Origin of the sequence: Tenacibaculum aiptasiae, from assembly GCF_965221665.1 — a bacterium.
In the GTDB taxonomy this organism is placed as follows: domain Bacteria; phylum Bacteroidota; class Bacteroidia; order Flavobacteriales; family Flavobacteriaceae; genus Polaribacter; species Polaribacter aiptasiae.
Window position 1 is genome coordinate 346,028 of the sequence record NZ_CBDCSN010000003.1, and the last position, 115,343, is coordinate 461,370.

Consider the following 115,343-nt stretch of genomic DNA (forward strand, 5'->3'; position numbering starts at 1 on the left):
TTTAGTAAGCGTTGTTGTTTAATGAGTAAACGTCCTTTTTCATTTAGTTTGTGCAATTTTAATGTTTTCATAGCTTTCAATTTCGTCCAATTAAGATAGTGAAAAATAACGAATTGTACAAGTTTTTTGTGCTTTTTTTTACTGTGTTCGTTTTTGTTTCTTTTCATAAAAAAAGGCGCCCTTTTCAAGGCGCCTTTTGTATATATACTATATTATTGATTTGTTGCTAACTCATCATTAAATATTGCTTTTTACAATAAACATCCTTACTCATTTTTATGTAACTGCCATCTCCTCCTTTAGATAGTCTTTCGATCATTGGGTTTAAATAAAATAGTTTCATAATTTTTAAATATTAATTTGTTAAATAATCACTCAAATACCTTTCAAATGATTACGATACAAATATACAAAATGTTTTGATATAAACAAGAAAAATCAATAGTTATTTTATTGATTTTCAATATGTTAGGTTGTTTTTAAGGTGTAGGGGGCCTGTCCAGATATTATCTAGATTTTAGCTTGTTAGCAACAGTTTGTAGTTCAGTTGTTTATGAGTCAAGGTTTACTTTTTATATGTTTAAATTAAAATGCCAATATTTTTAAAAAAATTATAAAAAAAAGCGTCCAATTTAAGTTGGACGCTTTATATAGTGTTATTTTTATGCTAAATCATATTCGAAAATTGTCAGAAATAAACATATTACGTCCGCTTTTGTAAAATTGCCCATCAACAACTTCACGAAAACTACAAGTTGGCTTCATTAGCCAAATAGCGATATGTAAATTTATTTTCATCATAAGCAGCAAATATACATTATTTTTTGAAATGTTAAGAAAATGCTAATTAACAAAGATAAATGTTTGTAAAACAAAGGTTTTGACAAGTGTAAATAAAAAGTAAGTGAAACACTTACTAAAAGTAAGTGAAACACTTACCAAGTTGTTGAAATCATAAAATATCTTTGTCTTGGTTAAAAATTAAGCTCTTAAGTGAGTTAGATATGAATGGGGGTTCGTATCGCGTCGTCAGGGAAAATTATATGAAAAAAGAAAACAAAATGAGTGTTTTACTCTAACCGAAGTAAAAAACTAAAAAATGCAATGTCACAAAAACGCCTAATTGGGCGTTTTTTGTTTTTTATATTCATAAACTTATGTAAGTTTACCTTCAATATACGACGTATGTTGCATCAACATAAACATTATTTAAAATGAAAAAACTAGTTTTATTAATAGCTATTGCTATTGTTTCTATAGGATGTAAGAATGAATCTAAAAAAGAAACTCAAAAAGAAGAAGCTACATCAACTGAAGTTAAAGAGAAAAAATTTCCTGAAGAATTAACAGAGGTTTTCAAAAAGCATGGAGGAATTGAGGAGTGGAATAAAATGAAAACGTTATCATATACTTTAAATAAGGAAGAACATACAATTGACTTACATTCAAGAAAAACAGTAATTAATTCACCTGAATACTCTTTAGGATATAATGGAAAAGATGTATGGGTATCTGATACTACTGCTTATAAAAAAGATCCAAAGTTTTACTATAACTTATATTTCTATTTTTATGCAATGCCTTTTGTATTAGCAGATGATGGAATAGTTTATTCTGAAACAAAACCAATAGAGTTTGAAGGAAAAAAATACCCAGGAGTTAAAATATCTTATAAAGGAGCTATAGGTTCTTCTCCAGATGATAACTATTTTATATATTACGATCCAACAACTAAAGAAATGACTTGGTTAGGGTATACAGTTACTTATTTTAGTAAGAAACCATCTGATAAGTTTAGTCTAATTAGATATAATGATTGGGAAAATGTTAACGGTTTCTTATTACCAAAATCAATAACTTGGTACCAGAAAAATGAAGAAGGGAATCCTACTGTTCCAAGAGGAGAACCAACTGAATTTAAATTACCATTATTAAGTCAAGCATCATTGGCTGATAGTTTTTTCGATAAACCAAACAAATAAATGAGTCAACAAAAATATACTTGGAAAAAAGAGTACACGCTAGTACTGTTTGCAAACCTGATTTATATATCAATATTTTACATTATTACAAATTTATATACTAGTTAATTATGCAAACAATTGATTGGATTGTACTCTCTTTAACATTATTGTTTATTGTATTTTATGGTGTTTGGAAAACACGAGGAAGCAAAAATGTAGAAGAGTATATTAAAGGTGGAAACGAAAGTAAATGGTGGACTATAGGTCTATCTGTAATGGCAACTCAAGCGAGTGCCATTACTTTTTTATCAACTCCTGGACAAGCATTCCATAGTGGAATGGGCTTTGTGCAATTCTATTTTGGACTGCCTATTGCTATGGTTATTATTTGCTTAGTTTTTATACCTATCTATCATAAATTAAAGGTTTATACGGCCTATGAGTATTTAGAAGGTCGTTTTGATAAAAAAACAAGAACGCTTACCGCAATTTTATTTTTAATTCAAAGAGGTTTAGCAGCAGGGATTACCATTTTTGCACCAGCCATTATTTTATCGGCTGTTTTAGGATGGGATTTGATAACGCTAAATATTATCATAGGATTTTTAGTAATTGTTTATACAGTTTCTGGAGGAACCAAAGCAGTAAGTGTTACACAGAAGCAACAAATGGCTGTAATTTTTGCAGGAATGTTTATTGCTTTTTACCTTATACTTCAATACTTACCTGATGGAATTACATTTACAAAAGCTTTAGAAATAGCAGGTGCTTCAGATAAAATGAAGGTGCTTGATTTTTCTTGGGATTTGAACAATCGTTATACAGTTTGGACAGGTATTTTAGGAGGTACTTTTTTAATGCTTTCTTATTTTGGTACTGATCAAAGTCAGGTACAACGATATTTATCAGGAAAGTCAGCTAGAGAAAGTCAATTAGGATTAATTTTTAACGGTTTGTTAAAAGTTCCAATGCAGTTTTTTATTCTGTTAGTAGGGGTAATGGTATTTGTTTTTTATCAGTTTAATGCTTCGCCTTTAAACTTTAATCCAAAAGCAAATGAAGTTGTTGAGAAATCTCAATACGCTAATGAATATAAAGAACTACAACTAAAGCATATTCAAATAGAGAATAGCAAAAGGACATTAATATTTGAAGGTTTAACAGAAGAGAACAAAAAACAACTTCAAGAGTTAAATGAACAAGATAAGAGTTTAAAAGCTGATGCAAAAGCTATAATTAAAAAGGCAAATACAGAGGTAGAAACAAATGATAAAGACTATGTTTTTATTCATTTTATATTGCATAATTTACCTAAAGGATTAATAGGTTTATTACTGGCTGTAATCTTATCGGCAGCTATGTCGTCTACAGCATCAGAATTAAATGCTTTAGCATCTACCACAGCAATCGATTTATACAAACGTAATGTAACTAAAGAATATAGTGAAGAGCATTATGTAAAAATGTCTAAATGGTTTACGTTAGGGTGGGGATTGTTAGCTATTCTAGTTGCTTGTGTCGCCAATTTATTTGATAATTTAATCCAGTTAGTAAATATTATTGGATCCATTTTTTATGGAAACGTATTAGGAATTTTCTTGTTAGCATTTTTCTTTAAAAAAGTAAAAGGAAATTCGGTATTTGGAGGTGCGTTGTTGACACAGATTATAATTTGCTTAATATATTACTTTGGTATTTATAAATTAGAGCAAGAAGGAGGACAGTCAATAATAAGTTATTTATGGTTAAACTTTATAGGTTGTATTTTAGTTCTATATTTCTCTCTAATATCTATTATAAAATCAATAGATAAGAAAAGTAAAATTATTTTATTATTGATTTCAATAGGTATTTTAAAGATTATTTACGATTTGTTTAATGATAGTCCATTAAGTGTATTGCATGTAGTTTATTTAATAATCTTATTTATTTACCTTGGATTTATTAATGTTGAAAAAGATAAAGAATGATTACAACAAGAAAAGCAAATTTAGAAGACTTACCTATTTTACTCGATTTTGAACAAGAGTTGATTAAGGCAGAGCGCCCTTTTGATGAAACCTTAAAAGAAGGAAAAATATCTTATTATGATATTAAAGCTATGATTTTATCTGATGAAGTTGAGGTAATGGTAGCAGTTGAAAACGATGAGATAATAGGCTCAGGTTATGCTAGAATTGTGATACCAAAATCGTACTTCAAATTTGATAAGTTTGCTTATTTAGGTTTTATGTATGTAAAAGCTACTCATAGAGGAAAAGGAGTGAACAAAAAAGTAGTTGAAGCTTTAAATACATGGATACTTTCGAAAAATGTTTCTGAAGTAAGACTTGATGTATATGCAGAAAATCATGGAGCAATTAGAGCTTACGAAAAAGTAAATTTCAAAAAGAACTTGATAAATATGAGAATGAGTTTATAAGAAGTGTTATTTCTTATAAACTCATTTTATATATAATTTTTAACAATCTGCTAAACCAACAGTAACTGCTAAACCTCCTTCTGAGGTTTCTTTATAGTTACGGTTCATATCTTTAGCAGTTTCCCACATGGTATCAATAACTTTGTCTAAAGGAACTAAAGATTCTTTTGGGTTGGTTTCTAAAGCCATTTCAGCAGCATTAATAGCTTTAATAGCTCCCATGGCATTACGTTCTATACAAGGTACTTGTACCAATCCTCCAATAGGATCGCAAGTAAGTCCTAAATGGTGTTCCATTGCTATTTCAGCAGCAACTAAACATTGTCCAGGAGTTCCTCCTAATAGTTCAGTAAGAGCAGCTGCAGCCATAGCAGAAGAGACTCCTATTTCGGCTTGACATCCACCCATAGCAGCAGAGATTGTTGCGTTTTTCTTAAAAATACTACCAATTTCTCCAGCAACTAGTAAGAACTTTTTAATATGTTCAAAATCTCCATCATGGTTTTCAATTACTAGGTAGTACATTAAAACAGCAGGAATTACTCCCGCACTTCCATTTGTAGGAGCGGTAACAACCCTACCTAGAGAAGCATTTACTTCATTTACCGATAAGGCTAAACAACTAACCCATTTAAGTATTTCTCTAAATTTTACCTCAGTACCTCTAATAGCTGTAAGCCATTCTCCTTTACTGTTGTAGGTAGCTCCTTTTATTAATTTTTGATGAGTTTCAAAGGCTCTTCTTTTTACGTTTAAACCTCCTGGTAAAACTCCTTCGGTATGGCATCCTATATACATGCATTCAAGCATTGTATCCCAAACGCGTTTTAATTCAGAATTAATATGATTCTCATCGTTTAGAATTAATTCATTTTGAAAAACAATATCAGAAATATTTTTTCCTTCATTTTCACAATACTCTTCTAGTTCTGTAGCTCTATTTATAGGAAAAGGAAAGTTCTTTTTGTTTATTTCTGTATCGGCAGATTCACTTAGATCTTCTTGAACAACAAAACCACCACCAATAGAGTAATACGTTTCTGTAGATATTTCTTTTCCTTTAGAAAAACCTCTAAAAGTTAGTCCATTAGAATGAAATGGCAAAAAGTCTTTATTAAAAACAACATTATCAGTTGAAAATACAATCGTTTTCTCTGCGTTAAAATCTAAACGAGTAGTAGTTTTTATTTTATTGATAATTGTGTCTATATCATCTACAGGAATGTACTCAGGATCGGTACCGCTTAACCCTAATAACACAGATAAATCGGTAGCGTGTCCTTTACCAGTTAAAGATAAAGAACCGTATAAATCAATTCTAATACCATCAATGTTATCAAAAAGATCATTGTCTTTTAGTTTTTTAATCCATTGTTGTGCGGCTCTCCATGGCCCTAAAGTATGTGAACTAGAAGGACCAACGCCAATTTTTAGCATATCGAAAACACTAATAAATTGCGACATAATATAGGTTGTTTGTTGACGGCTAAAATAGAAAAAGTCCTGTATTTATTGAATACAGGACTTTATTTTTTATATACATAAAGAGATTTTTACATTCCGTAAACAGATTCTTTATCAAATTTCTTAGTAAGCATGTAGTATACAACTGCACGATACTTATTTCTTTCAGATCTTCCAATTCTTTCCATAACGTCGTCAATAGCTTTGTCTAATTCAGGACTATCATCTAAACCTAATTTTTTCATTAAGAAGTTCTTCTTAACAGTTTCCAATTCTTTAGGGTCTGAACCTGAAACAGTTTCAGCATCTTTTTTATAGATAGATGGCCCTAATCCTTTTGTCACAGCCTTTAATAAATCAGTGTTAGAACGGATATCTCTATCGTCCATAAACTTTTTATACAGTTCTACTTTTTCGTCAAATTTACTCATGATTTTTTGTTTAAAATTAGATTTTAATTTTTTGTAGATTTCTTTAATCCTTTCAAATATAGAAAAATAATTTGTTCTTTCAAATACCTAAAATAGCTAGGGAATTCCTAGTTGAAATTGTTAATTAAATTGTTGAAAACAAAAAGAGATTTGAGTAAAAAGGCACTGTTCTTGTAGTAAATTTATATAAATTCAAATCTGTTGCCTATGTCATTATCAAAATTTGAATCAATGTTAAAAACCAATGATGTATATTTTTTTGATGCTGCTGAGTTTGAAACAATTATAGAGCATTACTTAAATATAGGTAAACATTCATTGGCAAAAAAAGCTGTACAGCTGGGGTTAGAACAGCATCCTACTTCAATTCAACTTAAACTCATGAAAGTTGAACTTTTAATATTCGAAGATGAATTAGAGGAAGCTGTAAAGATGTTAACAAACATTGAAGCAGTAGAACCTCATAACGATGAGGTGTACATTCAGAAAGCTGTTATTTTATCAAAAAAGAAAAAACATATAGAAGCTATTTCAATACTAAAAGAGTCTTTACAATACATTGAAGACCCTGTAGATATATGGTCTATGTTGGGAATGGAATATTTGTATTTAGACGATTTTGAAAATGCTCGTTTAAACTTTGCTAAATGTATTGATGTTGATTATGAAGATTATTCTTCACTGTATAATATTGTGTATTGTTTTGATATGCAAGGAAACCATGAAGATGCTATAAAATTCTTAAATTCTTATTTAGATAAAAATCCTTATTGTGAAGTCGCTTGGCATCAATTAGGAAGGCAATATTTTGAAATAGGAATGTTTAAAGAAGCTTTAACTTCATTTGATTATGCTGTACTTATAGATGATAGCTTCATTGGAGGGTATTTAGAGAAAGCTAAAACTTTAGAAAAACTAGATCGTTTTGAAGAGGCTATTGAAAATTATTTGATAACATTAGAATTAGATGATCCTACTGCTTATGCGTATGTAAGAATAGGGGAGTGTTATGAAAAGTTAAATAATATTCATACAGCAATTCATTTCTATAAAAAAGCAGTACATGAAGATCCTCTTTTAGATAGAGGGTGGATTCTGTTAACAAATGCTTGTTATAGCAATGAAAATTTTCAAAAAGCATTATACTATATTAATAAAGCAATACAAATAGATGAAAGTAATGCTCTATATTGGAGGAAGTATGGAGATATTAATTTAAAATTAAACTTTTATGAAGAAGCAGTAAAAGCTTTTTATAACTGTATTGAGTTAGGAGATAAAGAAATTGAAATCTATATAGCTTTAACAGATATCTTATTGTTCTTAGGAGAATTTAACCAAGCTTTAAAAGTTTTGATTAAAGCTAAAAAGATATATAAAGAATTTGCAGAGGTAGAATATCGCTTATGTGGATTATTTATGATTTTAGATAAAGAGGAATATAGTTTAACGCATTTGAAAAATGCCTTAGCTATAGATTATGAATATCATTCAATCATAAAAGAGTTGTATCCTTCAGTTTATGAAAAAGAAAGGGTACAGGAAATAATATCCAATCACAAAAAAGTAATAAAGTAAAAGAAAAGCTCCAAAATGTAAATCTTGGAGCTTTTTTATTGTTTGTTATATGCTAACTTAAGAAATATGTTTCCATATCTTACGTAAAACTATAATACAACCTAGTGTTAAAACAGAGAGTATAATAGCAATTAAAGTTTTTCCGTAAATCCAGTTTCCAGTTGCAAATAGAAAACTATACACTCCAATAGTACCAGTTATAAATCCAACAATTTTAGCACCAATATTTTTAAACTTATCTTCTCCTTCAAAAATTAATTGATTAAAATTATTTATTGTGTTTTGATCAGTTGGAGAAGTTAAAAAAGTAACTAAAACCCATCCAACAGTAGTAATTAAAACACCTATAATTAATTGCCAATAACCAGCTATTTCAATCATTGGAGTTTCCATTTTACCATTGATAAAAAAGAAAACAGCAATAAAGAAAGAGATAGCCATTGCAGCTATTTCACTATAAGGATTTATTCTACTCCAAAACCATCGTAAAATAAATAGTAAACCAGTTCCAGCACCTATTTGAAGTAATAAATCAAAAACATCTTTTGCCGATTGTAAATAAAAAGAAAAAAGAGCAGCAAATAACATTAATAAAACTGTTGATATTCTTCCGATGATTACTTTTTGTTTTTCTGAAGCATCTTTATTGATAAATCGGCTATAAAAATCATTTACTAAATAAGAACTACCCCAATTTAACTGTGTAGAAATTGTACTCATAAAAGCAGCGATTAATGATGTTAGTACAATACCTAATAAACCAGCAGGTAAATAAGTCATCATTGCAGCATATCCAACATCGTGACCTTGCATTTCTGTAGTTAGACTTGGAAAGGCTTGATTCATACTTTCTAAAGAAGGGAATATGATTAATGAAGCTAATCCAACTATAATCCATGGCCAAGGACGTAAAGCATAGTGCGCAAAGTTGAAAAATAAAGTAGCCCAAGTAGCATTCTTTTCATCTTTAGCAGCTAGCATTCGTTGAGCAATATAACCACCTCCACCAGGTTCAGCTCCAGGATACCAAGTACTCCACCATTGAACAGCAAAAGGAATGATAAATAATGTAATTAAAGCTTCTGTATTAGAAAAATCAGGTAGCATTGCTAATTTAGAACTAACATTTGGATGCGATAATAAGTTAGAAAGACCATTGATTTCTGGAAGGTTTACAATATAAATAGTAGCCCATATTGACCCTACCATAGCAATTAAAAATTGAACAAAATCGGTAAGTAAGACACCTTTTAAACCTCCTAATGAAGAATAAATCACTACAATTATAGAAGAATATAAAAGCATTTCTCCTTGAGAAATACCTAATAATATATTTGCAATTTTTGCTCCAGCTAAACAAACTCCAGCCATGGTTATAATATTGAAGATAACTCCTAAATATATAGCTCTAAAACCTCGTAAAAAACTAGCTGTTTTACCAGAGTATCGTAATTCATAAAATTCTAAATCGGTTGTAATACCCGATTTTCTCCAAAGCTTAGCATAAAAGAAAACAGTAAGCATACCAGTAAGTAACATGGCCCACCATACCCAGTTACCAGAAACACCATTTTTTCTAACAAGTTCAGTAACCAGTCCAGGAGTATCTGCGGCAAAGGTTGTTGCAACCATAGATACTCCTAATAACCACCAAGGCATATTTCTACCAGATAAAAAGAATTCGGAACTATTTTTCCCTGCAGATTTAGAAGCCCAAACTCCTATAAGTAAAGAGATTATAAAAAATCCTACAATGATTATATAATCAATAGTGGTTAAAGTCATAATTTTTTGGTTTATTGGCTAATGTAATTAAATATTTTCAAACGTTAAATTGCTATTAAAGTCGAAAACGATTTCGCAGTTTTTTGTTAGAGAAGCACTATATTTATTTAATTTTGAACCTGAGATTTATGAGAAAAATAAAAAAAATAGCAGTAATGACTTCTGGTGGAGACTCGCCAGGAATGAATGCAGCAATTAGATCAGTTGTTAGAGCTTGTGCTTATTATAGAACTGAATGTGTAGGAATATATAGAGGATATCAAGGAATGATTGAAGGAGATATGATTCCTTTAACAGCCAGAAGTGTAAATAATATAGTTCATAAAGGAGGTACTATATTAAAGTCTGCAAGGTCTAAAGAGTTTAGAACTGAAGAAGGACGTAAAAAAGCATACGAAAACCTACTAGAAAATAATGTTGATGCTCTTGTTGTAATTGGAGGAGATGGATCCTTTACAGGAGGGGTTGTGTTTAATAAAGAGTATAATTTCCCAATAATAGGAATCCCAGGAACAATTGATAACGACATTTTTGGAACTACTCACACTTTAGGGTATGATACGGCTTTGAATACAGCTGTAGACGCTATAGATAAAATTAGAGATACCGCATCTTCACATAATAGGTTGTTTTTTGTTGAGGTTATGGGACGTGATGCTGGTTTTATAGCGTTAAATGCAGGTGTTGGAGCAGGTGCTGAAGAGATTTTAATTCCAGAAGAAGATTTAGGATTGGATAGGTTATTAGAATCTTTAAAAAAGAGTAGAAGAGCAGGAAAGTCTTCAAGTATTGTAGTGGTTTCAGAAGGAGATAAAACAGGTAAAAATGTTTTTGAATTAGCTGACTATGTAGAAGAGAATTTAGAAGACTATGAAGTAAGAGTATCTGTTTTAGGGCATATGCAAAGAGGAGGAACACCATCTTGTTTTGATAGAGTTTTAGCAAGTAGGATGGGAGTGAAAGCTGTTGAGTTGTTAATCGATGGAAAAACAAATTTAATGGTTGGACTCAACAATAATGAGATAGAAACGATAGATTTAGAGAAAGCAATAAAAGGTCAAAATGAGATTAATAAGGAACTTTTAAGAGTTTCTGATATAATGACCACGTAAAATTTAGTAATTAAAATAGTAAGTATGATAAAAATAGGAATTAATGGATTCGGTAGGATAGGAAGAATCGCCTTTAGAGCAGCAATAAATAGAGCTAATGTAGAAGTAGTTGCAATAAACGATTTACTAGATGTAGATTATTTAGCATATTTATTAAAGTATGATTCTGTTCACGGGCGTTTTGATGGTGATGTTGAGGTACAAGACGGTCAATTAATTGTTAATGGAAAACAAATAAGAGTAACAGCAGAAAGAAACCCTGAAAATTTAAAATGGGATGAAGCTGGAGCTGATTACGTAATAGAATCTACAGGTTTCTTCTTAACAAAAGAAGCAGCAGGTTTACATTTAAAAGGAGGAGCAAAGAAAGTATTTATTTCAGCACCATCTAAAGATGCTAAGATGTATGTGATGGGAGTAAACCACACAGAAATGACTGCTGATGAAACTGTAATGTCTAATGCGTCTTGTACAACAAATTGTTTAGCACCATTATCTAAAGTGTTAGATGAAAACTTTGGAATTGTAGAAGGATTAATGACTACAGTACACGCTGCAACTTCTGGACAAGGAGTAGTAGATGGACCAAATAAAGATAGAAGAAGAGGAAGATCTGTTCTTAATAACTTAATTCCTGCTTCTACAGGAGCAGCAAAAGCAGTAACAAAAGTAATTCCTGCCTTAGAAGGTAAATTAACAGGTATGGCTGTAAGAGTTCCTGTAGCTGATGTTTCTTTAGTAGATTTAACTTTTAGAACAGAAAAAGCTACTTCTTTAGAAGAAATCAAAAAAGCTTTAAAAGAAGCTTCAGAAGGAGAGTTAAAAGGAATTTTAGGTTATACAGAGGATGAAGTTGTATCACAAGATTTTGTTTCTGATACAAGAACTTCAATAGTAGATGCAGATGCGAGTTTAGAGTTAAATAGTAACTTCTTTAAAGTAGTATCTTGGTATGACAATGAGTTTGGATATGCTACTAAAATTGTTGACTTATTAGAATATTCAGCATCTTTATAAAAATTTGTTAAATTCAAAACATTAACCTGATAGTTTTTAAAGCTATCAGGTTTTTTTATTCGGATAAGTTTTATATTTGTAGGTTCACTTTATTAAGCAAGTGGGGCGTATAAAATTAAAAAAACGACCCATAGAACACAAAAATAGAAACAAATGATTAAAATAGGGATTAACGGATTTGGAAGGATTGGTAGACTAGCTTTCCGTTCGGCAATTAATAGAGATAACATAGAGATAGTTGGGATTAATGATTTATTAGATGTCGATTATTTAGCTTATTTATTAAAGTATGATTCTGTTCACGGACGTTTTGATGGTGATGTTGAGGTAAAGGATGGGAATTTAGTGGTAAATGGTAAGGTTATTCGTGTTACAGCTGATAGAAATCCTGAAAACTTAAAGTGGAACGAAGTAGGAGCTGAGTATGTTATAGAATCTACAGGTTTTTTTACAGATAAAGAAAAAGCAGAGCTACATATAAAAGGAGGGGCTAAAAAAGTAATTATTTCGGCGCCATCAAAAGATGCAAAAATGTATGTGATGGGAGTAAATCATACTGAAATGACAGCTGAAGAAACTATCATTTCAAATGCTTCTTGTACTACAAATTGTTTAGCGCCATTAGTAAAAGTTATTAATGATGCTTATGGAATGACAGAAGGTTTAATGACTACTGTGCATGCAGCTACATCTACTCAGAATACTGTAGATGGACCTAATAAAAAATGGAGAAGAGGTCGTTCAGTTGTAAATAATATTATTCCAACTTCTACAGGTGCAGCAAAAGCAGTAACCAAGGTAATTCCGGAAATGTTAGGTAAGTTAACAGGTATGGCTGTAAGAGTTCCTGTAGCAGATGTATCTTTAGTAGATTTAACATTTAGAACTGAAAAATCGACTTCTTTACAAGATATCCTAGCAACATTAAAAGAAGCTTCAGAAGGAGAGTTAAAAGGAGTTTTAGGTTATACAGAAGATGAGGTTGTGTCTCAAGATTTTGTATCTGAAACAAGAACTTCAGTTATTGATGCTGATGCAAGTTTAGAGTTAAATGAGAACTTTTTTAAAGTTATATCTTGGTATGACAATGAGTTTGGATATGCAACTAAGATTGTTGACCTATTAGAATATTCTGCGTCGTTATAAAAGCATAAAATATTTTGTAAATTGTATTCCCGCATCAAATGCGGGAATTTTTTATTTAAAATAGATTATATGGAAATAGCAATAATAGCACACGATGGTAAGAAAGCCGAAATGGTTCAGTTTTTAAATGAGAATCAAGTAATTTTACATCAGAAGAATATTAAATTAATTTCAACAGGAACAACAGGGTCTAAAGTAGAAAAGGCTGGTTTTGAAGTGACAAAATACTTATCTGGTCCTTATGGAGGTGATGCACAAATAGCGAGTAGAGTTGCAGAAGGTAAATGTAATATGGTGCTGTTTTTTAGAGATCCACATGAAAAGCACCCTCACGAACCTGATATTTCAATGCTATTACGTTTGTGTGATGTTCATGATGTACCTTTAGCAACAAATCCAGCAACAGCAGAATTATTAATAAAAGCTGTTTAATTATATAAAAAAAACCGAAACAAATTGTTTCGGTTTTTTGTCGTTATTTTAAGGAATTAAGAGGTGTTGAAAATAACGACATCTTTAAAAATTATCAAAAATTAAAGAAAAAGTATTACTCAATAACTAAAGAAATAATTAAATCAAATTGATCTTTAATTATATTGTCACCTAAGTTTTTGAAAAAAGAACCTGAACCATATTTTATTCCAAAGTCGGTTCTGTTAATTTTTAAATGAGATTTTAGAGTTTGTTCAGAAATAGTAGCATCAAAAGAGATTTCTTTCGTAATTCCCTTGATAGTCATATCTCCTGTTATTTTATAAGAATTACCGTTTTTAGTAGCTTGTTTAATTGTAAAAATAGCTTCAGGGTATTTGTTAGTATCAAAAAAATCTTCATTTTTTAAGTGATTTGCTAAATCATCTCTATCATCATGCTCTTCTCCTTCATTATTTTCATCATCATCATCATCTCCATCTTTCATAAGTTCAACAGCTTTAATTGTGTTCATGTCTACTATAAAACTACCTTTAGTTAAAGTTCCATTGTCAAAAGTTAATCCAGCATTTTTTAATTTGATTTCACCAGTATGACTACCTAATATTTTATGGCCTTTCCAAATAATAGTACTTTTAGCAATATTAATTGATTTATTGCCAGAAAGGATAGTTTCTGTTGCTTGAGCAACTTCTTTTTTGGGTGCTTTGTTTTCGGCTTGATTTTCTTTGTTGTTTTTACATGATAACATTAAAAATGCAATCAAAAGAATTGAATAGAAATATTTCATTGTTTCTGTTTTAATAGATTACAAGTTTGCGTTATAAAAATCAAATCATCAAAATAAATCTATAAACAACAGAAGTAATATGATAAACAACAATAATAATAGTTGAGGTTTAAGCTATACTTTCAAGAAAAGACTAAAAAAAGCGTTAAGAATCATGTTCTTAACGCTTATTAATATTATAAAAAAGCCATACTTTTTATTTAATAGCAATCATACTGATTTCAACATTAACAAACTTAGGTAAGTTGGCTACTTCAACAGTTTCTCTAGCAGGAGCAGTAGTTTCATCGAAATATTTTGCGTATACAGCATTAATTTTAGAAAAGTTATGCATGTCTGAAATAAAAATAGAAGTTTTTACTACATTCTCAAAAGTCATTTCAGCAGCCGCTAAAACTTCTTTCATGTTTTCCATTACTTGTTTAGTTTCAGCTTCAATAGAGTCCTGAACTAATTCACCAGTTTCAGGGTTAATTGCAATTTGACCAGAGGTGTATAATGTATTACCACTTAATACCGCTTGATTATATGGACCTATTGGAGCAGGAGCTTTTGTTGTTGTAATTATTTTTTTCATTGTGTTTGATATTATAAATTAACTAAAATTAGAATAAAACTCTATCTGGTGGTCTATTTTTATCCCATTTTAAATCTCTCAATACAGACGATTTTACTCCAATAAAGAAGTTATAAGAGGTATTAGGACCTAAAGGAGTCCAGTTAAAGCTGAAACGCCAACTATCTAAGTCTCTATCAAATCCAAGCCTAGTATAGGTAAAGGCATTGTCTTTTATATCATAACCAGAAGAAAAAGTTATTTTCCATTTAGGAGATAAATTTAGATTACCACTAAACATCATTGTATGGCTACCAATACTACTTGTTAAACCATTGCTAGAGTAATTCATAACATAGGCTAAATTTAATGTCCAAGGAATTTTTAGTTTATATAATTCAGCTTCTTTGGTTCTACTTTTATTTTCTCCTTCATTGTTAGAATTACTTATAAAATCATTAGTAGGAACAATATTTTCTCCAAATAAATCAGGGGTGTCTTGGGCACCGTTACCATTTTTATTACCTTCTTTTTTACCTTCTTTCTCCTTTTTAAAATCGTCGCTAGATATCGTATAGTTTGCGGTAACTCCTAAATTAGTAAGTCTTAAAATTCCATCGTTAAATTGATTTATTCTTTGTCCTTTACTATTTACTTGATACGGATCAAATATTGCATTAGTGTTTAAAGCTAACTTATCTTTAAAAAGACGTGTACCAGCACTTACAGTAAGCGGACTCCATTTTAAACTATCTGCTGCAATATTATAACTAGTACTAAAATTTAAATTGTTAAGAATAGTTATTTTTTTATCTTCTTCATCACTATCGGGATCTTTGGGTGCTACTTTAGCTTCTAATACATTGTTAACGGAAATACCTATAGAGTTAGTAATTCCAGTTCCTGGAGGGCCGTAAATTCCGTCTTCAAAAGGAGAATATGTTAATAGATCAGTTGGATCAGTACTTTGTTGTACTTGAAGGTTGTGGTCTTGAGCAAAATCTGGTCTGTATCCATAAGATATAGAAGGTCTAATGGTATGTCTTATGGCTTTTAAACGACCTTTTTTGAAGTTAAATGTACCGTAAATATTTGTAGATAATGAAACTCCAAAGTTATATTCATTAAAGCGATTGAAACCACTTATAGTGTCATTGACTACTGCTCCTAGATTACCATCAGAATTTGTAACAGTTGGATCAAATCGTTTGTTTATTTTATCAAAATACCATACATCTTTATAGCTTACACTTGGAGATAATGTAAAATATTTAAAAGCTTTTATGTTAGTACTTGTTCTTACATTATGTTGAATTCCTTTTTTAGCCGTTCTGAACATTTTAGGAGTGAAGAATTCATCATCAGTTGTATTAATTCTATATTCACCTTGCATATTATAAGTCATCCCCATTTTTTGGATTGGGTTTCTTTTTACACCACCTTTACCTGCAAAAGGAAAAATACGATCCATATTTAACTGCAATGATGGAAGTGTCATTGTAATGGAATTTGTATTGGTGTTTTGAGAATGCGTAGCAGTAACATTCATATTAAATGGAGTTCCAACAAACTTTTTATAATATGAAATAGATGAATTTAACGTGTTAGTTAAAAATTGAGAACTATTAAATTCATTTAAAGATTGTCTATAATAGGTGCTACTACCTAAATTAACAGATGCTGAGAACTGTGAGTTAGGATTTGATTTAGCATCTTGTCTATGGCTCCAGCGAATATTGAAGTTAGTGGATTTACTAAAATCACTTAAGCCTCGAATTCCTTGTATAATATTTTCAAAGCGAACACTAAAACTACCACTAAACTTATAGCGTACATAATAATTAGAATCTGCTCTAAGTCCCCAACTACCATTGGTGTAAATATCACCAAGCAAGGTTAAATCAAAATAATCGTTAATAGCAAAATAATAACCTCCATTTTGCAAAAAGAAACCTTGACTATTACTATCTCCCCATGATGGAATTATAAAACCTGAAGTTCTTTTATCAGTTAAAGGGAAATAAGCAAAAGGTAAATAAACAGGAGTTGGTACATCAGCTAATACTAAATTACTACCACCTACAATTATTTTTTTTCCAGGAACAAGTTTAGCTTTGTTAGTTTGTATATAATAATCAGGATTTTTCTTTTTAGAAGTTGTAAAACGCAATCGACGCATATAAATGGTAGAGTCATTTACACGTTTGGTTTTTTGAGCATAAGTAATCAAACCTCCTTGATCAGTCTTAACACCATAAACTAAAGCTTTCTTAGTTTTAAAGTTAAATAGGATAGAATCTTGTTCAGACTCTTGGTTTCCTTGTTTAAATACAGGTCTTTGATGATAACCTAAACTATCTTTAATTCCTTTAGCATACACAATGTTGTTTTTATAATCTAAAATTATAATACCAGCTTGTAAATCTATGTCTGTATATGTAACTCTAGCTTTGTTAAATAAAGTTACAGTTTTATTTTTAGCATTTTGAATAGTATAGTCCTCAGCATCATGAGTTATAATACCATCAATAACTTCTTTTGGTTTAATAGAATCATTAGCAATTGTGTCTTTTTTTATTCCTAAAGCTTTTCTGTTTTTTAAATTAATCAAAGTGTCTTTTGAGGTATTTAAAACAGGCTTTTTTTTAGCTTTTTGATTTGGAATACCCTTATCTCCAAATTCTTGTGCATTACCTATTTGAAAACAAAAAAGATATAAAGCTAAAAGTATGTAAGTTAGATTTGCTCGCAATATTATAAATACTATTTTTGTGTTATATTTAAAACTTTGGCGTGTTATTTGAATGCCTATATTTTAGAAACCAAAAATAGTTAAATTTTATTGATGCAATTCTTAAAATTACCTAAATATAATCTTAGAAAAAAAACTTTTTTATTTTTAACCATATTCTTCATTTCGATAAGCTTTGATACAGAAGTTTATGCTCAAAAAAAATATACTGTTGTTTTAGACGCTGGTCATGGAGGAAAAGATTCTGGAAATATTGGAAATGGTTATAGAGAAAAAAAAATAGCATTAAGAGTAGCTTTAGATGTCGGAAAAGAACTGTTAATAGCAAAAGATGTTAACGTGGTTTATACAAGAAAAACAGATGTTTTTGTTGAGTTACACAACAGAGCAAAAATAGCAAATACCAAAAAAGCAGATTTATTTGTATCAATACATTGTGATGCTTTTACAAAAGAACATCCTCATGGTGCAAGTACTTTTGTTTTAGGTTTAAATGGTAATAAAGAAAATTTAGAGATTTCTAAAAGAGAGAATGCCGTAATTTTATTAGAGGATAATTATAAACAGAACTATGATTACGACCCTAATTCTCCTGAATCAGTAATAGGATTATCAGTACTTCAAGAAGGAAACTTGGATAATAGTTTAGATATAGCCGGAATGATTCAAGATAATTTTGTTTCTCTAAGAAGAAATAATAGAAAAGTTAAGCAAGCTAATTTTTTAGTTTTGAGAGAAACAGTAATGCCGAGTGTTTTAGTTGAATTAGGTTTTTTAACGAATAAAAAAGAAGGTAGGTTTTTAAATACAAGGTCAGGACAAATTAAAATGGCCAAAGCAATTGCTGAAGCTATTAAAAAATATATTAATGTATTAAAGTTGAATAGAGTTAGAGATAACTCAAGTATAGTAAATACTGTTGCTGAAACATCAAAAAAGAAAGAAACACCAAAAGTAACGCCTAAAAAAGTTGTTCAAAAACCAAAATCTGTTAAAAAAGATACTAAGGTTGTTACAAAAAAGGTAGTAACTAAAGCTCCTGAAAAGAAACCGGTAAAAAAGCCTTCAGCAAAAGTAGTGGCTAAAAAATCGAGTTCAAAGGTAGAATTTAGAGTTCAAATAGCGGCTTCAAGAAAGTTTATTTCTGAAAAGAATTTTAAAAATCTAAAAAATGTAAAGTATTTAATCATAGATGATTATTATAAATATTTTTATGGAAGTTCAGAAAGTTTGACAGGTATAAAGAAACATTTAGCAAAAGCAAGATCAGTCGGATATAAAGATGCTTGGATAGTTGCTTTTAAAAATGGAAAAAAGATATCTATCAAAGAGGCCTTGAAAAACCAGTAATTTAGAGGTAATCTATCTAATTACTCTCAAAATATTTAGTATTTTCGCTGGTATAATTTTACTATGTTTATGTCAAAGGAATTAAAAACAGGAATTGTAACGGTAATAATTATAGCTTTATTTATATGGGGATATAATTTTTTAAAGGGGCAAGATTTATTCAGTGCAAATAGTAGGCACTTTTTTGTAGAATATAAAAACATCAATGGACTTAATACTGCTAGTTTAGTAACTATTAATGGATTAAAAGTAGGAAAGGTTGATGATATTTCTTTTAATTCGAAGTCTGATAAAAGAGGAAGCTTAATAGTAAAAATATCATTAGAAAACGATTTTAAGTTTTCTAAAAATAGTGTGGCAAAAATTTACTCTGCTAGCTTAATGGGGGGGCAAAATTTAGCTATTGTACCAAAATATGATGGAGAAACAGCTGTCTCTGGAGATTATTTAAAAGGAGAAGTAGAGTCAGATATTTTTTCTTCTGTAGGAGAGAAATTAAATCCAATTCAAGCAAAGTTAGAAAACGTATTAGTAGGAGCAGATTCATTATTAATTGGTTTCAACCAAGTATTAAATCAAAAATCACGTAAAAGTTTAAACAGAAGTATACTTGGATTAGAAGGAACTATTTCTGATGTAAGAAAAACACTTTCTTCAGTAAATAGTTTATTAGCAGATAATAAGGTGAATTTGGATTCAACTATGATTAATGCTAAAAAAATTACAAAGAACTTTTCTAAAGTATCTGATGATTTAGCAAAAGCCGATTTTGGAGCAACTGTTAAAAAATTAGAAACAACATTAACTAACGTAAATGCATTGTTGGCTAATATGAAAGAAGGAAAAGGAACTCTAGGTAAATTGATGACAGATGATAAGATGTATACTAACCTAACAAATGCATCTAAGGAAATGGCGGAGTTATTAAGAGAAATGAAATTAAACCCAAAGCGATTTGTACACTTCTCATTGTTTGGAAAGAAACCTAAACCTTACAATGAAGAGAACAATAAAAACAACACAAGCAACAACTAAACAATAAACAACTATAATATTAATTCATAAAAATCCTATAAAGAAAGAAGACAACGATTAACAAAAATTAATAATTTATTTAAACACAATGGAGAAATACCTACCAAACATCATTTTTGCAATTATTCTAATTGCAGGTATAGGATATTTTGTAATGAATGTTAGAAAGCTTATCCGAAATATTAAGCTAGGAAAAGATATTGACAGAAACGATAGAAAACCAGAACGCTGGAAAAATATGGCTAAAATAGCCCTAGGTCAATACAAAATGGTTCGTCGTCCACTTTCAGGAATATTACATATAGTAGTATATGTAGGTTTTATTTTGATTAATATCGAAATGTTGGAAATCGTAATCGATGGATTGTTTGGAACACATCGAGTATTCCAACCAATACTAGGAAACGCTATTTATGGATTTTTAATAGGGAACTTTGAAGTGTTAGCTGCATTAGTATTTGTTGCAGTAGTTATTTTCTGGTTACGAAGAAATATTCAGCGTGTTAAGCGTTTCTGGAACAAAGAAATGACAGGATGGCCTAAGAATGATGGGAATATTATTTTATACTTTGAAATGGTATTAATGTCTTTATTCTTAATTATGAATGCTACTGATGTTCCTTTTCAAGAAGCAGGAGCAGGAAATGTTATTTCACAATTTATAGCTCCTTGGTTTGATGGAAATTCACCAGAAGCATTACATACAATTGAAAAGACAGCTTGGTGGTTGCATATTGTAGGAATTTTAATTTTCTTAAACTATTTATATTATTCTAAGCATTTACACATTTTATTAGCTTTCCCTAATACTTTTTATGCAAAGTTAGAGCCAAAAGGACAGCTAGATAATTTGGAAGCTGTTACTAATGAGGTAAAAATGATGATGGATCCGGATGCAGATCCATATGCAATGCCAGAAGAAGGAGCAGAAGATGAAGTGCCAGCAAAGTTTGGAGCATCTGATGTAACCGATTTAAACTGGGTGCAGCTTATGAATGCATATACTTGTACAGAATGTGGACGTTGTACATCTTCTTGTCCAGCAAATCTTACAGGAAAAGAATTATCGCCACGTGCTATTATGATGAAAACACGTGACCGTTTAGAAGAGGTAGGTAAAAATATTGATGCTAACGGTGGTGAGTTTAAAGACGATGGAAAACAATTATTAAACGATTATATATCACCAGAAGAATTATGGGCGTGTACTAGTTGTAACGCTTGTGTACAGGAATGTCCTATTGGTATAGACCCTTTATCTATTATTATGGAAATGCGTCGTTATTTGGTAATGGAAGAATCTGCAGCTCCACAAGAGTTGAATATGATGATGACCAATATTGAAAATAACGGAGCTCCATGGCAGTATAGTCAGATGGATAGATTAAATTGGAAAGACGAATAGAAAATAATTTTTAATTAAAAGTTTTTAATTAAGAGTTATTTAAAAAATCTAAACTCTAGAATAAAGACTTAAAACTCAAAACTTAGAGATATGAACGTACCAACAATGGCAGATATGATGGCTCAAGGAAAACAACCAGAAGTGTTGTTTTGGGTAGGAGCAGCAGGAAGTTATGACGATAGAGCAAAGAAAATAACAAAGGCGTTTGTTAAAATATTAAACATGGCAGGAGTTGATTTTGCTGTGTTAGGAACTGAAGAAAGTTCAACTGGAGATGCAGCAAAAAGAGCAGGAAATGAATTTTTATTTCAAATGCAGGCTGTAACTAATATAGAAGTGTTAAATGCTTATGAGGTAAAAACAATAGTTACTTGCGATCCTCACTCATTCAATACATTAAAAAATGAATACCCAGGATTGGGAGGTAAATATGAAGTTTACCACCATACACAATATATAAGTAAGTTAATTAAAGATGGACGCTTATCTATTGAAGGAGAAAATTTAAAAGGAAAACGATTAACATACCACGATCCTTGTTATTTAGGACGTGCAAACGATGTTTATGAAACTCCAAGAGATTTAATTCGTCGATTAGGAGTTAAAATGACTGAAATGAAGCGTCATAAATCTACAGCTTTATGTTGTGGAGCAGGAGGAGCACAAATGTTCAAGGAACCAGAAAAAGGTGATATGGATATCAATGTACTTCGAACTGAAGATGCTTTAGAAACAAATCCACAAATTATAGCAACAGGATGTCCTTATTGTAATACAATGATGACAGATGGTGTGAAATTCAAATTAAAAGAAGATCAGATTGTTGTTAAAGATATTGCAGAATTAATAGCTGAGGCTAATAATTTATAAAAAGCAAGATATAATATAATGTTTATTCCCGCGTAAGCGGGAATCTTATTTTTAAAGAATGATTAAAAACTATATAAAAGCAGCACGTTTAAGAACTTTACCCTTATCAGTATCAGGTATTATTGTAGGTAGTAAATTAGGATTTGATAATGTAATGTATAGCGATAGTACAATAAGTCTAATAGATACACCAATTTTTTGGTTAGCAATTCTAACAACCATAGGTTTTCAAGTACTATCAAATTTTGCTAATGATTATGGTGATGGAGTTAAAGGAACTGATGATAATAGAGAAGGAGAAGCACGTATGGTTTCTTCTGGGGCTATTACACCAAAGCAAATGAAAATAGCAATGATTATTACTGGAGCTATTACCTTAGTAATTGCTTTGCTGTTAATTTATGTAGCATTTGGAAAGGATAACTTTTTATATTCAGTAATTTTCTTCGGATTAGGTATTGCCTCAATTATAGCAGCGATTAAATATACCGTAGGAAAATCAGCTTATGGTTATAGTGGATTTGGTGATGTATTCGTGTTTGTGTTTTTTGGTTTATTAGCAGTGGCAGGAACCTACTTTTTATATACTAAAGAATTAAACTTTACAATCTTTTTACCAGCAATTACAATAGGATTATTAAGTACAGCAGTATTGAACTTAAATAATATGCGAGATAGAGTAAATGATGCTAAATCAGGAAAGAATACATTAGTGGTAAAAATGGGAGCTAAAGCTGCAAAAAACTATCACTATTTGTTAATAGGAGTATCATTTTTATGTGCATTATCATATGTGTTTCTTAAGTATGAATCACCATATCAATTCTTATTTATAATTGCTTACATACCCATTTTAAAGCACATAGTTTTTGTATCTAAAAATAAAGAGGAAGCATTACTTGATGGAGAATTAAAAAAAGTAGCATTAAGTACTTTTTTATTTTCAATACTTTTTGGACTAGGACAAGTTTTGTAACTTGCCTATAAACTAACTTCAGAATATTATTATGAACATTACATTTTACGGACATGCATGTTTTGGTATCGAAATAAACGGAACACATGTATTAGTAGACCCATTTATAACAGGAAACCCTTTAGCATCAGAAATTAAAGTAGAAGATATAAAAGCAGATTATATCTTGTTAACTCATGCACATCAAGATCATATATTAGATGTAGAACTAATTGCAGAGCGCACAGGAGCAACAATAGTTTCAAATTATGAAATTGTTATGCATTATGGAGCTAAAAATTTAAAAGGGCACCCAGTAAATCATGGAGGAACTTTTAAAACAGAAGTTTTTTCAGCAAAATATGTAAATGCTATACATACATCTTCATTTCCTGATGGAACTTATGGAGGACAACCAGGAGGTTTTGTAATTTCAGCAGGAGATAAATCATTATATATAGCAGGAGATACTGCAGTTACTATGGATATGAAGTTAATACCGATGACAACAAAGTTATCAGCCTCAATTTTACCAATAGGAGATAACTTTACTATGGGAGTAGATGATGCAATTATAGCTAGTGATTTTGTAGAATGTGATAAAGTTATAGGTTGTCATTTTAATACATTTCCACCAATAGAAATTAATGTAGATGAAGCAAAAGAAGCATTTGCAAAAGCAAATAAAGAGTTAACTATTATCGAAATAGGAAAAACAATAAGCATATAGTCCAATGAAAGGCGTAAAAATAGTTTTAGGAATAGTATCGGCATTAATAGTTATATTTTTCTTAACAGGGTTAGTCATTTCTGAAGTAAAATATACTACCGAAGTAGAAATAAGTAAACCAGTAAATGAAGTTTTTGCTGACTTTGAGAATGTTGAATTGATGAAACAATGGATGCCAGAAGTAAAGTCAATTCAAGTTTTAGAAGAAAAACCAGGAAAGGTTGGAAGTACTTATAAAATAGAAGTAGATAATCAAGGAAGGTTGATAACTATGACAGAAAAAGTACTAGCTTATGAGGTGAATAAACGAATTAGCTTTCATTTTGATGCTGAAAATATGTTAAAAACAGACGATTATGTATTCACATCAAATGGTAATACTACAAAAATAGTACAAGAGTCAATTTGTACCAGTGATTCCTACATAATGAGATGTTTATTCCCTTTTTTCAAAGGAGAATTAAAAAGGATAAATCAATCATATTTAGACGCATTTAAAAAAGCTTCTGAAAATCAATAAATAACAAACATTGATAATAGCAACATACAAGAAATATATTCTTAATTTTAAACAAGCTAGTGGAACCTCTAGAGGAGTTTTAAGAACCAAAGAAACATGGTTTTTAACGTTATCTGAAAAAGGTAAAAAAGGCTATGGCGAGTGTGGTTTGTTTAGAGGCTTGAGCGCAGATGATAGAGATAATTATGAAGAAAAACTTCAATGGGTTTGTCAAAATATTCATTTAGGATTAGAAAATTTATTAGTTGAAACGATAAAATTTCCATCAATTCAATTTGGACTAGAGCAAGCATTTTTATCTTTAAAAGGAGATAATCCATTTGAATTGTATCCATCAAAATTTAGTCAAGGAATAGACAATATTTCTATTAATGGATTAATTTGGATGGGTGATAAAGCTTTTATGCAGCAGCAAATAAAAGATAAATTGCAACAAGGCTTTACAACAATTAAAATGAAAATTGGTGCTATAGATTTTGATACTGAAATTGAATTATTAAAATCAATAAGAAAAGAGTTTTCACCAAAAGAAATAGAATTACGTGTAGATGCTAATGGTGCTTTTACTCCAGAGAATGCTTTAGGAAAGTTAGAACGATTGTCTGAATTAGAAATGCACTCTATAGAGCAACCTATAAAGCAAGGACAATGGCAAGAGATGGCAAAACTGTGCGAAAAAACACCTTTAGACATAGCGTTGGATGAAGAGTTAATTGGAGTTTTTTCAAAAGAGGACAAAGAAAAATGTATTGAAACTATCAAGCCTCAGTATATTATTTTAAAGCCAAGTTTAGTTGGAGGTTTTAAAGGAAGTGAAGAATGGATTTCTATAGCAAATAAATATAAAGCGGGAAATTGGATAACTTCAGCTTTGGAAAGTAATATTGGTTTAAATGCCATTGCTCAATGGACATATACATTAAATAACGCATTACCTCAAGGATTAGGAACCGGGAGTTTATTTACAAATAACATAGAAAGCCCATTAGAAGTTTCTAAAGGTAGTTTAGGATACAACAATAAAAAAGATTGGCAATTTAATTTAGAATAATGAATTTTATACAACAAGCATATAAAGGAAAAAATGATTGGTTTTATTATTTAGGAGTACTGTTTTTAGTATTGATTTGTTGGCAGTTTATAGGCGTTATACCACTAGCAATTACAGCTGTTTTACATGCAGAAAACATGGATGAATTTTTAATGGCTGCTAACGATAATTTCATGACTTTAGGAATAAATAAAAGCTTGTTTTTATTTATGATGATTTTAATGTTTGCAATTGGATTGGTTGCATTATTATTTTCAATTAAATACATCCATAGAAGAGCAATAAAAACTCTTGTAACAAGTAGAGAAAAAATAGATTGGAAACGATTTTGGTTTGGCTTTTTTACTTGGGGAATCGTTGCCATAGTAGTCATAGGAGCTGGAATAGTATTAGAGCCAGACAACTATACATGGAATTTTAAACCAATCCCATTTTTTACATTAGTTTTAGTTTCTTTTTTGTTTTTACCATTGCAAACAAGTTTCGAAGAATTGTTATTTAGAGGATATTTTATGCAGGGTTTAGGTACTTGGTTTAAAAATAGATGGCTTCCATTAATAATTACATCAGTTGCATTTGGATTACTACATGGAGCGAATCCAGAAGTTGAAAAATTGGGGTACATTTCAATGGTATTTTATATAGGTACAGGGTTCTTTTTTGGAATCACAACTTTAATGGACGAAGGAACAGAATTAGCATTAGGATTACATGCAATAAATAATATAGTAGCAGCTTTCTTGGTAACAACAGATTGGACTGTTTTTCAAACGGATGCTTTATTTATAGATACTTCAGAACCATCAGTAGGAATAGAAATGTTTTTACCTGTTTTTGTTTTATATCCGTTAATGTTATTGTTATTTTCAAAAAAATATGGTTGGAAAAATTGGAAAGAAAAATTATTTGGAACAATAGAAAAACCATTAACTATTGAAGAATACTAGTTTCCATAAAAGATTTAAATTAAATAGTAAATCCTTTTCAGATAAGGATGAGTTGTTAGACTTTTCAAAAGATATTTCACAATCAATATTTAGTTTTTTAAACGATTGGTTTAATACGAACAATTTTGTAGTAGTTAATACATCTGGATCAACCGGAACTCCTAAGCCTATAAAGCTAAAAAAAGAGTTTATGAAAAACTCAGCAATAGCTACGGACACATTTTTTAATTTAAGAGAAGGAACCACAGCTTTATTATGCTTATCAACCGATTATATAGCGGGAAAAATGATGCTGGTTAGAGCTTTAACACTTGGATGGGAAATAGACATAGTAGCTCCAGTTTCGAATCCTTTAAAAGGCTTAAAAAAGAAATATGATTTTTCAGCAATGGTTCCAATTCAATTAAGGAACTCATTAAATGAATTATATAAAATAGATAAATTAATTGTTGGAGGAGGAGTAGTATCGAATGATTTAATAGAAGAAATTCAAGAGAAAGAAACAAAAATATATGCTACTTATGGTATGACTGAAACGATTACTCATATAGCCGTCAAAAAGCTTAATCATGTTACGTTATCTGATTATAATATATATGAAGCGCTTCCAAATGTAAATTTTTCAAAAGATTCACGTAATTGTTTGGTTATAGAAGCTCCAAAAGTAACAGAAGAGAAACTTATAACAAATGATGTAGTTTCATTGATTTCTGACAAAGAGTTTGACTGGTTGGGGCGTTTTGATAATGTAATTAATTCAGGAGGCATAAAATTACATCCAGAGAAGATAGAGGAGAAGCTATCAAAAATAATTTCAGAACGTTTTTTTGTAATTGGAGTTCCAGATACTATTTTAGGAGAAAAACTAATATTAATTGTTGAAGGAAAAAAGAAAAATATACTTCTTAATAGTTTACAAGATTTATCTAAATATGAAGTACCTAAAGAGGTTTACTTTTTAGATAAGTTTATAGAAACAGAAACTAAAAAAATTCAACGAAAGAAAACACTAAGTTTAATTTACAGAAGTTAGTTAAAATTAGAGTGAAACAAAAAAGAAAAGAAGTTATCACATACAGACACTCCTTTTCTTAAAACTAACTAATCAATCAAATTGTTTATAATAAAAAAGAAAAAACTTTAAAATTATATATCAAAGATAATTGAGTATAAGAGATTTAATTTCAAAAATTAGATGAGAAAAGCTTTAGTAACGATGAAATGCGTTTTCCTATAAACGAAGTTAAATTATTATAAAAAATAAGTATTTATTAAGGAATAAAAAAAGCTCCCGAAGGAGCCACACATCCCTTGGCGGAATAAAATAAATTATCAAAATTTCAGCCGGGGGTAAGTTTCTACTTCAATAATTTATCAATAATTAAATGTTATAGGGGTAACATTAATTACATTACAAATGTATGGTGTTGATATGATGAAAATACTTAATGAAGTGTAAGTGAAGTAACCATTTTTAGAATAATTTTTATATTCAAAACTACTACAGAAAGAAAAAGGCTCCCTAAGAAGCCCATACACAAGGGGATAATAAAACGAATCGTATACTTTAAATTTAAAGAGTTTTTTATTTTAAAAAAGTAATTGTAAGGTAAAAAGTTTCTTAATCTAGTTTAAAAGACAAAAAATAACGATAAAACAAATAAAGATTAAGTTGTTATCCGTTTAATGGATTTTAGAGATAAAAGTTACAATTTAAGCAAATTGATATAATAAAAAAGAAAAGAAGTAATCCTCCCCAAGATACTTCTTTCCAATAATCGTTATAAAACTTTATATAGAGCCCCTCACTCTCTATATATGAGTAAAAGTAATAAGAACTTGGAGATAATAAGTTAATAATTAGATGAGTTGGAAGAATCTTTAGATGAAATGTTATCTTCTTAATTTGAAATTAATAAATATAAGTTTTATCAGTCAAAATTAAAGAAGTCATCATCACTGTCATTTTCATACAAATGAAAATCGATATCTGTATCATTTGGTTTTTTATTAAAAATCAAAACAATAATAATGAAAACTATTATTATAGAAATAAACACTACATAATCCCAAGGAATAGTCATAAGAAAGCTATGCTTAATTGAAAAATAAAGATAATAAAAACAAAAAAAGCAGTGTAACAATTACTTAGTAAGATTGTCTTTTATTTTGAAATCAACTAATTAAACATATGAGAAATTTATTAATAGCTTATTTGCTGGTGGTTTTATGCAGCAGTTCTTGTAAAACCAAAAAAGATAAAGAAGTACAAGTAGGTCAAAAATCTGTATTATATATAGATGAATCAAGAAATAGACCTTTGGCAACAGAAATATGGTATCCTACTTTTGACAGTATTCCTAAACAAGAAAAAAAGGAGAAGAAAAAGGAATTGTTTAAAAGTATAAAAACAGTTTCAAATGCCAGTATTCCTAAGAAAAAATATCCTTTATTATTAGTTTCTCACGGTACAGGTGGGAATAGATTTTCACTAACATGGTTTATCGAAAAAATGGTAAAAGAAGGTTATATTGTTGTATCTCTTGATCATTATGGAAATTCTACATTTAATAAAATACCTAGAGAATTTGTAAAATGGTGGGAGAGAGCCATCGATGTTCAATTTGTATTAACAAAGGTGTTAAAGGATAAGGAAATAGGATCAAAAATTGATACTTTAAAAATTGGAGGAGTAGGTTTTTCGTTAGGAGGATATACAAATATAGCTTTGGCTGGAGGGTACGTAGATAGAAATGTTAGAGAAAATGAAAAAGAAGAAGATAGAAAAATGCCTCCAGAGTTTCCGAAAACCGATGAGATTATTGATTTTGAAAAAGATAGTTTAATAGTTTCATCATATAATAAATATAAAGATGTGGTTAAGGATAGAAGAATTAAGTCATTTTTTGTGATGGCACCTGCTATAGGTTTTGGTTTTCATACAAAAGAGCAAACAAAAAGCATTGATTCACCTATTTTTATTGTTGCTGGAAGAGGTGACAAAAACACACCGATTAAAAACAATGCAGAAAATTATCATAATTTAATTGAGACAAGTCAATTATACTTATTTGATGAAAATGTTGGACATTATGTATTTTTAAATGAAGCTACAGAGTTCGGTAAAAAAGTTCTTCCTGAAATTACAATAGATAAGCCTTTAGTAGATAGAAAAAAAATCCATCACAAAACTTTAGAATTGGCATTAGATTTTTTCCAAAAAACATTGTAGTTAATTAAAAATATAAAAGCGAACATTAGTTCGCTTTTACTTTTTTATAAACAAGGTGAGTCCATTGGAAGAGCACATAATATACCTCCCCATTCACCACCACATCTAAGACATTGCTCTTTAGTTGTTGGCCAGAAACCACCTTTAATAGTTTGTTGTTCCGATTTGTTTAAGATAGAACCTAAGTTTGAAATATTTTTTAGCATAACATATAAAATTTAAGTTTCTCAAACTTATATAAAAACAACTAAGAAAAGCTTAGAAAAACCGTAATATAAGTAAGGTAACTCCTTTAAAGTTAATGTTGTAAAAAAAAAAGAAGTTACCTCTTTAGATAACTTCCTTTCGATTCCCCCAAATCATATATTTTACTATTTTATTTGTATCGTTTTTTAATTATACAGTAAAAGTACTAATGAATAAGTGTTTAAATTTTTCATTTTAGATGAAGAGAAATAAAGTGTAGTTAAGCTGTGAATTTGTATGGTTAAGAATAGTTTTAATGAAATATAACTTGTAAGAAATTTAAAACTGTTATAAAAAAAGAACCCACTCAAAAGAATTGAGTGGGAAAATTGCTATGAAAAAGAACTTAAGACGTCTCTTAAGTGGTGCAAATATAATAAGAATAAATTAAATAGCACAATGTTTTTTTGTTTTTTTATTAATAGAAAGAGTTTTAATAATATTTAACTAAAAAATTATTCTAAAGTTTCTTTAATACTACCACAGCCTAACATTCCTCCACCAAAATATGGATTCACTATTTTTTCTTCATTACTTAACCAATAAGCACCTTTGTTATTATCAGCCATGGGACAAAATTGATAATATACCTTTTTATTAATACCAAATATTTGAATGGCAACTCTAAAAGATGCAGTTAATTGATTAAAGTAAATTTTTTGCTCTTTTATATCTGAGGTTTCTATTATAGAATTTATAGAAGAAGTAATTTCTTTATGAAGTTTCATCCACTTGTTATGAGAGTCTTTTTTTAATAATTTCATATCCACTTCATCTAAGCTAATTAATAGTTTTTTAGCCTGAGTTATTATTTCTTTAGAATTATCGGTTAGTAATGTATCTTTTAAGTTGATATACTGGTTGAAATTTTTATTTAACTGTTCTTGAAATTTAGAAGAAACTCTGATTCTTTCAATAATTTTAGAATCATGGGTTTGCATTACCATATGTTCTTCATGCCCAGTCATAGTTTTACCACCATTTTTATTCATCATCGATTTTTTACCTTGTAATTGAGCAGCAGCATCGACCGTAAAAGTACCATTGGTTACTATAGCATCACCAATTTTCAATCCTTCTAAAACTTCATAATAATTACCTAAAGAAGTTCCTAATTTTACTTCTCTCATTTCAAAAATGGGCTTATCAGAGTTAGGTTTTAGATATACTACAGATTTTTTACCAGTCCATAAAATAGCTGAAGAAGGAATATTTATTGTTTGTGTTTTATTTGACTTTATGTTCTCAATTTTTCCTTCAACAAACATTCCTGGTTTAAAAATGTTCTTTTTATTATTTAAAACAGCTCTTAAAGAGGTGGTTCTAGTTTTAGTATTTAAAATAGGGTCTATAAACGAAACTGTAGCTTCAAACTTTTGGTTTGGATAAGCATTGGTAGTAATAGAAATATTTTGACCTTTTTTAAATAAACTGATTTGATTTTCATAAACATCAAAATTTGCCCATACAGTGCTTAAGTTTGATATTTTTAGTAGCGGCTGTCCTTGTTTTACAGATTCTCCTTGTGATACTAGTTTTTCATTTACTGTACCCGAAACAGTTGCATAAATAGGGAAGTTCGATTTTGCTTTTCCAGATTTTTCTATTTGGTTAATTTGTTTTTCCGTCAATTTCCATAATTTCAGTTTATTTCGAACTGCTTTGTATAAAGCTGGTTGGGATTCTTTTAATGCTAAAGTGGTTAGTAACTCTTGTTGAGCAGCAAATAATTCAGGTGAATAAATAGTAGCTAATAGTTGTCCTTTGTGTACTTTTTCACCAGTAAAGTTTATGTTTAAACGTTCAATTCTACCAGAAAAGTAACTTACTTGTACAACATTTTTTTCTTCATTTTCTAAAATTTTTCCAGATAACTTAATGATGTTATTCTCAATTTCATTATTACCTACAATAGAAGTTTGAATATCAGCTAAGGCTATAGCATTTTTAGTAAGTTTAAATTGATCAGGAGCCAAACCATCAGCATTTGCTTCTGCAGGAATTAAATCCATACCACAAATAGGGCAGTCTCCAGACTCAGGTTGCATAATTTGAGGATGCATTGAGCAAGTCCACATTTGATTAACTTCTGTGCTTGAATTATGCTTATGAGAGCTATCATTATTTTGATTATTGAAAATAAAACTTCCTAGAAGTATTCCAATAACCAATATGATAATATATATGATATATTTTTTCATTTTATAACGTTTTTAATCGTTCTGTATAAATTATATTAACATGTATAAATTTAAAATGCTGTAAAATTTTTAAAAGTATAGCAACATTAGAATACATAGAGTTAATGTTACTATACTTTAAGTAATTACATTTTTTTCTTGTAATCTTTGTTTTTTACATAGTCCATGTTACAAGTTGGACATTTACCTTCCTTATCACTACCACTACCTTTACAATGCATTGGGCAAACGTATGCAGAAGTATACTCTTTACCTTTTTCTTTACTTTGTGTTTGTTCTGTTGTAGTTTTAGTTGTAGTAGAGTTTTCTTTCTGATTATTTTTACATGATATGGTAATGAATAATAATCCTATTGCTAAAATTTTGAAAGTTGTTTTCATTTTAAATCTATATTTAAGTTAATTAATAATTGTTTTTAGTTTGTTAAATAATTTATGATTGATGTTGTTGAATAATATTTTTGAACAGCTTCTATTTGATTCATTTGAAATTTTAATTGTAATTCCTGAATATCTAATAGGTCATTAAAGTTTATAGTACCGGTCTCATAGTTTTTAATTAAAATACTTTCAGCATCTTTAGCTTGCTTTAAGTTCTTAACCTGAGTATCGTAACTAATTTTTGCAGAAGCTCGATTGTTAATAGCTTTAGCTAATATTGTTTGTAAAGCATTAAGACGGTCTTGTTTTTGAGCTGTTATTTCTTGTTGTTTCAATTCGTTTTGCCTTGTTTTCGACTTGTGTTTTTTATTAAAAATTGGAATTGATAAAGAAACCATTGGCATTACAATATCTTTTCCATTATCACTAAAATTCATATTTGGACGTTCAGATACTGCTACATAATCTAACCCTAAACCAAACATCGGTTTACTTTCTTTTTGATTTACTAATTCTGATTGCTCAATGGATTTGTAAAGCTTATCATATTTGGTTAATTCTGGATGGATTTTTAAGTTTTCAGAGATAATTAAATCGTCTTGTAGAGGAATACTTAATAGGTCCACTATATTAATTTTAATCGTTTTATCTCTATTTAAAAGCTTATTAAAAGTAGTTTGTTCAGCTAAGTACTGCTGTGTTAAGATTTGTTTTAATTGTTCAAGTTCATTTTGACGCATTTGTAAACGTAAAACATCAACAGCAGAAGCTTTACCAACTTCTACAGAAGTTAAAGCTAAGGTTTCGTAGGTTTTAAGTAAAGCAATGTTTTCAGACAAAACCTTTTGCTTAGCTCTCATGCTATATAAATTATAATAAGATTGAGATACAGAAGCTATTAATTTTCGTTTTGTAATAAGAATATCTTCATATTTTGTATTTGCAAGAGAATTTATATAGTTTTCTCTAGCTGTTATAGTTCCAAACCAAGGAAGCATTTGCTTAGCAGATATTTTAAAACGTTGCGCTCCGGTTCGAGTTTCAGGTTCACTTAAAAAATAACCGAATCCAAACTCTGTATTCGGAAGTGTATTTACTTCTTTTATTTTTTCTGAAGCTATTTTATATTTTAATTCAAACCTTTGAATTTTTGGATTGTTAACCAAAGCTTCATCAATTAAAGTTGTTAATTGTTGGGAATTCATCAAATGACTCAAGAAAATAGTTACTAGAGTCAAGATTGTTTTTATATGTAATCTATTATTCTTCATCACTTAAAAATGTTTTATGGTTTATTTTCAGTTTTCCATTTTTTATTTCTTCTCTCCAACTATATAAAACAGGAACAATAAAATAAGAGGTTATATCTATAATCATTCCTCCAAAAATTGGAATTGCCATTGGTATCATTATATCACTTCCTCTTCCTGTAGATGTTAGCACTGGAAGTAAAGCTAAAATTGTAGTTACTGTAGTCATTAAACAAGGTCTGATACGCTTACTAGCTGCTTCTAAAGAAGCTAATCGAATGGCATTTTTATCAGTAGGTTGTTTTTCTTTAAATACTTGAGTTAGATATGTTGCCATAATAACACCATCGTCAGTAGCAATACCAAAAAGTGCTATAAAACCTACCCAAACGGCCACACTTAAATTAATGGTTTTCATATTAAAGAGCTCTCTAATGTTTTCACCTAAAAAATTGAAGTTTAAAAACCAATCTTGTCCATATAACCATATCATAACAAAACCACCTGCAAAAGCAACAGTAATTCCTGTAAAAATCATTAACGAAGTGCTTATAGAACGAAATTGAAAATAGAGTATTAAAAAAATTATTAATAAAGCTAGAGGAACTACAATAGCTAAAGTTTTCTCTGCTCGTAATTGGTTTTCATAAGTTCCAGTAAATTGATAATTAATACCTTTTGGTATTGATAATTCATCAGAATCTAATTTTTGTTGTATTAATTTTTGTGCATTTTCAACTACATCTACTTCAGCAAAATCTTCCAATTTATCAAATAGAACATATCCTACTAAAAAGGTGTCTTCACTTTTTATAACCTGTGGACCTTGTTCATATTGGATACTTGCTAACTCACTTAAAGGAATTGGACTACCTTTTTCAACAGGAATATAAATTTGTTCTAAATCGGTTGGATTAGCTCTTAATTCTCTTGGATATCGTACACGAATTCCATAGCGTTCACGCCCTTCAACTGTTTGAGTAATTTGCATACCACCAACAGCTACTTTTAAAACGTTTTGAACTTTTTCAATTGAAATTCCATAACGAGCTATTTTTTCTCTATCAATGTTTATCAATAAGTATGGTTTTCCTACAATTCGATCAGCAAAAACAGCTTCTTTTTTTACTCCTTCTACTTGTTTTAAAATGTGCTCTAGGTCTACTCCAAAAGCTTCAATTTGTTTTAAATCTTGACCTTTTACTTTAATCCCCATTGGAGCACGCATACCTGTTTGTAACATAACCAAACGTGTTTCTATGGGTTGTAGTTTAGGAGCAGATGTAACACCTGGTAGTTTAGTTACTCTAACAATTTCATTCCAAATATCATTAGGTGTTTTTATAGCAGGTCTCCAATTACGATAAAATTCACCATTAGCATCTTCAATTAGTTGTTGACTGCTTATTTCAGAATTTATAGTTGCTTTATCTTTAGTATTGTTAGGATTGGCTATAAAACTTCCATCTTTTAATTGGAATAAGCCCTCATTATTAACTTTGTAGCGTTGACGTTCACCATGTAAGTTTAACATGTATTCTGGTTTATACAGAATAATGTTTTCATACATTGAGAGTGGGGCAGGGTCTAAAGCCGATTCTGTTCTTCCTGCTTTACCAACTACAGTTTTGATTTCAGGAATACTAGCTACTGCCATATCTAATTGCTGAAGTACTCGTTTATTTTCTTCAACTCCAGAATGAGGCATTGAAGTTGGCATTAGTAGAAAAGAACCTTCATTTAAAGAAGGCATAAACTCTTTTCCTGTATTTTTCATAATGTAAAATCCGAAGACTACAATTGATGTTGGAATGGTTAAAAAAGCTAACTTGTTTTTTAGTGCCCATTGTAAAATTCGAGTATAATATTTTTGAAATAGGCTAAAGGTTCCTAACAATCCGAAGCAGATAATTGAAACGAAGACAAGGTTTATAAAAATACTTTTATCAACACCTAAGGGTCTCCAATAACTAGCTAAAAGGAATACAATAGCTATTACACAAATAATAATATTAATTATGTTTTTAGAAATTGTATAACTAAAATTGGAAAAAGAAATATGAAAAGCTTCTTGTTTAATGATAGTAGTAATTCCAAAACCTATTATTACTAATCCTAACCAATTTTCATATGTAAGAATAAGAATTCCTAATACAATTAAAAGTCCACCAATAATATATTTAGAGGTTCTTCTAATCTCTCTTTTTCTAAATAGATAGGCTGCAAAAGGAGGAATTAAAAATAACGCAATTACCAATGCAGCAATTAGAGCAAAAGTTTTAGTAAAAGCCAAAGGTCTAAAAAGTTTTCCTTCAGCTCCAATCATTGTAAATACAGGTACAAAACTTATAATTGTAGTCATTACGGCAGTAACTATAGCCCCAGAAACTTCTGCTGTAGCATTATAAACAATAGTGTTTATAGGTAGTTTTTTAGTGTCTTCATTTAAATGTCGAATTACATTTTCAGAGAGAATAACACCAACATCAACCATGGTACCAATTGCAATAGCAATACCAGATAAAGCTACAATGTTTGCATCAACATTAAATAGCTTCATTGCTATAAAAACCATTAAAACAGCTACGGGTAATAATCCAGAGATGAGTATGGAAGCACGCAGATTAAACACCATTACAATGATTACAAAAATGGTGATTAAAATTTCTAAAGTTAGTGCTTCATTAAGTGTTCCTAATGTTTCTTGTATAAGCTCAGTTCTGTCATAAAAAGGCACAATGGTAACTTGTGATGTTTTTCCATTAGACAAAATTTTAGAAGGTAACCCAGTGCTTAACTCATCAATTTTTTTCTTAACATTATTAATCACTTCCATTGGATTTGCTCCATATCTAGCTACTACAACACCTCCTACAACTTCTGCACCTTCTTTGTCTAAAATTCCCCTTCGGGTAGCAGGACCTAAAGAAACTTTAGCAATGTCTTTAACCTTAATAGCAGTATAGTTTTCCGAAGTAACAACAGTGTTTTCTATATCAGAAATTGATTTGATATAACCTAAACCACGAACTAAATATTCAACTTGATTAATTTCTAAAGTTTGTGCGCCAATATCTTTATTACTTTCCTTAATGGTTTTTACAATTTGGCTTAAACTAATCTTGTATTGACGCATTAACTCTGGATTTACATCTATTTGATATTCTTGAACATATCCGCCAATAGAAGCAACTTCCGAAACACCACTCGCTGAGGATAAAGCGTACTTTACATAATAATCTTGAATACTACGTAACTCATGTAAATCCCAACCACCAGTAACATTTCCGTCTTCATCACGCCCTTCAAGAGTATACCAATATATTTGTCCTAAACCAGTAGCATCTGGTCCTAGCGTTGGATTTACACCTTTGGGTAATAAATTGCTAGGTAAGGAATTTAGTTTTTCAAGAATTCGACTTCGGCTCCAATAAAATTCAATATCCTCTTCGAAGATGATATAGATACTAGAAAAACCAAACATTGAAGAACTACGTATGGTTTTTACTCCAGGAATTCCCAATAAAGAAGTAGTTAAAGGATATGTTATTTGATCCTCGATATCTTGAGGAGATCGGCCATCCCATTTAGTGAAGATTATTTGTTGATTTTCACCAATATCCGGTATGGCATCAACAGCTACTGGATTATTAGGAATAAAACCTAAGTTCCAATTAAAAGGCGCATTTATTGCTCCCCATCCTAAAAAAAGGATAAGTAATAGTATGGCAATGAGTTTGTTTTCTATTAGAAATTTGATGCTCTTATTTAGCATTGCTTATGATTTTTAAACTTTAGAAAATAGGTGAATGTAAACACCGAATACAAAAAACTATCCCAATGAATTAGTATTCATTAGAATAAAAGAATCTATAGTTTAAAAATCAGATTAAATAAGTCTCGTCTAGCTTATAAATAGCTTTGACGACCAGAGGAGGAGTATAATCTTTATAAGAGTTGTCTTTGTTAGACTCTTCTGTGAAAAGATTAGTGTAAGTGTATATAAATGAAAGTGCAAATAATTGTTGATCTTTTGTAAGAGAATCAAAAGATGTTTTTAATTCATCTTGACCTTCAACGCTAATTTGTTTATCGTTGCAACAGTTTTTTTTAGAAATAGAACATTCTTTAGTAGAAGTTTTCTCCATTTCCATTCCGCAATTAGCAGCAGAACCAAATACATTAGAGTCAACTAAAGTATCGCCACAATAATGCATATCGATATTAAAAGACATTGTAGAAAATACTACTACAAATGCCATTAAAAAAGATATTATTTTATGACTTATTGACTTCATAATTGATTACAAAGGTAGAAACTTTTAAATAAATAATTAAAAAAATATGTTAATAAGTAATAGAAGAGGAAGTATTTAAAGAGAAAAGAATAGTAAAATTATAGTATTATCTATAAAAAAAGTGGGACAAGCCCACTTTGTATAAAGTCTTAAAAAGAAGAACCTCCTCCACATACTTGAACAAGTTCACAACGTACTTGATCTACATGACACTCACAACCAGGGGGGCACCATAAATAGTTTAAATTACATCCAGAAGCTTTCCCTCCGTTAATAGCTTGTTGTTCTTTTTTGTTCAAAGTAGTACCTAAGTTTGAAATATTTTTTAACATGATATAAATTTAATTTTACCAAACTTATATAAAAACAAAAAAAAAGATTAAGAAAAAACCGTAATAAAAGTAAGGGATATCCATCGTTTTGTGATAGACGAATATAGTTAATATTAAAAAAGAAGATTCCCTAAAGAACCTTCTTTTTAAATAAAGAGGAAAGTATTATACACTAATATATAAACAATTAAAAATATAATTACCCTACTCAATATAAGGTGAACTTACTATAATAAGATACATCCACCCCATGCATAACATCTACATGGTTCTCTTAGTTCGTGTCCACCAGGTAGTGTAAGACAACAAGTTGAAGGACCACATTGTTGCCAACCAATACCTCCATTGATAGTTTTTTGTTCTTTTTTGTTTAAGATTGTACCTAAGTTTGAAATGTTTTTTAACATGATTAGTTTTTTTTAAGTTTCTCAAATCTAAATAGTTAAATTTTTAAATAGAGTTGAAAAACCATAATAAAAGTATGGGTTTGCCTTACTTTTTTGTGTGAATAAAATAGACTTAAACAAATAAAAGGAAAAGAAGCTGTCCCCCCGGAATACCTCTTTTCCTAATTTTACTAATCACTCAATTTATTAAAAATGAAAAAACTTTTAATCTATACTTCAAAGATAGTAGAGGATGAGAGTGTAAGTTTTGATATTTAGATGAAATGAAAAAAGATATAGTTGAAGAGCACTTAAATACAATTAAAAAGAGATTTGGTATTCTTGTTAATGCTTCAAAATAAAAAAGCGGGATAATCCCGCTTAAAAACATTCAAAATATTGTTAAATATTATTGAGGGCATCCTTGTGGTAAATGACAACACCAATCAGTACTTGAATCAGCACTAAAAGTACATTCATTAATTGTAAAACCTCCATTGATAGTTTTTTGTTCTGTTTTGTTTAGAATAGTTCCTAAGTTTGAAATATTTTTTAACATATTATATAATTTTAATTTTTTCAAAACTATATAATCAATGTAGGCTGAATGATGCTAATTCAAAAAAGCAAGTAACTAATGCATAAACGAAACTAAAGTTTAATTTGGTATGAAATTGAAGAAAAAGCAATGAGGTATATTGTTAACTATCTTGCTTTAGGTGAATACTCATTTTTATTCCCTTAAAACTCTGTGAAGTTTATTCACCTAATTGATAATTAAAAAAACTCGTTAATGAATTTTTTTGAAGCCTTTATAAAATTAGATTTTTCTGAGAAAAAGCTTTTAAAATTTTAATTTAATCAGGGGACCAAATTTAATTTATTCACACCTCATTGCCAGATAAATATACTAAAAAAGAATATACTTTTTATAAAAAGTTTAAAAAAATGTAAAAAGAAAAGAAGTAATCCATTGTATAGGATACTTCTTTTCCAAACTAACTAATTAAATAAACAAACTACAATGAAACTTTTAATCATAATTTATATTACAAAGATACTATGAGAAAGTAATTTATATTGGTATTATTAGATGAGATGGGGAAAGGTATAGATGAAATGTATTTAAGTTTATGTAAAGAACAGATAACGTTAAAGAAAACAGGAAAAAAGAGGTAAAATAGGATAAACAAAAAATCAGCATTTATACAAATGCTGATTTTTTTATAAAGTAACCATGCTAATTAAATATTTAGCATTTTTGAAAGAATCCTTCTACACAACAAAAAGCATGAATTGTGATACAGTGTACAGGGCTTGGAAACATACTATTACATCTTTTTCCTTCGCTTGGACATATACTTGAAAGTCCACCATTAATACTTTTTTGTTCAGTTGCTTTTAAAATAGAACCTAAGTTTGTAATGTTTTTTAACATGATATTAGTTTTTAAGTTTCTCAAAACTAGATATAAAGAAATATGTAAACGTATAAAAAGCCATAATAAAAGTAAGGAAATTCCATATTTTTAAACTAAAAAAGGAGTTCAATAAAGAACTCCTTCAAATTGTTAAATTAACTCATTAGTATTATCCCCATAGCACTAACAAAGTATATTATTAAGACACAATAAAATTTTAAAAGTCACATATTAAAAAAAGCTCCCAAGGGAGCCATGAAAAAAAGGGGTGTCACAATTTTACATACTTAAGACACAGTTTTTTATGTTAGGTCACATATAGTTAAAAAAGAAAAGAAGTTATCACCTCCAGACACTTCTTTTCTTATAACTAATCTATTTTAATGGGAAAACAAAACCTTTAATTATACTTCAAAGGTAGTATTGATTTATGGTAAAAATTTATGAAATTAGTTGAAGTGAATTAAAGTGTAGATGAATGGAATATTTCTGAGAATAGAATGAGTTTTAGAGTTAAGTGTTCTTGTAAGTTGTTGTTTATGAAAGGGTTAATAAAAGTAAGTAAAGGTTTTGATCTTAGTTATGATTATTTTTTAATCAAAAAAGTTAAAAAAATAATAAAAACATTATGATTTTAAAAAATATATTGTATATTGTATTTGTCTTATTGAGACGTCTTTAAGACTTCTTTTTCATAGCAATTTTCCCACTCAATTCTTTTGAGTGGGTTTTTTATTTAATTAAATTATTTTTTTTTAGTCTAAATATTTTAGATGTTACTAGAACATTTTATCATAATAAGTTATTGAATACTAAAAGTTTTATAATTTTAATATCATTCAGCATAAAAGTTCTCAAGAATGTTTTGTTAAACTTTTTAAGCGTTTAAAGTGGTATGTAGTTAGGTAATTTTAAAATTGAGGAAGTACACTAAGTTCGTCTTCAATACAGAAAAATTCATTATTACTTATGAGAGATTGTACATAATAATCATAACTAGCTTTTAGTTTATTGTTTTCTTCTTGAAAATCTTTTTTAGTTTGAAGAATAATTACAACGTCTGTTTCAGTTTCAAAAGGGTTTTTATTCGTGCTAGAGTCATAACCTAACTGTTCACCAATTTGATATTTCATAATGATAATTTTTTTACTATGCTCAAAAATAGGATATTGAAAAAAAAGTAAAAAGGGAAAAACCGTAATTGTAGTATGGCTTTTCCTTCTTTATAATGTAATTTTTAAAGAGAAAATTATAATTATAAAATTTTTTATCATTTTATCTGTTTTAGGTTCCTGTAGATAAAGATAAATTTTGTTACAAAACGTATTAAAAATTTTGAAATTTTTATTATTTGAGACAAACGTCCTCTTTTTAAGTAAAGTTAAAACTTTACATTTGTTGAAATTAGATGAATTAAATGAAAGTATATTTAGTAGATGATCATCCAATTGTTATAGAAGGTTACAAAGCTATGATGAAAGCTGAAGGTATAAGCGTAGTGGGGTCTTCAACAGATGGATTTGGTCTTATGGAATGGTTAGATAATAACTATTGTGATGTACTTCTTTTAGATATTTCGATGCCATATTATAATGGTTTAGATGTATTAAAGCATTTAAGTAAAAAGTTCCCCGATATTAAAACTATAATGGTAACAAGTATTTGTGATGGATTCACAATACAAAAAGTAATTGAACTCGGAGCTAAAGGTTATGTGCTAAAAGAAGAATCAGGCGATTGTATTGTTGAAGCAATTAAAACAGTTTATAATGGAAAACTTTATTTTTCTGAAAAATCTAGAGATGCTGTTATAGACATGAATTTGGAAAGCTCTGGAGGCTTATTATTAACTGACGTTTTATCGAGTAAAGAAATTGAAGTTATGCAATTTTTAGTGGAGGGATTTACCTCTGACGAAATAAGTAATAAGCTAGGAATAACTAGAAGCGCATATAGAAGTAGTACAGAAAGAATTCGGAGAAAATTAGATGTGAAAGATAACGTACAGCTAGCGCTTTTAGCGTTTAAACATGTAACCAATTTATTCTTAAAGAAATAGAAGTTAAGCATATTAACAACTAGTACTTTTAAACGTATTTTTAAAGCTAATTTTTTAAACTTTATAAATATGAAATCATTATTAAAAGTAGTAGTGCTAATTTTTGTTTTAGGTTTTATTTCTTGTACGGATAATAAAAAACTAGTGCCAGAAAATGGAACAACAGAATTACAACAAACCAACAAAGGAGGTACAACTACAGAAGATGGAGACGGGGTTGAAGAACAAGACATGGACGAGGATTAGTCATATCTTATTTTTTATTTGTTTTCCTATTGTTTTAGTAGGATTTTCTTATTCTTATAAATTTATTGATACAGTTTCAAATTCATATAAAGAAGCTAATATTGCATTTAATAAAGCTAAGAAAGAAAATACTATTGCCTTAAAAGAAGTAAAAAACTATGCGAAAAATACAGAAGTATATAGTAATTATAAAAAGGCATATGCTAAAAAGAAAGTCGCTTTTGATAAGTTAAAAGTTGAAACTAATAATCAAAAGGTTTTTGGATTTGATTCTTCTCATTATTTCTGGGAAAGATTAGGAAGGAATATTGTAGATATTCTATTCTCGTTATTTGTTGTTTTTTTAGTAGTTAATTTTGTTTCTGTTAAAAAGAATAAAATATTTTTTTGGGGTAGCTTAATAATAGCATTTGTATACTTATCTACCAAACTATTTATTTTATATTGGATTTTTAAACAGTTTCAAGACTATAGTTTGGCAGTATATTTTTTTGTAACATTTGTCTCTTCATTTTGTATAGTTGCTGCTATGTTTTTATTGATGAGATATATTAAATCAGAAGAAGTAAGTTTAAAATCTAGTTTATTAGATTTAGCTAAGTTTACTTTTAAAAACACAAAGCCAGAGAAGAGAGAAGAAATGTTAGATCTAATTAAAGAAATAGCGAAAACAAGTAAGTAGAGTTTTTCCCTTAAATTCTTTTTACATTAAAAAAGTAGAACCTAAAATAAGGTTCTACTTTAAATGTGCTTTTAAGAATTAAATCTTTTTAAGTTTTTTGTATCAAGGGACTTTTTAGTAATTAATTATGTATTAACACAAGACCCAGATGTACAAGCATCATCATCACATATACATAATTGTCCAGTTGGACATAAATTGCTTAAAGAGCAAGCATCACCAGTTAAAGGTTGCTTTGTGTCATCATTAGCTATTCCTATTGATCCATTGTTAAATTGACCTAATGCTCCTCTAATAGATTGTTGTTCTTTTTTTGTGAGTACTGTACCAAGATTTGATATGTTTTTAAACATTTTTATAAAAATTGAAATTAGATACCCTAAAATAATTTTCATTTTATGATAAATACAGTATCTCTTTCCGGGTATAGTTAATTTCTTTCCAAAGAATTGAAAATAATCTTAATAATTATTTTTAATCTACTAATTTTTTTACTTCATTAACCAAAAATGGAAAATCAAGAAAATTATCTCTATCAATAAAATGTTTGCCTTTATCTAGTAAGATGAATTTTGCATTTAATTTATTAGCCATTCTTTTAGAGTATTCGTAAGGGATGATATCATCATTTTTTGCAGATATTGCTATTCTATTTTCAGTTAGATTAGTAATGTATTCATAATCTAATTTAGGTTGAATAAATTGCTCTAATTCAGGAATAGGGGTTTCGTCAACAAAACCAGAGATAAGAAAAAGCCCTTTAACAGCATTTTTTTTATTAATATTTAAATAATTTAATACTGCTACGCATCCCAAGCTATGTCCTATATATATAGTATTTTCATTGTCACCTGTTATTGTTTCTTCCATATGATTAATCCATTCTTCAAATTGAGGGTTTTTAGAATTTGGCATTTCAAGAATAATAACATCTATATTTTCATTTTGTAGTTCTTTCTTAAAAGAAGGAAACCAATTTGAGTTTTTGGATGCAGTATATCCGTGTATTAAATAAATTTTAGTCTTATTCATTTATTATTCTAGTAATTAAGTAGGTGAATTTTAATTTATGATTTAATGTATAGTTAGGTATCTAGGTACTATTAATTAGCTTTTCAACATAATTCCTTATCTAGATGTTTAAACCACTATTATTTGTAATGGTTGGTAGATAGGTTTTAATGTATTTGTTTCAATACATTTTTCATTTGCTCTATTAAGTTGTTTTCATTTTCATACTCAATATTATGAGTAGAACTCCCAGAAGCTGTTGTTGAATATTCAGAACCTTTTTTACGTAAATAAATAATAGGTTTCTCTTTTGCTTTTGCATATCCAATTTCAATTCCTACTCCAATTGATTTAGTGGTTAATTCCGCAATTAAAAAGTCTGATTTATCTATCTCATTAAAAGCTGTTTTCATCATTTCTTTTTCTTCATTTTCTTTGAAATTATATTTATCAACAAATGATAATAATTCAATATTGTTTATAAAACATAATTCGATTAAGTTTTTAACTTCTTTATCAAATAATTTTCTATTGGAGTAACTAATTGCTAAATATCCTTTTTTCATTTTTATTCAATTTAAATGAAATGTTAGTGTATGGCGAATATACTTAAAAAGTGAATTTTTACGCTTTAAAGCATAAGTTATGAAGCCATGGTATTGGTAAATTGAATATAATCTGTTAAAAATGAATTACATTGATTATTTAATGACTATTGATTTTTTATAATAAAAATTAAAAAAAAGAGATGTAGTATAAATAAAAAAAGAACCCACTCAAGGATTGAGTGGGAAAATTGCTATGAAAAAGTGTTTAAGACGTCTCTTAAACGGCTGCAAACATAATTATAATTAAATAAACGATTTAATGAAAAACCGTAAAAAAAGTAAGGTTTTACCGTAAAAATTGAAGTGTTGAGTTTTTATAAAAGAGATATGTTTTGATTAAGTTGCTGATTTATAGTTTGGTAGGTGTTTTGGTGGTTTGAAATGTTATTTATGTAGTATATATTAATGATTGATTGTATGAAAAAAAAGGTTAGAAATAGAGAAATTGACATTTCTTAGGCTTCATAAAATTTCATATTAAACTGTTGATAACTATTTTACATGAAGTATTAATAGTAAAAACAGAAATATGGAAACATTTAAAATTGAAATCCCAAAAGGATTTAAAGTAAAAAGTTTTGACAAGAAAACAGGAGAAATTAAATTTGAGGTTAAGCCAAAATTTGAAGCAAAGCCTAAAAAAGTAAATGAACGTATTAAAACTGTTAAAGATGTTTTGGATGATAATTATATTGCTCAAGAAGATCTTGAAAGAATGTTTGAGAATGCTCCAGAGCATTTAAAATATCAGTATATAGCTGAATTATTATGTAAATCTTTGAATGAAGAATGGGAGCCAGATTGGAGTAATTCTAATGAGCATAAATATTACCCATCGTTTAAAATGAGTTCTTCAGTTTTTCGTTATGATGACAATTGTCGTTGGGTAACGTTTTCAGATGTAGGTTCTCGCCTTTGTTTCAAAAATGCAAAACTAGCAAAGTATGCAGGGGAGCAGTTTACTGACGTTTATAGGAGATTTATAATAATCGAATAAATCTTATAAATAAGAAGTAAAGGTATTTAAGGGGAATTCATATCTACCAATAAAATGTTTCGATTAAGCTATAAAGCATCAAATTTTGATTTCGATGGTAAATTTTGATGTAAAAAAGATTCTGTAGTTTATATCTTTCGGGGGCCGAATATAATTAAAACTATATCCTTATTACTACCTAATAATTACAGTTAGTAAAACTGTAATATATATAAAAGCGAACCGAAGTCCGCTTTTTACTTAAACTGTTTATTTAGAATGGACCACCAGGAACGCAAATACAATTTTCATCTCTATAAAATCCTTCATTACAAGGGGTAGTAGGTAATAAGTGACAGTCATTATTTCCTCCATTAATAGATTGTTGTTCAAATTTGTTTAAGGTTTTACCTAGGTTTGAAATGTTCTTTAACATAATATAAATTTTAAATTTCTCAAACTTAAGAATTAAAAAAATAAGTAAATAAAATTTAACCGTACTTAAAGTAAGGAAATACCTTACTTAGCTAAAATTAACATCTGATTGAAAAAGGAAAAGATAAATTAGATAATTATGATTAATGGTAACATAATCTATAATATTTTATTAAAGAATAATTTGAAAAGATTAGAAATAAAAAAACAGTAGAAAAAAGGAGCCTCTTTCCCGAACTCCTTTCATCTACATCAAGTGTCGTCCCCACAACACAATAGTCCAAAATTAGAATATTGTTAGTTGTAAGAAAAGAGATGAAGTGTAAATGTATAGTGTAAAAAATAAAATATTAGTAGTGTAGTGGGATAAAGACTTAGCAAACTTATATAAAAAAGCCCTCAAAAAAGAGGACTTATAAAATTAGTTAGCACAATCATCGAAAAATGCAGTAGCAAGATCAGTACAACCACCGCTATAATTTAAACAATAACCAGGAGGACAATGTCCTTGCTCATTTCCACCATTAATTGATTTTTGTTCTGATTTTTTTAAAGTTTTACCTAATACTGAAATGTTCTTTAACATAATTTAAATTTTAAAGTTTCTTAAAATTATGTTTTTAGAAGTAAATAAATTCAAGTAAAACCGTAAAATAAGTAAGGTTGCACCTTTAATATGCAGTTTGTTATGTAGGGGAGAGTTTGTTTTTGCCTTTTCAAATAATCATATATTAATTAGATCTCGTTAAAGTATTTCAAAAGAAGTATTATCATCAATAAATTTAATGAACTCATCTACAACATCATCGTTTAAATTAAGTCTATTTTCTAATTCTACTTTATATAAACCATTTTTTTGAATAATAGTGGAAATAATAAGGTCAGATTTTTTAGAAAACAAAGAAGCGGTTTCTATAAATTCTCTTAAATTAGAATGCTTAAAATAGAATGTGTTCATACTCAAATTTAACAAAATAAATTAATTAAAAACAGTAATATTGAGAATATAAGTAAAAGAAAAAGGTGTTTTTTTAAAAAAAAAGAGTTCATAAAAAATAAAAACTCTCAAAAAAGAGAGTTTTCTAACTTGTAATAAAGCGATTTAGTAGTCTCAAAAATTTTTAAGTGTAAAAAACTATAAAAAGAATTAAAAGGACTCAAGTAATGATATTCTTTTATTCACTTTTTCTAGATTTTTTAAGTGTTCAACTAAGAGTTTTTGATGCTTGTTTTTTAATAATTCATCAGTAGTTTTATCTACAATACTAAAATGATAATTAAAAGACTCAGTATGCTGTTTAGCAATATTATTGAGGCGTAATAATTTTGGATACGTAATTAATTTTTTAATTATAGAAATTACATGTAATAATAAAGATTTTAATTTTTTCATATTCAGAAGCTTTTATATAAATAACAATTGAAAAATCAAAATCCCTAATTGAAAAGATTAAAAAGTAGGTAAAAGGTTAGAAAAAACTCTCTTTTTTTAAAATAGATTGATATACTTGGTTTATTCTTGTATAGAATGGTAAACTGTATTTATATCATTAAATTCCTTTATAAGATGTTTTTTTAAGTAGATTAATTTTGATGAGTCTATTTTTGATCTTTATACAGGTCTTTTTTGAATGATCTAGTATCAAAATCTGTTAGAATAGTATAATTAATATTAACTCAACCATTTATAAATTAAATATGCTATGGCACAAATTGCTATAAAAACAATACCAGCAGAAGCCGGAAATGGTTCTTTATTTTTATAGTACTCATAATAATCTTTGTATTTCTTCGGCCATTTCATCTTATAAAGTTAATAAAAATTAAATAATAGTATTACGAAGAGTATTATAAAAAAAACGAACCGAAGTTCGCTTTGATTTAATAAGTTATTAATATTTATTATCGACAATAACAACAATTATTGTCTGGAGTACAAGGTAATTCATTAGATTTACATACATCGCAAATTCCTAATTCTCCTCCATTAATTGATCTTTGTTCAGTTTTGTTTAGGATAGTACCTAAGTTAGAAATGTTCTTTAACATAATTTAATTTTTAAGTTTCTCAAATTTAAGCAGTAAGATATATATTAGATAAAAATAAATAACGAGAATTTCATAATTCCCGTTATTTATTTTTATCTAATAAAGTTAATTATATTAAAGTGTGCATCTACCAAAACTATTAACGTAGAAAGGGAAACGGCAATCACGACCATCTCTATCTGTATCACAATTAGGATTAAAGCTAACATGAGAGTCAAAATCTTCACAGTATCCTTCTGGTAACCAGCTACCTTTAATGTTTTTCTGCTCTTGTTTGCTAATTGGCTTTCCTAGATTCTTAAATTTTTCTAACATAATATATAATTTAAAAGTTTCCTAAACATATAAACTATAGAATAAAAAAAAGTGTAAAAAACCGTAATAAAAGTAAGGCTTTACCTTGTTTAACTAAAATTAACATTTTTAATGCTTTAAGGGCTTAAATTTTCAAAACTGATAATTTCATTCAGATAAATTATAGTAAATAATTTTCTACTTTAGCATGATGCTTATAAAGAAGTATAAATGCATTCATTAACTTCTATGATAAAAAGTCGTAAACGATAAAGAATAATAAAAGGCATATTAAAAAGAATATTTAAATGGAAAAACTATTTGTATATGGAACTTTAGGACCTGAAAGACCCAATGAGCATATATTAAAAAACATAGGAGGAACTTGGAAAAACGGATATGTTTGGGGGGAATTATTCAAAGAAGGTTGGGGAGCAGAAGTAGGTTTTCCGGGAATACGACTTGAAAATAAAGTTGAAAAGGTTGAAGGATATGTATTTTATTCAAATAAATTAGAAGATAGTTGGGGAGAGTTAGATAAATTTGAAGGAAAAGCATACCAACGAATAAGAACTAAAGTAATATTAAAAGATACGGAAGAAGAAATTGAAGCGTATATTTATTCTCTAAAATAAATACCATATATAACATAACCTTTTAAACGCCTTTTTATAAGGTGTTTTTTATTTTAAAAGTTTAAATAAATTATACTAAAATAATTTTAATGAGAAGATATATAATAAAAAGAAAAGCTCTTGGTGAAGCTTTTCTTCATTAAACAAAAATTGCTTTACCCCTAAAGTTGTTTTTGTATATATAAAACGAGTGAGAATAGTTTTACCCTAAAAAAATATAAGAATACAATAAAATAAGAGTAAGAAGATGCTTGCTTAAAATATTAAATGTTTTGATAAGATTAAATTAATAAGGGGATTTTAAGAAAGAACTTTTAAATTTCTGTTTTAACAGTAAAATGCTATTCTAAATTTATGATTGTAATTTCTCTTTTTATTCCATATTTCCCTTTTAGATTCTTTAATTGTTCTTTTTATTTTCTTTATGATTATGCTCTTGGTTTTCATACTAAATATATTTTATGGTTGTATATAAAGGACGAGGATTTAAAAAAGATGTTACGTGTTAATTATTTGATTAACAAAATTTTAATTTGATTTTAACAGGCTTTAAGAAATAAATAAGGATAAATGTTACTGATTATTGGATGGAATCATATTCTAATATTTATACTTTTCTTTCGGAAATTTTTGAAGCAGAAAAAAAATTCAAAGCTTGTTGTTTTATTTGTAAAATTGAATGCTTATAGAGCATTTTTAATTGGATCAATATTTGGAACTATCTTTATATTAATAAAACATTTGTATTAAGAATAATATTAATTATTTACTAGAATTTGTAAAGTCTTTAATTAATTTGATATTCTTTTTTATGTATTGTTTTAAAAAGCTATTTTCGTGAGAAATTAAATTTTAAACTATGAAAAAAATATTATTCTTATCTATTGCATTATTCAGTTTAATTTCTTGTTCTTCAAATGATGAAGATAGTTTAGATCCATTCATTGGAACTTGGTATTTATTTTCTATAAATAATCAAGAAGTAAGTGATTGTTTAAAAAATAATACAGTAAATATTCTGGAAAATGGAAATTTAACTTTTACTTCCTACGATCTAATTAATAATGTTTGTAAAGTTGATGATACTGGAAGTTCTACATGGAAAAATAAAGGTGGAGGTAATTATGGAATTACTACCAAAGGGACAACAATTGAGCGTATAAATAAAGTATTATTTTCAAACAATAATAATACTTTTACTTATACAGAAACAAACAATAGTACAGCAGAAACTAGTACCTATAAAAGAAAATAAAGGTTTTAGAAAAACAAGTTAAAGAAATTAATGAGTTAAAAATATTAGTAAAAAAATTATTAGATAATAAAAATTAAATAATTCTTTAATATTACTTAACACAGATCAACACCTAATAAGTGTTGATTTTTTTATGTCAAAATTTAAAAACCAATATTAAAATAATTGTAGAAAATGGGGTATACAAAACATAATGCGGTTATAGTTACCGATTGGAACAAAGGAGATATTGAAAAGGTACATGCGAAAGCAATTGAGATTTTTAAAAATGAAATTGATGTTGAATTTAGCGAGAAATGTATATCTTTAATAATTAAAGGTTTAGTTAATTCTTATTATTCCTTTTTTATTGCTCCAGATGGAAGCAAAGAAGGATGGTCAATCGATAAGGAAGCAGAAGAAGCTAGAATGAAATTTCAAAATTGGTTATTAGAATCTGGATTATCAGAATATATAGAAATATGTTTTGGTGGAGATTCTGACATAGAATATATCAAGCGAAGCAAAGAATCTGACTTAAATAAACAGTAGTTAATCCTTAGTAACTGAGTATAAGAAGAAAAAGATAACAAGCAAAACAATCAATATATGGATATACCAAGGGGTATAAAATATAATTAGCATAAAACAAATTACTAGTACAATACCTAATGCCCCTCCTAATATGGAAGGGTAATGTTTCTTCAATGAAAATTTTGGTTTCATACTATAAAAATACGAGTAAGATTAATAACAAAAAAACTGTAGTTAGAAACGATTGTGATTTTTTTTAATGTAATTCAAAAGTTTAAGGCCATAGACCCAAATAAAAGCAACAACGATTGCTCCAATGAAAAATTCAAAATCACGAAAAATATAATCAAGGTTTCTAAGCATGTATTAAAACTAGTAAAATCGAAATAAATAAAACTGTAGGTTCTCAAACCCTGAAAACTGAAAAGTTCATTGACATATTGTAGTAAGTAATAATTTTGATACCTTTAATAAAAAAAGGTTAAATGAATTTAGATAGAAAGAGACATAAACTATTGGAGTTATTAACTAAGCAAAGAAAAAATGTAGAGTTAAAGAAAAATGGTTTTGATACATTGGGAGTTCCATTTAAAATTTTGTTAGAAGAACTGAACTGTAATGAAGATCAGTTGCATTCGATAACTTCTGAGCTATATTCTTCAGATGAGATTAAATATCATGATGCTAACCAAGTTATTGGTCTTTATGTACGACCTTTAGGAATGACTGCATTTACGAATAAAAAATATCTTAAGCGAATTAATACCCGTATAAAAGATATAATTAAATTTTGGATAGCAATTATTGCTATAGCTATTAGTTTAGGGTCATTTTACATTTCCAAAGTAAAAAACATTAGTAATTCAGCCTTTGACAAGGAGTCTAAAGAGTTAAAACTTAAAATAGATACAATGGAAACTCAATTAAAAGAAATGAAATTGGAATTTAACAATAGATTAAAATTTGGAACAAAAAAAGATTCTTTATTAATGGAAAACAAAAAAAATCATTCTAACGAGTAGATAGTAAAAGTGTCAGAAAAATAAATTAAAATCAATATTTAGCTTACTGAAAACACCTTATTTAAGGTGTTTTTTTATGTCCAAAATTTTAGAAATAACTAATTAAATAACTGTAGTTATGGAGAATTAGTGAATATGCTATAACACTCCTAAAAAAAGAAGTATTGGTAAAAATAATGAAATAATACAGCTTAGTAAATTTAATACTAATCCTATCTTGAAATTAATTTGATAAGATTTTATTGAATTTAGAATGGAAATAATTAGAAAGATTGAGCAAAAGAAAATAACCCAATTTGTATAAAATAATATGTATGCGTTAAACTTTGGAATACTCAAACTAAGGAAGATAAAAAATTCAAGGCAAAATAAAAAAATAGGGTAAAGGGTAAAGAATATCTTTTTCATTAACCAAAAATAAATAAAACAAAATTAAACTGTAGAATTAAAGGAGGATTTGGCTAATTAATACTAGTAGTATACCTAAAACCATTTTAGTAATTCGTTCTAATTCAGGTTTTTAAGAGTTTATAGTTAATTTATTTGCTTTTAATATTCCGTCCATAAACAAAATAGTTCCAAAAATTGATAAGCAAAACATGTAGGTAAAATACAAATTATAAGTAGGTTTTAGAAAAAAGGAAAACAGTTTGAATAGCAATAGCCTATGACGGTAGAACCAAAACCATAATTACATAGATAATACATGTTGTAGATATATTGAAAACCAGGTATTATTTCAACCAAAGGTGTAGAAATTAAAGTAAGAGATAAGGGTGTCGAAACTAATTTAGTTAAAAAAGAAACTTTTCTAGTTTCTACAAATTCAGTATTAAGTTGTTCGTAGCAATTTTCCATGTAGTAAAAATAATAAAAACAAAATAAAACTGTAGGTTTTCAGATCTTTAAAACTGAAAAGTTCATTGACATAATTGTGGTCACGGAGATATTGTTTAAACCTCAAATAAAAAGAAAAGCACCAAACTGGAACTTTTATGAATTGAATAAAATTTGATGCTAATAATTAGTAAATTAAACAACTAATAAGTCTCTTAATTGAGACTTATTCTCGTTTTACAAAAAAATGTTTGAAGTTAAAAACTATATGAATTATGTTAGAATTTGTAAAGGTAAAAGGAAATTTTAAAGAGTTGTTACATCAGCTTTATTTATATTGCATTTTATAAAGTTGGAAAGAATATATGGAACTTATCATTTAAATTAAATAGTTTATATTTTACAGCTTATATACCCCTACGTATTTCTAAGTAGATAAATAATGACTGAAAAAGAAAAAATGCTTAATGGTAAATACTATAACTCAAGAGATCCTGAGTTAATTAAAATATATTATAAAGCTAGAAACTTATTAAAAAAGTATAATAATTTAGATTCTGAATTAACTCTAGAACGAACACAAATCTTATCAGAACTTTTCGAATTTAAAGGAACGGATGTTTGGATTGAGGCACCTTTTTTTTGTGATTATGGAGAAAACATTTCGATAGGAAAAAATACATTTATTAATACTAATTGTATATTTTTAGATAACAACAAAATTACGATTGGAAAAAATGGATTAATTGCTCCGTATGTCCAAATATACACAGCTAGCCATCCAATAAAAGCATCTGATAGAATATTATTAGAAAATGAACATCATTCTCGTTACATAACTTTTTCTAAACCAGTTACTATAGGAGATAATGTTTGGATTGGAGGTAATTCTGTAATTTTACCAGGTGTTACCATTGGGAATAATGTTACTATTGGTGCTGGTAGCGTAGTTACTAAAAATATTCCTGATAATGTTTTAGCCTTTGGCAATCCTTGTAGAATAGTAAAAGAACTCTAAATTAACTATAGTTAACGGTCTCGGCTATGAGTAGTTGCGTGAGTTAGCACTTAACTCTGCAAGTATGCACTAAACTGAAAATTCGCGAGGATTTTCAGAAGTAGGCGAGAACAAACAATTACTTATAGCCATTGTTGTACAACGTATTTATTTATTCATTAATAGCTCCATTTTTTTATTAAAAACTGATGTGATTTCTTCCCGTTTCAAATCAGTTTCATCAATACTGCAATCACCTCCTAAATGAACAATGACAACTTTTTTTTCTGCAATAGTGTCCATTCCAACTCCGTAAACTGGAGCAATTCCTCCCGAAGTTTTTAATAACACAAACTTTTTTGCCTTATAAAATTCAGATGATATTTTTTCAGTCCGTTTTTTTAATTCGTCTATTTCTTTATCTGTTAGTTTTAAATCTTTACTATTCACAAAGGAAATTACACAGGAATAGATAGTATTTAATTCAGAGTTGAGTTTCTTTTTTAAATTTAAAATTGAACTGTTGTTCTTTAGATTTTTAATCGGAAGTTTCATAATATAAGAAACCTGATTATCAACTCTTTCCACATGATTTAATTCTTTCAAAAGTTTATTTTCTTGAGCATTAATTACTGAAGTAAAAATCATTAAAATTAATATGAATATCGTTTTTCTCATATGTTGTACAACTTGTTTATATGCGGAACTTTGTTCCTTATATTCGTCCAATTTGGTTGGATATGTGGAACTTTCAATAAAATAAGTTCCGTTTATTTTTTCCAACTTTATAAAATGCAATGTAAATAAAAGTGATTTTATAATTCCTTAAAGCCTACATTTATTTTTACAAATTGTATCATAATTCCTATAGTTTTAGAAGAGAAATTATCTCTATTTAAAAGTATAATGTTTAGTTAAAAGGAGTTTTATTAATGTTAATTCCAGTTACAAATTTAATCATTCCTTTAAGTTGTTGTGATTTGGTACTGTTAAATATCCAGTCAAGAACAGAATCGTCTTTATCTCTTAAGTTGGATAGGAAAGAAACTTCTGAGACATTTCTCAAATCGATATTTATAAGTCTTAAATCCCTTGTTTTTTCATTCATTTCAGAATAAGTTTTTAACCAAATTTTGTCTTTACAATGTTCTACACCATAATTGTCAATAAAGTTTTCAATCCCATTTAATTTATCTTTTAAATTTGGTGCATTTATAATTTCCCCCCAATATTCAATAGAATTGTTTAATTTTTCATAGAATATATATTTTTCACAAGATAAATCACTATTATCTTCAGTTCCAACCACTAGAATATATGGCCTTCCCATTGGGGTTATAATATTTCCTTTAAAGTATTTCCTTAATTCGTTCATTTTTTTAGCTTTTGGGTAACGGTATTGTATAAGAATAATAGAGGATTTTATGCTCTTACTATTCGGTTGTTACTTTCGTTTTAGCGATTAAATTGCTATTATTTTGATACAATGTTGTGCATAGTGTTTTTTATACTTTTCAATCGACTATTTCTAAAAATCCTCTTCTTACAAGTATTTTAAAAAGCTTTTTGCATTCATCAATATCATAGTTTTTAGAAATTTCTTCTAACGAAATAGGTCTATCTGTTTTACGTATCAAGTTTAAAATTCCATAGTTTGAACCAGGAAATAAAACCGATGCAGGATTTAATTCATTGTTTTTATCTCTGGATTTACCTATTGAAAATACTAAACCTATTTTATCGTCAAAATCTACGATTTCAAAGTTTGTAGTTTTTCCCTTTCTAAAAGATGTTTTAATGTTGATGTTTTCAATTTTAGCTAAACTGTTTACCCTATTAATAACACCTGAGCGAGCTTCTCCAATGGAATTAATTTTATGTCGGTTAGTGGCTTTTTTCCATAAGTTGATTGAGTTCAAATTTCTTTGAATAACTTCAATAATATCTTCTCTATTATTTAAAAGAAGTGATTCTCTAAGTTTTGGTTCTTTAATTGCTATTTCCTCCATTAATGAAGTTACAATATCTAAGTTTAAGGTTGGTCTAACTCCAATTGTTAAATGAAGGGAATAATCCTTTGAGTTAGTTGAACCTGAATGAACAAAACCTCTTGGAATGTAAAGAATGTCTCCTTTTTCTAATACAACATCTATAATAGGCTTAGAAGAATTATCAAAATCAACGTGTCTTTGTTGTCTTGGTAGAGGAAGATAAACTTCCGAGTCATAAATTTTCCAGTGTTTCTTGCCAGAAGTTTGGAACAGGAAAACATCGTGAGAATCAAAATGCTCTTGAAAGCCTTGTGAAGATGGTGGGGTTAAAAATCCATTAACAGAAGCTTTGCGACCAAAATCTAATTGAAGATTTGAGCTGATTTTAGCTAAATCGGTATCTAATTCGTGAAGCCCATTCAAAATTAATGTATTTCCTTCTGCATAGCGTTCTATTGCCCAATGGCATAATTCTGCTCCTAGTTTTAAGTAAGGGACAATAGTTGGATTCCCTCCTTTATTTACTCTTAATCTATCTCCTAGTTCATTTTCAAAACGCCAAAGAATTTCTTCGAACCTTTTGATGTCAAATTTTAGAGAAACAGCCTTTTTAATGTGTAAAGGCTGTTTCTCAAAATAGTCAGATAAAAACTTTTCTTTACTGAAGTCTTTACCAATAAGCCATTCTAAGTCAAATTTATCTACTCTTGTCATACTTACATAATGTCAAACATTTCTAATTGGACAGAAATTATTTGAGATGCTCTTGCAATAATTTCGTCTGTTGAAAGTCCAACAAGGTCAGGTTTTGCAGGTAGGACAAAGTTCAATTGATTTGGTGTGTTCTCGTGTAATACTACTTGAACATCAGGATTGATATCGGATATTTCCTCTGAAAGCACAGTTTTAGGATTAGTTTTAAGCTTTGCTTTAAAGTCTTCGTCAGTCCAAGCTTTAGCTACTACTTTTGCTAATAATTTTGTTTGTTCATTGTTCATTATTTCTAAATTTTAATTTATTACTATTTTGGTTCTCGCATTATGCACAACTAATTGTATCCAAAAAAATATATTTAACTATTTGATATTTCATTTTCTTTTAGAGTTTTTAATCATTCGAATGTAATTGAAAAATAAAACTTAACTCTATGGAAAACCATACTAAAAGTAAGGTTTTACCCTGTTTTTATGTAGGTTAAAACCCTCTTGTATAATCTAGTTTATCAACACTTTTAAAACCTATAGCTATAAAAGCTAACTTTGCAATATGTTTGCATTGGGTAGCTTGTAATAACTTTTATTCGTCTTGTGAAAGACTCTTTCGTCTAGATTTAATAGGTAAGCCAGTAGTGGTTTTATCTAATAATGATGGGTGTGTAATTGCACGTTCAAGTGAGGCTAAAAAATTAGGTGTTCCAATGGGAGCTTCTGCATATCAATTCAAACAAATTTTTAAAGAAAACAATGTAAATGTATTCAGTTCTAACTTTCCGTTGCATGGGGATTTGAGTCAACGAGTAATGAATATTTATAGTTGTATACTCTAGGTATTGAAATCTATTCAATAGACGAAGCTTTTTTAGAGTTTAAAGGATTCGACAAACATTTTTCTATTCGTGAACATTGTTTAGAAATGAAAGCTAAAGTGCAACAAAGGACAAGTATTTCTATATTTATAAGGGTTAGCACTCACAAAAGCGCTTTCTAAAATAGCTATAAGTTATTGGTTCATTTTTTCAATAAAAATAAACAATTATAAACAAATATAAAAAACAAAACCCTCTAGTAAAATAGAGGGTTATAGTTGATTTTATTGATATTGTTGAGTTTACTCTTGCATTGAGTGGTAAACAGTATTTACATCATCATCTTCTTCTAAACGCTCTAAAAGTTTGTTTACATCTTCTTTTTGCTCGTCAGAAATAGCAGTAGTAGTTGTAGGGATTCTTTCAAATTCTGAAGAAAGAATCTCAATATTGTTTTCTTCTAAGTATTTCTGAATAGAACCAAACTGACCAAATGGAGCATATAGCATAACAGAGCTATCTTCCTCATCAGCAAAAACTTCTTCCACTTCAAAGTCAATCATCTCCATTTCAAACTCTTCTAAATCCATTCCTAAAGTATCCTCTTTTACTTTAAAGTTTACTACATGGTCAAACATAAAAGCAACAGAACCTGAAGTTCCTAAGTTACCATTACATTTATTAAAAGCAGCTCTTACGTTTGCTACAGTTCTGTTATTGTTGTTTGTTGCAGTTTCTACTAAAACAGCAATTCCATGTGGTGCATATCCTTCAAATAAAACTTCCTTATAGTTAGCTGTATCTTTATCAGATGCTTTTTTAATAGCGCGTTGTACATTATCCTTAGGCATGTTTGCAGCCTTCGCATTTTGTATTACAACACGTAAACGAGAGTTTGTTTCAGGGTTTGGACCTCCTTCTTTTACTGCCATTACAATGTCTTTACCAATTCTGGTAAAAGTTTTAGCCATAGCAGACCAACGTTTCATTTTTCTCGCTTTCCTAAATTCAAATGCTCTTCCCATTTCTTAAAAATTATGTTTACGCAATGGCAAATGTAACTATTGCGTTAAATATTTACAATTAAAATCTTTTTTTGAAAATTTGTTTTCCTTCTTTGTCACTATAGGCACGCCAAGTACCTGTCTTTTTTCCGTTTTTAAACTGTCCTTTCAGTTTTAAATTACCGCTAGAATAATATAGTTTAAAGCTACCGTCTAAAACACCATCATCCAATTCAACTTCAAATTTTAATTGCTTATCATCGTAATACTCTTTGTATTCTTTTGCGCTTAAATCTGATGGATGAATTGCTTGAATATTAAAAATAGTTTCTGCAGTTTCTACAATAACTGAATCTTTTTCAGGTATTAGCTTTTTATATAATTCTTCCTTTAAAGCAGTTTCTTTGTTTTGATGATTGGATAATTCTTCTTCTGATTGATATGAAAGCGTAATATTACTTTCAAACAAGTCACCTTTAGAAATTAACTGAATACCAACCTGCGAAAATGAATTAAAATACTTTTTGTTTTTTCTAAGTTGCTGCTGAGTTTTATAGTCTAATAAACTCAATAAATCGTTGTATGAATTTGCAGTTTCAGCATAGGCAAAAACACTCGATTTATTTTCAAAATGATAATTAAATTCTTCAAATCTCTCAGATTCCGCTAAAGTGTATTCAACCAAATGATTGTTAATAATCTCTTTTAAGGTATTAGGACTTGTACTAAATACCACAAAATCATCAATAATGGTAAAATATGGTTTTTCCATTTTAGCAAAAGTTTTTCCTGCCAACATTTTAAAGAATCCTTTTAAGTCAAAAAAGTGAATAGGGTAGCCTTTGTAGTTAATTTGCTTAAACTTTAAAGGCGTATTTTCTTTAATTTTTAAAAGAATGAAATCTAAATTTTCTTTTGCATCATCAATATCATCAGCTTTTATAACCGCAGCAATATCTTTTTTGTTTTTAGATAAGTCTGAATTGAAATGTAATAATCCCACTTCGTTACCAATCCAGCTATATATATGTTTTTGAATATCGATCTCTAACTGGTCTTCAATACTCTTAATTTGATTGGTATAAGTTTTAAAAGTAGCAGCATTGTCTTTTTCTAAAGCTTCTAAATTGGTATGAAAAGCATCAAAACTATCAAAAGAAAAACTTAGGTATAAGGAAGTGTTTCTTGGAGCAATTTTGGCAATACTACGTTTACCTTTTCCAGAATTTTGAAGTGCTTTTAAAAAGGTTTGAGAAGTCTGATTTACATTCGTATAACCAAGTGCTTGCAAAGTAACTCCTTCCATGATAGAAATGTCAAAACCAGAGTAAAATAAAGCATTTTGTACATTTTTAAAGCTTTTAAGGTTTGAAGAGTTTGTAAAACAAGCTAAGTACTGGTCGAAGTATTCATATTGAATATATACATTAAAAAAACCGTCGTTTCCAGTTTCTTTCTTTATTTCAACAAAGTTCAAATCGCGACCAATTACTGGCTCTAAATATTGATTTATTGATTGCTCAACTAGTACATGTGTATAAGAAGCAATCAACTGATTTTTAATGAATGATAAATAAAGAGTTTCTCTGTTGCTTTTATTGTAAAGCTCAATAATTTCATGCTCCTTGTAGGTTCTTTGAGTAACCTTAAAGTTGCTATCTGCTAATTTTTGAATGGCACTTTTTAAAAAGCGAAGTTTGGCTAGTTTTTGAAGATCGATTACATAAAGTAAACCGTATTTTTTAGGTTTATAGCTATGAATAGATATTAAAAGATCTCTTTCGCCTATAAAATCAATTACATCTTTCTGATCCTTAAAAAGTTTATTAAAACCGCTAATGTCTTTAGTTACTTCTTTGAAATAAGAATTGGTTTGAAAGTGTTTCCAAATTTCACTCGAACTTATTTCGTCCCAAGTATCAATAGGTCTTTCAGTTTCCAAAACGATAGCTGCATTTTTAGGAATTAGATAAATAGGGTTAATATTATCTTCATCAGCTAAGGTAAAAATGTAAGCTTGATATCCTATAAAACTAAAAAGGGCTATTAGAATAGCCCATATAATCTTTTTTTTCATAACTAGTTGTATGCAAATTATACTTGAATAACACCTAAATTAAAAGGTTTTTCAATAGGAGCGTGGTTTGCAGCTTCTATTCCCATAGAAATCCAGGTTCTTGTATCTAATGGATTGATAACGGCATCTGTCCATATTCTTGCTGCAGCATAGTATGGAGAAATTTGGTTATCGTAACGTGATTTTATTTTATCAAATAACTCAGCTTCTTTTTCTGGAGTAATTTCTTCTCCACGTTTCTTTAACGAAGCTGTTTCAATTTGTAATAATACTTTAGCAGCAGAGTTACCACTCATTACAGCTAGTTCAGCACTTGGCCAAGCAGCAATTAATCTAGGGTCGTATGCTTTACCACACATAGCGTAGTTACCAGCACCATAAGAATTACCAATAACAATGGTAAATTTTGGAACTACAGAATTTGACACAGCATTTACCATTTTGGCACCATCTTTAATAATTCCACCATGTTCAGATTTAGAACCTACCATAAATCCAGTAACATCTTGTAAGAAAACTAAAGGAATTTTCTTCTGATTACAGTTGGCAATAAAACGAGTAGCTTTATCGGCAGAGTCGTTGTAAATAACACCACCAAACTGCATTTCTCCTTTTTTAGTTTTCACTAAAGTACGTTGGTTTGCAACAATACCAACAGCCCAACCGTCTATGCGACCGTAACCAGTAATAATGGTTTGTCCATAACCTTCTTTATATTGCTCAAATTCAGAATTATCAACCAAACGTTTGATAATTTCTAACATATCATATTGAGCATTTCTTTCTCTTGGAAGAATTCCAAAAATATCATCTTCATTTTCTTTTGGAGGAAATGACTCTTTACGGTTAAAACCAGCTTTGTCATAATCTCCAATTTTATCCATTAAGTTTTTAATGGTAGTTAAGGCATCTTTATCGTCCTTAGCTTTATAATCGGTAACACCTGAGATTTCACAGTGCGTAGTTGCACCACCTAAAGTTTCATTGTCTATAGTTTCACCAATAGCAGCTTTTACTAAGTAACTTCCAGCTAAGAAAATACTTCCAGTTTTATCTACTATTAAAGCTTCATCACTCATAATTGGCAAATAAGCTCCTCCAGCTACACAACTTCCCATAACAGCAGCAATCTGAGTAATACCCATGCTACTCATTACAGCATTGTTTCTAAAAATTCTTCCAAAGTGTTCTTTGTCTGGGAAAATTTCATCTTGCATTGGTAAATATACTCCCGCAGAATCTACTAAGTAAATAATAGGAAGTTTGTTCTCAATAGCAATTTCTTGAGCTCTTAAATTTTTCTTACCTGTAATAGGAAACCAAGCACCTGCTTTTACAGTAGCATCGTTTGCAACAACGATACATTGCTTACCGCTTACGTATCCCATTTTAACAACAACTCCACCAGAAGGACATCCTCCGTGCTCTTCATACATTCCTTCTCCTGCAAAGGCACCAATTTCTATAGATTTAGTGTCTTTGTCTAAAAGAAAATCAATACGTTCTCTCGCAGTTAATTTTCCTTTTTCGTGATGTTTGTCAATACGTTTTTGTCCGCCACCTAATTTTACTTTTACTAAGCGTTGGCGTAAGTCTGAAGCTAAAAGTTTATTGTGGTCTTCGTTTTTATTGAAGTTAAGATCCATTGTAAGTTTTTTGTTTTGCGTTTGCTAAAATAAGAAAATCAAGGTAGAATACAAGGTGTTTACTTGTATGATTCTAGGATGCTTTCTACCGTTTTTTCTATTTCTAAATTTCTTAATTGTTTGTTTAAAATTCGTGGCTCAGCTACCCGTTCTTTACAGTTTTTCACACCACAAGATTCACAGGTAACACCTACAGTTTTCTTGGTAAAAGTATCTTCTTTAAAGAATTGAATTTTTTTCTTTAGATGTGGAGATAATAGCATACCAATACTCACGCTTCTGTTAATGTTGTCTTTAAAAGGGTCGGAAGTGGCAGCGGATAAAACTAAGTACTCATTTTTAGAGTTCTCATAAGATGATATTTGAATACCGTAACTAGACTTTTTATCAGCGTTTTTTTCTAAGTCTTCAATTGTTTTTAAAGAAACCCATCTTCTGCAATAGTGTTCGTTATTACGATTTGCATGTGGTGTTTGTTGCTGAGTAATATGCAGCTCTTTTGAAAGCCTATATATGGATGAGTTTTCCTTGTGAGTAAAACGTAAAAAGAATAGGTTTTTTATGTTAAAGTGCTTGGGTAATATATTCGTTAAGCGTTGGTAAAAAGTTTCATCAGAACAATGAAAGCTTTTAATGATTTTATGCAATTGAATAGGTTGCCAATCTTGTAAAGAAAATAAATGAGTTAGTTTGTTAACTAGATTTTCTTTAGGAATAATAAGAGCCCCAGCAAAGTAGGAAGCAATAAAATTATTTAAAACCTGATCAAAACTTTCAAATTTTATCCAAGGAAAGGTGTATAATCGATTTTCAATATTTAAATAATTGTAAGCAATTTCTTTGGCGTAAATAAATGTTTTTTGTGCTTCACTAATATCATCAAAAAGAAGTAATGTTTTATTCTTTGGAATGTAAATATTTCTTAATTCTGATAGTTTCTGATGTTTAGAAAGTTCTTCAGTATTAATGGTATATCCGTATTCTTGAATTAAAATATCTTCTAATTCTTTTGATTTTATAGGTTTACTTAAATCAACATGATAAGATTTAGCAAAGGAAATAACATTATTTTCAATATCCTCAAAATAATTATTATGCGCTTCTTGGTACGAACGTAAAGAAGCTAAAAAGAAGCTTTCTCTTGTTAGATTATAGTTTTGAGATATCTTTATAATAGTGCTAATAAAAGCATTCACTTTCGCAGGTGCATTAGCAACAATATCAATAAGATTGTTTTCTTTAATGCCAAATAGCTCTAACGGAATTTCTTTTAAAATTTTCGACTGTAAGATTTCACCAATTGGAGCTAAGTTTTTATCCAATTTTAAAGAAACCAAATGATCATATGGAACTTCTAACTTTTCAGAAAGTATTACAATTTTATCTGTTTTTGGGTACTTTTTTCCCTTTTCAATTTCATTTAAATACGATTTAGATAAGCCCGTTAATTTGGCTAATCCGAAGAGTGATAGGTTTTTATCAGTACGTATTTGTTTGAGTTTTAAACCAAAAACAAGTCTAATATATTCTTCTTCCAAAGTGTTTTATTAAAAGATTCGCAATTCAAAGGTATAAAAATTAGCGAATTAATAAAAATCAGTAAAAAATACATTTTTAGCGAACGTTCGCTTTTTGTTTTAAGTTCTTTTTTTTAATATTGAAGTGTCAATAATTAAAAATAAGTTATTATGAATCAAGATGTTCTAATCAAAGAAATTCAATTTAAAGGTTTTGAAGCTATTCAATATAAAAGCATTCTAACTAAAGAAGCTAGTGCTTTTTTAATTCAACTTCATGAAAGATTTAATGAAAGAAGGCTTCAATTATTAGAAGAGAGAGAAATAGAACAGGCATATTTTGATGCAGGTAACTTTCCAAGTTTTCCAGAAGAAACAAAATTAGTAAGAGAGGATGATTGGGTATGTGAACGATTGCCAAAAGATTTACTAGATAGAAGGGTAGAAATAACTGGACCAGTTGAGAGAAAAATGATTATTAATGCATTGAATTCTGGCGCAAAGACATTTATGGCTGATTTTGAAGATAGCAATTCTCCTACAATTACTAATATTTTAGACGGGCAAGTAAATTTAAGAGATGCAGTAAACAAAACGATTTCCTTTTATAATGAAAAGAAGGATAAAACGTATAAATTAAATGACAATGTAGCTACATTATTGGTTCGTCCTAGAGGGTTGCATTTAAATGAAAAACATTTTGTTGTAGAAGGAGAAGAGATGTCGGGTTCTTTAGTAGATTTTGGATTGTATTTTTTCCATAATATTAAAAACTTACTAGGTCAAGGAAGTGCTACTTATTTTTATTTACCGAAGTTAGAACACTATGAAGAAGCTCGCTGGTGGAATGATGTTTTTGTATTTGCGCAAGATTATCTTGGGATTTCTCAAAAAACAATTAAAGCAACTGTATTGATAGAAACCATTACAGCTAGTTTTCAATTAGATGAAATTATTTATGAGTTGAAAGATCATATGGCTGGTTTAAACTGTGGCCGTTGGGATTATATTTTCTCATATATCAAAAAGTTTAGAAATCACAATGGGTTTATAGTACCAAACCGAGCTCAGGTTACTATGAGTAGTCCTTTCATGAAGGCTTATTCGTTAAGAGTAATCCAAACATGTCATAAACGAGGTGTACATGCTATGGGAGGAATGGCTGCACAAATACCAGTTAAAAATGACGATAAAGCTAATGAGTTGGCTTTTTCAAAAGTATATAATGACAAGTTGCAAGAAGTAAAAAATGGTCATGATGGAACTTGGGTTGCACATCCAGGATTGGTAAAAGTAGCGATGGATGTTTTTAATGAGTATATGCCCAAAGCAAATCAAATAGATAAAAAGTTAGAAGATATATCTATAACTGAACAAGCGTTGGTTGATTTACCTGAAGGAACAATTACTGAAAAAGGAATTAGAGAAAATATAAACGTTGGTATTTTATATATAGAATCTTGGTTAATGCAACAGGGAGCAGCAGCGCTGTATAATTTAATGGAAGATGCTGCTACAGCTGAGATATCAAGAACTCAGGTTTGGCAATGGTTACATAAAAATGTGTTATTAGAAGATGGAAGAACATTTACTAAAGACATGTACTTACAATATAAAAAAGAAGAAATTAAAAAGATTAAAACGTATGTGGGAGAAGAAAGATATAAGCAAGGGAAATTTGATACAGCTATCCAATTGTTTGATGATTTAATTCTTAATGAAGACTTTGTAGAATTCTTAACCTTACCAGCATATAAATATTTATAAAAAAAAGCCCTACTAAATGCGGCAACATTTAATAGGGTAAGCTATCAATAAAATTAAATAACTTATTTAACAACACAAATTTATGAAAAATTTAGCTCAAGGAAGTTATAATTCAGCTTTAGAAACAGTTAAAAACCTTAAGAAAAAGTTTGGAAGCAACTGGAATGCTATAAGTCCAGAGAATGCAGCAAGAATGGTGACTCAAAACCGATTTAAAACAGGTTTGGATATTGCAAAATATACAGCTGCTATTATGCGTAAAGATATGGCTGAATATGATGTAAATACATCAAATTATACACAATCGTTAGGGTGTTGGCATGGATTTGTTGCACAACAAAAAATGATTGCTGTAAAAAAGCATCATAAAACAACAAGCAAACGTTACTTGTATCTTTCTGGGTGGATGGTGGCTGCATTGCGATCTGAATTTGGGCCGTTGCCAGATCAGTCAATGCATGAAAAAACTGCGGTGCCTGCTTTGATAAAAGAGATTTATGATTTTTTAAGACAGGCAGATGCTGTTGAACTAAATGATTTATTTAAACGATTGGAAAATGGGGAAGATGTACAAGATCAGATAGATAATTTTGAAACACATATAGTGCCAATTATAGCTGATATTGATGCAGGTTTTGGTAATGAAGAGGCTACTTACTTATTGGCTAAAAAAATGATACAAGCAGGAGCTTGTGCTATTCAAATAGAAAATCAAGTTTCTGATGCTAAACAATGTGGACATCAGGACGGAAAGGTAACAGTACCACATGAAGATTTTATAGCTAAGTTGAATGCTATTCGATACGCATTTTTAGAGTTAGGGGTAGAAGATGGAATTATTGTCGCTAGAACAGATTCTGAAGGAGCTGGTTTAACGCAAAAATTACCAGTAAGTCAGGAGCCAGGAGACTTAGCTTCTCAATACTTAGCATTTGTTGAAGTTGAAGAAATAGCTATTGAAAATGCAAAGGAAGACGATGTGTTACTTAAAAGAGATGGAAAGTTAGTGCGTCCGGTTAGATTGTCTAACGGATTATATAAATTCAAAGAAGGTTCAAATATCGATAGAGTTGTGTTGGATTGTATTGTTAGTTTGAAGAATGGTGCAGATTTATTATGGATTGAAACACCAACGCCAAATGTTAGTCAAATAGCACATATGGTAAATAGAGTAAAAGAAGTAGTGCCAAATGCCAAGTTGGTTTATAATAATTCACCATCATTTAATTGGACATTAAATTTCCGTAATCAGGTTTACGATACGATGCTTATAGAAGGTGAAGATGTGTCTATGTATGATAGGAATAATTTAATGGATGCTATATATGACGGTTCTGAATTATGTTTAAGAGCCGATGAGAAAATTAAAACTTTTCAAGCAGATGCAGCTAAAGAAGCAGGAGTATTCCATCATTTAATAACCTTGCCAACATATCATACTACAGCACTTCATATGAACGATTTAACTGAAGGGTATTTTGGAGAAGAAGGCATGCTGTCTTATGTAAAAGAAGTACAACGAAAAGAAATAAGAAAAGGAGTTTCTTGTGTAAAGCATCAAAGAATGGCAGGGTCTGATTTAGGTGATGACCATAAAACTTTCTTTGCTGGTGATAAGGCTTTAAAAGCTGGAGGAGCAAAAAATACTTCTAACCAGTTTGAATCCAACAAACAAATTTCTACACAAGAAGTAGCAGAATTGGAAGTGTAAGGTAATTATTAGTAGGCAAGTTTCCCGTTTATGTGGTTTGTAAAAGGTTGTTTGTTTGCATAGCGGGAAACTTTATAAAAGCATAAATTTATAGTTAGCGGTTTATAAATTTTATTTTGAAGTAAAAACTCCAGCATTGAGCTGGAGTTTTTTTATTTATTTCGTTTTTAATTCCATTTTAATATCACTTCTAATGTATGGTGAGTTTTCTTCAACTGGAATTTCAATAAAACCATACTTTCTGTAAATGTAAATAGCGTTTTCTAATTTAGTGTTAGAGTATAATACCAGTTTGTCAAATTCATTCTCTTTGGCAAAATTGATACATTGTTGCATTAATTTTTGACCAATTTTAAAACCTCTATGTTTAGGTGAAACCGCCATTTTTGTAAGTTCGTAAACGTTCTCTTCCTTCATAGGCATCAGCGCTACTGTACCTACTATTTCATTATCTAATTTTGCAAAAAAGATATGTCCACCTTTATCAACAATATATTTATCAGGATTACTTAAAACTTCTTCATCATAAGGTTCAACGTAAAAAAATGTTTTAAGCCATTCAATGTTTAAATCATAAAAATGAACAGCATATTCCTTTTTGAATTCTTCAATCTGTAGGTTGTGTTTTTTTATTGTATTCATTTGTATATGTTCTATAATAGCTTCGCTAAAAGCTTTTTTGTTAAATTTTTCTTCTAAAATGTTTAAATGCTCTACTAAAGAATTAGAGCTAATAGTTGTGTAGTCTTTTATAATTTGTTCTATACTATTCCATATTGGAGTAACATTCTTTACTAGGTTTTTACCTTTTTCAGAAAGAAATATTACTTTTTTTCGCTTGTCTATTTTATCCTCTTTTAAAACTATGAGTTCTTTTTTTAGTAGCTTGTTTATTACTTGTGTTGTTGCTGGTTGCGATATTAGTAAACTGTTAGTTATTTCGGCATTGGTAACTCCTTTCTTATTCTTTATGATTTTAAAAGTAGGGAAGAGGTAAGGATCAAAATCAATATTATACCTGTCATATACCAATTGGGTTTCTCTCATCATATATTCACTTACTCTCTTTAATCGAGAGCCCATTCCTATTTCACCAAAACCTTTTAAAGCGTCCATAATATTTAAAATAACTATTTATATAAGTACTTATGCAAATATACAAATATTTCTAAATAATTTAATAATAAGAGAATAGTAAATATATACCTAGAAAATATATTCCATGGTAAATAAAAATATTTTTTATATCTTTGTAAAGAATTTAAAACCAAATTATAATGAAAAGAGACAAAATTATTTATTATGTAGCAACAGGATTATTAAGTTTATTAATGTTGTTTTCTGCTGGAATGTACTTTTTTAATAATGCTGAAGTATCAAAAATGTATGAAGCATTCGGTTATCCAACCTATATTATTTATCCATATGGAATAGCTAAGATTTTAGGATTAGTAGCTATATGGTTTTTAAAAGATACATTTTTGAAAGAATGGGCATACGCTGGTTTCTTCTTTGCTTTTATACTTGCATTTTTTGCACATGTTATGATAAGTGATGGACAACAAATGGGAGCAGTTATGGCAATGGCTTTATTAGTAATTTCATATATATATAATAAAAAGATTAATGCCTAAAAATATCACTTCAGAAGTTAAACTAACCAATCGTAATTATTTAGCAGAAGCAAAAATGAGAAATCATTTTGTAATGATAGATGAACCGGTTAATAAAGGAGGAGACGATAATGCTCCAACACCAGTAGAGTATTTGTTAACAGCAATAGGAGGTTGTGTGTCTATGACATTACGTATGTATGCTGAAAAGAAAAATTGGGATTTAGGTGAGATTACTGTTAAAGTAAGTCAAAAACAGGCATTAACTTCTGAAGGAATAAAAAAATCGTTAGTAGAGGAAATCTCTTTTGAAAAAGAAGTAACCGAAGAACAACGAGAAAAATTATTGGCAATGGCAGCTCAATGTCCTATTGCTAAAATGATAAAAGAAGAAACAGAAATAAGTAGTAAAATAATATAACAAGATGAAAAAAATAGCAGCGTTTGCAGGTAGTACAAGTACTACATCAATTAACAAACAATTAGCAACTTATGCAGCAAGTCAATTGGAGAATGTATCTTTTGATGTATTAGATTTAAACGATTACACGACACCCGTTTTTAGTGAAGATATAGAAAGAGATGAAGAATATCCAGAAGGAGCAGCTAAGTTTAATGAAGCTTTAGATAAATATGATGGATTTATAGTTTCTTTAGCTGAACATAACGGATCGTATTCAGCAGCATTTAAAAATATTTTCGACTGGGCTTCAAGAAAAGATAGGAAAGTATTTAGAGACAAACCAGTTTTAGTAATGGCAGCATCACCAGGAGGTAGAGGAGGCGCAGGAGTTTTGGCTTCAGCATTAGGAACTTTTCCTCATATGGGAGCCAATGTAGCTTCGAATTTCTCATTACCAGTATTTTATGATAACTTTAAAGAGGGAAGCATTGTAAATGAAGAGTTAAATAAAAAACTTAAAGAGGCAGTTACAACTTTCGAAAATGTAGTATAAATAAAAACATTTTAGTTATGTCTGATAAGCAAAAAGAGCTAATAAAAAAATACAGTAATGACGATATTACTGTAGTTTGGAAACCAAAAACTTGTATACACGCTAAGAAGTGTTGGAAAGAATTAATTCAGGTTTTTGATCCAAGAAATAAACCATGGGTAAACATGGAAGGAGCAACTACAGAAAGGATTAAAAAACAAGTAGAAGCTTGTCCATCTGGTGCATTATCATACATATCAAAAGGTGAAAGTAAGGAAAAAGCATATACAGAGACTAAGATTGAAGTTTTAGCAAATGGACCATTGTTAGTGTATGGAACTTTACATATAACTAACTCAGATGGAAAATCAGAGAAAAAAAACAAAACAACAGCTTTTTGTAGATGTGGAGCTTCAAAAAATAAGCCTTATTGTGATGGAGCACATGTAAAGGAAGGTTTTATAGGATAAGGAGTAATTGTATTCTTACCAATACTGCTAAATGAAATAAATGCTCTTACATTAGTTTCCTTGGAAATAAAAAGCGATTTAACTAATTTTGTACTAAGAAAGAAAAAGATGAAAATTACTTTATACGGTAGAAAAGGGCATGCACATTCAGTTGCGTTTAAAAACTTTTTAAAATCTACAGAAATAGCTTTTGATTACAAAGATGTATCAACGGATGAACAAGCCAGAGAACATAGCAAAGAGCTGTATGAAGGTACAGTTAAATACCCAACATTATTTATTAATGAAGAGGTCTATTTAACACCAACATCAGATTTGTTCAATAAGTTAATGAAGGATTTAAAATTAAGAGGGTAGATACAATGGGAGATATTTCAAAAGACATTAATTCAACATTTCCAAATAACAAAGTGAAAGCTTTTATAAATATAAAATATACAGCAAATTGGATTCTTAGTAAAGAAAATGAATTTTTCCGCCCTTATGGAATCTCACCACAGCAGTATAATATTCTTAGAATCCTTAGAGGAGCCAAAGAACCTATAAAAGTTCAGGTTATTAAAGACAGAATGATTGAAAGAGCTCCTAATGCCACTCGATTAATGGACAAACTATGCGATAAGAAATTAATTAATCGTATGAGGTGCGATCATGATAGGAGAGTCGTATTTATAAACATAACCAATCAAGGATTAGAGTTACTTGAAACCATAGACAGTAATATTGATGTAGATTTTATTGAAAATATTACCGAAGAAGAAGCAATTCAGTTAAGTAATTTATTAGACAAAATTAGATAGGAATAAAAATATATTGAAAAGGGCAAAAAATTTATCAATATATTTTCCATGGAAAATAATTTAAATGTGATGATTTTAAAATACAAGAAGCAGAAAATACCGAACAACTTTATTTACTAGGTAAATTAAAAGTAGAAGTATCATTTGAATTAAAAAAAATATGAAAACATTAAAAACAATAGCGCATAAAGTAGGGAGTCCACTTGTAAGCATGGGGCCAGTAAGATTAAGACAACCCATTCCAACAGAAGGAATAGATATGGTAGATCCATTTTTATTACTGCATCATTATGGACCTTATGCAATAAGTCCGTTTAATAATCCTTTTGATTTGGGACCTCACCCGCATAGAGGTTTTGAACCAATAACATTATTATTTAAAGGAGAGCAATTGCATAGAGATTCTTTAGGAAATGAAATGTTAGTAAAGGCAGGAGACGTACAATGGACCACAGCAGGTAGAGGTATTATTCATGCAGAAGGACCATCAAAAGAGTTTGTAGAAAGAGGAGGGGAGTTAGAAGGAATACAATTATGGCTTAATCTTCCAGCAGCAAAAAAAATGATGCCTGCAAATTATCAGCATTTAAAAAGTGAAGATATTCCTGTTATAACAAATGAAGATAAGAGTATAGAATTAAAAGTTGTAGCTGGAGAACTAGAAGAAAGAAAAGGACTGATTAAAACCCAAACAGCAGTTAATGTGTTTACGGTTAAAACTCAAGAGAAAGGAGAAATGAATGTTAGTATTCCAACATCACATAAATCCTTGGTGTATTTGTTAGAGGGTGAAGTACTGATTAATGATGAAGCAACTTTAAAAAAAGGAGCAACTCAAATGGTTACTTTTCATCAAGATGGGGATAGCATACAAATAGAAGCGAAAAAGGAAAGTACTTTGTTAGTATTATCAGGAGAGCCTATAAATGAAAAAGTAGCTTCTTGGGGACCTTATGTTATGAATACTCAAACAGAGATAATGGAAGCATTACGAGATTATCAGAAAGGGAAAATGGGTTATTTGTATTAACATTGATGACTTCTAGCCTTACAGAAGTAATTTTTAGTGCATAGTGTATGATTTAAAATTATATGTTATGCACTTATTTTTTGGTTCCCAAATTGTAAAATTTTCAATTCTATTATCGATTTATTTATTGTTTAATTTTCTAAAAGTTGATAGAGACCTAATCATAACCGACATATTTTTCTTGAAGTCTTTAGTTTGAGATGCAGAAGCTGTTAAGTTATAGAAAACTCCTTCAGTTTCGCTGTTTAAAATGAAACTTATTGATTCAGTAGCTCCATATATATCAGTAGTTGATTTTATATGTATGAAATATGACTTTTGGTTTAAAATTTCTGCTGGACCAGATTCGACTATCTTTTGACCTTTCGAATTATTTTTTATTAAGTTTAAGTAGTGTTTGAATTCAGATTCTAGACTTTTATTTTTTCCTAAACTTTTAATCTTTTGAATAGCAATAACATCAGTAAATCCATCTTTATCGGGATTAGAGATAGCATCAATACCTAAAATAATGTTTTCATTATTATAATCTTCAGCTTTCCATTTCCAGCTTTTTGGGATAAATATAGAAAAATCATTACTCGGATGATTGACTTTTTGTTTAGCAAACTTCACAGGGTAACTTGCGAGTTCTTTTAATCTAACTTCATTTTTTGAACAAGAAACAAATAAGATTAACATAATAAGTTTTCCTATTAACTCAGATCTTTTTCTACTCATAGCACAATTTTAAATTTATAGCATATGTAAATATACTTAAAAGTTAAGTATTCTTTTGTCTTATAAAAAATTGTATCTTGCAATTTATTATGCATGCATAATAAACTTAAAACTTCAAATATGTCAAATCTTAAAGATATCTTAGGTGTTAAACACCCAATAATTATGGCACCAATGTTTTTAGTGTCAAATACTAAAATGGTTATTGAAGGAATGAAAGCAGGAGTAGCTGGTTGTATCCCTGCATTGAATTATAGAACTTTAGAGGAACTAAGAGCAGCTATTAAAGAATTAAAAGAGCATAAAGTAGAAGGAGGTTCTTTTGGTTTTAATTTAATTGTGAATAAATCTAATGTTAAATATAAAGCACAATTAGAAGTACTGTGTGAAGAAGGAGTAGATTTTATTATAACTTCTTTGGGAAGTCCAGAAGAAACGATTAGAGAAGCACATAAAAAAGGAATCAAAGTATTTTGTGACGTTACCGATTTAAAGTTTGCAAAAAAAGTAGAGTCGTTAAAAGCGGATGCTTTAATTGCTGTAAATAATGAAGCAGGAGGACACAGAGGTAATTTTACTCCTAAAGAATTAATAGAAGAGTTAACAAGTAACTGTAATATACCGGTTATCTCAGCTGGAGGGGTAGGGAATAAAGCACAATTAGAAGAAATGTTGTCTTATGGTGCTATAGGTGTATCAGTTGGAAGTCCTTTTATTGCATCTACAGAGTCTGATGTGACGAAAGAATATAAGGAAGCTTGTGTTACTTATGGAGAGAAAGACATTATAATGACAAAGAGAATTTCTGGAACACCTTGTACAGTAATTAATACTCCTTATGTACAAAAAATAGGTACAGAAGAAAGTTGGTTAGAAAAGATTTTGAATAAAAATAGAAAATTGAAAAAGTGGGTAAAAATGATCCGTTTTTCAATAGGAATGAAAGCTACTGAAAAGGCAGCCATGAAAGCTACTTATAAAACTGTATGGGTAGCTGGACCAAGTATAGAGCATACTAAAGATGTTTTACCAGTTAATCAGATAGTAGCTAAATTTATTTAGAAAAATAATAAATATTAGAATAAGGCAGTCATAAAATGGCTGCCTTATTTATTTTTTAAGAAAATTAATGTATTTTGCATTTATTATGCATGCATAATAAATTTCAACTAAAACTATCAAAACAATGACAAAGTATAAACATATTTTCGAGCCCCTAGACTTAGGTTTTACTACTATTAAAAATAGAATTTTAATGGGATCTATGCATACTGGTTTAGAAGAAGAAAAAAATGGTATTGAAAAAATAGCTGCTTATTATGCAGAACGAGCAAAAGGAGGAGTAGGGTTGATAGTTTCAGGAGGAATTGCACCTAATATTCAAGGGTGGACTGCGCCTTTCTCTGCAAGAATGAGTACTAAAAAACATGCTAGAGAACATAAAAAAATTACAGAAGCGGTACATAAAGAAGGTGGTAAAATATGTATGCAAATTTTACATTCTGGGCGTTATGGATATCACCCAATTAGTGTAGCTCCTTCAAAAATACAAGCACCTATAAATCCTTTTAAACCATTTGCCTTAAAGCAGTCTGGTATTAGAAGAACTGTAAAAGATTTTGTGAACTGCGCAAAGTTATCTCAAGAAGCTGGATATGATGGAGTAGAAATAATGGGGTCTGAAGGATATTTAATTAATCAGTTCATTGTTAAAAGAACAAATAAAAGAACTGATAATTATGGAGGAGATTATGAAAATAGAATCCGTTTAGCTGTTGAAATAGTTCAAAAAACAAGAGAAGCAGTAGGAGAAAACTTTATTATTATTTATCGTTTGTCAATGCTAGACCTTGTTGAACAAGGAAGTTCTTGGGAAGAGGTAGTTCAGCTAGGAAAAGAAATAGAAAAAGCGGGAGCTACTATTATAAATACAGGAATTGGTTGGCACGAAGCTAGAATCCCAACTATAGCCACATCGGTACCTAGAGCAGCATTTACTTGGGTTACTCAAAAAATGAAAGAAGAATTGTCAATTCCATTAGTAACTTCTAATAGAATTAACATGCCTGAAACTGCAGAAAAGGTATTAAAAGAAGGACACGCCGATATGATTTCTATGGCACGCCCATTTTTAGCAGATTCAGAATGGGTAAATAAAGCAAAAGAAGAAAGAGAAGATGAAATAAATACTTGTATTGCTTGTAATCAGGCTTGTTTAGATCATGCTTTTCAAAAGAAAGTAGCTAGCTGTTTGGTAAATCCAAGAGCATGTCATGAAACAGAATTAAATTACATTCCAACTGAAAATAAAAAGAAAATAGCTGTTGTAGGAGCTGGGCCAGCAGGTTTAGCGGCAGCTACTGTTGCAGCACAGAGAGGGCATGAAGTAACTCTTTATGATGCTGATAAAGAAACAGGAGGGCAGTTTAATATTGCCAAACAAATCCCTGGAAAGGAAGAGTTTTATGAAACTATTCGTTATTTCAACAAACAAATAGAGCTACACAACGTAAACCTACAATTAAATACAAGAGTTAATGCTGAAGATTTAGCTCAAGGAAACTTTGATGAGGTTATCTTAGCTACAGGTATTACTCCTCGTACACCACGTATTGATGGAATTGATCATGAAAAAGTATTGAGCTATATTGATGTTATAAAACTTAAAAAAGAAGTAGGTAAAAAGGTTGCTGTTATTGGAGCAGGAGGAATTGGTTTTGATGTATCTGAATATTTAGCACATGAAGGTGAAAGTACTTCACAAAATATAGATGCATGGTTACAAGAATGGGGAATTGATAAATCTTTAAAAGCACGAGCAGGAATAGAAGGAATACAACCAGATTTTCACCCATCTCCAAGAGAAATATTTATGCTAAAGCGTAGTAAAGGTAAGTTTGGTGGTAAATTAGGGAAAACTACAGGTTGGATTCATAGAGCTGTATTAAAAAAGAAAAAAGTACAGTTTATTAATGAAGTTCAATACACTAAAATAGATGATAAAGGGCTTCACTATACACAAAATGAAGAACAAAAAGTATTAGAGGTAGATAATATTATTATTTGTGCAGGACAATTACCTTACAAAGAATTATTAGAACCATTAGAAGCTAAAGGAATTAAAACTCATGTAATTGGTGGGGCTGATGTGGCAGCAGAATTGGATGCTAAAAGAGCAATAGACCAAGGAAGTAGATTAGCAGCGAAAATTTAATTATTTCACCATTTTTACAGAATTGATATTACCATGTCCATCAAATTCTTTTACAGGGTTTGATGGATCTACTTTCCAATTTCCATCTACTATAAATTTATAATGATGTTTTCCAGAAGGCAGTTTTGTTGAATATGTCCAACCATTCTTTACTCTTTTCATTTTTAAAGAATGTTCAGACCAATCATTAAAAGATCCGGCTAAAATTACTTCTTTGGCGTCTTCATAACCATATAAAAAGAATTTTACCTTAACAGAAATATCAATTATAGAATTATATTCTCCAAATTCATTAGGAACTTTCATAGGGTTAATTGGGTCTTCAATCCAAGCACCATCAACAATAAATCGGTATTCATATTTATCTGGATTTAATTGAAGTGTTAACTCCCAACCATTATCGGTTTTTTCCATTTCAAAAAGTTGTTCGTTCCATTTATTAAAAGAACCTGTAAGAATTACTTTTTTAGCATTTTCAAAACCTTTAAGTCTAAATTTAGCATTTCCATTTTTACTAGGATAGGCACTATACATTTTTAAATTATAAGTGTAGTAATTCATGAAACCATCCCTAGCAGGAGTAATATTGCTTATGTTTTCAGAGGGTTCAGCCCATATGCGATTATTTATAACAAATTTGAATTCCCAGTCAAATTCATCTTTAAAATCGGTAATTCTTTTTCTTAATTCATAAATGTTTTTGGAAACCTTAGTCATTTTCCAACTGTCTCTAGACCATGAATTAAAATTACCAGAAACAACAACATTTTTTATATCAAAATCATCAAAATCCAGTTTCTCTTTTGTATGCTCATTGGTAGCTTCTGTATAGTCTCTTTTATCAAATGTAAAAACAACATAATCTCCTTCTATTTTATAACCTTTTATTGCTTTTTTCTGAGAAAAAACGTTGAGGTTACTAAAACAAATTAGGAATAAAGTTATTTTTAATAAATGCTTCATGCTATACTATAAATACAATCAAATGATTTTTTTAAAGAGGTAAAAACTATCTTATAAGTGGGTAATTAATAAAATAAAGCTTCTCTTTTTTATAATTGATTATAACCCTTTTTTGTGCAAAAAAATCATGTCCTAATATACCATCTAAATTTGTGCCAAAGGCTTTGTTCATGTTATGAAGGCTGGTGAGCATGGTTTTCATAGGTCCAAAATATATCTTGTCACTAAGTTTTATTCGGAATAAATCTCCATACATAACTTCAATTTTTCTTTTGCTTGCCCCCACAAGTTTTACACGTTTTTTAGGATAAAAATGCTTTAAAGCTTTTTTGTTAATCCTTTTATGCAACTGATTAAATTCAGCACCAGTATCTAGACCAAATTTTATTTTCTGTTTACCAATATAACCATTTAAAACAATAGTGTGTTTTTCTAGTTTAAAGTCAACAGTATCAACTATCTTTTCCAGATATACATTTTTATTTAAAGTATTTCCTGATGAATCTATTTTGGTAAGCGTAATCTGATTCAGGTATAGATCGATAAAAATTTCATAGTCTTTTAAAATACTGTAACCAATGATTCCTAATAGTTTAATTTTTTTACTTTTTTCTATGTGAGATAAATCAATAATATCAGATCTCTTATTATGAAGAATAAATTCTTTTAGTGATAGTTTTTTTATCTTTTTTTCAAAAAGATTATCTATATTATTAATAACTCCTGTTGTAGTTTTTTTTTCTTTTTGAAAAGGATAAATTTTAAAATGCGCTTTGTTCAAAATCATGGTTTCAGAACCTGTATCAATAATAAAATTCCCTTTTTTATCTTTTATGTTACCTTCAATAACAATAAGTCTATCAACTAATTTAAAAGGAATTCGAGTAGAATGTTCATTTATAACTTTTGCGTTCTTAAAATGAATAGGAACAGAATTGATAATGATTTCATTGTCATTTGTAGCGTAGGAAAACTTACCAATTGATAAAAAGAATAATATGTACAATATGTTACGCATATTATAAAGACGCATTTTTGAAGACTAAGTTACATTTTTTCCAAAAATAGAAATATAAAAGATATGATAAATTTAAACCTGTAATGAATAACAAGGTTTTTGCCCTAAAACTTAATATTGTCAAATCTAAATAAATACCGATATTTGTAATTCACATTTTTTGTAAAAAGTAAATTATGTCAATGAATAAAAACACAGTCCTAGGTTGGGCAACGCTTATAATGGTTTTAATGGGTATTTTATTAGTAGCATTAGCTGTATTTAAATACGATGAAATAGCAGGATATGGTTTTGGAGCTGTAGGTCTAGGTTTTTTTGCAAATGCTTGGGTGTTTAACGCCCTTAAAGGAAGAGTTTAAACAATAAAAAATAGCAATTAAATGTCAGACGATAAGAAAGTAATTTTTTCAATGAATAAGGTCTCTAAGACCTATCAAAGTACCGGGAAACAAGTTTTAAAAGATATTTATTTAAGCTTTTTTTATGGAGCTAAAATTGGTATTCTAGGACTTAATGGATCTGGTAAATCAACATTGTTAAAAATAATAGCTGGAGTAGAAAAAAACTTCCAAGGAGATGTAACTTTTTCACCAGGATATAAAGTTGGTTATTTAGAGCAAGAGCCACAATTAGATGATGATAAAACAGTTTTAGAAGTTGTAAAAGAAGGAGTTGCAGAAACTGTAGCTATTTTAGATGAGTATAACAAAATCAACGATATGTTTGGTTTAGAAGAAGTATACTCTGATGCTGATAAAATGGAGAAGTTAATGGCTAGACAAGCCGAACTTCAAGATAAAATTGATGCTTCTAATGCTTGGGAATTAGACACCAAGTTAGAAATAGCAATGGATGCTTTACGTACACCAGATTCTGATAAGAAGATTGGAGTATTATCTGGAGGAGAGCGTCGTAGAGTTGCATTATGTAGATTGTTATTACAAGAACCTGAAATATTATTATTAGATGAGCCTACCAACCACTTAGATGCAGAATCTGTACACTGGTTAGAGCATCATTTAGCACAATACAAAGGAACTGTTATTGCTGTAACACACGATAGATATTTCTTAGATAATGTTGCAGGATGGATTTTAGAATTAGACAGAGGAGAGGGAATTCCTTGGAAAGGAAACTATTCGTCTTGGTTAGATCAAAAATCGAAAAGATTAGCTCAAGAAAGTAAAACAGCTTCTAAACGTCAAAAAACATTAGAACGAGAGTTAGATTGGGTTAGACAAGGAGCAAAAGGTCGTCAAACAAAGCAAAAAGCACGTTTGAAGAACTATGAGAAATTAATGAGTCAAGACCAAAAGCAAACTGAGGAAAAATTAGAGATTTACATTCCTAATGGGCCTCGTTTAGGAACGAATGTTATTGAAGCAACTGGTGTATCAAAAGCTTTTGGAGATAAATTATTATATGAAAATTTAGAATTCAATCTTCCACAAGCAGGAATTGTTGGTATTATTGGACCAAACGGTGCTGGTAAGACTACAATTTTTAAAATGATTATGGGAGAGGAAGCTCCAGATTCTGGAAGTTTTAAAGTAGGAGAGACAGCAAAAATTGCTTATGTAGATCAATCACATTCTAATATAGATCCAGAAAAATCTATTTGGGAAAATTTCTCAGAGGGTCAAGATTTAGTAATGATGGGAGGAAAGCAAGTAAACTCTCGTGCATATTTAAGTCGTTTTAATTTTGGAGGTAGCGAACAAAATAAGAAAGTAAATACACTTTCTGGTGGAGAACGTAACCGTTTACATTTAGCAATGACTTTAAAGGAAGAGGGTAATGTTTTACTATTAGATGAGCCTACGAACGATTTAGATGTAAATACTTTAAGAGCCTTAGAGGAAGGTTTAGAAAACTTTGCAGGTTGTGCTGTTGTAATTTCTCACGATAGATGGTTCTTAGATAGAATTTGTACACATATCTTAGCTTTTGAAGGAGATAGTCAAGTGTATTTCTTTGAAGGTTCTTTCTCAGATTATGAAGAGAACAAAAAGAAACGTTTAGGTGGTGATTTAATGCCGAAACGTATTAAATATAAAAAGTTAATTAGATAATTAATTTTACATTTTTTATAAAAATAAAAACTCGAAGTTAGCATGCTTCGAGTTTTTTTCTTTCCTTTTCATTTAACAATTCTCCCATCAATTAAAACTGTGTAGTAGATAGTTTCTCATAGTTTGTGATTAAAAAGTTAAAGCAATGTTAAAAACAATTATCGTGCCGAAATTGTAAATTTTTAACATATTTATTGCTAAGGTTAAAAATATTTTAAAATGAGGTTGTTAAATATTTAATAATTAAGGAACTATTAAGAATAATTAGAACTTTATAATATTAGTTTATTAATCTTTTCAAAAAAGTTTTTTTTATACGTATCTCCTATAGGTAAGTTTTTACCGTTGGTTAAGTATACAGAAAGAGAATCCGTTTTTGCTATGTGTTGAATAGCAACAATGTAAGATTTGTGAATTTTTATAAAGCTTTTAGAAGATAGTTCAGTATCAAAATGTTTTAAAGTACTATAGGTAATAACCTCTTTATTTTCTAAATGAAGTGATACATAATTTTTTAAACTTTCAATATAGAGAATTTCGTTTGTATACACTTTTTCAAAATTATTTTTACCATCCGTTTTTATAAAAATAAATTCATCACTTTTACTAATAGGTTTTATATCTTCTTTAGGTTTTACTTTTAAAATTGCGTTATAAAAACGCTCAAATTCAAAAGGTTTTAAAAGGTAGTCAATAGCATTGAGTTCATAACTTTCAATAGCAAATTGAGGATAAGCAGTGGTAAAAATTACGTTAACCTTATCTTTTATAATTTTAGAAAGTTGAATTCCTGTAATGGTTGGCATTTGAATATCTAAGAATACCAAATCTAAGGCCTCTTTTTCAATAATACTGATAGCTTCTATAGGGTCTGTTGTAGATCCAACTAGTTCTAAAAAAGATACTTTTTTTACATAAGATTCTAATAATCTTATCGCTGGAGCTTCGTCATCGACAATTAAACATTTTAAAGTATTCATAAGTTAGTTGGCTTTGATTGGTATTTTTAAATATGTAGTATACGCATTATTTAACTCTTTATGTTCAAAGATGAATTCTTTATCAAAAAGTAACTCTAATCGTTTTTTTAAGTTTTCTCTTCCAATTCCTGTACTGCTGTAGTTTTTAACAGTAGAAATTTTATTTTGTGTTTTGAGCTCTAAAGAATCTACATTAATTGTAATAGAAATATTAGCAGGGTTGTTTTTATCATTGATGATACCATGTTTACAGATATTTTCGATAAAATGAACCAAAACCAAAGAAGGTATTTGTTGTTCTGCTACATCGCCTTTTATTGATAGATTTAGAAACAAGTTATTTTCAAACCTTTTTTCATAAAAATAAATATAATCCTTAATAAACTTTATTTCTCTTTTTAAAGGCATGTAATCTTTTTGAGCTTCATAAGTAAGGTATCGTAATAATTCAGAAAGTTTGTAAATTCCTTTAGCAGTTTCTGGTTGGGTATCTGCCAATTCAGAATAGAAAACATTTAAAGTATTAAATAGAAAATGAGGTTCTAATTGTGTTTTTAAAGCATCTAATTCTGCTTGTTGATGCTCTAGTTTAAGTTCGTGAATTTTGTTTTTATTCTCAAGAAAACGGAATAACAAAAAAATAAAAGTACTGAATAAAATTATCTGTAAACTATAATAAGAATTGTCAAAAACATAATACCAAAAGGTTCTGGTACTTTCATGATAATTATGAAATCCAGCAATATTGTATACTATTATTTCTTCTAATAAATAACGAATCCCAGCAAAAATGAAAAACAGAGATATTTGCCCTAAAATAAAATAGACAAGATTGTTTTTAGCTAAGGTTTTAGGACAAATAATACCAACATTAATAGCATAAACACTAAAAAACGTCATGTAGAAAGTAGTTTTTAAAATAATTCCTACAATAGTATATTTTTCTATAAAGTTTGTGTGTCCACCAGTAATATAACTTCTAAAAAGATCCATTCCAACAATAATGAATCCAAGAATAAAGTGATATTTAAAAGTTTTTTTTAATTCCATAGTTCAAAAGTAGCTATAAAGGTAACTTTCTTTTTCTTTTTAAGATGTAGTTTCTGTTTTTTAGGACAAACTAGTAAAACTACACAACGAAATTTATGATGTAATTTTTTGATGAGTTGATACGGTATACACTAGTGTTGGTTGAAATTAGAGTTTTTAACTAGCCTTAGTAAATACTTTTGGAGTATCGAATTCAAAACTATAGAATCATGAAAACTAGAATTTTATCAATCGTTTTATTTATAACAAGTGTTGTATTTGCTCAAAAAGCTCAAATAGATGAACATTTTAAAAATATAAAATCATCAGATTTATTAATCTTAGGGTCATTTCATTTCGCAAATCCACAATTAGATAGTTATAAACCAAAACATACTGTCGATATTTTTTCAGAGAAACGTCAAAAGGAATTAAGAGAGTTACTAAATGTTATTAAAAAATACGGACCTACTAAGATTGGAGTTGAGTGGAAAGTAACCAAGCAACAAAAGCTAGATTCGTTATATAATGCCTATTTGGAAGGAAAGTTTAGATTAAAATCAAATGAAATATATCAAGTTGCTTTCAGATTAGGAAAAGAATTAGGACACAAAAAACTCTATGCTGTTGATGCTCCGTCAAGAAACTTTAAAAGCGATTTAACTCAAAAAGAATTTAAAGCTAAGAAGAATTATTATGCTCAAAAAGCAGGAATGGAAATGATTAAAAGAGAAATGAATATTAATGATACTTATTTTAGTTTATATGAAAAAGGAGATAAGTTAAAAACAGAAATGTCATTAGTAGAGTATTTTAAAATAATGAATAATCCTGATGTAGTAAGTCATAATCACGGGCATTATTTAATAGGTGAATTTAAAATGGGAGAAGCTGAAAAAGGAGATTATTTTGGAGCAGATAATTCAATTTGGTGGTACAGTAGAAATCTAAGAATTTTTCAAAACATTCTAAATATGAACAAAGCAGGAGAGGACAAAGTATTTGTTTTAATGGGAGCTGGACATTTATCAATTCTGAATTTCTTAGCAAAATCGTCGGTAGATTTTAATTTAAAAAGCTTTGAAGAAATAACTAAACTATAATTAAAAATAAAATGATAAGAATATATTTAATACTTGTAATAACAATTTTGTCAACCGTTTCATGCGCTAAACAAAAGACAAACGAAGAAAAAGAAAATAAGGTTTCAGAAGTAAAAAAAGAAACAAATTCTGATTTAAAGAAAATACCAGTTTTAAATTTTGGAACTTTTCATATGGGGCAAACTTCTGATGCTACTAAAACTGAGTTTGACGAACATGATAAAAAGAATCAACTAGAAGTTCATAAAATAGCAGCTATGCTTGCTGAATTTAAACCAACAGTTATTATTGTAGAAACTCCGCCAACATATAATGAAAAACTCCAGACTCTATATAAGCAATACATAGCAAATCCTGAAATGAAATTTAAAAAGCCAGATGAAGTTGAGTTATTAGCTTATGAATTAGGAAGGTTATCGAATACTAAACGAATTTATGGAATAGATTACAGGATGGGGTATAATTATAATATTGGAAGAGAAATTAACAATGAAATAGATGCTATTTGGCATGATAAGTTTTATAAAAATCGATTAAAATTTTATCCAGAAGTTAATTATGATGAAAACAAACTAAACCTTTTAGATAAATTAAAACAAACAAATCACGATAGATTTCTTGACTTTTTAATAACTGTAAATGCAGATATGCTAACCCATGTAGGAACTAAAGAAAATTTTGAAGGAGCCGATGAAGCAGCCAAATATTATCAAAGAAATTTAAGAATGTATTCAAACTTAAATAGAATTGAACTTACAGAAAATGATCGTGTATTTATATTGATGGGAGCAAGTCACACAGCTTTTTTTAGAGACTTTATAAGTAGAAGTCCAAAATATGTAATGGTGAATACATTTGATTATTTAAAATAGATTATTCAATCAAAAAACCTCACCAAATAGGTGAGGTTTTTATACTTTTTATAGTAGTAATCTTTAACTATGATAAGCAGCATTATGCTCTAAGTCAGCCGCACAACTTCTACATTTACCGGCTGCATCTTCGCCACCAGCACAACCGTTTTTACATTTATAATGGTATTCGCCATTAGCATTTGGACCAGAGGCTGGTTTTGTTACAGGCGTTGACATTGGCGAACTAGAAGTGCTCGCTGGTTTATTATGAAAAGCTTGGTTATGAGCTAATGCTGAATTACATACAGGACAAACTCCTTTTTCACTAGAAGTTCCTCCTTTACATCTTTTAGGACATATATAATGCGCACCTCCTACAATACCACCTCCTAACATATTGTTATTTGGAAGAGTAGGTACAGGACGTTCATTAAAAGGAAGGCTTAAAGGATGTACAGGTGTTTTCTTTTCTTCTTTTTTACAAGAATAAAAACACATCATTAATAATACTACGAATAATGGGAAAAATTTTTTCATGTCCAAAGATAAAAAAACCTCACCATTTTGGTGAGGTTTTATCTTTTCTTATTGTTTTTTAACATATTCGAAAATAGGATCTATTCCTTTTTTAAAATCATCATATTGTGTTCTTATAAGAACATCGGGAGTAATTGTATTTTCATTTTTATCACTCAACTTGTAAAAATCTGAAGAAAAGGTAACTTTAATTCTTGAATAAGGAAGAGCAAATGATTTAATATTTCCATAATGATTTGGTTTTCCTCCAGTTTCTTCACCAATTATAATTGCATTAGTGTTATTTTTAAAATCAACAGTATTAAAAATAGCTGATGAAAAAGTATCATTACCTACCACGACAAAAAGTTTTCCTTTCTGATTGATCTTTTTATTATTGGCAATTTCTTTAATTAAGTTTTCAGCTAAATAAGAACTCCCCCCTTTATTAAACCTCATATCAAAAATAAGTTTGTCAATGTTTTTGTTTTCATTTAGCTCTTTTAAAACTTTAGCTTCAAATTTTTTAAAAGAAGGAAATCTGTAGGCAAATTCTTTTTTTCCGTATTTTTCAACAGTTTCTCTACTAACGCATTTATTATATTGAACGAAATAAATTTTTTCTTCTGGAAAATATTTCTCTTTAAAAATTTTACGACTACCATTCATATAAAATGGTTTTTGAGCGTTAACTCTCATGTAGATTTTATTTCTATAACTTCTCTTAGGAATATCTGTCTCTTTAAGTTTATAGTTGATTATTTTACCTGATTGATCGGTTAATTTTAAATTGTAAATACTATCGTTAGGTTTAGCAAAACCAAAATGCTTTAATAAGACATGTTTAGGTAATAATCTTTTACTATTTTGATTAATAACAGCTCTGTTTTCAGGAACAAATAATGTTTTTAAACTGTCGATAATTGTCTCGATTTTATAGTTGTTAATAGCAATTAATTTTTTGTCTAAAATTTCATAATTATCTTTTGAGGTAGCATTTATATACAATCCATCTCCAAACCAAATAAGACCTAAAGGAAGTGTTTTTCTTTTTCTTAGTAGATGAGATATACTTAAGTTAGTATGTGTATCGCCTACTTTAGCAATTAATTGGGTGAGTTTTATTGAGGTTTCAATATTGGTATCCTTTCCTAAAGAATTTATTATGGATTCAATTTCTTTTTCAAAATCTTGCTTACTTATTTTAAAGAATAAGTTCTTATGTTTCTTAGCCAATTCTGTTTTTAAAAAATTTAAATCAGTAGCCCAATCTTCATTGGATATTTGTTGAGCATAAGAATAACAGCAAATAATAACCAAAAAGGAAAATAAAATTTTTTTCATAGCTTTTTTAATTGATAATTAATTTTCAAAGTCAAATTAAAAATAAAAACCTCACCCAATAGGTGAGGTTTTAGTTAAAAAATATATAATCTTTTTATAAGTGAATTACTTCGTCATAAGCATCAGCTACAGCTTCCATTACAGCTTCACTCATTGTTGGGTGAGGGTGGATAGCTTTTAATACTTCGTGTCCAGTAGTTTCTAATTTACGTCCTAAAACAGCTTCAGCAATCATATCAGTTACACCAGCACCAATCATATGACATCCTAACCATTCACCGTACTTAGCATCAAAAATTACTTTAACAAATCCGTCAGGAGTTCCAGCTGCTTTTGCTTTTCCTGAAGCAGAGAATGGGAATTTACCAACTTTTAATTCGTAACCAGCTTCTTTTGCTTTTTCTTCAGTTAAACCAACAGATGCAATTTCTGGAGTCGCATAAGTACAACCAGGAATGTTTCCGTAATCGATAGCTTCTGTATGAACACCAGCAATTTTTTCAACACATGTAATTCCTTCTGCAGAAGCAACGTGCGCTAAAGCAGGACCAGGAGTAACATCACCAATAGCGTAGTATCCAGGAATGTTAGTTTGGTACCAATCATTTACTAAAATTTTATCTCTGTCAGTAATAATTCCAACATCTTCTAATCCGATGTTTTCAATATTTGTTTTGATTCCAACAGCCGATAAAACGATATCTGCTTCTAAAATTTGTTCTCCTTTTTTAGTTTTAACAGTCGCTTTTACACCATCACCAGAAGTATCAACAGACTCTACAGAAGAGCTAGTCATTACTTTAATTCCAGCTTTCTTAAAAGAACGCTCCATTTGCTTAGAAACATCTTTATCTTCAACTGGTACAATGTTTGGCATAAATTCAACAACAGTAACCTCAGTTCCCATTGAATTGTAGAAGTGAGCAAACTCAACTCCAATAGCTCCAGAACCAACAACAATCATAGATTTTGGTTGTGTAGGTAAACTCATAGCTTCACGGTAACCAATTACTTTTTTACCATCTTGTGGTAAGTTTGGTAACTCACGAGAACGAGCTCCAGTAGCTATAATAATATGGTCTGCACTGTATTCAGTTACTTTACCATCTTTATCAGTAACATCAACTTTTTTTCCAGTTTTTACCTTTCCAAATCCGTCAATAATATCAATTTTATTTTTCTTCATTAAGAATTGAACACCTTTGCTCATTCCTTCAGCAACACCACGACTACGTTTAATTACAGCATCAAAATCTTTATCGATTGCCTCTGCTTTTAATCCGTACTCATCAACATGTTTTAAATAATCATATACTTGAGCAGATTTTAATAATGCTTTTGTAGGGATACATCCCCAGTTTAAACAAATTCCACCTAAGTTTTCTTTTTCTACTACTGCAACTTTAAATCCTAATTGAGAAGCTCTAATAGCAGTTACATAACCTCCAGGACCACTTCCGATTATTAATACGTCGTATTTCATGTCGTTTATTTTTACTTGTTGTTTGTTTAATTTTTACATTCTCTCAGGAACCTGAATTCCTAATAAACTGAATGCTGATTTTACAGTGTCTGCTATTTTTTTTGATAGCTGAACTCTAAATACTTTTTTATCTTGATTTTCTTCCCCTAAAATATGTACGTTTTGATAAAATGAGTTAAACTCTTTTACTAAGTCGTACGTGTAATTAGCAATTACAGCAGGAGAGTAGTTCTTAGCTGCTTGCTGAATTGTTTCAGGGTATAATTCTAATAACTTAATTAATTCTTTTTCTTTTGCATGTAATTCAACAGAAACAGGGTTTGAATAATCAAAATCTGCTTTTCTTAAAATTGATTGAATTCTAGCATAAGTATATTGGATAAAAGGTCCTGTGTTTCCTTGGAAATCAACAGAAGCTTTAGGGTCAAATAAAATTCTCTTTTTAGGGTCTACCTTTAAGATAAAGTATTTTAAAGCTCCTAATCCAATAATTTTATATAACTCTTCTTTTTCTTCTTCAGAATAACCTTCTAACTTACCTAACTCTTGTGAAATTGTACGAGCAGTATCAGTCATTTCAGTCATTAAATCATCAGCATCTACTACAGTTCCTTCACGAGATTTCATTTTTCCAGAAGGTAAATCAACCATACCATAGCTTAAATGGTATAATTGTTCAGCCCAAGAATATCCTAATTTTTTAAGAATTAAGAATAATACTTTAAAGTGATAGTCTTGTTCGTTACCAACGGTATAAACCATTCCTCCAACATCTGGCATGTCTTTAGAACGTTGAATTGCTGTACCAATGTCTTGAGTCATATATACAGCAGTTCCATCAGAACGTAACACTAATTTTTCATCTAAACCTTCATCAGTTAAATCGCACCAAACAGAACCATCTTCTTTTTTGAAGAAAACACCGTTTTTCAACCCTTCTTCAATTACATCTTTTCCTAAAAGGTAGGTATTACTTTCATAATATAACTTGTCAAAATCAACTCCAATGTTTTTATAGGTTACATCAAAACCTTCATAAACCCAAGAGTTCATTGTTTCCCATAGGGCAACAACTTCTTTATCTCCAGCTTCCCATTTACGCAACATTTCTTGTGCTTCAACAAATAAAGGAGCTTGCTTTTTAGCATCCTCTTCAGAAGTACCACTAGCTACTAAATCAGCAATCTCTTTTTTGTATTCTTGGTCAAACTTTACATAGTAATTACCAACTAATTTATCTCCTTTTAAGCCAGTTGATTCAGGAGTTTCACCATTACCAAACTTTTGCCAAGCTAGCATTGACTTACAAATATGAATACCTCTATCGTTTATGATTTGAGTTTTGTAAACTTTTTTTCCTGAAGCTTTTAAAATTTCAGAAACAGCATATCCTAATAATACATTACGAACATGTCCTAAGTGTAATGGTTTGTTGGTATTAGGAGATGAATATTCAACCATTCTTGATGATTCATCTGCTGAAGGAGTAACAAATCCATAAGTAGTTTCTTTGGCAATTTCATTAAAGAATTTAGTATAAAAACTATCGTTTATAACTAAGTTTAAAAAACCTTTAACTACGTTATAACTACTTATATCTTCAACATTTTCTACTAAATAAGCTCCTAAATCTTCACCAATTTGTACAGGGTTTCCTTTCTTGTACCTTAAAAGAGGAAATACCACAACAGTGATGTCTCCTTCAAAATCTTTACGGGTTGCTTGAAACTCAACACTTGGAATTTCAATATTATACAAGGTTAAAAAACCTTCCTTTACTTTAGTTTCTATTAAGGTTTGTATGCTCATTAGTTATTAAAAATTGAAGTGCAAAATTACATAATTTATTTGGATGATATTTAAACTGATTCTAACAATTTATATAGGTATTTTTGCAACATGGATAAAGACCTAGAAAACTTACAAAAGTTAGCACAAGATGTAGAAAAAGAGAATAAAAAATATTTTGCTACATTAAAAAAACGTACGCCTAAAAACTTAGACCTTATCATGCAAGAATTACATGATAAAGAGTTTGAACGTACCGATTGTTTAACTTGTGGTAACTGTTGTAAAACTACCAGTCCAATGTTTACTGATAAAGACATTGAGCGTATTTCTAAGCACTTAAAAATGAAGGCTCGTGATTTTGTAAATCAATATTTAGAGCGTGATTCGGATGATTTTATGGTGTTAAAATCTGCTCCTTGTACTTTTTTAGATGAACGTGATAATACTTGCTTTATTTATGATGTACGTCCAAAAGCTTGTGCCGAATATCCACATACCAACCGTAGAAAGTTTATTCAATTAACAGATTTGACGGTTAAAAACACGGAGGTTTGTCCAGCTACTTACAGAATTGTTGAAGAGTTAAAAAAACGTGTGCCTTTACAATCTAATAAAAAAGTGAGGAGATCTTCTAGAGAGAAAAGATCTTAAAAATGTTTTTAAGGTTTTCTATTTCTAGAAAACTATCTAAGAAAAAGAAAGCAATGAAACCTAAAAAGCAAAAGAAACCATGGCCTACTAAAGATGCTATGGTACAAGTTTATGAAAAGAATCTTTGGGGAGGTAATACTTCAGAGTTTTATTCAGGAGATGGTTCTCATGATATTAACATTGTTAAACCTTATATAGAAATAGTAACTTCCTTTCTAAATTCTTTTAAAAATGGTTTAACTGTATGTGATTTAGGTTGTGGCGATTTTAATGTAGGAAAACAATTAGTTAAGCACACCAAAAAATATGTTGGAGTAGATATTGTACCAAGCTTAATAACTTACAATAAAGAAAAATTTAAAGAAGAAAATTTAGAATTTTATTGTCTAGACATTGCAGAAGAAGAATTACCAATTGCAGATTGTTTGATGATTCGTCAAGTTTTACAGCATTTATCAAATGCAGAGGTACAAAAAATAGTTGCTAAGCTATCAGCTTTTAAATACATTATTTTAACGGAGCATTTACCAAAAGGAGATTTTGAACCAAATAAAGATATTATTTCAGGGCAAGGGATTAGGCTAAAAAAGAAAAGTGGCTTAAATTTATTAGCTCCTCCATTTAATTTTAAAATTAAAAAACAACAACAATTATTATCTATTCCTTTACCTAATAAAAAAGGTATTATTGTAACAACTCTTTTTAAGGTTTTTTGATTATTGAAGATAGAGTATAGAAAAATAGCTACTCAAAACTTTTTCTTATTTTTAGAGAAAATATTTCATATTGGATACTATAATTAATTATTTTGAAACAATTCCATCAAGTCATAGAAGCATAATTTTAGTAGGAGGAATTACTTTTTTTTGGCTATTAGAAAGTGCTGTGCCTTTGTTTAAGTTTAAATACAATAAGTGGAAGCATGCATGGCCTAATTTATTTTTTACTGGAACTACAGTTATTATAAATTTTACACTTGCTTTTTTATTACTAAAAACTGCTGATTGGGTTCAAACTAATAATTTTGGATTGATTAATTGGTTACCAACAATGCCTTTGTGGTTATATGTAGTTTTAGGAGTGTTGTTTTTAGATTTTTTTGGTGCTTATTTAGCACATTATGTAGAGCACAAAGTAAAACCTTTGTGGATGGTACATTTGGTACACCATTCCGATCATAAGGTAGATACCACTACAGCAAACAGGCACCATCCGTTAGAAAGTGTAATACGTTTTACATTTACATTATTAGGAGTGTTTTTAGTGGGAACTCCAATTGCAATTATTATGTTATATCAGTCAATGTCATTAATATTTACACAATTAACACATGCAAATATTAAAATGCCTAAGAAACTTGATAAAATATTGAGCTATGTACTGGTTTCGCCAGATATGCATAAAGTACATCATCATAATTTATTGCCCTATACCGATTCTAACTATGGGAATATTTTTTCTATTTGGGATCGATTGTTTGGAACTTATATGGAGCTAGATCGTGAAAAAATAGTATATGGTGTAGATACTTTTCCTGATGAAGAAAAAAATTCTAGTTTAAAAGAATTACTGAAACAACCGTTTCAAGGGTATAGAAAACCTACAAACTTAGAAGAGATTCAATAAAAATAAAAAGCGAGCTTTTAGCTCGCTTTTTTGTTATTAGTTATTAAGATAACAGTTATATCCATCTAAAAGAACGTTACTCATATAATACGTTCCACCTGTTTGATGATTTTTAGAATAACATCTGTACTTCCATCTAGGTGTCGGTTCTGGCTCTGGTACGAAAATTTCAGTTCCTACATGCATTCCATCTAAATAGCCACCAAAATTACCACCACCTTCAATTTCTTTTTGAGTTAAACTATCTAGTTCTTGCACTCCATTTAACTCTAAAATTTTTTTTAACATAACTTATAATTTAATTGTAAATATTAATTTAAATGTATAAATAGTTTATTGTTAATTAGTTAAGTGTTTTCCGGAAGAAGTAATTTTGTTTCCGAAAGGGTACTGGTTTTTCTTGTAGTTGAGAGGTTAGAATATGAGAACAATTGGAATATTTTAACGAATTAATAAGTTCTCCAACCCTTTTATATAATTGCGCATTTTTACGTGAGATAAATTGGTAAGAATAGAAATTACAATTTCTTCCTCAGGATAAATTAATAGCATTGAAGAAGCACCAATACCACCTCCTGAATGACTTAATTTAGTTGTATTGTTTTTTGTTTTACGAATACTTATACCAATACCATAATTTGTTTTTTTATCATTATTGGTTTTATTAGAGGTAGTAAGTTTAGCTAATGAATTTGTTGTTATTATTTGTGGATTTATAAATTCATTTCCAAATAAAACTAAATCTTCAGAAGTAGATAAAAAACCACCACCAGCAGCTTTAAATTCATTACTTACTTTAGGACCAATAACTACTTTTCCTCTTCTTTTTAAATAGAATTGAGTTCTATTTGTATTTTCTTTATCAGATTTATCTACCATAGTTTTAGTCATTTTTAAAGGGACAAAAACTTCATCATTCATAAACTCAAAAAAATCTTTATTACCAGCATTTTGAATAACAACACTCAACAAATTCCATCCATAAGTACTATACTTAAAATCGGTTCCTGGTTTGAAAAGTAAATCAGATTCTTTAAATATATCTAACCCTTCAACAATAGACATTTTATCGTTAATTAAAAACTCTGAGCCTTTATAATGTCTAATTCCTGCTGTGTGTCCTGCAATTTGACGAATGGTAAAGTCGTAATCTTTTTTAGGAAAATCAGGGACATAGGTATATAAGCTATTGTTTAAGTCTAATTTATTATCATCAATAAGTTTTGCTAAAGCAAGAGCTGTTAATGTTTTGGAGATACTAGCAATTCTAAATTGAGTGTTTTTTGGAGATACTTTTGTCTTATTACTAAGGTCTGAATAACCAAATCCTTCCGACCAAATAATTTTACCTTTTTTTGATACAGAAATTGAGAGTCCAGGGATTTTTTGCTCTTCTATAAAATTTTGGGTCAACCTTATAGCTTCTTCCTTAAATTGAGCATTTGATAATAATGTAAAACAAAGAAATAGAAATAATAAGTTAATTCGTGTTTTCATAGGTTTATTATGTTTTCGTTTTTTCAATCATTTCTAAAATTTTCTTGCCACGAGCTTTACAGCCTTTACTTTCATGAATTATTTTAGAACTAATTAAATGTTTTAATTCAGGATGAACCCAATCTTTTTCTAAGCCAAATAAATACAAAGAAGTCATAGTATAGGCTCTAACTGCTATTTTTTGATCGGTAATTAACCAGTCGAATCCAGCTTCAATAATACTTTCAATGTGCTTTTGATTTAATATTTTTTGAGTGTTGTTTTCTTTTTTTGAAGTATAAGCAACTGCCAAATGTTCACAAATTTTAGCACAAGGTCTAATAGCGCTATCAAAATGTACTTTAGAAATGTTTTCAGTAAAGAAGTTTAAATAAGGGTGAATATGTTCAATACCATGATGTGTACAAATCCATTCCAATACCCATACTGCTTTGATTGACAATTTATTATCAACATCAAAAGTTAAATCAACTAAAGATTTTATTAATTTTGGCTGCTCTAATACAATAATAGCAGCATTGTTTCTGTTTACCCTAGCAGGGTTCTCCATATCATTTAAAACAGAAACTAAAAAATCAATACTCATATTGGTATGGTTTATGTATTTTTGAAATAAGTAAGTTATACAACTAAATAAAAAGAATTATCAATGCTAAATATAAAAAGGATATTTTCAATTGCACTTTTATTATCAGCTTTTTTTATTGTTTCAACTGAGGCACAAAAAATAAATCAATTTGATGCAAATGGAAAACGAACTGGTGTATGGAAGAAATTTTATGACAATGGTAAGGTTCGTTATTCTGGACAGTTTAAAAATGGTAAAGAAGTAGGAGTTTTTAAGTTTTATTCTAATACTTCCTCAACACAACCAGTAATTGTAAAAACGTATAAAAAGGATACAGCTACGGTTAAATTTTATAATGATTTAGGAAAATTGAAGAGTGAAGGTAAAATGTTAGGAAAAAAACGTATTGGAAAATGGATATACTATTTTGCTAATGGAAAGCTGTTTTCTGAAGAAGAATATAAAGATGGAAAGTTAGATGGAATTCTTAAAAACTATTATCCTAATGGAAAGGTAACCCAAGAAACTTTTTATAAAGAGGGAAAGAAAAATGGTGTTTCTAAAACTTTTACAGAGTCTGGTATTTTAATTGAAGATGTTTTTTATAAAGACGGGAAGTTAGAAGGAGAAGGTAAATACTACGATTTAAAAGGAGGAATAAAAGAGAAAGGAATGTATAAAGAAGGAAAAAGAATAGGGAAGTGGGAGTTTTATATGGATGGAGAAGTAGTAAACAAAAAGAAGCGAATGAAATTGTCAGAGCTTAAGAATAAATAAAAAGAAGAATATGTTTAGGAGTTTTATTTTACTATTAATTCTGAGTTTTTTAGTTTCCTGTGATGAAAAAAAAGAAACTGATGAATTTACTGGACTTTGGTTAGTAAAAAAAGTGAAAGTAGGTAAAGAAAAAATGACTCCTAATGCTCGATGGATGAACTTTAAAGAAGATTCTACTCAAATATCTGGTAATGGATGGTTACAGCATTCTTATGGAACTTGGAGTTTAAAAGATAACAGACTTAAAATTTCGAATAAAAATGGAGTGACCGATGTAGCTGAGCCTTTTAAAGTTGAATTGAAAGAGAATAAAATGTTATGGGAAAGGAAAGAAGAAGGTCAGGATGTTACAGTATATTTAGAAAGAATCAATAAAATTCCTACTTCAGAAGGAAATAAATTACTTGGACTATGGGAGCTAAAATCTAAGAAGATAGATAGTATTGATTCAAAAAAAGTAGTAAATCCGAAATCGACGCTGTATTTAAGATGGGATAACACTTATGTTATAGAGAATTCTTTAAAGAATAAAAAATATGGTGTCTATAAAATTCATGGACATAAACCAGAACTACAAATGGTAAATTATGGAGAAATCCCAAAATTCAAATTCTATAAATTTACAGTAGAAAAAGATAAACTTACATTAAGGTCGACAGATAATAAGGAGGAATTAAGTTATGTAAGAGTACATCAATTTCTTCAATAGCTTCATCAATTCTTTCCATAGTAAATAATGGAAAGGATTTCGTAAATTTGCACCTTCAAAAAGAAAGAATGAAAAGAGTAATAGTAGGACTTTCAGGAGGTGTAGATAGTAGTGTAACAGCATACTTACTAAAAGAGCAAGGTTATGAAGTTATAGGCTTGTTTATGAAAAACTGGCATGACGATTCGGTAACTATTTCCGATGAATGTCCTTGGTTAGAAGATAGCAACGATGCAATGATTGTTGCAGAAAAATTAGGAATACCTTTCCAAACTGTAGACTTAAGTGAACAATATAAAGAACGTATAGTAGATTATATGTTCAATGAGTATGAGAAAGGTCGTACTCCAAATCCAGATGTTTTATGTAATCGAGAAATTAAGTTTGATGTATTTATGGATATAGCATTAGGCTTAGGAGCAGATTACGTAGCTACTGGTCACTATTGTAGAAAATCAGAAGAAATAATTGACGGAAAGCCAGTATATAAATTATTAGCAGGAAAAGATACTAATAAAGATCAGTCCTACTTTTTGTGTCAGTTGTCTCAAAAACAATTATCAAAAGCATTATTTCCAATAGGTGAGTTAACAAAGCCAGAAGTTAGAGAAATAGCGAAAGAGGCTGATTTAATTACAGCAGATAAAAAGGATTCTCAAGGATTATGTTTTATAGGTAAGGTAAGATTACCAGATTTTTTGCAACAAAAATTACAACCTAAAGAGGGGCAAATCATAAGAATACCAAATAGTTTCGAGCAATATAATAGAGTAGCTCCAAAATTTGAAAATAAAGAAGTAGAATTAGAATATTTATCAACTAAATTTTCATACAAAAAAGAAGATGGAGATGTGGTAGGTAAGCACCAAGGAGCTCATTATTTTACCAAAGGTCAACGTAAAGGATTAGCTGTTGGAGGAACAAAAGAACCATTATTTGTTATTGAAACTGATGTAAATGAGAATATAATTTATACTGGAGAAGGTAAAAATCATCCAGGTTTATATAGAAACGTTTTATTTGTTTCTAATGAGGAACTACATTGGGTGCGTACCGATTTAGCATTAAATCCAGGTGAAGAAATGGAAGTTGAAGCAAGGATACGTTATCGTCAGAAATTAGAAAAAGCAATATTATATAGTGTAGAAAAAGGTTTATATGTTGCTTTTGAAAATCCACAATCAGCTATTCAAGAAGGACAATTTGTTGCTTGGTATAAAGATGAAGAACTTTTAGGTTCTGGTGTCATTTCTTAAAAAGTAATTTATTATAAAATTAAGCCTCGAATTATTCGAGGTTTTTTTGTGCTTACTATTTAATGATTGTACATTTACCTTATGCAAAATAAGATTACTAAATTATTTAATATACAATACCCAATTATTCAAGGAGGAATGATTTGGGTCTCAGGATGGAAGTTAGCATCTGCTGTATCTAATGCAGGTGGTTTAGGTTTAATTGGAGCTGGATCGATGTATCCGGAAGTGCTAAGAGAGCATATACAGAAGTGTAAAAAAGCAACAGATAAACCTTTTGGAGTTAATGTACCAATGTTATATCCAGATATCGAAAAGATTATGAATATTATTGTTGAAGAAGGAGTGAAGATTGTTTTTACTTCAGCAGGAAATCCAAAAACATGGACAAACTTTTTAAAAGAAAAAGGGATTACTGTAGTGCATGTAGTAAGTTCAGTAAAATTTGCGTTAAAAGCAGAAGCAGCTGGTGTTGATGCAGTGGTTTGTGAAGGTTTTGAAGCAGGTGGGCATAATGGTAGAGAAGAGACAACTACATTTACGTTAATACCAATGGTAAAAGAAGAGGTTAAAATTCCTGTTATATCAGCAGGAGGAATAGGAACAGGGAGAGGTATGTTGGCAGCAATGGTTTTAGGTGCTGATGGAGTCCAAATAGGAAGTCGCTTTGCAGCAACAAAAGAATCTTCTGCTCATGATAATTTTAAACAAACTATTCTTGGAGTTAAAGATGGTGATACTCATTTAACCTTAAAAGAACTGGCACCAGTGCGTTTGGTTAAAAATAAGTTTTATAATGAAGTTCAAGAATTGTATCAACAAAACCCTTCAATAGAGGAAATAAAAGAGTTATTAGGTAGAGCTAGAGCTAAAAAAGGAATGTTTGAAGGAGATTTGGAAGAAGGAGAGTTAGAAATTGGACAAGTAGCTGGATTAATCCATGAAATAAAACCTGCAAAAGAAGTTTTAGAAAGTATAATAGCTGAGTTTAATGAAGTTAAAACTTCAATGAGCTCATTGTAATTCGAAAAGTTTTACTTGTAAATAAAAAAGAGGAAGTTTAAACTTCCTCTTTTTTATTTGGTTATAATCTTTTAATAATTTACATAATCTACAATTTCTAATCCGTAACCAATCATACCAACTCTCTTAGTCTGTTCGGTATTAGAAATTAAGCGTAATTTATGAATATGTAAGTCGTGTAATATTTGAGCACCAATACCAAAATCTCTATTATCCATGGTTACTTTAGGAGCTTTCATTATTCCTTTAGCTTGGTTTTCTTTTAGTCCACGTAAACGGTTTAATAAATTTAAAGCCTGACTCTGCTGATTTATAAAAACAATAGCGCCTTTACCTTCATCATTCACAACTTTAAACATTTGATCCAATTTCTTGTCAGCATTATTAGTTAAAGTTCCAAGAATATCATTATTAACAAGAGTTGAGTTTATTCTTGTTAAAATTGGTTCATCCTTGCTCCAGGTTCCTTTAGTTAATGCAATATGGATTTGTTTATTTGTAGTTTGTTGATAAGCACGTAAACGAAAATCTCCAAAACGTGTTTGGATATTAAAGTCTTCTTTCTTTTCAATTAAAGAATCGTGTTCCATTCTATAAGCTACCAAATCTTCAATAGAAACTATTTTTAAATCAAAGTTCTTAGCAACTTCCAATAATTGAGGTAAGCGAGCCATAGTACCATCCTCGTTCATAATTTCAACAATAACTCCAGCAGGTTCTAAACCTGCTAACCTAGCGAAATCTATAGCAGCTTCTGTATGACCAGTTCTTCTTAAAACACCTCCGTTTTTTGCCTTTAAAGGAAATATATGTCCAGGTCTGGCAAGGTCAAAAGGTTTAGTTTCTGGATCTACTAGTGCTTGTATGGTTTTAGCTCTGTCAGAAGCAGAAATACCGGTGGTAACACCTTTACCGCGTAAATCTACAGAAACAGTAAAAGCAGTTTCCATAGGATCGGTATTGTTATTTACCATCATTCCTAATTCTAACTCTTTACATCTATCTTCAGTAAGAGGAGTACAAATTAAACCTCTTCCGTGAGTTGCCATAAAGTTGATCATTTCTGGAGTAACTTTATTAGCAGCGGCAAGAAAATCACCTTCATTTTCACGATCTTCATCATCAACGACAATAATAACTTTACCGTTTTTTATGTCTTCAATAGCTTCTTCAATCGTGTTTAATTTAACTTTAGCTGTTGTGTGTGTTGTCATTTTTATGTTGTTTTCTCTTTTTTAGAGAATAGGTTGTTAAAAAAACTTTGCAGTTTTGTAAAAAGTCCTTTAATATCAAAAAGACCTTTGTCTTTAGTTGCTCTAATAGTTAATGTTAATGCCAAAGGTAGCATTAAAAATACACTTAGCCAAGATCCTGCAATGGCAGTAAGAGAGCTTTCTTCAGCTAAATTTCTACCAAAAGTATTACTGAAAAAATAGGTTACATAAACCCCAATAGCTAAAATCATTGGTAGCCCCATACCACCTTTTCGTATAATAGAGCCAAGTGGAGCTCCAATAAAGAAAAGTAATAAACAAGAAAAAGAAAAGGCTACTCTATTATAAAACTCAATATCATATAAATTTAGATACTTTCTTTTGTTTTTTAAAGTTTGCTTATTTGAAACATTATTACTTATAGCACGCTGAAGTTTTGAACTAGCATTGTTTAGTATTCCTTGTTTATCTGTTGGCTCGAAATTGTCTAAAATATTTAGTGATAATTCTTTATTAATTAAAGAATCTGGATAAGCATGTAAATCACTCACATCAATACTTAAAAATAAATTTCTTGCTCTATTAGAAATAAAATCGTCATAATTTTTTTTCATAGTTGGCAATGTATCTTTCAATTGATTTAGACTTAGCATGTTGTATTGCCTTGTGTATCTTTCAGTTTCAACACTATCACCGGCTAAAGATGAAATGTCAATATTGATTATATATTCATCAAAATAGGCATGAGACGCAGGCATTTTATCTTTATTTGAAGGAGTATTACTTTTTATATGACCTTCAAAATAATAACCATCTTCTAAGATTAATGTCATGTACCTACTTCCTTCTTCTGTAATAATTTTACCTTTCTTAGCAGTTATAATCTTATTATTACCTTTTTTAGCAGACAAATCATAAATCATTACCTTTTTTAAAAGGTTTTCCTCTTCACCATATTTTTCATCAAACTTAATTTGAAAATTAGGCAACTCACTATTAAAACTACCAGCTACTAGAGCTATTGCAGGTTGTTTCTTTTTGATATTGATTTTCATATTTAATTGTTTTAACATAGCATATGGATATACATTGTTTAAAAACAAGAAGTTAATACCGCTTAATATGAAAGTTAAAAAAATTAAAGGACGTACCATCCTAGGAAGTGAAACTCCGGCAGATTTACTTGCAGCAAACTCGTAGTTTTCAGATAAACTACCTAAAGTCATGATTGATGAAAGTAGAACCCCAATAGGTAATGCTTGAGGAGCCATTAAAAGAGTAGTATACCAAAGAAATTTTAAAATAATAGGTACACTAATCCCTTTTCCAGCAAAATTATCAAAAGCAAGCCACATTGCTTGCATTACTAATACAAATAAGATGATTAGGAAAGTTGCTAAAAAAGGTCTTAAAAAACTTTTTAAAATATATCTGTCTAGTATTTTCACAGATGCAAAGTTAGTAGGTTAGGTGAATAAAAAAACAAAAGTTTTGTTAATGATTTTAAAAGTATTATTAACAAAACTTGTTTTTAAGTATTAATCGATAAAGTATCCTTGTTTTAAATACTTTTCTTTGTCAAAAGAGAATAAATTTTTAGAAATAGGTTGGTTGCTTTTAAACTTAGTTATAGTAAACGTAGTTTCAGCTCCATTAGAACCTATTTGAACTAATTTATAAATATGCTTTGTTTTGGCATCTATTCCTAGTTGTACTTTAACAATGTCAGAGTTACTATCAATAGGAGTTAAATCTACAAATTGGATTTTTCTACCATTATTATTCTTTAATTTCCCCATAGAGAAATTGTAACCTTCTTTATAAAAAGTTAACAATTTAGAAGGATAAATAAATCCATCTTCCTCGTCTAAGTCTCCATTACTAACACTAATTTCTTTTTCTTCTTGATTGATAACAACTAATTTTTTTCCATCAAAAAGAAAGTGATTTCCTAAATAGTCTAAGTTGTATTTTTCGCCAGAAAGTGTGATTTTTCCTCTAATTGGTGGGTCGTTTGTGATACCAGCCTCTCTGTTTACTAAGGAAGAATTAAAACCAATAATCATGTTTTTATAAGCTCCCATTTTTGTAGATACTTCATCTAAAAGCTTTTTAGCTTCTGAAGAGGTATTTTGTCCAACTATGGTATTTAAACTAATAAATAATCCAATAAATAATAATCCAACTTTTTTCATTTTATTGTTTTGCTTCCGTTTTTCGGAATTTTTTAATTGTTATTTTTTTTCGTTTTCTAATAATTGTTCAAGAGCAACAAAATCAGGAACTAATACCTGTCTGGCTTTACTACCTTCAAAAGGGCCAACAATTCCTGCTGCTTCTAATTGATCAATTAATCTACCTGCTCTGTTGTAACCTAATTTTAATTTACGTTGTAATAAAGAAGCTGATCCTTGTTGTGCCGTTACAATTACTTCGGCAGCTTCCCTAAAGAGCTTATCACGGTCTGCAATGTCTATATCAACATTTGTGCCACCTTCTTCGCCAACGTATTCTGGTAATAGATGAGCCTCTGGATAAGCACGTTGTGAACCAATAAAATCGGTTATTTTTTCTACTTCAGGAGTGTCAACAAAAGCACATTGAATACGAGTAATATCGTTTCCTCCAGAATATAACATATCTCCACGACCAATTAATTGATCAGCACCTGGTGCATCTAAAATAGTTCTCGAATCTATTTTTGAAGTTACTCTAAATGCTATTCTGGCAGGGAAGTTAGCTTTAATAATACCAGTAATTACATTTACAGATGGACGTTGTGTTGCTACTATTAAGTGAATTCCAATAGCACGTGCTAGTTGTGCTAAACGAGCAATAGGAGTTTCTACTTCTTTACCAGCTGTCATAATTAAATCAGCAAATTCATCAATAACTAAAACGATATATGGTAAAAATTTATGTCCATTCTCAGGGTTTAATTTACGAGCTCTAAACTTAGCATTGTATTCCTTAATGTTACGAACCATTGCTGTTTTTAAGAGATCGTAACGAGCATCCATTTCTATACAAAGTGAATTTAAAGTATTTACTACTTTAGTTGTGTCTGTAATAATAGCATCATCAGTATCTGGTAATTTAGCTAAATAATGACGCTCAATTTTATTAAATAAAGTAAGTTCTACTTTTTTAGGGTCAACTAATACGAACTTTACTTCAGCAGGATGTTTTCTATATAAAAGCGACGTTAATACTGCATTTAATCCAACAGACTTTCCTTGCCCTGTTGCCCCAGCCATTAATAAGTGTGGCATTTTAGCTAAATCGACTACAAGTGTTTCATTGGCAATAGTTTTACCTAATGCAACTGGAAGCTCCATTTGACTTTCTTGGAATTTCTTTGAAGAAATAACAGAGTGCATTGAAACAATAGTAGATTTTTTATTTGGTACTTCAATACCAATCGTCCCCTTACCAGGAATTGGAGCAATAATACGAATTCCTAATGCCGAAAGTGATAAAGCAATATCGTCTTCTAGGTTTTTAATTTTTGAAATTCGAATACCTGCTTCGGGTACAATTTCATATAATGTAATAGTCGGACCTACAGTAGCTTTAATTTGAGCAATACCAATTTTGTAGTTTTTAAGTGTTTCTACAATTCGGTTTTTATTAGCTTCAAGCTCTTCAGGGTCTATTGAAATAGTTTCGTTATACTCTTTTAATAAGTTGAATGTTGGAAATTTATAATTACCTAATTCTAAAGTAGGGTCAAATTCACCAAAATCCTTCACTAATTGATTCGATAGGTTTTCAGTAACACTTTTTTCTTCTGAAACTTTTTCGATAGCTACTTCAACTTCTTTCTTTGTTTCTTCAGAAACCGTTAAAGTTGGTTCATTATTTATATTAGGATCTAAAACAACTTCCTCTTTATTTACAGTAGGAGGGGGAGTTGAAGTTTGTGTTTCTGAATGTTTAGAAATTGTAGGCTGTAAATCTTCAACTGAAATTTCGAAACTAGATTTTTTACTTTCTACTTCAATTTCTTCTGTTTCTTTAATCTCTTCTGAAACTTTTTCTTTTGCAGCTATTTCAGCAGCAGCTTTTTTAGCATCCTGTTTTTCCTTGTTTGACTTTATTTGCTCGTTTATTTTCTCAGGTGTAATGCTAAATCGTGTAATTAGATAAGTGATTAAGAAGAATAATAATAATATTATGACACCAGTTTTACCTAAAAATGTTTGTAAATATTCATTAAGCTCAAACCCAATAACACCTGATAATAATGCATTCTTTTTTTCTACAAACCCTAAGGCTGTAGAAATCCAAAGCATTATTAATAATCCCCAGTTCCAAGAAGGTAATATTCTTTTTAGGTTTGCTTGAAGTAAAACTCTAGAACCAGTTAAAAATAAAGTAAGAGGGATAAGAAAAGACCCCAATCCAAAACCTTTATAAATAAAAAAGTTACTCAATTTAGCTCCTATTTTACCTAGTAAATTTTTAGTTGGAATTTTTTTATCTGCAAATTGTGTTAAAGTGCTTTGATCTTCTTGCCAAGAAAAGAAAAAAGAGATGAAAGCAACTGTTAAAAATATTGAAAACAGTATTAAAAATGCACCAGTAATAGTTTGATTTTGTCTATTAGAAAAGAAAGACGAAACCTTTTTAAATAAATTGGTTTTAGGTTGTTTTTTTTGAACAGTTGTCTTTTTTTTTGCCATGTATTTTTGTTAGAAATAAATTGAACGCTACAATATAGCTATTATTTTAGGAAGATAGATAATACCAGCAATTACTAGTGATATTAAAGCAGCAAAAGCTGGTGCTCCAGCTGCGATGTCTTTTATAAAACCAATTTTTTTATGATAATCTGGATGGATGAAATCTGCAACTTTTTCAACTGCAGTATTTAAAGCTTCAGCAACTAAAACCATTCCGATAGCTAAACATTGAAACATCCATTCAGAAGCAGAAATATCAAAGTAAAAACCAACAATAGTAGCTATAATAGCAATACTAAATTGTGCTTTGATACTATCTTCTGTGGTAATTAATAGCCACATTCCTTTTAAGGCAAACTTCATACTACGGAGCCTGCCTTTAAAATATCCGTCATTCGGGTTTTTCATAAATCTATAGAGCTTTTAAAGCAGCTTCATAATTTGGCTCATCAACAATTTCTGAAACTTGTTCAGTATATGTAACGTTACCTTCTTCGTTTATAATAACAATACAACGAGAGTGTAATCCAGAAAGAGGTCCGTCTTTAATTTCTAAGCCATAATCTTTACCAAAACTACCTGTAGAAAAATCAGATAACATTACAACGTTTTCTATTCCTTCAGCTCCACAAAAACGCCCTTGTGCAAAAGGTAAATCTCTAGAAATACATAAAACTTTAGTGTTTTCTAAGCTAGATGCTTTTTTATTGAACTCTCTAACAGAAGTAGCACATGTTCCAGTATCAACACTTGGAAAAATATTTAAAATTAATCGGCTTCCCGAAAAATCACTTAAACTTTTGATTGATAAATCTGTTGCTGCTAATGAAAAATCCATTGCTTTATTTCCAGTTTTTGGTAAGTTTCCTACTGTTTCTACTGGGTTTCCTTGTAATGTTATTGAAGCCATTTTTTTCAGTTTTTAAGAAAATCAAAGGTAATTAAATTTATTAAAAAATTAAGAAGATAAAGGTAGTAGACTATTAAAAAGTTATCTTCGCCTCTCGAAATAATATAAGTTTTGAATTTACAACAATATACATCTGAATTTAAGTACAATTGGAAATTAGCTGCGCCAGTAATGCTAGGAATGTTGGGACATACTTTTGTAAGTTTTGTTGATAATATTATGGTGGGGCAGTTGGGAACAGCTGAGTTAGCAGCTGTTTCTTTAGGAAACAGTTTTATGTTTATAGCAATGTCTTTAGGAATTGGTTTTTCTACTGCAATCACTCCTTTAATTGCTGAAGCAGATTCTTCTAATAATTTTACACAAGCAAAGTCTACTTTTAAACATGGATTATTTTTGTGTACTACTATTGGAATATTAATGTTTTTAATGGTTTTCTTTTCGAAACCTCTAATGTATTTAATGAAACAACCAGTAGAAGTTGTTGAATTAGCAATTCCATACTTAGATTTAGTAGCATTTTCATTAATTCCGATGATTGCTTTTCAGGCATTTAAGCAATTTAGTGATGGGATGTCTATGACCAGATATCCAATGTATGCAACTATTGTTGCCAATGTATTAAATGTGATATTTAATTACTTATTAATTTTTGGGAAGTTTGGATTTCCCGAGCTAGGTATAATCGGTGCTGCATACGGAACTTTATTATCACGATTTGTAATGGTGTTCTATTTATGGTGGTTATTAACAAAAAAAGAGCGTTCTAAGCGATTGGTAACTAACATTAAATTATTTGTGTTAGATAAATTAATGATTAAAAAGATTATCAATCTTGGAGCACCTAGCGCTATGCAAATGTTTTTTGAAGTAGCCATATTTACTGCAGCTATTTGGTTAAGTGGTTTGTTAGGAAAGAACCCTCAAGCAGCTAATCAGATTGCCTTAAATTTATCTTCTATGACTTTTATGGTGGCTATGGGATTAAGTGTAGCTTCAATGATTAGAGTAGGAAATCAAAAAGGATTACAGGATTATAAAGCGCTGAGAAGAATTGCTTTCTCAATATTTTTATTAGGGATTATTTTAGCAGTTGGTTTTGCAACAATCTTTTTTGTATTTCATAAAAGTTTACCGAATTTATATGTAGATTTAAATGATGCTACCAATTATGCAGATAATATGGAAGTAATGAAAATAGCTGCGAATTTATTAATAGCTGCAGCTATTTTTCAAATATCAGATAGTATTCAAGTAATGGTTTTAGGAGCTTTACGCGGTTTACAAGATGTAAAAATACCAACAGTAATTACCTTTATTTCGTATTGGGTAGTTGGGTTTCCTGTAAGCTACTTTTTTGGTTCAGAAGAAAAATATGGAAGTTTTGGTATTTGGTTAGGTTTACTTGCTGGACTTACCACGGCTTCAATTCTATTATTCATACGATTTAATAAACTAACTTTAAAATTGATTAAAACAAAACATAATGAACTTACCTAAATTTTTATTAGCAGATAATAGCAATCATCCTGATGATATTTTTGTGTTGCATACTGAATTTCCTCGTTTTTTGATTAATTTAAAAGATGATGAAATAGAGTGGTTTGAAGATTTAACAGGAGAAAGAGAAGATGACATTACAACAGAACTAGCTAGTTTAATGGATAAGGCTGGAGAGTTTTATGATGAAGAAATGAAAAAATACGAATAAACTTAAATAAGAATTAAGTTTAATAAAAAGATGCCCATTGAATATTTTCAATGGGTTATTTGTTTACAATTGTTCCATAAACATAAGAAAATGAATCTCTTCCTTTTTTGGTAAGTGAAGAGTCTATCATAGCAAATAATAATTGAATATAATACTTAGAGCTTTTGCTTGTAGATGAAGGTTTATCATAAAATACAGCCAAATCAACAGTCCATGAATTAAATATAATTAATAAACCGTGTATTTTCTTTTTTAAAAGTTTTTCATCGTTTGAAGGAGTCATATAGCCATTTTCCATTAAAAACTTAGAAATTCGATAAATTACATTATGATATACTTTGGCTCTCTCTATAGTTTTTTCCTTAATTCTCGGATATTTAGTAGTAATATCATAACTATTTAGAAGAAAGAAACGGTATTTTAAAGTCAAATCCATTAACTGTTTTAAGCTTTTCAGCATAAAATCAAATTCAAAAATTTCACCTTCAAGATTTTGAATAGACTCATCCATTTCATCAAGTAAGTTTTGATGTAGCCGCATTACAATATCGTCTTTTTTAGGAAAGTGATAGCATAAATTACCATAGCTCATACCAATCTCTTCACTAATTTTTTTACTTGATATATTTGAGTAACCTTCTTTATTAAAAAGAGTTAGAGCGGTTTCTAGGATGCGTTGCTTTGTATTCATTTTTCAAATTTAGGCATTTAAGCCTATTTTTTGAAATATATTTATATATTTGTCTAGGCATTTTTGCCTAATTACTGAAAAATATTATAAATGAACACAGCAGTCGACACTAAAAAAGGAGGAGCTTTTTTATTTCAGAATGAAAATTTAGATACTTTTTATATTCCTGAAATAAAAAGTCAAGAATCGGAAATGATTCAAGAATCAGCAAAACAATTTTTAAAAACAGAAATAGAAACTCGTAAAGAAGAGTTAGAAACTGTTTCAGGGATTGAAGAAACTCCGGAGTTACTTAAAAAATGTGGTGAGTTAGGTTTTTTAGGATTGGAAGTGTCGGAAGAGTATGGAGGAATTAATGTTTCATTAAAAGAAGTATTACATTTTGTAGAAGCTTTTAGTAAAGGACATTCTTTTGCAGGGGCTATTGGTGTTCAAACAAGTATAGGTATAGCTCCAGTTTTATTGTATGGTTCTGAGTTTTTAAAAGAAAAATATGTAGCCAAAATGATGCAAGGGGAGTTAATTTCTGCTTTTGCTTTAACCGAACCAAATGCAGGAAGTGATGCCAACTCAGGAAAAACCTTGGCTACGATTAATGAAAATGGAGATTATGTAATTAGTGGTCAAAAAGCATGGATTTCTAATGCTGGTATTGCTGATATTTTTATAGTGTTTGCTAAGATTGAAGATGATAAAAATCTTTCAGCTTTTGTTGTTGATAAAGACTTTGGAGGTATCAGTTTAGGTCCAGAAGAAAAGAAGATGGGGTTATCTGGATGGAGTACAAGACAAGTGTTTTTGGAAAAAACAGTAGTTCCAGCGACTCATCTTTTAGGAGAGAGAAATAAAGGTTTAAAAATAGCTTTAAATACACTGAATACAGGAAGAATTAAATTGGGAGCTTCATGTATTGGTATTGGTAAGAAAGCATTATTACATTCTGTAGAGTATGCTTTACAAAGAGAACAATTTAAAAAGCCAATAATAGATTTTGGAGCTATTAGAGAGAAAATATCTAAAATAACAACGAATATTTTCGTAAACGAAGCAATTGTATATCGAGTAGCTAATGATATTGATATGCTTACTGATGAATTAGCTGGAAACGGAATGGCTTTTTCTAATGCCAAAATAGAAGCTTTAAAAGAATATAGTATTGAATGTGCTATAGCTAAAGTTTATGGATCAGAAGTACAAGATACTATTGTAGATGAAAGTGTTCAGATTTATGGAGGAATGGGGTTTTCTGCTGAGTCTCCAGTTGAACATTTATATAGAAGCGCTCGTATAAGTAGGATTTTTGAAGGAACAAATGAGATAAATCGTTTAGTAATTATAAAAGAGTTTTTGAAAAAAGGAATGAAAGGGGAGTTAGACTTCTTTTCTCCTTATACTCAGATAACTTCTGGTTTATCAAGCCCTATTGAATCATTTTCTGCTGATGTAATTGAACAATACGAACAAGTAGTCCAGAACTTAAAAGATTTAACAGTGATTACATCAGGAGTATGTATGCAAACATTCATGACAGAGTTAGCTGAAGAGCAAGAAATATCAATGCATATAGCCGACTTACTTATTAATGTATATGCTTTAGAGAGTGTGTTGCTAAGAATAAAGAAGTTACAAAAGATAGGTAAATTAGATACTTCAATTCATTATGCTATCTTAAAAATAGTAGGTTTTGATTCGTTTAATTCAGTAGAAAACTCAATTAAAAATCTTGTAGCAAGTTTTGATAATGAAAAAGATGCTGAAATTATTAATTCTGCCTTCAAAAAGTATGGTCACCTACCACATTACAATATAAAAAATGAACGAAGAACCGTTTGTTCATTTGTACAAGACACAAAAGGGGTTTATAGTTTGAATTAAACTATAAAAGAATTTTGTTGTTAGTTATAGTTGAAAATCTCGAGACCTTTTGGTTTCGAGATTTTATTTTTTTATGATTTATTTAAAAGATTTTTGGCTTGACCTTTCCAATCGTCTCTAACAATTCTGCCAGGAAAAAACTGAATCAAATCGGTAACAGTTTCTATATCTTCCAAAGTTAAATTAGTGATTTGTTTGTAGGTATAAATTCCAATGCTGTTAAGTTTGGTTTCAATAAAGGTACCTACACCTTTAATTTGTGTTAAATCGTCTTTTTCGTCTTCTGAAGCTTCTCCAATAGCTTTTAAGTTAAGCTGTTTAGGTTGTTTTATTTCTATACCACCACGTTCAACTGTTTTCTTTGCTCTTATAGTAGATTGCATTTCGTCTCTTAACTCAGAAATAGTTTGAGTACTTTCTGTTAGTTCTGATTCATATTTGTTTTTATAGTAAAACCAAGAAAATATATAGCCTATTAAAAAGGCACCAAGCATCCAGAAGAATAGTTCTAAAAGATGCATTGTTTGATTAGTGATAAATAAAGTCATTTTTAACGGGGAGTTAGTTGATTAAAATTTCAATTCTTCTGTTTTTAGCTCTGCCTTCTCTAGTGCTATTATCAGCAATAGGAGCTGTTTCTCCTTTAGAAGTAGAATTGATTATTGTTTTGTCGATACCTTGTTTAATAAAGTAATCAGAAACGTTTTTGGCACGTTCTAAGCCAATCCAATTATTAGCTTCTTCTTCACCAAAATTGTCGGTGTGTCCAATAATTGTGATTTTTTTATTTGGGTGTTTAAGTAAGTAGTTTTTTACCTCTTTTGTGTAAGAATATAAGGTTCTGTCTGGCTTAAAAGAATTATTACCAAAGTAGGAGTATAATGTTTTGTTGGTTATCTCTTTTTCTATGTTAGCTATTTTGTTGCTAGGCATAGTGTTAAAAGCAATAGTAATTCCTTCAGCATAGAAACCTTCTGGGTCATATTCATATTCGTCAACGATACTTTCAATATTAATTCTTTTTGGATTAACTCCATACTGAACAAGTTTCTTCTTTAAATATAAAGCTCTCTCGTTTCCAAAATTAGAATTATTGTTAAGTAATTCGTTTTTTAAATAAGTTGCTTTAATTGTAATTTCTTTTTGAGGGTTGTTGTTTAAGAAATTAAAGATTGAATCTTTGAAATAGTAAAATTTTTTAGGAAAAAGAACTCGAGTATTATGAGAGCTAGTGATAAATTTATCGTTGAAAGGAAGTGTTGTAATTACCTTTTTTAGAGGTTCTTTCTGCTTTTCTTTGTGAATTTGAATTGTATCTTTCTCTTTATTCTGGGAAGTTGTGGTTTTATTAGTAACAAGAGGTTTTTTCTCTATTTTTACGTTATTCGCAACATTTTCTTCTACATTATCATTTAAAGTATGATTATGTATTAATAAGGCTGTTGTAGCCCAACACAGAAATAAGAGAAAAGCTTTTAAAAAGTTTCTCATAGTTTTAAGGGGATAGTTAATTAACCCTATAAATGTATAAAAAACTTTTTAACAAATGAAATAAGAGGTATTTCTATGTAAAAGAGAAAGTTATTTCTTAGCTTTTTCTACTAATTCTAATTGTTCAATTTTAGCTTTTGTAGTAAACAAACCGTAATTGATAAAAACGTTTTTCTTTTCAATTTTATCAATTGTTCCCACAGAGTTTCCATCTGTTAAACGTACCCTGTCATTCACTTTAAAAATATAAGCTGCTTTTTCTTTAGCAACTTTTTCAGCTATTTTTTTCTTTTCTTCTCTAACTTTTACAACCTTTTGTAAAACTTCTTTCTCTACTTTAGTAATAATCTCTTTTTGCTTTTTAACAAGCTCTAAATCCTTTTTCTTTTCTTGTTTTGTTTTCTTTTTAGGTGGGTTTTTCTTTATGTGCTTTGTTTTTTCAGCCATTACCCATTTAAAAAAGTTAGCAGAAAGTTCTTTTTTGTTATTGGTTTGGAAATACTTATTTAAAAGTTCATTAATCTTTCTTCCAAGAGAAAGCATTCGTTGGTTGTTATCATATAATTCTTGAAAACCAGAAAGTTTATCTTGTAACTTTTGTTCTTTTTCTTGTAGGCTTTCAATATGTTCTTTCCCTTTTGTTTTTTGTTTTACTAAGCTATCTGAAGTTTTTTGTAAACGATTACGTTCTTTTTGAAGTTTAGAAATGGTTTTGTCTAAACGAACTTTCTCAGTTTCAACGCGCTTTTTTGCTCGATTAATTAAACTAAAAGGAATTCCATTTTTTTGAGCAACCTCAAAAGTAAAAGAGCTACCAGCTTGTCCTATAAACAGTTTATACAATGGCTCTAAAGTACGTTCGTCAAATTGCATGTTAGCATTAGTAACATTGTCTAATTCGTTGGCTAATACCTTTAAATTAGCATAGTGAGTGGTAATAATACCAAAAGCTTTATTTTCATAAAATTCTTCTAAGAAAATTTCAGCCAAAGCACCACCTAACTCAGGATCAGATCCAGTACCAAACTCATCAATTAAAAATAAAGTGTTGTCGTTACATTTTTTTAAGAAATAACGCATGTTTTTTAATCGATAACTATAAGTACTTAATTGGTTTTCTATAGATTGATTATCACCGATATCAGTTAATATAGTATTGAAAAGAGTTGTTTCACTTCGCTCGTGTACAGGGATTAATAATCCACTTTGTAACATAAGTTGAAGAAGTCCAATTGTTTTTAATGTGATACTTTTTCCACCTGCATTTGGACCAGAAATAACAATTATTTGTTGTTTTTCGTCTAGTCTAATGGTTTGTGAAATAGTTTTAATATTTTGTTCATTATTTTTCTTCCATAAAACGGGATGAAAAGCATCTTTTAAAAATACTTTTTTCTCTTTCGTAATTTTTGGAAGTAAACCATTAATGCTATGTGCATATTTAGCTTTAGAAGCTACAACATCTAAATGAGTTAGAAAGTCTACATACTCGTTTAGTAAAGAAGTGTAAGGACGAATTTCGTCTGCTAAAGCTCTTAATATTTTTACAATTTCTTGTTTCTCTTCGTATACTAAATTTTGTAACTCTCTACTATAAGCTAAAGTGGCTTGTGGAGCAATATAAACGATGCTTCCTGATTTAGATGAACCTAACAAACTTCCTTTAACTTTTCTACGATGCATAGCAGTAACCGCTAAAACACGTTGGTTGTCAATAATTGTTTCTTTAATATCATCTAAATAACCACTGGTTAAGTTTCTACTTAGCGCTCTAGAAAAACTTTCTGAAATCTTTCCACGAACACTATTAATATCTTTTCTTATTTGTTTTAAAACGGGTGAAGCGTTATCAGCAACTTCACCATAAGAAGTAATTATTTTTTTGATACTATCGGAAACAAAAGTGGTAAACTCAATATTTTCACTTAAAGTAAAAAGAGTAGGGTAGTAGGTTTCAAATTTTTTTAGAAACTTTTTTTGTTCGTTTACAGTATCAGAAACTGTTGCTACTTTTAAAAAAGCTTCTGTTTCTAAAAAACTGTTTTCTATAGCTAAACGTTTGGTTTCTTCAGTAATATCTTCAAAATAATGATTTGGAATCCTATTTTCATTTTCAAAAGAAGAAAGATATTCATTTACAAGGTTTAGTTCGAAAAATAATTTTCTTTTATTGGAAATAGGCTGTATTTGTAAGGTTTTTTCCTTACCTAAATTTGAAATACTGTATTCCGCAACTTGTTCTAAAACTGTTGTAAATTCTAAATCTTGAAGTGTCTTTTCTGAAATATTTTTAGCCAAAATAGTATATTTGAAACCAAAGCAAAAATAGGAAAGAATGCAAGTAAAAATAGCAGATAGTTGGAAAAATATTTTACAGTCTGAATTTGAAAAAGATTATTTCAAAAACTTAACATCGTTTGTTAAGAACGAATACAGTACAAGAGTATGTTATCCTAAAGGGTCAGAAGTTTTTGCAGCATTTGATGCTTGTTCATTGGATGATTTGAAAGTTGTTATCTTAGGACAAGATCCTTATCATGGAAAAGGACAGGCAAATGGTTTGTGTTTTTCAGTACATGATCAAATTCAGCATCCACCATCATTAATTAATATATTTAAAGAAATTGAAACTGACTTAGGTATACCTTATCCTAAATCGGGTGATTTATCTCGTTGGGCAAAGCAAGGTGTTTTATTGTTGAATGCTACTTTAACAGTAAGAGAATCAGAAGCAGGAAGTCATCAAAAACAAGGGTGGGAAGAGTTTACAGATGCAGTAATTAGAAAAGTTTCTGACGAGAAAAAAGATGTGGTTTTTTTACTTTGGGGAGGCTTTGCTAAAAAGAAGGTGAAGTTAATTGATACTAAAAAACATCATGTGTTAACATCAGGACATCCTTCCCCTTTAAGTGCAAATAGAGGTTATTGGTTTGGAAATAAACATTTTTCTAAAACGAATGCTATTTTAAAAGATGTAAATCTAGCTACTATACAATGGTAATTTGCGGTAAAATTGTTTGATTATAATATGGTAAAATTAAGGCTTCAAGAATATCTTCTGTAACGTCTGGATAATTTACTTCTACAATTTTTTTAGAATTTACCCATTTTGATATTTTGGGTAATTGTTTTTTATTGAATTTTTTCAATACAGGTACTCCAATTTGTTTTAATGCTAAGGCATTGCATTGTTGCTCGTATTGGTTTTTCATTGGGATAACAAGTAGTTTTTTTCTTAAAAATAAAGCCTCTGCTGGAGTTTCAAATCCCGCGCCACAGATAACTCCTTTAGAAGAGCTAATACTTTTTATAAAGTCGTTTCCGTTAATGGGTTTTATAATAATGTTATTTTTAAAAATGTGTTTTTTAGTGTGTTTAGAAAACACTTCCCATTTAACATCTTCTATTTGAGATAATACTTTTATAATTTTTTTATCCCCATATGCTGGAAGATAAACTGTATAATGGCCTTTTTTAGTTACGTTGCTATATCTTATTTTTTTTCGAATTATAGGAGGGAAGGTAGCTGACGAGTATGTGCTAAAATGAAAACCAAATTTTACTTTAGCTGGGGCATAGTATTTTAAAATTAATCGTTCAAATCTATATGTTCCGTATTTAGGTGCGTTTTTGTCTAATACTGCATTTTGATGACTTAAGGATATGATTGGAATGTTTTTAAATATTGCGGACCAAGCTGTAACAGGTTCAAAATCATTGATTACTAAATCATAGTTCTCTAAAGGGACAGATTTAACTTCTGAATATAGATTTTTAAGCTTAGCTTTTTTTAAAGTATTCCAGAAATCAATACCACCTTTTTTTCCAAATATAAAGCTCAATCCGTAGTATTTATATTTTACTTCAAAAGGAAGTTGAAGTTCACATTGGTAGCCACTAATTAGGATATCTACATCTGCTTTTTGTTGTAAATATGGAATTATTTCTATTGCTCTACTAGCATGTCCGTTACCTGTTCCTTGAAAAGCGTATAAAATTTTCATAATTACCTCTTAGTGTTTTTCAATATTGAATTCTTTTAAAAGTTCTTCAAATAGCATACTGTTACTACTTTCGGAAGCAATAAATTCAGCATCGTTTACTTGTAGATTCATATGTTGGTTTTGTACAAGCTCATCTTTTTCATATTCATATAATGACCAGGATTTATTATGATATTCTAAAGCAGATAAATTTTCTATCCAGTCGCCAGAGTTTAAATATGTTGTGTAGCCATTTTCGTTTTCAATGTGTTTAATTTCTGGGTGGTGAATATGTCCACAAACAACATAATCATATCCTTTAGAAATGGCTATGTCTGAAGCTGTTTCTTCAAAATTATTAATGAATTTTACAGCGCTTTTAACACTGTTTTTTATTTTTTTTGAAAAAGACAATCTACCGTATCCTAATTGTTTGCTAAACCAATTAACAGCAGTATTTATAATGATTAAGGTATCGTAACCAATGCTACCTAATTTTGCTAACCATTTTGAGTGCTGCATTGTTACATCAAAAACATCTCCATGGAAAAACCACCCTTTTTTGCCGTCAAGATCTAAAACTACTTTATTAACTATTTCAAAGCTTCCAATTCTAAAACCTTTAAACTTTCGAAGCATTTCATCATGGTTTCCTGTAATGTAATACACTTTAGTGCCTGAAGTTATAAAGGACATTATTTGTTTTATAATCTTCATGTGTGGTTTAGGAAAATAACGCTTTTTAAATTGCCAGATGTCTATGATATCTCCATTTAAGATTAAAATCTTTGGATTGATCGTTTTTAAATAATTATGAAGTTCCGAAGCTCTGCAACCATAAGTGCCTAAATGAACATCGGAAATAACAACAACATCTAGTTTACGTTTTTTATTTTTTTTCATTCTAAAATGTACTATTGCGTTTAAACAAATGTACTTTTCAAATGTTTTTGAATGTTAAACTAATTGTAAACTATTGGTAATTAGAAAATCATTAATCTGTAATGGGAAAGTTATGTAAAAGTAAAAAGCTCGGAATGTCCGAGCTTTTTTTATGGTGTGTTCTAAAAGTATTATCTGTTATGTAATACCCAAGTTCCTTGTTCTAGTAAAGGAAGTGCTTGTTTGTATTTTACTTCTTTTTCTTCACCAGTCATTACATTTTTGATAGTAACTCTTTCGTTTCTACCAATTTTTGGTTGCTCACGAACAATAGTTTCTACAACTTGTTGTTCTTGAGTTTGCTGATTTCTAGCTCTACTCATTGCTTGTTGAGTTGAGTTTTGAACTTCATCTTTACGAGTATCTAATTGCTCACGTTTTTGTTCACGAGCTTCAGATACTTGTGATGCATCTTGACTTGGTAATTGACCTTTGAATAAGAAAGATAATACCTCTTTATTTATTTTATCTATAGTTTCTTGGAATAATTCAAAAGCTTCGAATTTATAAACTAGTAAAGGATCTTTTTGCTCATACGTAGCATTTTGAACAGTTTGCTTTAACTCGTCCATCTTACGTAAATGATCTTTCCAGTTTTCGTCAATAATAGCTAATGTGATATTCTTTTCAAAATCGTTTACTAATGATTTCCCTTCAGACTCGTATGCTTCTTTTAAGTTAGTAACTACTTGTAAAGTTTTAGTACCATCAGTAAAAGGAACTACGATACGCTCGTAACGATCACCTTCAGTTTCAAAAACATTCTTAATTACTGGGAAAGCATTATGTGCGTGTCTTTCAGTATCATTTTTATAATGTTCAGAAACAATAACATATAATTTATCAATTAATTCTTGCTCTGACAATTTATTAAATTCTTCTTCT

The 115,343-nt window shown here is 29.4% G+C and carries 116 protein-coding genes (1 of these 116 cut by a window edge); 56 read left to right on the forward strand and 60 right to left on the reverse strand.

The window, feature by feature from the left end; all coding sequences use genetic code 11:
* The first annotated feature begins 1,214 nt into the window (after positions 1-1,214).
* The 3 genes from ACOQN8_RS13315 (at position 1,215) to ACOQN8_RS13325 (ending at position 4,386) form a co-directional block, all read left to right on the forward strand.
* Positions 1,215-1,982 (forward strand): hypothetical protein, encoded by a 768-nt coding sequence (locus ACOQN8_RS13315; protein ID WP_420553051.1) that lies wholly within the window; start codon positions 1,215-1,217, stop codon positions 1,980-1,982.
* A gap of 110 nt (positions 1,983-2,092) precedes the next feature.
* Positions 2,093-3,934, forward strand: coding sequence for a sodium:solute symporter family protein (locus tag ACOQN8_RS13320; protein ID WP_420553052.1), 1,842 nt, complete (start codon positions 2,093-2,095; stop codon positions 3,932-3,934).
* Complete coding sequence (locus ACOQN8_RS13325) at positions 3,931-4,386, forward strand: GNAT family N-acetyltransferase (protein ID WP_420553053.1); 456 nt, start codon at positions 3,931-3,933, stop codon at positions 4,384-4,386. Before ACOQN8_RS13320 ends, ACOQN8_RS13325 begins: the two co-directional genes overlap by 4 nt.
* A 39-nt stretch (positions 4,387-4,425) precedes the next feature.
* Here ACOQN8_RS13325 and ACOQN8_RS13330 read toward each other — a convergent pair whose 3' ends face one another.
* Together ACOQN8_RS13330 and ACOQN8_RS13335 are read right to left on the reverse strand one after the other, a co-directional pair.
* The gene (locus ACOQN8_RS13330; RefSeq protein ID WP_420553054.1) at positions 4,426-5,850 is read right to left on the reverse strand and encodes an L-serine ammonia-lyase; all 1,425 of its coding nucleotides are present in this window, start codon (positions 5,848-5,850) and stop codon (positions 4,426-4,428) included.
* Positions 5,851-5,939: 89 nt separating this feature from the next.
* The gene (locus ACOQN8_RS13335; protein ID WP_150899039.1) at positions 5,940-6,281 is read right to left on the reverse strand and encodes a DUF2853 family protein; all 342 of its coding nucleotides are present in this window, start codon (positions 6,279-6,281) and stop codon (positions 5,940-5,942) included.
* Between the two features lie 207 nt (positions 6,282-6,488).
* Between ACOQN8_RS13335 and ACOQN8_RS13340 the strand changes: the two genes are divergently transcribed.
* A complete protein-coding gene (locus ACOQN8_RS13340; RefSeq protein ID WP_150899038.1) occupies positions 6,489-7,859 on the forward strand; it encodes a tetratricopeptide repeat protein in 1,371 nt (456 codons plus the stop codon).
* Positions 7,860-7,916: 57 nt separating this feature from the next.
* Here the strand turns inward: ACOQN8_RS13340 and ACOQN8_RS13345 are convergent, their stop codons facing one another.
* A complete protein-coding gene (locus ACOQN8_RS13345) occupies positions 7,917-9,644 on the reverse strand; it encodes a sodium:solute symporter family protein (protein ID WP_420553055.1) in 1,728 nt (575 codons plus the stop codon).
* 128 nt (positions 9,645-9,772) lie between these two features.
* Here ACOQN8_RS13345 and pfkA point away from each other — a divergent pair, with 128 nt between their 5' ends.
* From pfkA to ACOQN8_RS13365, 4 genes are all read left to right on the forward strand, one after another.
* Positions 9,773-10,756 (forward strand): 6-phosphofructokinase, encoded by a 984-nt coding sequence (pfkA, locus tag ACOQN8_RS13350; RefSeq protein WP_272148821.1) that lies wholly within the window; start codon positions 9,773-9,775, stop codon positions 10,754-10,756.
* A gap of 24 nt (positions 10,757-10,780) precedes the next feature.
* Positions 10,781-11,773 (forward strand): type I glyceraldehyde-3-phosphate dehydrogenase, encoded by a 993-nt coding sequence (gap, locus tag ACOQN8_RS13355; RefSeq protein ID WP_420553056.1) that lies wholly within the window; start codon positions 10,781-10,783, stop codon positions 11,771-11,773.
* 153 nt (positions 11,774-11,926) lie between these two features.
* The gene (gene gap, locus ACOQN8_RS13360; RefSeq protein ID WP_420553057.1) at positions 11,927-12,919 is read left to right on the forward strand and encodes a type I glyceraldehyde-3-phosphate dehydrogenase; all 993 of its coding nucleotides are present in this window, start codon (positions 11,927-11,929) and stop codon (positions 12,917-12,919) included.
* Positions 12,920-12,988: 69 nt separating this feature from the next.
* Positions 12,989-13,351 carry a methylglyoxal synthase gene (locus tag ACOQN8_RS13365; RefSeq protein ID WP_272148826.1) on the forward strand — a complete coding sequence of 121 codons (363 nt, stop codon included), beginning with the start codon at positions 12,989-12,991 and terminating at the stop codon, positions 13,349-13,351.
* Positions 13,352-13,466: 115 nt separating this feature from the next.
* Here the strand turns inward: ACOQN8_RS13365 and ACOQN8_RS13370 are convergent, their stop codons facing one another.
* The 3 genes from ACOQN8_RS13370 to ACOQN8_RS13380 all read right to left on the reverse strand — a co-directional run bounded on the left by ACOQN8_RS13370 (position 13,467) and on the right by ACOQN8_RS13380 (position 17,449).
* Complete coding sequence (locus ACOQN8_RS13370) at positions 13,467-14,141, reverse strand: YceI family protein (RefSeq protein WP_420553058.1); 675 nt, start codon at positions 14,139-14,141, stop codon at positions 13,467-13,469.
* A gap of 196 nt (positions 14,142-14,337) precedes the next feature.
* Positions 14,338-14,718 carry a RidA family protein gene (locus ACOQN8_RS13375; protein WP_420553059.1) on the reverse strand — a complete coding sequence of 127 codons (381 nt, stop codon included), beginning with the start codon at positions 14,716-14,718 and terminating at the stop codon, positions 14,338-14,340.
* 28 nt (positions 14,719-14,746) lie between these two features.
* On the reverse strand, positions 14,747-17,449 hold the full coding sequence (locus ACOQN8_RS13380; protein ID WP_420553060.1) for a putative LPS assembly protein LptD: 2,703 nt from the start codon (positions 17,447-17,449) through the stop codon (positions 14,747-14,749).
* A 93-nt stretch (positions 17,450-17,542) separates the two neighbouring features.
* Between ACOQN8_RS13380 and ACOQN8_RS13385 the strand changes: the two genes are divergently transcribed.
* The 11 genes from ACOQN8_RS13385 (at position 17,543) to ACOQN8_RS13435 (ending at position 29,544) form a co-directional block, all read left to right on the forward strand.
* A complete protein-coding gene (locus tag ACOQN8_RS13385) occupies positions 17,543-18,799 on the forward strand; it encodes an N-acetylmuramoyl-L-alanine amidase family protein (protein WP_420553061.1) in 1,257 nt (418 codons plus the stop codon).
* Between the two features lie 69 nt (positions 18,800-18,868).
* A complete protein-coding gene (locus ACOQN8_RS13390; RefSeq protein ID WP_420553062.1) occupies positions 18,869-19,834 on the forward strand; it encodes an MlaD family protein in 966 nt (321 codons plus the stop codon).
* 88 nt (positions 19,835-19,922) lie between these two features.
* The gene (locus tag ACOQN8_RS13395) at positions 19,923-21,239 is read left to right on the forward strand and encodes a 4Fe-4S dicluster domain-containing protein (protein ID WP_420553063.1); all 1,317 of its coding nucleotides are present in this window, start codon (positions 19,923-19,925) and stop codon (positions 21,237-21,239) included.
* A 90-nt stretch (positions 21,240-21,329) separates the two neighbouring features.
* On the forward strand, positions 21,330-22,109 hold the full coding sequence (locus ACOQN8_RS13400; RefSeq protein ID WP_272148833.1) for a (Fe-S)-binding protein: 780 nt from the start codon (positions 21,330-21,332) through the stop codon (positions 22,107-22,109).
* A 58-nt stretch (positions 22,110-22,167) separates the two neighbouring features.
* Positions 22,168-23,085 carry a 1,4-dihydroxy-2-naphthoate octaprenyltransferase gene (menA, locus tag ACOQN8_RS13405; RefSeq protein WP_420553064.1) on the forward strand — a complete coding sequence of 306 codons (918 nt, stop codon included), beginning with the start codon at positions 22,168-22,170 and terminating at the stop codon, positions 23,083-23,085.
* A gap of 31 nt (positions 23,086-23,116) precedes the next feature.
* Positions 23,117-23,794 carry a metal-dependent hydrolase gene (locus ACOQN8_RS13410; protein WP_420553065.1) on the forward strand — a complete coding sequence of 226 codons (678 nt, stop codon included), beginning with the start codon at positions 23,117-23,119 and terminating at the stop codon, positions 23,792-23,794.
* Positions 23,795-23,798: 4 nt separating this feature from the next.
* A complete protein-coding gene (locus ACOQN8_RS13415; RefSeq protein WP_420553066.1) occupies positions 23,799-24,314 on the forward strand; it encodes an SRPBCC family protein in 516 nt (171 codons plus the stop codon).
* A 10-nt stretch (positions 24,315-24,324) separates the two neighbouring features.
* A complete protein-coding gene (locus ACOQN8_RS13420) occupies positions 24,325-25,365 on the forward strand; it encodes an o-succinylbenzoate synthase (protein WP_420553067.1) in 1,041 nt (346 codons plus the stop codon).
* Positions 25,365-26,312: a CPBP family intramembrane glutamic endopeptidase gene (locus tag ACOQN8_RS13425; protein ID WP_420553068.1), complete on the forward strand. Its 948-nt coding sequence runs from the start codon at positions 25,365-25,367 to the stop codon at positions 26,310-26,312. Before ACOQN8_RS13420 ends, ACOQN8_RS13425 begins: the two co-directional genes overlap by 1 nt.
* Positions 26,299-27,345, forward strand: a complete 1,047-nt coding sequence (locus tag ACOQN8_RS13430) for an AMP-binding protein (protein ID WP_420553069.1) — start codon at positions 26,299-26,301, stop codon at positions 27,343-27,345. The genes ACOQN8_RS13425 and ACOQN8_RS13430 overlap by 14 nt, the downstream gene beginning before the upstream one ends.
* 1,158 nt (positions 27,346-28,503) lie before the next feature.
* Positions 28,504-29,544, forward strand: coding sequence for an alpha/beta hydrolase family protein (locus ACOQN8_RS13435; RefSeq protein ID WP_420553070.1), 1,041 nt, complete (start codon positions 28,504-28,506; stop codon positions 29,542-29,544).
* Positions 29,545-29,588: 44 nt separating this feature from the next.
* On the opposite strand, the gene ACOQN8_RS13440 is transcribed toward ACOQN8_RS13435, so the two are convergent.
* From ACOQN8_RS13440 to ACOQN8_RS13485, 10 genes are all read right to left on the reverse strand, one after another.
* The gene (locus tag ACOQN8_RS13440) at positions 29,589-29,750 is read right to left on the reverse strand and encodes a hypothetical protein (RefSeq protein ID WP_175578662.1); all 162 of its coding nucleotides are present in this window, start codon (positions 29,748-29,750) and stop codon (positions 29,589-29,591) included.
* A 495-nt stretch (positions 29,751-30,245) separates the two neighbouring features.
* On the reverse strand, positions 30,246-31,991 hold the full coding sequence (locus ACOQN8_RS13445) for an efflux RND transporter periplasmic adaptor subunit (RefSeq protein WP_420553071.1): 1,746 nt from the start codon (positions 31,989-31,991) through the stop codon (positions 30,246-30,248).
* A 125-nt stretch (positions 31,992-32,116) separates the two neighbouring features.
* Positions 32,117-32,371, reverse strand: a complete 255-nt coding sequence (locus ACOQN8_RS13450) for a heavy metal-binding domain-containing protein (protein WP_420553072.1) — start codon at positions 32,369-32,371, stop codon at positions 32,117-32,119.
* A 35-nt stretch (positions 32,372-32,406) separates the two neighbouring features.
* On the reverse strand, positions 32,407-33,576 hold the full coding sequence (locus tag ACOQN8_RS13455) for a TolC family protein (RefSeq protein WP_420553778.1): 1,170 nt from the start codon (positions 33,574-33,576) through the stop codon (positions 32,407-32,409).
* A 55-nt stretch (positions 33,577-33,631) separates the two neighbouring features.
* Complete coding sequence (locus ACOQN8_RS13460) at positions 33,632-37,396, reverse strand: efflux RND transporter permease subunit (RefSeq protein WP_420553073.1); 3,765 nt, start codon at positions 37,394-37,396, stop codon at positions 33,632-33,634.
* 109 nt (positions 37,397-37,505) lie between these two features.
* On the reverse strand, positions 37,506-37,919 hold the full coding sequence (locus tag ACOQN8_RS13465; protein ID WP_420553074.1) for an HYC_CC_PP family protein: 414 nt from the start codon (positions 37,917-37,919) through the stop codon (positions 37,506-37,508).
* Positions 37,920-38,068: 149 nt separating this feature from the next.
* On the reverse strand, positions 38,069-38,251 hold the full coding sequence (locus ACOQN8_RS13470) for a hypothetical protein (protein ID WP_272148848.1): 183 nt from the start codon (positions 38,249-38,251) through the stop codon (positions 38,069-38,071).
* A 227-nt stretch (positions 38,252-38,478) separates the two neighbouring features.
* Positions 38,479-38,658: a hypothetical protein gene (locus tag ACOQN8_RS13475; RefSeq protein ID WP_272148849.1), complete on the reverse strand. Its 180-nt coding sequence runs from the start codon at positions 38,656-38,658 to the stop codon at positions 38,479-38,481.
* 388 nt (positions 38,659-39,046) lie between these two features.
* The gene (locus ACOQN8_RS13480) at positions 39,047-39,196 is read right to left on the reverse strand and encodes a hypothetical protein (RefSeq protein WP_272148850.1); all 150 of its coding nucleotides are present in this window, start codon (positions 39,194-39,196) and stop codon (positions 39,047-39,049) included.
* Positions 39,197-40,968: 1,772 nt separating this feature from the next.
* Complete coding sequence (locus ACOQN8_RS13485) at positions 40,969-41,190, reverse strand: hypothetical protein (RefSeq protein WP_272148852.1); 222 nt, start codon at positions 41,188-41,190, stop codon at positions 40,969-40,971.
* A gap of 284 nt (positions 41,191-41,474) precedes the next feature.
* Between ACOQN8_RS13485 and ACOQN8_RS13490 the strand changes: the two genes are divergently transcribed.
* From ACOQN8_RS13490 to ACOQN8_RS13500, 3 genes are all read left to right on the forward strand, one after another.
* Positions 41,475-42,116: a response regulator transcription factor gene (locus tag ACOQN8_RS13490; RefSeq protein WP_272148853.1), complete on the forward strand. Its 642-nt coding sequence runs from the start codon at positions 41,475-41,477 to the stop codon at positions 42,114-42,116.
* Between the two features lie 69 nt (positions 42,117-42,185).
* Positions 42,186-42,362 carry a hypothetical protein gene (locus ACOQN8_RS13495; RefSeq protein WP_272148854.1) on the forward strand — a complete coding sequence of 59 codons (177 nt, stop codon included), beginning with the start codon at positions 42,186-42,188 and terminating at the stop codon, positions 42,360-42,362.
* Positions 42,334-43,044 (forward strand): hypothetical protein, encoded by a 711-nt coding sequence (locus ACOQN8_RS13500; RefSeq protein ID WP_420553075.1) that lies wholly within the window; start codon positions 42,334-42,336, stop codon positions 43,042-43,044. Before ACOQN8_RS13495 ends, ACOQN8_RS13500 begins: the two co-directional genes overlap by 29 nt.
* Before the next feature lie 125 nt (positions 43,045-43,169).
* Here the strand turns inward: ACOQN8_RS13500 and ACOQN8_RS13505 are convergent, their stop codons facing one another.
* The 3 genes from ACOQN8_RS13505 to ACOQN8_RS13515 all read right to left on the reverse strand — a co-directional run bounded on the left by ACOQN8_RS13505 (position 43,170) and on the right by ACOQN8_RS13515 (position 44,621).
* Positions 43,170-43,397, reverse strand: a complete 228-nt coding sequence (locus ACOQN8_RS13505; protein ID WP_420553076.1) for a hypothetical protein — start codon at positions 43,395-43,397, stop codon at positions 43,170-43,172.
* A gap of 121 nt (positions 43,398-43,518) precedes the next feature.
* Positions 43,519-44,076 carry an RBBP9/YdeN family alpha/beta hydrolase gene (locus tag ACOQN8_RS13510; protein WP_420553077.1) on the reverse strand — a complete coding sequence of 186 codons (558 nt, stop codon included), beginning with the start codon at positions 44,074-44,076 and terminating at the stop codon, positions 43,519-43,521.
* A gap of 146 nt (positions 44,077-44,222) precedes the next feature.
* On the reverse strand, positions 44,223-44,621 hold the full coding sequence (locus ACOQN8_RS13515) for a nucleoside 2-deoxyribosyltransferase (protein WP_420553078.1): 399 nt from the start codon (positions 44,619-44,621) through the stop codon (positions 44,223-44,225).
* Between the two features lie 571 nt (positions 44,622-45,192).
* On the opposite strand from ACOQN8_RS13515, the gene ACOQN8_RS13520 reads away from it, so the two are divergent.
* Positions 45,193-45,660 (forward strand): hypothetical protein, encoded by a 468-nt coding sequence (locus ACOQN8_RS13520; protein WP_420553079.1) that lies wholly within the window; start codon positions 45,193-45,195, stop codon positions 45,658-45,660.
* 253 nt (positions 45,661-45,913) lie between these two features.
* Here the strand turns inward: ACOQN8_RS13520 and ACOQN8_RS13525 are convergent, their stop codons facing one another.
* The 7 genes from ACOQN8_RS13525 to ACOQN8_RS13555 form a co-directional block, all read right to left on the reverse strand.
* Positions 45,914-46,075 carry a hypothetical protein gene (locus tag ACOQN8_RS13525; RefSeq protein ID WP_272148860.1) on the reverse strand — a complete coding sequence of 54 codons (162 nt, stop codon included), beginning with the start codon at positions 46,073-46,075 and terminating at the stop codon, positions 45,914-45,916.
* Between the two features lie 420 nt (positions 46,076-46,495).
* A complete protein-coding gene (locus tag ACOQN8_RS13530) occupies positions 46,496-46,660 on the reverse strand; it encodes a hypothetical protein (protein WP_272148861.1) in 165 nt (54 codons plus the stop codon).
* Between the two features lie 159 nt (positions 46,661-46,819).
* The gene (locus ACOQN8_RS13535; RefSeq protein WP_272148863.1) at positions 46,820-47,032 is read right to left on the reverse strand and encodes a hypothetical protein; all 213 of its coding nucleotides are present in this window, start codon (positions 47,030-47,032) and stop codon (positions 46,820-46,822) included.
* A 189-nt stretch (positions 47,033-47,221) separates the two neighbouring features.
* Entirely contained in the window at positions 47,222-47,467 is a 246-nt protein-coding gene (locus tag ACOQN8_RS13540; RefSeq protein ID WP_272148864.1) for a hypothetical protein, read from the reverse strand.
* Between the two features lie 279 nt (positions 47,468-47,746).
* On the reverse strand, positions 47,747-47,878 hold the full coding sequence (locus tag ACOQN8_RS13545) for a hypothetical protein (protein ID WP_272148865.1): 132 nt from the start codon (positions 47,876-47,878) through the stop codon (positions 47,747-47,749).
* A gap of 98 nt (positions 47,879-47,976) precedes the next feature.
* Positions 47,977-48,123, reverse strand: coding sequence for a hypothetical protein (locus ACOQN8_RS13550; RefSeq protein ID WP_272148866.1), 147 nt, complete (start codon positions 48,121-48,123; stop codon positions 47,977-47,979).
* Positions 48,124-48,237: 114 nt separating this feature from the next.
* The gene (locus ACOQN8_RS13555; protein WP_420553080.1) at positions 48,238-48,438 is read right to left on the reverse strand and encodes a hypothetical protein; all 201 of its coding nucleotides are present in this window, start codon (positions 48,436-48,438) and stop codon (positions 48,238-48,240) included.
* Positions 48,439-48,725: 287 nt separating this feature from the next.
* Here ACOQN8_RS13555 and ACOQN8_RS13560 point away from each other — a divergent pair, with 287 nt between their 5' ends.
* The 5 genes from ACOQN8_RS13560 to ACOQN8_RS13580 all read left to right on the forward strand — a co-directional run bounded on the left by ACOQN8_RS13560 (position 48,726) and on the right by ACOQN8_RS13580 (position 53,697).
* Positions 48,726-49,052: a gamma-glutamylcyclotransferase gene (locus tag ACOQN8_RS13560; protein WP_420553081.1), complete on the forward strand. Its 327-nt coding sequence runs from the start codon at positions 48,726-48,728 to the stop codon at positions 49,050-49,052.
* A gap of 859 nt (positions 49,053-49,911) precedes the next feature.
* Positions 49,912-50,307: a lipocalin family protein gene (locus ACOQN8_RS13565; RefSeq protein WP_420553082.1), complete on the forward strand. Its 396-nt coding sequence runs from the start codon at positions 49,912-49,914 to the stop codon at positions 50,305-50,307.
* A gap of 174 nt (positions 50,308-50,481) precedes the next feature.
* Positions 50,482-50,838: a hypothetical protein gene (locus ACOQN8_RS13570; protein WP_420553083.1), complete on the forward strand. Its 357-nt coding sequence runs from the start codon at positions 50,482-50,484 to the stop codon at positions 50,836-50,838.
* Positions 50,839-51,305: 467 nt separating this feature from the next.
* Entirely contained in the window at positions 51,306-51,842 is a 537-nt protein-coding gene (locus ACOQN8_RS13575; RefSeq protein ID WP_420553084.1) for a hypothetical protein, read from the forward strand.
* A gap of 1,279 nt (positions 51,843-53,121) precedes the next feature.
* Positions 53,122-53,697 carry a sugar O-acetyltransferase gene (locus ACOQN8_RS13580; protein WP_420553085.1) on the forward strand — a complete coding sequence of 192 codons (576 nt, stop codon included), beginning with the start codon at positions 53,122-53,124 and terminating at the stop codon, positions 53,695-53,697.
* A gap of 147 nt (positions 53,698-53,844) precedes the next feature.
* Here ACOQN8_RS13580 and ACOQN8_RS13585 read toward each other — a convergent pair whose 3' ends face one another.
* From ACOQN8_RS13585 to ACOQN8_RS13600, 4 genes are all read right to left on the reverse strand, one after another.
* Positions 53,845-54,459, reverse strand: coding sequence for a hypothetical protein (locus tag ACOQN8_RS13585; RefSeq protein ID WP_420553086.1), 615 nt, complete (start codon positions 54,457-54,459; stop codon positions 53,845-53,847).
* 127 nt (positions 54,460-54,586) lie between these two features.
* Entirely contained in the window at positions 54,587-55,051 is a 465-nt protein-coding gene (locus ACOQN8_RS13590; RefSeq protein WP_420553087.1) for a hypothetical protein, read from the reverse strand.
* 139 nt (positions 55,052-55,190) lie between these two features.
* A complete protein-coding gene (locus ACOQN8_RS13595) occupies positions 55,191-56,381 on the reverse strand; it encodes a cupin domain-containing protein (RefSeq protein WP_420553088.1) in 1,191 nt (396 codons plus the stop codon).
* Between the two features lie 2 nt (positions 56,382-56,383).
* Positions 56,384-56,665, reverse strand: a complete 282-nt coding sequence (locus ACOQN8_RS13600; protein ID WP_420553089.1) for an NHLP leader peptide family RiPP precursor — start codon at positions 56,663-56,665, stop codon at positions 56,384-56,386.
* A 272-nt stretch (positions 56,666-56,937) separates the two neighbouring features.
* On the opposite strand from ACOQN8_RS13600, the gene ACOQN8_RS13605 reads away from it, so the two are divergent.
* Complete coding sequence (locus ACOQN8_RS13605) at positions 56,938-57,213, forward strand: Y-family DNA polymerase (RefSeq protein WP_420553090.1); 276 nt, start codon at positions 56,938-56,940, stop codon at positions 57,211-57,213.
* Complete coding sequence (locus ACOQN8_RS13610) at positions 57,201-57,374, forward strand: Y-family DNA polymerase (protein WP_420553091.1); 174 nt, start codon at positions 57,201-57,203, stop codon at positions 57,372-57,374. Before ACOQN8_RS13605 ends, ACOQN8_RS13610 begins: the two co-directional genes overlap by 13 nt.
* A gap of 120 nt (positions 57,375-57,494) precedes the next feature.
* On the opposite strand, the gene ACOQN8_RS13615 is transcribed toward ACOQN8_RS13610, so the two are convergent.
* From ACOQN8_RS13615 to ACOQN8_RS13630, 4 genes are read right to left on the reverse strand one after another with little or no spacing between them, the layout of a single operon-like run.
* On the reverse strand, positions 57,495-58,217 hold the full coding sequence (locus tag ACOQN8_RS13615; RefSeq protein ID WP_272148881.1) for a YebC/PmpR family DNA-binding transcriptional regulator: 723 nt from the start codon (positions 58,215-58,217) through the stop codon (positions 57,495-57,497).
* 58 nt (positions 58,218-58,275) lie between these two features.
* Positions 58,276-60,273: a DUF3352 domain-containing protein gene (locus ACOQN8_RS13620; protein WP_420553092.1), complete on the reverse strand. Its 1,998-nt coding sequence runs from the start codon at positions 60,271-60,273 to the stop codon at positions 58,276-58,278.
* Positions 60,274-60,290: 17 nt separating this feature from the next.
* The gene (locus ACOQN8_RS13625) at positions 60,291-61,919 is read right to left on the reverse strand and encodes an acyl-CoA carboxylase subunit beta (RefSeq protein ID WP_150898983.1); all 1,629 of its coding nucleotides are present in this window, start codon (positions 61,917-61,919) and stop codon (positions 60,291-60,293) included.
* Between the two features lie 59 nt (positions 61,920-61,978).
* A complete protein-coding gene (locus ACOQN8_RS13630) occupies positions 61,979-63,457 on the reverse strand; it encodes a helix-turn-helix domain-containing protein (RefSeq protein ID WP_235273829.1) in 1,479 nt (492 codons plus the stop codon).
* A gap of 150 nt (positions 63,458-63,607) precedes the next feature.
* Here ACOQN8_RS13630 and aceB point away from each other — a divergent pair, with 150 nt between their 5' ends.
* Together aceB and ACOQN8_RS13640 are read left to right on the forward strand one after the other, a co-directional pair.
* Complete coding sequence (gene aceB / locus ACOQN8_RS13635; protein ID WP_420553093.1) at positions 63,608-65,203, forward strand: malate synthase A; 1,596 nt, start codon at positions 63,608-63,610, stop codon at positions 65,201-65,203.
* 82 nt (positions 65,204-65,285) lie between these two features.
* Positions 65,286-66,914, forward strand: coding sequence for an isocitrate lyase (locus tag ACOQN8_RS13640; RefSeq protein WP_420553094.1), 1,629 nt, complete (start codon positions 65,286-65,288; stop codon positions 66,912-66,914).
* Positions 66,915-67,070: 156 nt separating this feature from the next.
* Here the strand turns inward: ACOQN8_RS13640 and ACOQN8_RS13645 are convergent, their stop codons facing one another.
* Positions 67,071-68,030: a bifunctional helix-turn-helix transcriptional regulator/GNAT family N-acetyltransferase gene (locus ACOQN8_RS13645; RefSeq protein WP_420553095.1), complete on the reverse strand. Its 960-nt coding sequence runs from the start codon at positions 68,028-68,030 to the stop codon at positions 67,071-67,073.
* Positions 68,031-68,191: 161 nt separating this feature from the next.
* On the opposite strand from ACOQN8_RS13645, the gene ACOQN8_RS13650 reads away from it, so the two are divergent.
* From ACOQN8_RS13650 to ACOQN8_RS13680, 7 genes are all read left to right on the forward strand, one after another.
* Complete coding sequence (locus ACOQN8_RS13650) at positions 68,192-68,548, forward strand: DoxX family protein (RefSeq protein ID WP_420553096.1); 357 nt, start codon at positions 68,192-68,194, stop codon at positions 68,546-68,548.
* Positions 68,541-68,948, forward strand: coding sequence for an OsmC family protein (locus ACOQN8_RS13655; RefSeq protein ID WP_420553097.1), 408 nt, complete (start codon positions 68,541-68,543; stop codon positions 68,946-68,948). Before ACOQN8_RS13650 ends, ACOQN8_RS13655 begins: the two co-directional genes overlap by 8 nt.
* A 4-nt stretch (positions 68,949-68,952) precedes the next feature.
* Entirely contained in the window at positions 68,953-69,483 is a 531-nt protein-coding gene (locus tag ACOQN8_RS13660) for an NADPH-dependent FMN reductase (protein WP_299120500.1), read from the forward strand.
* Positions 69,484-69,500: 17 nt separating this feature from the next.
* Positions 69,501-69,932, forward strand: coding sequence for a (4Fe-4S)-binding protein (locus ACOQN8_RS13665; protein ID WP_420553098.1), 432 nt, complete (start codon positions 69,501-69,503; stop codon positions 69,930-69,932).
* A 108-nt stretch (positions 69,933-70,040) separates the two neighbouring features.
* Positions 70,041-70,289 carry a glutaredoxin family protein gene (locus tag ACOQN8_RS13670; RefSeq protein WP_150898974.1) on the forward strand — a complete coding sequence of 83 codons (249 nt, stop codon included), beginning with the start codon at positions 70,041-70,043 and terminating at the stop codon, positions 70,287-70,289.
* Between the two features lie 5 nt (positions 70,290-70,294).
* Entirely contained in the window at positions 70,295-70,732 is a 438-nt protein-coding gene (locus ACOQN8_RS13675) for a MarR family winged helix-turn-helix transcriptional regulator (RefSeq protein WP_150898973.1), read from the forward strand.
* A 160-nt stretch (positions 70,733-70,892) separates the two neighbouring features.
* Positions 70,893-71,762 (forward strand): pirin family protein, encoded by an 870-nt coding sequence (locus ACOQN8_RS13680; RefSeq protein WP_420553099.1) that lies wholly within the window; start codon positions 70,893-70,895, stop codon positions 71,760-71,762.
* A 120-nt stretch (positions 71,763-71,882) separates the two neighbouring features.
* On the opposite strand, the gene ACOQN8_RS13685 is transcribed toward ACOQN8_RS13680, so the two are convergent.
* Positions 71,883-72,482, reverse strand: coding sequence for a hypothetical protein (locus ACOQN8_RS13685; RefSeq protein ID WP_420553100.1), 600 nt, complete (start codon positions 72,480-72,482; stop codon positions 71,883-71,885).
* Positions 72,483-72,602: 120 nt separating this feature from the next.
* On the opposite strand from ACOQN8_RS13685, the gene ACOQN8_RS13690 reads away from it, so the two are divergent.
* Together ACOQN8_RS13690 and ACOQN8_RS13695 are read left to right on the forward strand one after the other, a co-directional pair.
* Positions 72,603-73,544 carry an NAD(P)H-dependent flavin oxidoreductase gene (locus ACOQN8_RS13690; RefSeq protein ID WP_420553101.1) on the forward strand — a complete coding sequence of 314 codons (942 nt, stop codon included), beginning with the start codon at positions 72,603-72,605 and terminating at the stop codon, positions 73,542-73,544.
* A gap of 124 nt (positions 73,545-73,668) precedes the next feature.
* On the forward strand, positions 73,669-75,696 hold the full coding sequence (locus ACOQN8_RS13695) for an oxidoreductase (RefSeq protein ID WP_420553102.1): 2,028 nt from the start codon (positions 73,669-73,671) through the stop codon (positions 75,694-75,696).
* Here the strand turns inward: ACOQN8_RS13695 and ACOQN8_RS13700 are convergent, their stop codons facing one another.
* Positions 75,697-76,659 carry a glycogen-binding domain-containing protein gene (locus ACOQN8_RS13700; protein WP_420553103.1) on the reverse strand — a complete coding sequence of 321 codons (963 nt, stop codon included), beginning with the start codon at positions 76,657-76,659 and terminating at the stop codon, positions 75,697-75,699.
* Positions 76,660-76,705: 46 nt separating this feature from the next.
* Positions 76,706-77,692: a pepsin/retropepsin-like aspartic protease family protein gene (locus ACOQN8_RS13705; RefSeq protein WP_420553104.1), complete on the reverse strand. Its 987-nt coding sequence runs from the start codon at positions 77,690-77,692 to the stop codon at positions 76,706-76,708.
* Positions 77,693-77,859: 167 nt separating this feature from the next.
* On the opposite strand from ACOQN8_RS13705, the gene ACOQN8_RS13710 reads away from it, so the two are divergent.
* Positions 77,860-78,036, forward strand: a complete 177-nt coding sequence (locus ACOQN8_RS13710) for a CAL67264 family membrane protein (RefSeq protein WP_175578649.1) — start codon at positions 77,860-77,862, stop codon at positions 78,034-78,036.
* 21 nt (positions 78,037-78,057) lie between these two features.
* Positions 78,058-79,749, forward strand: a complete 1,692-nt coding sequence (gene ettA / locus ACOQN8_RS13715) for an energy-dependent translational throttle protein EttA (protein WP_150898966.1) — start codon at positions 78,058-78,060, stop codon at positions 79,747-79,749.
* Positions 79,750-80,021: 272 nt separating this feature from the next.
* Here ettA and ACOQN8_RS13720 read toward each other — a convergent pair whose 3' ends face one another.
* Positions 80,022-80,729, reverse strand: a complete 708-nt coding sequence (locus ACOQN8_RS13720; protein ID WP_420553105.1) for a LytR/AlgR family response regulator transcription factor — start codon at positions 80,727-80,729, stop codon at positions 80,022-80,024.
* Between the two features lie 3 nt (positions 80,730-80,732).
* Positions 80,733-81,779, reverse strand: a complete 1,047-nt coding sequence (locus tag ACOQN8_RS13725; protein WP_420553106.1) for a sensor histidine kinase — start codon at positions 81,777-81,779, stop codon at positions 80,733-80,735.
* Positions 81,780-81,988: 209 nt separating this feature from the next.
* Between ACOQN8_RS13725 and ACOQN8_RS13730 the strand changes: the two genes are divergently transcribed.
* Both ACOQN8_RS13730 and ACOQN8_RS13735 read left to right on the forward strand, forming a co-directional pair.
* The gene (locus ACOQN8_RS13730) at positions 81,989-82,861 is read left to right on the forward strand and encodes a DUF5694 domain-containing protein (protein ID WP_420553107.1); all 873 of its coding nucleotides are present in this window, start codon (positions 81,989-81,991) and stop codon (positions 82,859-82,861) included.
* Positions 82,862-82,872: 11 nt separating this feature from the next.
* On the forward strand, positions 82,873-83,733 hold the full coding sequence (locus ACOQN8_RS13735) for a DUF5694 domain-containing protein (protein ID WP_420553108.1): 861 nt from the start codon (positions 82,873-82,875) through the stop codon (positions 83,731-83,733).
* Positions 83,734-83,796: 63 nt separating this feature from the next.
* Here the strand turns inward: ACOQN8_RS13735 and ACOQN8_RS13740 are convergent, their stop codons facing one another.
* From ACOQN8_RS13740 to argS, 4 genes are all read right to left on the reverse strand, one after another.
* Positions 83,797-84,252 carry a heavy metal-binding domain-containing protein gene (locus ACOQN8_RS13740; protein WP_420553109.1) on the reverse strand — a complete coding sequence of 152 codons (456 nt, stop codon included), beginning with the start codon at positions 84,250-84,252 and terminating at the stop codon, positions 83,797-83,799.
* A gap of 48 nt (positions 84,253-84,300) precedes the next feature.
* On the reverse strand, positions 84,301-85,575 hold the full coding sequence (locus ACOQN8_RS13745) for a S41 family peptidase (RefSeq protein WP_420553110.1): 1,275 nt from the start codon (positions 85,573-85,575) through the stop codon (positions 84,301-84,303).
* A 94-nt stretch (positions 85,576-85,669) separates the two neighbouring features.
* The gene (lpdA, locus tag ACOQN8_RS13750; protein ID WP_420553111.1) at positions 85,670-87,058 is read right to left on the reverse strand and encodes a dihydrolipoyl dehydrogenase; all 1,389 of its coding nucleotides are present in this window, start codon (positions 87,056-87,058) and stop codon (positions 85,670-85,672) included.
* Between the two features lie 33 nt (positions 87,059-87,091).
* On the reverse strand, positions 87,092-88,867 hold the full coding sequence (gene argS, locus ACOQN8_RS13755) for an arginine--tRNA ligase (protein WP_420553112.1): 1,776 nt from the start codon (positions 88,865-88,867) through the stop codon (positions 87,092-87,094).
* A 90-nt stretch (positions 88,868-88,957) separates the two neighbouring features.
* On the opposite strand from argS, the gene ACOQN8_RS13760 reads away from it, so the two are divergent.
* From ACOQN8_RS13760 to ACOQN8_RS13770, 3 genes are all read left to right on the forward strand, one after another.
* Positions 88,958-89,500: a YkgJ family cysteine cluster protein gene (locus tag ACOQN8_RS13760; protein ID WP_420553113.1), complete on the forward strand. Its 543-nt coding sequence runs from the start codon at positions 88,958-88,960 to the stop codon at positions 89,498-89,500.
* A gap of 2 nt (positions 89,501-89,502) precedes the next feature.
* Positions 89,503-90,216: a class I SAM-dependent methyltransferase gene (locus tag ACOQN8_RS13765; RefSeq protein WP_420553114.1), complete on the forward strand. Its 714-nt coding sequence runs from the start codon at positions 89,503-89,505 to the stop codon at positions 90,214-90,216.
* A 70-nt stretch (positions 90,217-90,286) separates the two neighbouring features.
* Positions 90,287-91,126 carry a sterol desaturase family protein gene (locus tag ACOQN8_RS13770; RefSeq protein ID WP_420553115.1) on the forward strand — a complete coding sequence of 280 codons (840 nt, stop codon included), beginning with the start codon at positions 90,287-90,289 and terminating at the stop codon, positions 91,124-91,126.
* Between the two features lie 36 nt (positions 91,127-91,162).
* On the opposite strand, the gene ACOQN8_RS13775 is transcribed toward ACOQN8_RS13770, so the two are convergent.
* From ACOQN8_RS13775 to ACOQN8_RS13785, 3 genes are all read right to left on the reverse strand, one after another.
* Positions 91,163-91,414: a hypothetical protein gene (locus ACOQN8_RS13775; RefSeq protein ID WP_272148914.1), complete on the reverse strand. Its 252-nt coding sequence runs from the start codon at positions 91,412-91,414 to the stop codon at positions 91,163-91,165.
* Between the two features lie 153 nt (positions 91,415-91,567).
* Positions 91,568-92,623: a serine hydrolase domain-containing protein gene (locus ACOQN8_RS13780; protein ID WP_420553116.1), complete on the reverse strand. Its 1,056-nt coding sequence runs from the start codon at positions 92,621-92,623 to the stop codon at positions 91,568-91,570.
* A 7-nt stretch (positions 92,624-92,630) separates the two neighbouring features.
* Positions 92,631-93,209, reverse strand: coding sequence for an adenylosuccinate lyase (locus tag ACOQN8_RS13785; RefSeq protein ID WP_420553117.1), 579 nt, complete (start codon positions 93,207-93,209; stop codon positions 92,631-92,633).
* A gap of 63 nt (positions 93,210-93,272) precedes the next feature.
* On the opposite strand from ACOQN8_RS13785, the gene ACOQN8_RS13790 reads away from it, so the two are divergent.
* From ACOQN8_RS13790 to ACOQN8_RS13805, 4 genes are all read left to right on the forward strand, one after another.
* Complete coding sequence (locus ACOQN8_RS13790) at positions 93,273-93,968, forward strand: toxin-antitoxin system YwqK family antitoxin (RefSeq protein WP_272148917.1); 696 nt, start codon at positions 93,273-93,275, stop codon at positions 93,966-93,968.
* A 10-nt stretch (positions 93,969-93,978) separates the two neighbouring features.
* Positions 93,979-94,677 carry a hypothetical protein gene (locus tag ACOQN8_RS13795; protein ID WP_420553118.1) on the forward strand — a complete coding sequence of 233 codons (699 nt, stop codon included), beginning with the start codon at positions 93,979-93,981 and terminating at the stop codon, positions 94,675-94,677.
* Between the two features lie 17 nt (positions 94,678-94,694).
* On the forward strand, positions 94,695-95,933 hold the full coding sequence (gene mnmA, locus ACOQN8_RS13800) for a tRNA 2-thiouridine(34) synthase MnmA (protein ID WP_420553779.1): 1,239 nt from the start codon (positions 94,695-94,697) through the stop codon (positions 95,931-95,933).
* An 81-nt stretch (positions 95,934-96,014) separates the two neighbouring features.
* Complete coding sequence (locus tag ACOQN8_RS13805) at positions 96,015-96,956, forward strand: NAD(P)H-dependent flavin oxidoreductase (protein ID WP_420553119.1); 942 nt, start codon at positions 96,015-96,017, stop codon at positions 96,954-96,956.
* A gap of 71 nt (positions 96,957-97,027) precedes the next feature.
* Here ACOQN8_RS13805 and ribB read toward each other — a convergent pair whose 3' ends face one another.
* The 6 genes from ribB to tpx form a co-directional block, all read right to left on the reverse strand.
* Complete coding sequence (gene ribB, locus ACOQN8_RS13810; protein ID WP_150898947.1) at positions 97,028-98,170, reverse strand: 3,4-dihydroxy-2-butanone-4-phosphate synthase; 1,143 nt, start codon at positions 98,168-98,170, stop codon at positions 97,028-97,030.
* A 2-nt stretch (positions 98,171-98,172) separates the two neighbouring features.
* Positions 98,173-99,618 (reverse strand): LptF/LptG family permease, encoded by a 1,446-nt coding sequence (locus tag ACOQN8_RS13815; protein ID WP_420553120.1) that lies wholly within the window; start codon positions 99,616-99,618, stop codon positions 98,173-98,175.
* A 90-nt stretch (positions 99,619-99,708) separates the two neighbouring features.
* Positions 99,709-100,365: an outer membrane lipoprotein periplasmic chaperone LolA1 gene (gene lolA1 / locus ACOQN8_RS13820; protein ID WP_272148922.1), complete on the reverse strand. Its 657-nt coding sequence runs from the start codon at positions 100,363-100,365 to the stop codon at positions 99,709-99,711.
* A gap of 39 nt (positions 100,366-100,404) precedes the next feature.
* Positions 100,405-102,855, reverse strand: coding sequence for a DNA translocase FtsK (locus ACOQN8_RS13825; protein ID WP_420553121.1), 2,451 nt, complete (start codon positions 102,853-102,855; stop codon positions 100,405-100,407).
* Positions 102,856-102,882: 27 nt separating this feature from the next.
* On the reverse strand, positions 102,883-103,263 hold the full coding sequence (locus ACOQN8_RS13830) for a diacylglycerol kinase family protein (RefSeq protein ID WP_150898943.1): 381 nt from the start codon (positions 103,261-103,263) through the stop codon (positions 102,883-102,885).
* 4 nt (positions 103,264-103,267) lie between these two features.
* Positions 103,268-103,765: a thiol peroxidase gene (gene tpx, locus ACOQN8_RS13835; protein WP_272148924.1), complete on the reverse strand. Its 498-nt coding sequence runs from the start codon at positions 103,763-103,765 to the stop codon at positions 103,268-103,270.
* A 111-nt stretch (positions 103,766-103,876) separates the two neighbouring features.
* Here tpx and ACOQN8_RS13840 point away from each other — a divergent pair, with 111 nt between their 5' ends.
* Together ACOQN8_RS13840 and ACOQN8_RS13845 are read left to right on the forward strand one after the other, a co-directional pair.
* On the forward strand, positions 103,877-105,265 hold the full coding sequence (locus tag ACOQN8_RS13840) for an MATE family efflux transporter (protein ID WP_272148925.1): 1,389 nt from the start codon (positions 103,877-103,879) through the stop codon (positions 105,263-105,265).
* A complete protein-coding gene (locus tag ACOQN8_RS13845) occupies positions 105,252-105,476 on the forward strand; it encodes a hypothetical protein (protein ID WP_150898941.1) in 225 nt (74 codons plus the stop codon). Before ACOQN8_RS13840 ends, ACOQN8_RS13845 begins: the two co-directional genes overlap by 14 nt.
* Positions 105,477-105,531: 55 nt before the next feature.
* Here ACOQN8_RS13845 and ACOQN8_RS13850 read toward each other — a convergent pair whose 3' ends face one another.
* Positions 105,532-106,167: a TetR/AcrR family transcriptional regulator gene (locus ACOQN8_RS13850; RefSeq protein ID WP_420553122.1), complete on the reverse strand. Its 636-nt coding sequence runs from the start codon at positions 106,165-106,167 to the stop codon at positions 105,532-105,534.
* Positions 106,168-106,257: 90 nt separating this feature from the next.
* Here ACOQN8_RS13850 and ACOQN8_RS13855 point away from each other — a divergent pair, with 90 nt between their 5' ends.
* Complete coding sequence (locus tag ACOQN8_RS13855) at positions 106,258-108,042, forward strand: acyl-CoA dehydrogenase family protein (protein ID WP_420553123.1); 1,785 nt, start codon at positions 106,258-106,260, stop codon at positions 108,040-108,042.
* 71 nt (positions 108,043-108,113) lie between these two features.
* Here ACOQN8_RS13855 and ACOQN8_RS13860 read toward each other — a convergent pair whose 3' ends face one another.
* From ACOQN8_RS13860 to ACOQN8_RS13870, 3 genes are all read right to left on the reverse strand, one after another.
* Positions 108,114-108,590, reverse strand: coding sequence for a hypothetical protein (locus ACOQN8_RS13860; RefSeq protein ID WP_217701355.1), 477 nt, complete (start codon positions 108,588-108,590; stop codon positions 108,114-108,116).
* Between the two features lie 13 nt (positions 108,591-108,603).
* Complete coding sequence (locus tag ACOQN8_RS13865; RefSeq protein WP_420553124.1) at positions 108,604-109,533, reverse strand: OmpA family protein; 930 nt, start codon at positions 109,531-109,533, stop codon at positions 108,604-108,606.
* A gap of 90 nt (positions 109,534-109,623) precedes the next feature.
* On the reverse strand, positions 109,624-111,831 hold the full coding sequence (locus ACOQN8_RS13870; protein ID WP_420553125.1) for an endonuclease MutS2: 2,208 nt from the start codon (positions 111,829-111,831) through the stop codon (positions 109,624-109,626).
* Between the two features lie 37 nt (positions 111,832-111,868).
* On the opposite strand from ACOQN8_RS13870, the gene ACOQN8_RS13875 reads away from it, so the two are divergent.
* The gene (locus ACOQN8_RS13875; protein ID WP_420553126.1) at positions 111,869-112,534 is read left to right on the forward strand and encodes a uracil-DNA glycosylase; all 666 of its coding nucleotides are present in this window, start codon (positions 111,869-111,871) and stop codon (positions 112,532-112,534) included.
* On the opposite strand, the gene ACOQN8_RS13880 is transcribed toward ACOQN8_RS13875, so the two are convergent.
* The 3 genes from ACOQN8_RS13880 to secA form a co-directional block, all read right to left on the reverse strand.
* Positions 112,521-113,537 (reverse strand): glycosyltransferase family protein, encoded by a 1,017-nt coding sequence (locus ACOQN8_RS13880; RefSeq protein ID WP_150898935.1) that lies wholly within the window; start codon positions 113,535-113,537, stop codon positions 112,521-112,523. The two genes, ACOQN8_RS13875 and ACOQN8_RS13880, sit on opposite strands and share 14 nt — an antisense overlap.
* 9 nt (positions 113,538-113,546) lie before the next feature.
* On the reverse strand, positions 113,547-114,419 hold the full coding sequence (locus ACOQN8_RS13885; RefSeq protein ID WP_420553127.1) for a UDP-2,3-diacylglucosamine diphosphatase: 873 nt from the start codon (positions 114,417-114,419) through the stop codon (positions 113,547-113,549).
* Positions 114,420-114,589: 170 nt separating this feature from the next.
* Positions 114,590-115,343, reverse strand: the final stretch of a protein-coding gene (gene secA, locus ACOQN8_RS13890) for a preprotein translocase subunit SecA (RefSeq protein WP_420553128.1). 2,597 nt of this gene lie beyond the right edge of the window; only the last 754 of its 3,351 coding nucleotides appear in the window; its start codon lies beyond the right edge, outside the window; it ends in the stop codon at positions 114,590-114,592.

What these genes read in the sequence shown, in the direction of transcription:
- ACOQN8_RS13315 (WP_420553051.1), top strand. Translation starts at nt 1,215, where the DNA reads ATGAAAAAACTAGTTTTATTAATAGCTATTGCTATTGTTTCTATAGGA.
- ACOQN8_RS13320 (WP_420553052.1), top strand. Translation starts at nt 2,093, where the DNA reads ATGCAAACAATTGATTGGATTGTACTCTCTTTAACATTATTGTTTATT.
- ACOQN8_RS13325 (WP_420553053.1), top strand. Translation starts at nt 3,931, where the DNA reads ATGATTACAACAAGAAAAGCAAATTTAGAAGACTTACCTATTTTACTC.
- ACOQN8_RS13330 (WP_420553054.1), bottom strand. Translation starts at nt 5,850, where the DNA reads ATGTCGCAATTTATTAGTGTTTTCGATATGCTAAAAATTGGCGTTGGT.
- ACOQN8_RS13335 (WP_150899039.1), bottom strand. Translation starts at nt 6,281, where the DNA reads ATGAGTAAATTTGACGAAAAAGTAGAACTGTATAAAAAGTTTATGGAC.
- ACOQN8_RS13340 (WP_150899038.1), top strand. Translation starts at nt 6,489, where the DNA reads ATGTCATTATCAAAATTTGAATCAATGTTAAAAACCAATGATGTATAT.
- ACOQN8_RS13345 (WP_420553055.1), bottom strand. Translation starts at nt 9,644, where the DNA reads ATGACTTTAACCACTATTGATTATATAATCATTGTAGGATTTTTTATA.
- pfkA (WP_272148821.1), top strand. Translation starts at nt 9,773, where the DNA reads ATGAGAAAAATAAAAAAAATAGCAGTAATGACTTCTGGTGGAGACTCG.
- gap (WP_420553056.1), top strand. Translation starts at nt 10,781, where the DNA reads ATGATAAAAATAGGAATTAATGGATTCGGTAGGATAGGAAGAATCGCC.
- gap (WP_420553057.1), top strand. Translation starts at nt 11,927, where the DNA reads ATGATTAAAATAGGGATTAACGGATTTGGAAGGATTGGTAGACTAGCT.
- ACOQN8_RS13365 (WP_272148826.1), top strand. Translation starts at nt 12,989, where the DNA reads ATGGAAATAGCAATAATAGCACACGATGGTAAGAAAGCCGAAATGGTT.
- ACOQN8_RS13370 (WP_420553058.1), bottom strand. Translation starts at nt 14,141, where the DNA reads ATGAAATATTTCTATTCAATTCTTTTGATTGCATTTTTAATGTTATCA.
- ACOQN8_RS13375 (WP_420553059.1), bottom strand. Translation starts at nt 14,718, where the DNA reads ATGAAAAAAATAATTACAACAACAAAAGCTCCTGCTCCAATAGGTCCA.
- ACOQN8_RS13385 (WP_420553061.1), top strand. Translation starts at nt 17,543, where the DNA reads ATGCAATTCTTAAAATTACCTAAATATAATCTTAGAAAAAAAACTTTT.
- ACOQN8_RS13390 (WP_420553062.1), top strand. Translation starts at nt 18,869, where the DNA reads ATGTCAAAGGAATTAAAAACAGGAATTGTAACGGTAATAATTATAGCT.
- ACOQN8_RS13395 (WP_420553063.1), top strand. Translation starts at nt 19,923, where the DNA reads ATGGAGAAATACCTACCAAACATCATTTTTGCAATTATTCTAATTGCA.
- ACOQN8_RS13400 (WP_272148833.1), top strand. Translation starts at nt 21,330, where the DNA reads ATGAACGTACCAACAATGGCAGATATGATGGCTCAAGGAAAACAACCA.
- menA (WP_420553064.1), top strand. Translation starts at nt 22,168, where the DNA reads ATGATTAAAAACTATATAAAAGCAGCACGTTTAAGAACTTTACCCTTA.
- ACOQN8_RS13410 (WP_420553065.1), top strand. Translation starts at nt 23,117, where the DNA reads ATGAACATTACATTTTACGGACATGCATGTTTTGGTATCGAAATAAAC.
- ACOQN8_RS13415 (WP_420553066.1), top strand. Translation starts at nt 23,799, where the DNA reads ATGAAAGGCGTAAAAATAGTTTTAGGAATAGTATCGGCATTAATAGTT.
- ACOQN8_RS13425 (WP_420553068.1), top strand. Translation starts at nt 25,365, where the DNA reads ATGAATTTTATACAACAAGCATATAAAGGAAAAAATGATTGGTTTTAT.
- ACOQN8_RS13435 (WP_420553070.1), top strand. Translation starts at nt 28,504, where the DNA reads ATGAGAAATTTATTAATAGCTTATTTGCTGGTGGTTTTATGCAGCAGT.
- ACOQN8_RS13440 (WP_175578662.1), bottom strand. Translation starts at nt 29,750, where the DNA reads ATGCTAAAAAATATTTCAAACTTAGGTTCTATCTTAAACAAATCGGAA.
- ACOQN8_RS13445 (WP_420553071.1), bottom strand. Translation starts at nt 31,991, where the DNA reads ATGAAAAAATATATCATATATATTATCATATTGGTTATTGGAATACTT.
- ACOQN8_RS13450 (WP_420553072.1), bottom strand. Translation starts at nt 32,371, where the DNA reads ATGAAAACAACTTTCAAAATTTTAGCAATAGGATTATTATTCATTACC.
- ACOQN8_RS13455 (WP_420553778.1), bottom strand. Translation starts at nt 33,576, where the DNA reads ATGAATTCCCAACAATTAACAACTTTAATTGATGAAGCTTTGGTTAAC.
- ACOQN8_RS13460 (WP_420553073.1), bottom strand. Translation starts at nt 37,396, where the DNA reads ATGCTAAATAAGAGCATCAAATTTCTAATAGAAAACAAACTCATTGCC.
- ACOQN8_RS13465 (WP_420553074.1), bottom strand. Translation starts at nt 37,919, where the DNA reads ATGAAGTCAATAAGTCATAAAATAATATCTTTTTTAATGGCATTTGTA.
- ACOQN8_RS13470 (WP_272148848.1), bottom strand. Translation starts at nt 38,251, where the DNA reads ATGTTAAAAAATATTTCAAACTTAGGTACTACTTTGAACAAAAAAGAA.
- ACOQN8_RS13475 (WP_272148849.1), bottom strand. Translation starts at nt 38,658, where the DNA reads ATGTTAAAAAACATTTCAAACTTAGGTACAATCTTAAACAAAAAAGAA.
- ACOQN8_RS13480 (WP_272148850.1), bottom strand. Translation starts at nt 39,196, where the DNA reads ATGTTAAAAAATATTTCAAACTTAGGAACTATTCTAAACAAAACAGAA.
- ACOQN8_RS13485 (WP_272148852.1), bottom strand. Translation starts at nt 41,190, where the DNA reads ATGAAATATCAAATTGGTGAACAGTTAGGTTATGACTCTAGCACGAAT.
- ACOQN8_RS13490 (WP_272148853.1), top strand. Translation starts at nt 41,475, where the DNA reads ATGAAAGTATATTTAGTAGATGATCATCCAATTGTTATAGAAGGTTAC.
- ACOQN8_RS13495 (WP_272148854.1), top strand. Translation starts at nt 42,186, where the DNA reads ATGAAATCATTATTAAAAGTAGTAGTGCTAATTTTTGTTTTAGGTTTT.
- ACOQN8_RS13505 (WP_420553076.1), bottom strand. Translation starts at nt 43,397, where the DNA reads ATGTTTAAAAACATATCAAATCTTGGTACAGTACTCACAAAAAAAGAA.
- ACOQN8_RS13510 (WP_420553077.1), bottom strand. Translation starts at nt 44,076, where the DNA reads ATGAATAAGACTAAAATTTATTTAATACACGGATATACTGCATCCAAA.
- ACOQN8_RS13515 (WP_420553078.1), bottom strand. Translation starts at nt 44,621, where the DNA reads ATGAAAAAAGGATATTTAGCAATTAGTTACTCCAATAGAAAATTATTT.
- ACOQN8_RS13520 (WP_420553079.1), top strand. Translation starts at nt 45,193, where the DNA reads ATGGAAACATTTAAAATTGAAATCCCAAAAGGATTTAAAGTAAAAAGT.
- ACOQN8_RS13525 (WP_272148860.1), bottom strand. Translation starts at nt 46,075, where the DNA reads ATGTTAAAGAACATTTCAAACCTAGGTAAAACCTTAAACAAATTTGAA.
- ACOQN8_RS13530 (WP_272148861.1), bottom strand. Translation starts at nt 46,660, where the DNA reads ATGTTAAAGAACATTTCAGTATTAGGTAAAACTTTAAAAAAATCAGAA.
- ACOQN8_RS13535 (WP_272148863.1), bottom strand. Translation starts at nt 47,032, where the DNA reads ATGAACACATTCTATTTTAAGCATTCTAATTTAAGAGAATTTATAGAA.
- ACOQN8_RS13540 (WP_272148864.1), bottom strand. Translation starts at nt 47,467, where the DNA reads ATGAAAAAATTAAAATCTTTATTATTACATGTAATTTCTATAATTAAA.
- ACOQN8_RS13545 (WP_272148865.1), bottom strand. Translation starts at nt 47,878, where the DNA reads ATGAAATGGCCGAAGAAATACAAAGATTATTATGAGTACTATAAAAAT.
- ACOQN8_RS13550 (WP_272148866.1), bottom strand. Translation starts at nt 48,123, where the DNA reads ATGTTAAAGAACATTTCTAACTTAGGTACTATCCTAAACAAAACTGAA.
- ACOQN8_RS13555 (WP_420553080.1), bottom strand. Translation starts at nt 48,438, where the DNA reads ATGTTAGAAAAATTTAAGAATCTAGGAAAGCCAATTAGCAAACAAGAG.
- ACOQN8_RS13560 (WP_420553081.1), top strand. Translation starts at nt 48,726, where the DNA reads ATGGAAAAACTATTTGTATATGGAACTTTAGGACCTGAAAGACCCAAT.
- ACOQN8_RS13565 (WP_420553082.1), top strand. Translation starts at nt 49,912, where the DNA reads ATGAAAAAAATATTATTCTTATCTATTGCATTATTCAGTTTAATTTCT.
- ACOQN8_RS13570 (WP_420553083.1), top strand. Translation starts at nt 50,482, where the DNA reads ATGGGGTATACAAAACATAATGCGGTTATAGTTACCGATTGGAACAAA.
- ACOQN8_RS13575 (WP_420553084.1), top strand. Translation starts at nt 51,306, where the DNA reads ATGAATTTAGATAGAAAGAGACATAAACTATTGGAGTTATTAACTAAG.
- ACOQN8_RS13580 (WP_420553085.1), top strand. Translation starts at nt 53,122, where the DNA reads ATGACTGAAAAAGAAAAAATGCTTAATGGTAAATACTATAACTCAAGA.
- ACOQN8_RS13590 (WP_420553087.1), bottom strand. Translation starts at nt 55,051, where the DNA reads ATGAACGAATTAAGGAAATACTTTAAAGGAAATATTATAACCCCAATG.
- ACOQN8_RS13595 (WP_420553088.1), bottom strand. Translation starts at nt 56,381, where the DNA reads ATGACAAGAGTAGATAAATTTGACTTAGAATGGCTTATTGGTAAAGAC.
- ACOQN8_RS13600 (WP_420553089.1), bottom strand. Translation starts at nt 56,665, where the DNA reads ATGAACAATGAACAAACAAAATTATTAGCAAAAGTAGTAGCTAAAGCT.
- ACOQN8_RS13615 (WP_272148881.1), bottom strand. Translation starts at nt 58,217, where the DNA reads ATGGGAAGAGCATTTGAATTTAGGAAAGCGAGAAAAATGAAACGTTGG.
- ACOQN8_RS13620 (WP_420553092.1), bottom strand. Translation starts at nt 60,273, where the DNA reads ATGAAAAAAAAGATTATATGGGCTATTCTAATAGCCCTTTTTAGTTTT.
- ACOQN8_RS13625 (WP_150898983.1), bottom strand. Translation starts at nt 61,919, where the DNA reads ATGGATCTTAACTTCAATAAAAACGAAGACCACAATAAACTTTTAGCT.
- aceB (WP_420553093.1), top strand. Translation starts at nt 63,608, where the DNA reads ATGAATCAAGATGTTCTAATCAAAGAAATTCAATTTAAAGGTTTTGAA.
- ACOQN8_RS13640 (WP_420553094.1), top strand. Translation starts at nt 65,286, where the DNA reads ATGAAAAATTTAGCTCAAGGAAGTTATAATTCAGCTTTAGAAACAGTT.
- ACOQN8_RS13645 (WP_420553095.1), bottom strand. Translation starts at nt 68,030, where the DNA reads ATGGACGCTTTAAAAGGTTTTGGTGAAATAGGAATGGGCTCTCGATTA.
- ACOQN8_RS13650 (WP_420553096.1), top strand. Translation starts at nt 68,192, where the DNA reads ATGAAAAGAGACAAAATTATTTATTATGTAGCAACAGGATTATTAAGT.
- ACOQN8_RS13655 (WP_420553097.1), top strand. Translation starts at nt 68,541, where the DNA reads ATGCCTAAAAATATCACTTCAGAAGTTAAACTAACCAATCGTAATTAT.
- ACOQN8_RS13660 (WP_299120500.1), top strand. Translation starts at nt 68,953, where the DNA reads ATGAAAAAAATAGCAGCGTTTGCAGGTAGTACAAGTACTACATCAATT.
- ACOQN8_RS13665 (WP_420553098.1), top strand. Translation starts at nt 69,501, where the DNA reads ATGTCTGATAAGCAAAAAGAGCTAATAAAAAAATACAGTAATGACGAT.
- ACOQN8_RS13670 (WP_150898974.1), top strand. Translation starts at nt 70,041, where the DNA reads ATGAAAATTACTTTATACGGTAGAAAAGGGCATGCACATTCAGTTGCG.
- ACOQN8_RS13675 (WP_150898973.1), top strand. Translation starts at nt 70,295, where the DNA reads ATGGGAGATATTTCAAAAGACATTAATTCAACATTTCCAAATAACAAA.
- ACOQN8_RS13680 (WP_420553099.1), top strand. Translation starts at nt 70,893, where the DNA reads ATGAAAACATTAAAAACAATAGCGCATAAAGTAGGGAGTCCACTTGTA.
- ACOQN8_RS13685 (WP_420553100.1), bottom strand. Translation starts at nt 72,482, where the DNA reads ATGAGTAGAAAAAGATCTGAGTTAATAGGAAAACTTATTATGTTAATC.
- ACOQN8_RS13690 (WP_420553101.1), top strand. Translation starts at nt 72,603, where the DNA reads ATGTCAAATCTTAAAGATATCTTAGGTGTTAAACACCCAATAATTATG.
- ACOQN8_RS13695 (WP_420553102.1), top strand. Translation starts at nt 73,669, where the DNA reads ATGACAAAGTATAAACATATTTTCGAGCCCCTAGACTTAGGTTTTACT.
- ACOQN8_RS13700 (WP_420553103.1), bottom strand. Translation starts at nt 76,659, where the DNA reads ATGAAGCATTTATTAAAAATAACTTTATTCCTAATTTGTTTTAGTAAC.
- ACOQN8_RS13705 (WP_420553104.1), bottom strand. Translation starts at nt 77,692, where the DNA reads ATGCGTCTTTATAATATGCGTAACATATTGTACATATTATTCTTTTTA.
- ACOQN8_RS13710 (WP_175578649.1), top strand. Translation starts at nt 77,860, where the DNA reads ATGAATAAAAACACAGTCCTAGGTTGGGCAACGCTTATAATGGTTTTA.
- ettA (WP_150898966.1), top strand. Translation starts at nt 78,058, where the DNA reads ATGTCAGACGATAAGAAAGTAATTTTTTCAATGAATAAGGTCTCTAAG.
- ACOQN8_RS13720 (WP_420553105.1), bottom strand. Translation starts at nt 80,729, where the DNA reads ATGAATACTTTAAAATGTTTAATTGTCGATGACGAAGCTCCAGCGATA.
- ACOQN8_RS13725 (WP_420553106.1), bottom strand. Translation starts at nt 81,779, where the DNA reads ATGGAATTAAAAAAAACTTTTAAATATCACTTTATTCTTGGATTCATT.
- ACOQN8_RS13730 (WP_420553107.1), top strand. Translation starts at nt 81,989, where the DNA reads ATGAAAACTAGAATTTTATCAATCGTTTTATTTATAACAAGTGTTGTA.
- ACOQN8_RS13735 (WP_420553108.1), top strand. Translation starts at nt 82,873, where the DNA reads ATGATAAGAATATATTTAATACTTGTAATAACAATTTTGTCAACCGTT.
- ACOQN8_RS13740 (WP_420553109.1), bottom strand. Translation starts at nt 84,252, where the DNA reads ATGAAAAAATTTTTCCCATTATTCGTAGTATTATTAATGATGTGTTTT.
- ACOQN8_RS13745 (WP_420553110.1), bottom strand. Translation starts at nt 85,575, where the DNA reads ATGAAAAAAATTTTATTTTCCTTTTTGGTTATTATTTGCTGTTATTCT.
- lpdA (WP_420553111.1), bottom strand. Translation starts at nt 87,058, where the DNA reads ATGAAATACGACGTATTAATAATCGGAAGTGGTCCTGGAGGTTATGTA.
- argS (WP_420553112.1), bottom strand. Translation starts at nt 88,867, where the DNA reads ATGAGCATACAAACCTTAATAGAAACTAAAGTAAAGGAAGGTTTTTTA.
- ACOQN8_RS13760 (WP_420553113.1), top strand. Translation starts at nt 88,958, where the DNA reads ATGGATAAAGACCTAGAAAACTTACAAAAGTTAGCACAAGATGTAGAA.
- ACOQN8_RS13765 (WP_420553114.1), top strand. Translation starts at nt 89,503, where the DNA reads ATGTTTTTAAGGTTTTCTATTTCTAGAAAACTATCTAAGAAAAAGAAA.
- ACOQN8_RS13775 (WP_272148914.1), bottom strand. Translation starts at nt 91,414, where the DNA reads ATGTTAAAAAAAATTTTAGAGTTAAATGGAGTGCAAGAACTAGATAGT.
- ACOQN8_RS13780 (WP_420553116.1), bottom strand. Translation starts at nt 92,623, where the DNA reads ATGAAAACACGAATTAACTTATTATTTCTATTTCTTTGTTTTACATTA.
- ACOQN8_RS13785 (WP_420553117.1), bottom strand. Translation starts at nt 93,209, where the DNA reads ATGAGTATTGATTTTTTAGTTTCTGTTTTAAATGATATGGAGAACCCT.
- ACOQN8_RS13790 (WP_272148917.1), top strand. Translation starts at nt 93,273, where the DNA reads ATGCTAAATATAAAAAGGATATTTTCAATTGCACTTTTATTATCAGCT.
- ACOQN8_RS13795 (WP_420553118.1), top strand. Translation starts at nt 93,979, where the DNA reads ATGTTTAGGAGTTTTATTTTACTATTAATTCTGAGTTTTTTAGTTTCC.
- ACOQN8_RS13805 (WP_420553119.1), top strand. Translation starts at nt 96,015, where the DNA reads ATGCAAAATAAGATTACTAAATTATTTAATATACAATACCCAATTATT.
- ribB (WP_150898947.1), bottom strand. Translation starts at nt 98,170, where the DNA reads ATGACAACACACACAACAGCTAAAGTTAAATTAAACACGATTGAAGAA.
- lolA1 (WP_272148922.1), bottom strand. Translation starts at nt 100,365, where the DNA reads ATGAAAAAAGTTGGATTATTATTTATTGGATTATTTATTAGTTTAAAT.
- ACOQN8_RS13825 (WP_420553121.1), bottom strand. Translation starts at nt 102,855, where the DNA reads ATGGCAAAAAAAAAGACAACTGTTCAAAAAAAACAACCTAAAACCAAT.
- ACOQN8_RS13830 (WP_150898943.1), bottom strand. Translation starts at nt 103,263, where the DNA reads ATGAAAAACCCGAATGACGGATATTTTAAAGGCAGGCTCCGTAGTATG.
- tpx (WP_272148924.1), bottom strand. Translation starts at nt 103,765, where the DNA reads ATGGCTTCAATAACATTACAAGGAAACCCAGTAGAAACAGTAGGAAAC.
- ACOQN8_RS13845 (WP_150898941.1), top strand. Translation starts at nt 105,252, where the DNA reads ATGAACTTACCTAAATTTTTATTAGCAGATAATAGCAATCATCCTGAT.
- ACOQN8_RS13850 (WP_420553122.1), bottom strand. Translation starts at nt 106,167, where the DNA reads ATGAATACAAAGCAACGCATCCTAGAAACCGCTCTAACTCTTTTTAAT.
- ACOQN8_RS13855 (WP_420553123.1), top strand. Translation starts at nt 106,258, where the DNA reads ATGAACACAGCAGTCGACACTAAAAAAGGAGGAGCTTTTTTATTTCAG.
- ACOQN8_RS13860 (WP_217701355.1), bottom strand. Translation starts at nt 108,590, where the DNA reads ATGACTTTATTTATCACTAATCAAACAATGCATCTTTTAGAACTATTC.
- ACOQN8_RS13865 (WP_420553124.1), bottom strand. Translation starts at nt 109,533, where the DNA reads ATGAGAAACTTTTTAAAAGCTTTTCTCTTATTTCTGTGTTGGGCTACA.
- ACOQN8_RS13875 (WP_420553126.1), top strand. Translation starts at nt 111,869, where the DNA reads ATGCAAGTAAAAATAGCAGATAGTTGGAAAAATATTTTACAGTCTGAA.
- ACOQN8_RS13880 (WP_150898935.1), bottom strand. Translation starts at nt 113,537, where the DNA reads ATGAAAATTTTATACGCTTTTCAAGGAACAGGTAACGGACATGCTAGT.
- ACOQN8_RS13885 (WP_420553127.1), bottom strand. Translation starts at nt 114,419, where the DNA reads ATGAAAAAAAATAAAAAACGTAAACTAGATGTTGTTGTTATTTCCGAT.